Below are 115,343 nucleotides of genomic sequence, written 5' to 3' on the forward strand. Positions count from 1 at the left end.
AATATAGCTTCGATATGGAATTTACCAGTACTGTTTTGTATAGAAAATAATGGATATGGTCTATCTACACCAACAAGTGAGCAGTATAATTGTAAAAACCTAGCTGATAGAGGGGCTGGTTATGGAATGGAGTCTTATGTTATTGATGGAAACAATGTGTTGGAAGTGTATCACAAGGTTAATGAATTGGCAAAAAGTATGAAACAAAATCCTCGTCCGGTTTTACTTGAATTTAAAACCTTTAGAATGCGAGGCCATGAAGAAGCAAGTGGAACTAAATATGTACCTCAAGAATTGATGGAATATTGGTCAGCAAAAGACCCGATAGAAAATTATAAAGAATACTTAGTTAACCAAGGGATTATTTCTCTGGAAGAAGAGCTTGAAAAACGATCAGAAATAAAAAAAGAAATAGAAACTCATTGGGATCTGGCCAATAATGAAGAAAAAGTTAATATAGATTTAGATAAAGAATTGAATGCTGTTTATGCTGAATTTGATTATATAGAAAAAAGACCAAACACAAAAACTACAGAACTAAGGTTGGTTGATGCAATTTCTGATGGTTTGAAAGTATCAATGCAACAATATAATGATCTTGTAATTATGGGGCAAGATATAGCAGAATATGGAGGTGTTTTTAAAATCACCGAAGGTTTTGTTGAGATGTTTGGCAAAGATCGTATTCGAAATACCCCTATTTGTGAATCAGCAATTGTTTCTGCAGCGTATGGTTTGTCAGTAAATCAGCATAAGGCGGTCGTTGAGATGCAGTTTGCAGATTTTGTGTCTTCAGGATTTAACCCTATTGTAAATTTGTTAGCAAAGTCAAATTATAGATGGAATCAATCGTCTGATGTTGTAATAAGAATGCCTTGTGGAGCGGGTGTTGGTGCAGGGCCATTCCATAGTCAAACAAATGAAGCATGGTTTACTAAAACTCCTGGGCTTAAGGTTGTATATCCAGCATTTCCTGTAGACGCAAAAGGGTTGTTAGTAACGGCAATAGAGGACCCTAATCCAGTCTTGTTTTTTGAACATAAAGCTTTATACAGGAGCATTCGTCAAGAAGTTCCTGAAGGATATTATAATCTACCTTTGGGGAAAGCATCCTTACTAAAAACTGGAGAAGATGTTACTATTATTAGTTATGGAGCTGCTGTGCATTGGGCATTAGAGATACTAGAAAAACACTTGAGTATTAAAGCAGATCTTATTGATTTAAGAACGCTACAGCCTTTGGATATAGAAACAATTTATAAATCAGTTAAAAAGACTGGTAAGGCTATTATTTTGCAAGAAGATACTTTATTTGGTGGTATAGCTTCAGATATTTCTGCCTTGCTTATGGAAAACTGTTTTCAATTTTTAGATGCACCGGTTAAGCGAGTGGCCAGTATACAAACACCAATACCATTTGATACTAATTTAGAAAATCAATATCTATCAAAAAATAGATTTGAAGAAGAATTATTAGCATTGTTAGCATATTAGTTTTATATAGTTTATTAGAATATTTTAGATCAAAGTTGTAGTAATTTTTTTGTTTCTTCTCCGGCATATTGAAAAGGAATGTATCCAAAACTGTCTTTAGCATTTTTGTTGGCTCCATACTTAAGTAATAACCGTACCCGTTTAGGATTATCTTCGAATGCGGCTCGATGAAGTAAGGTTCTATTGTATTGTGACTTTAGGGGGATATCGACTTTAGCACCATATTGTAATAAAATCTCTAATTTTTCAAAACTAACTATATGTACTATCGGTCTACCATAATCATCTTCTGCTCCATTAGTATTAAGACCTATAGATAAGGCATATTTTAATAGACTAATATCTCCTTGTATGATATGAAATAATGAATAAATGGGGCATTTATGTATATTCGCTCCTTTTGACACTAAGTGTTTAAAAACTTGTAAATCTTTTGTTGCAGAAAGTAATGGATGATGACTATCTTTTTTAGGGTTAATCTCTGATCCATTTTCTAGTAAAAAATCAATAAGGGGGATTTTTCCTAGTTGTACAGCTTTATGTAGAGCTTTGTTGTTTATATCGGTGCCTCCATTTTTTAAAATGAAATCTATATTAGGAAGCGCTTCGTCAATAGGTTTTTTTACTAATAAACTTAATGCAGTTTCGCGATTTCTATCTGGAATATTTGGATTAGCTCCTTGTTTGATGAGTTTTTTAACTTCTAAATATTCACTTTTTGATATTGCTTCATATAATTGTTTTTGGAGTTTACTGTTTTGTGCAGTAAGTAAAACGGGGACTAAAAATATAACAATAATAAAATGATACTTAATTTGTCTGGATATTAGATTTGTGATGCTCATGAAATATTAAAATTGTAATATTTTTTTCGTTTTTGGCCCTGCATATTCATGAGGCATTTTTCCAAAATAATCAATAGATTTTCTACTTGCTCCATAAGACAATAATAAGTTAACTAGTTTAAGGTTGTCTTGTTTTGCGGCAATATGTAAAAGCATTTTATCAGGTACAGTGGTGTAATTATGAAATGGTTGAGTAGTGTTTCGTGCATCGACTTTGGCACCATATTGTAATAAAAGAGCTATTTGTTCATAGTTTCTAGTTGTAAATAAAATAGGGGTTCCAAATTCACCTTTTACATTTGGATCAGCACCAACAGATAATGTATATTTTAATAAATCAAGGTTTTGTGATTCTATGATGTTTTCTAAAATAGAATACTGATCATACGATTTGTACCTAGTAATATCTGCTCCTTTAGAAATCAAATGTTTAAATACTTTTAGATTCGTTGTTTCATATAAAGGAGAAGCTCCGATCTTAGGATTAATTTCATAACCGTTTTCTAGTAACAAATCAATAAGTTGTATGTTTCCCTTTTGTGTAGCATTCAAAAGAGCCTTGTTGTTAGGGTCTTTTCCGCCTTTATTGATGATGTATTTTACATTTCTTAGAGTGTTGCTGTTTTTTCCTGATGACAATAAACTCAAGACAGTTTCCCCTCGTTTGTTTATTTTATTGAGGTCCGCACCATATTTAATAAGAAGTTTAATCATTTCAAAATCATTAAATTGAGCAGCAATATGTAGGCTTGTTTGCTTATTGTTATCAACAGCATTTGGATTTGCTCCATATGATAATAAAATCTTGATATTATCATTTTTTCTATATCTCATTGCAGTATGCAAAACTATGGAGCTCTCTTTTTTTAAATGATCAGATTCATTACCGTCGAGCATTAGTTTAACAAGTGTAATGTCTTTCATTTTAATAGCTTCAAGTAGGAGTTTTTCTGAAAAAATATAACCTTTAGAATTGAGTAAGTGTATAAATTGTATATCATCCAAATTCTGTTTTACAAATGAAAAACTAAGCGTTTTAATGTCAAAAGAAATACCTTGTTTGATTAACAGTTTGCGTGTGTTACTGTTGTTTTTTGAATAATAATATGCATTATTTCCTTTGTTATCTGTTTGATTGATATCTGCTCCTAGAGCAATTAATTGTTTAATTGCTATTGTATCATTATATTTTGTCTGAGTGCATAACAAACAAACCAGGTTTGGATTAGCACCATGATCAACCAAATATTTCCAGATAGTATTTGTCGAATTATCATTTATATTTTTACTTTGATGATTACCAAATTCTAAAGCATATCTGCCATCGTATCCTGGTGCGTTAAAATCGACAGAAACATCGGCTAAAGTTTGTAATGCCTCGATTCCTATGTGATCCACAGTATATTCCCAAGGAATAAGAGATCCTGCATCGTATAATATTTTCACAGCTTCAGAATGTTTGTTTTTTAATGCATAAGTAATGGCTTTATTATTATATGCGATAAGATTATTTTTACTTAATTTTTTATTTACATCTGCGCCATATTCTAATAAAAATTTAAGTTGTTCTATGTTTCCTTTTGCTGCTGCGCGAATTAGAAGTGTTTCTCTTTTTCCATTATCATTAAATATCGCATTTACATCAGCACCTTGTTTGATCAGTTTTTTAGCTTTTCTATACTTGTTTTTAGATAATACATCGTATAGTTGATCGTTTAGTTCAGAACCCTGAGCAGAGACTGTAGTAAGCGAAGATAGGCACAGGCTCATAAAAAGATGTATTACAATTTTTATTGGATTCAATTTCATATTCTCTCTTTATCGTCTTGTGTAAGAAACTTAGTAGCATCGGTGATGAGTAATACGTTTCAGATTATTAAACTAAATGTAAATATTTTGCTTTTATCATTTTTTATAAATGCCAAGTTTTAGATTTGGTTACTTTGCAAATAAGCATAAACCTTTCTATTAAGCTTAAAAGTGTTATGTTTTCTTACACCTTATAATGATTACTTTTCAAAAATAGTTAGTAAATTAGATTCACCCCCATCATGTTCTTGTATGTAGCTGTAAAAGGGAGATGTAATCTGTATATCAGAAAGTATATTTTTTAAGTCTAGTTTGAGGAATATTTCTTCGAAAATAGCATAAGCTTTTAATATGATTAATTCATTAATGTAATCATTTTCATACTCCAGATCGCAGTCATCAATTTCATCATAATACAAAGCATCTTCTTTTATCTCGTTATAATTAAATATTTTAATAGGCCCTATTTCACCTACTACTTCATTATCTAATCGATTTGAAAGTGATAGCTCTTTATCTATAAAAGAATCTGGTTTTAAGGTGCCGTATGCGCTTAAAAATAATTCACCGCCGTCTCTATTAAAGTAGAATACAAGTGCTTGAATAGGTTTTTTGCCAATTAATAGCTCCTTTAGTTGGGTGAAAAAAGCGCTTAGTGTATCAGTCGCACCCGAATCCACTTTCATAGCGTCAATCAAATTTAATGTTTGATATAAATGTTTTTTAATTTTGTCATTAACCGCCATTAGTTCTGAATCATCAAATCCTTCAATTTTGGAAAAATAGTCAGCTTTTTTATTTGTATATTTTTCAAGACAACTTTTCTGTTTTCTGTTTTTCATATTTTGATTACTTTATGTTGAAAAATTAACCATAACAAAAATATATAATACACTATGTGGATGCTACCCGGTTTACAGTGAATAAATAAGATTCGCTAATTCACACAAATTCTAGTTGTAAATTAAGAAAACGTTATAGTTAATAAAAAACATGGTTATTGGTAAAATATTGATTTTTAGTTGTTTGCATTTTGTTTTTTAGCATAGCTTATCTTTTTTTAATCAATTATGGGTAACGAATTCTAAATAGGGGTAAAATCCCCTTTAACATATGTTGTTTGTTGTGTAAGTAAATGTTAATTTCGCGCTGGCTATATTAATGTATAGTCTTTGGGACTTAAAAACAGGGAATTAAAACAGAATAAATGAACACTAAACAGCTGGAACACCTTCGTTCCTCAAAAATACTTGTGACTGGTGCAGCCGGTTTTATCGGGTCTAATCTTTGCGAAGCACTTTTGGATATTGGGAGCACTGTAATAGGGCTGGATAATTTTGCTACAGGACATAAAAAAAACCTTTCAGCGTTTATAGAAAATTCTAATTTTACTTTTATTGAAGGAGATATTAGAAACCTAGAAGATTGTAATAAAGCATGTGATGGTGTGGATTTTGTATTACATCAGGCAGCATTAGGTTCTGTTCCACGATCAATTAATGATCCTATTACAACTAATGATGTAAATGTTGGTGGATTTCTTAATATGTTAGTTGCTTCTCGTGATGCGGGTGTAAAACGTTTTGTTTATGCGGCAAGTTCTTCTACTTATGGAGATTCTAAAGCATTGCCCAAAATAGAAGAAAAAATCGGGAAACCTTTATCTCCGTACGCTATTACAAAATATGTTAATGAATTATATGCGGATAATTTTAAAAGAACGTATGATTTAGATACAATAGGTTTGCGCTATTTTAATGTTTTTGGACGTAAACAGGATCCTAATGGAGCTTACGCTGCTGTAATTCCAAAATTTGTAATGCAGTTCATGAAATATGAATCTCCGGTAATTAACGGAGACGGCGAGTTTTCAAGAGATTTTACCTATATAGATAATGTAATTCAGATGAATTTGTTATCCATAGTATCTGAAAATACTGAAGCTTTAAATAATGTGTATAATACAGCTTTTGGGGAAAGAACGACATTAAATGAGTTAACGACGCTTTTAAAAGAATATTTGTCAGCATATGATAAAGCTATAGCAAATGTAGATGTACAGTACGGACCAGAACGAAAAGGAGATATACCACATTCTTTGGCATCGGTTGATAAAGCAAAGAAATTTCTAGAATATAACCCTAATTTTGATATAAAAACAGGATTAAAAGAAGCAGTAAAATGGTATTGGGAAAATTTAAAATAATTCCAAATTTTCAGTAAATAAAGAATCAATATGCAGGATATTAAGATTGCCGTCATTGGATTAGGATATGTAGGATTACCTTTAGCAAGGTTATTTGCTACTAAATACCCAGTAATAGGTTTTGATATTAATCAAAAAAGAATCGAAGAGCTGTCTTCTGGAACAGATTCTACTTTAGAAGTAGAAGATGATTTGTTACAATCGGTATTGAAAAGTAATGCTGATTTAAAAGAGAATGGACTTTATTGTTCATCTAATCTAGAAGATATTAAGGAGTGTAATTATTATATAATTACAGTTCCAACTCCGGTAGATAAAAATAATAGACCCGATCTTACTCCCTTATATAAATCAAGTGAAACTGTAGCAAATGTGCTTAAAAAAGGAGATGTTGTGGTGTATGAGTCTACAGTGTATCCCGGGGTTACAGAGGAAGAATGCGTTCCCGTATTAGAAAAAATAAGCGGATTAAAATTTAATGAAGATTTTTTTGCAGGATATTCTCCAGAGCGAATCAATCCAGGGGATAAAAAACATACCGTAGAGAAAATCCTTAAGGTGACAGCGGGATCTACTCCAGAAATCGGCAAAAAAGTAGATGCTTTATATGGTTCTATAATTGCCGCAGGAACTCACCTTGCTCCAACGATTAAGGTTGCAGAAGCAGCTAAAGTTATTGAGAATTCGCAAAGAGATATCAATATTGCTTTTGTTAATGAGTTAGCTAAGATTTTTAATCTAATGGATATTGATACTAATGATGTATTGGAAGCTGCTGGGACAAAATGGAATTTCCTGCCTTTTAAACCAGGTTTGGTTGGCGGACATTGTATAGGTGTGGATCCATACTATTTGGCACAACGAGCTCAGGAATTTGGATATCATCCAGAAATTATTCTTGCCGGACGTAGATTAAATGATAGCATGGGACAGTATGTAGCATCAGAAGTTATTAAGCTTATGGTAAAACATGATATCCATATCAAGGGAGCTAATGTATTAGTATTAGGGGTGACGTTTAAAGAAAATTGCCCTGATGTTCGTAATACAAGGGCTGTAGATGTTATTCAACAATTAAGTGATTTTGGTACAAATATCACAGTGTATGATCCTTGGGCAAATCCCGATGAAGTAATGCATGAATATAATCTAAAAACAACGACTGATTTACCTAATAATACTTATGATGCTGTTGTATTAACCGTAGCACATAAAGAATTTTTGGATATTAATTTGAAATCTTTACTTGCACCGAATGGAATTCTTTATGATGTAAAAGGAATTCTAAAAGAAGAGGTACACGGGAGATTATAATTAAGATATTTTTAGTTACAGTATTTAAACAACTAATAAACCAACTAGTTTGAGCCAACTAAAAAAAGGTGCGTTACTTACGTATTTAAAAATTATACTTACCAATATTATTGGAATAATGATGACTCCATTTATCGTTAGCAATATAGGGAAGGATGAATACGGTATATTTAATGCCATTGGTGCATTAATAGGGACAATAGCACTCCTGGATTTTGGTCTTACAAATACTGTAGTTCGTTTTGTAGCAAAATATAGAGCAGAAAAAGATAGAGAAGGAGAAGAAAATTTTTTAGCTACGATTAGATTATTATATCTGGTTATTTCTGTACTTGTAGTATTGTTAGGGGTTATTTTTTATTTTTTTATAGACTCTTATTTTACCAAATTTAGTGCAGAAGAACTTGAGATCGCAAAAATCATGTTTGCCATTTTGATCTTTAATTTAGCGATTCAATTACCAGGTATGATTTTTACAGGAATCTGTAAAGGTTATGAAGCATTTGTGTTTCCAGAATCTGTTGGTATTATTAGGTATTTATTAAGGTCGGCGACAATTGTAGCTGTACTTTTATTAGGAGGTAGAGCAATATCTCTTGTTATTGTCGATACTATATTTAATATTTTTACTATTTCGGTATCAGCATATTATGTTCTTGTAAAGCTTAAGGTCAGATTTAAACTTCATAAGTTATCTAAAAAATACATTATTCAGATTTTTAAGTATTCTACTTGGATCTTTGTATTCTCTCTTGTTGGAATGTTACAATGGAAATCGGGAAGTTGGATATTGGGCTCTATGAGCGTACCAAAAGTTCTAGGGATTTACGGAATAGGAATCGCATTGGGGACATATTATGGTACTTTCTCGACTGCAATATCAAGTGTTTTTTTACCCAGAGCAACACAAATGTCAGTGAATAATGCAAGTGGCGAAGAATTGACTAATATGATGATTAAACTGGGGAGATTATCGTTCATTATTTTAATGTATGTATTGGGGGCATTTACGTTGTATGGAGAACAATTTGTGAACCTATGGGTTGGAGGAGGAGTTTCAGAAGACGATGTTAGGTATACAATTCAGGAGTGTAGGGAGATTTATATTATTGCATTAATGATTATGGTGGCATACACGATTCCTTTGCTACAAGCCTTTGGGAATTCTATTTTAGAAGCAAAAAATAAATTGTCATTCAAAGCGATCTTGTATTTGGTATTTATGGTACTGGGAGCAATTGTAGGAGGTGTTTTAGCAATCCAATATGGAGCAGTTGGAATGATCTCGGGATTGATTATAGGATGGTTGATCGTTCAAAATACTATGAATTTTTACTATCATAAAAAGATAGGACTTAATATCATTCGATTTTTTAAAGAATTACTTTATAAATCTTTCCCTGTTGTAATTAGTGTTGTGGTTATTGGCTATTTCATTAATTATATACCAGGTGACGGATGGTTGAATTTTATTTTTAAAGGAAGTGCATACACAACTGTTTTTGTTTTACTTATGTATTTTCTGGGGATGCTTGACTATGAGAAAGAATTGTTTTCAAAACCAATTGCTTCAATATTGAGGCGAAAATAGATTGTAATGGAAAAACTAATACTTCATACAATATCATATATAGAGGAAGGCAAGAAAATTGTTTATGATTATTCTGCCAATACTCAGATTCAGAAATACTTCAATAAGGATAAACCTTTCTATTCTAAATATGGGATTGATGTGAGTAGTACTCCTAATAGTATTGCTGTGATACCATTTTTATCTAACATGATGCCTATTGCATGGTATGCTGGATTTATAGTTGAAGTTGAAGAAGTAGATGAAGATTTTTTTAATGCTCTTAAACTTGTGGAAAAGGAATTTCAAAAACGAGATTCTTTGCAAAATACAGAAGGTGGATTAGTTGCAAAAAAACTAGTTAAAAATCAAATTAAAGGAGATAGATCTTCAATGCTATTTAGTGGAGGTGTAGATGCCTATGCAACTTATATAAGAGTTTTTGAGAAAACACCGGATTTGGTTACAATTCTTGGAGCAGATATAGAGATAGATGACCATTCTCAATGGGAAGATTTTACCGATTTTATAGAAACAGAGAAACTTCTAGAAAAAAATAATCAGGAATATATAGAAACGAATCTAAGAGAGTTTTATACGTATCAAGTAGAATTACTTCTTAAAGATATTGGATGGTGGGGTAAGGTTCAACATGGATTAGCTTTAATCGGAGCATTAGCACCTTTGTCTTTTATATATAATTATACCTCGATTTATATTGCATCATCGTATACTGATCATATTGATATTGATTGGGGATCTACTCCAGAATTAGATGAAAAAATTACATGGGCTGATGGAGTACAGGTTTTTCATGATGGATATGAATTAAAAAGGCAAGATAAAGTAGATTTGATAGCACAATTTGCTACATATACTGATAATAAATTTAAACTTAGAGTTTGTTATTCTGAATTAAGAACAGAGTTTAATTGTAGTAATTGTGAGAAATGTTTTAGAACAATTTTAGGGTTAATTCTAAATGGAAAAAACCCTAATGATTATGGGTTTAATGTTGATGGAAATGTATATGATCAATTTTATGAAGTATTAAATATTGGAGCAGCAAGTAAAGGGGTGCAATACTTTTGGTGGGAACTCATGGAAAAAGCCAAAACTGTTGATGACTTTTTCGTTTTTGGTAATAAAGAAGCAGAAGTAAAACAAATAAATAGAATTAGAGAAGGAGAAATTCATCAACTTTTAGAAGACAAGATGAATACCAAACAACATACAAAACAAAGGATGAGATTTATTATCAGAAATAAATTTCCCTGGTTACAAAAGTTATATAGAAAAATAAGATACTAATAGAATCAAAGAAAATATATTGAGATGAAATACGGATTACTTACATATGTTGAGAATAAGCGATTTTTCAATGTTGGTGACAATATTCAGAGTTTAGCTGCAAAACAGTTTTTGCCAAAGGTCGATACGTTTTTAAATCGAGAAAAATTAGGAGAGTATCATGGAGATCCGGTAAAACTTATAATGAATGGTTGGTTTACCCATAATACTCATAATTGGGTGCCATCTGATGATATAGATCCTGTATTTGTTTCTTTCCACATGAATAATACAGCAGCACCAGCAATGCTTAGCGAAAAAGGTATTGCTTACTTAAAAAAACACGAACCTATAGGATGTAGAGACCAATTTACAGCAGATACATTAAAAGCTAAAGGGATAGATGCTTATTTTACAGGTTGTCTTACATTGACTTTAGACTCTTATAAAGTTGATGATGCTGAAAGAGGAGAGGACATCTATATTGTAGATCCTTTATACAGTTACCCAAGACCAGAAAAAGTGTTTTATAACACAAAGTTGACAATCAAAAATATTCTTAATGGTACAGCTTTTAAACTAGGTAAAAAGAATAAACATCTTAAAAACTTCATTAGTGAAGAGGTATTAAAAACAGCAGAATTCATTAATCAGGAACCGCCATCAAATGAATACACAGATGAAGAAAAGTTCGAAATGGCAGAAAAGCTTTTGCATAAATATGCAAAAGCTAAATTAGTGATTACTTCAAGAATTCATTGTGCTCTCCCTTGTTTGGCTATGGGAACTCCAGTGATTTTCATCAATGGTTTTGATAGTTTTGTAGATTCTTGTCGATTCGATGGTATTTTAGAATTATTCAATCGTATAGATATCGATAGTAAAACAGGTAAGTTTACTGCTAATTTTCCGCTAGAAGGAAAAATAGATAAAAACACCATGGTCAAAAACTTAGAAAAACATCATGATTTGGCCAATGCTTTAAAAGAAAAAGTGAAAAGTAAATTAAACTAAACTAATTAATTTTCCGGGGGGATTATGGACAAAAGTGTTAGTAATAAGATACGTATTCTTTCATTCTACTCTATTTTTATGGTAGTAGTTTGTCATGCGTATAATTTGACAAATCTGGATATTGAAACCAATAGGGATGTAGTGTACTATATTGAGTATATATTTGCATTGGAGTTATCCAATATCTTCATACCCATGTTCTTTTTTATCTCTGGTTTTCTATTTTTTAAAAATCACGACTTATCAGTGTTTACTTTTAAAAGAAAGATCAAGAATAGGTTTAAAACACTGGTAATCCCTTATTTTCTTTGGTGTGGATTATGGTTTTTAATTGTATATGGTGTTCAGTTTATTCCTATGCTATCTCATTTTTTTGAAGAGCCATTGCATGAAATGCCATTATGGAAACAAGCATGGTTAGCATTTGTAGACCCCATAAATTATACATTTTGGTTTATTAGAGAACTCATATTTTATGTATGGTTAACACCTCTTATTTACCTTGCTATTAAATACCTAAAATTTTATTTTTTAATATTTCTATGTGCTTTACTCTTTTTGCAACAACCCAGTTTGTTTTATGTAAATAACGTGTATCTATTGCAGTTTCTAGGATTATTTTCATTTACATGTGGAGCCTACACTTCGATTAAAAAACTTAACATTATATCTAATTTTAAACCTCCTGTATATTTAGCATCAATTGTGATTTGGGGAATAGGTATCTTTTTAAATTTTTATGTTCGTGATGCATATGAAGAAACTCATATTATCTCTATACTCTGTAAAAGAATAACGATGTTTATTGGGTTTTTTACAGTTTGGACAATGTATGACTTTATCAATAGAAAATATGAATTTACCAATAAGCCACTTTATGGGTATCGTTTTTTTATATATGCAGCCCATGGTGTAGCATTAACATATTTTACCAAAATATATGTAAAATATATTGGAGAGAACGATATTGTGTTGTTACTATTATTTTTTGTAAGCTCTATATTAGCAACACTAGCCTGTGTAGCATGCGCTAAATTGCTTCAAAAGACAACCCCAAAAGTGTATTCACTTTTAACCGGAAGTAGATAAATGATTAAACTACTCTACATAACTAATAAAACATTTGGCCCAGGAGGTTTAGAACGGGTATTGTCTATTAAAGCGAGTTATCTGGCTGATCATTTAGATTATGAAGTTCATATAGTAACATTGGATCAGGAAAATGAAGAAATGTTTTATGACTTTAGTTCTAACATTATTCATCATGATATTGTCACAAGTAGTAATCCAATTCGATTTTTACAAAGCTATATTAAGGGGCTTAGAAAAATTGTAAAAGAGATTAATCCTGATGTAATCTCTGTATGTGATGATGGGTTGAAAGGATTTGTAGTACCTATATTAATAGGTAAGCCTTGTCCAATGATTTATGAAAGACATGTGTCTAAGAACATCGAAATAAAAAGTGTAAAACCATCTTTTAAAAGTAGAGTATTTACAAACCTAAAATTCAGACTTATGAATTTTGGAGGGAAAAGATATGATCATTTTGTAGTATTAACCAATGGGAATTTGAAAGAATGGAATTTTAAAAATCTTAAAGTAATTCCTAATCCATTATCGTTCTATCCAGAAGGGCAAAGTACATTGAATAATAAAAGAGTACTAGCTGTAGGTAAACAGAGTTACCAAAAAGGATATGATAGATTATTACAAAGTTGGAAATTAGTGACACAGAAATACCCTGATTGGACATTAGATATTTATGGAACCATCAATGCAAAAGAGGGATTAGACAAAATGGCTGGTGATTTAAAAATAACAGAACAAGTAAATTTTCATGAACCAGTAAGAAATATAGCAGATAAGTATCAAGAAGCTTCAGTATATGTGATGTCTTCTAGATATGAAGGTTTTGGGATGGTTTTGACCGAAGCAATGGCCTACGGTGTTCCATGTGTTTCATTTGATTGTCCTCATGGTCCATCAGATATTATTTCTGATAAAACAGATGGTATTTTGGTAGAAAATAATGATATCACTGCTTTTGCAGAAGGGATTATGTTTTTGATAGAAGATGATGAAACTAGAAAAATAATGGGAAACAAGGCAAGAAAAGCTGTCAAACGATACCTGCCAGAAGAGATCATAAAAGAATGGAATCAATTATTTGTTAATTTAACACATAGCAATTAATGAAAAATATTTTACTAATTATACCGTACGGGGGTGTCGGTGGAATGGAAAGATTAGCCTTTTCTTTTTATAATTTTTATAAAAAAGAAGGGCACTTCATTAAAGCTGTGAAGTTTATAAAAATGAAGAATGATATCATTAATTTCGGAGAAGATGAGTTGTTTTTTTCTGATCGGGATTTTAGTGAAATGTCAAAAACTGAACGATTAAAATTTTATGTTTCTATTCCATTTCAACTAAGAAAAGTAATTAAAAAACATAAAATCACACATTCTATTTCATTTGGAGCAATGCCAAATGTATATAGTTCTTTGACGTATACAAAAGATTATAAAATAGCAAGTATACATGCGCTAAAAAGTGTTGAGCTTAGTAACAATTCTTTACTAAGTAAAATGACAAGATTTGGATATAAGTATACGTACAAAAATCTGGACAAAGTAGTTTGCATTAGCAATGCTATCAAAGAGGATTTGATAGAGAGATGTAACTTTAAATTTGCTAATAAACTAAAGGTGATTTATAACCCTCATGATGTTGATGAAATACAAAAACGATCATTAGAAGAGATTACCGAAAAAGAAGAAGTAGCCTTATTAGCATCTAATTCTGTACTTTTTGTAGGAAGGCTATCCACGCAAAAATCTCCATGGCACTTAATCAAGGCATTTTCTTTGGTATTAAAAAATATACCTGATGCAAAACTTATTTTTATAGGTGATGGTGATGCAGGAGTATTGAAACATCTCGAAGATCTAATAGAAGATTTGGGGGTTAATGAGCAAATACACTTTTTGGGAAGAAAAAAGAATCCGTATAAGTATCTGGTGAATACCAAAATGTTGGCTCTAGCTTCTCATTATGAAGGTACACCAAACGTAATTGTCGAAGCAATGTGCCTGGCAACTCCTGTTGTATCATCATGTTGTACTTATGGTATTGTTGAGCTGATGAGTCTAAAAGCACAAACAGTAGAAGACAAAATGATAGAGGTAGAAGCAGGAATAATTACTCCTAATCTGTATAAAGATAGATTAGGTATTCCTGATACAAGTGATTTTATCGATGAAGAATATGTGTTGGCAGAGGCTATTGAAAAAGTTTTAAAATCTTCAGTTTACAAAGAAAATTTAGAAGAAAAAAGAGAAGAATTATTAACAAAATTTAACCTGGAAAAAGTGGCTAGTGAGTATTTGAAATAGAAAAATTTCAGAATAATCATAAATTGTTATTAACCAAAATAATCAATCAAATGAACTTAATTTCAGACATACAAAGATCTATTGAGAAGAATTATAATAACAATGCTTTTTGTTTTAGTAATACTTATTATACGTATAAAGATTTTGCAGAGGTCATATCAGCAATACGAATAGAGATCCAAACTCATGTAAAAAGGGATGAGATTAATATAGGTTTAATTACTAATGACGACATTTATACCTATGCTTCGATAATTGCATTGTGGATGGAAGGTAAGGCATATGTTCCTCTACATCCTGATTTTCCTCTTGATAGAAATACCACAGTAATAAAACAAGCAGATATTATTACGATTTTAGATTCTTCTGATGATAAAGTGTTTTCTGAATATCATACCATCTTAACAAAAAACAGTAATACTACACAAATTGATTTATTACCAGCGCGAGTAACCAAAGATGATTTAGGGTATATATTTTTCACTTCGGGAACTACAGGTACGCCAAAAGGAGTTCCCATTAATTTTGGTAATCTATCTGGTTTTATGGATGCGTTTTGGGAACTAGAGTATACTATTACTGATACCGATAGGTGTTTGCAAATGTTTGAGTTGACATTTGATCTATCTGTAGTATCATATTTGGCTCCTTTACTTAAGGGAGCTTGTATTTATACAATACCAAAAGATGAGATTAAGTATAGTTATATATTTGAGTTAATGGAAGATCATGAATTAACTTTTGCGTTAATGGTTCCTTCTATACTTCATTATTTACGCCCTTATTTTGAGGAAATTGATTGTCCGGCAATGAAATATAGCCTTTTTTGTGGAGAAGCTTTGCCTTTAGATGTTACCGAAGAATGGAGTAAATGTATTCCAAATGCTACCATCGCTAATGTATACGGCCCTACAGAATGTACTATATTTTGTACCGATTATACCTATAAAAGAAATGGGGATAACAAAACACATAATGGAGTTTTGACTATTGGTAAGGATATGAAGAATACCAAAACTATTATTGTGGACGATGATAATAACGAAGTACAAGAGGGAGAAAATGGAGAGTTATGTTTAAGTGGTATACAACTTACTCCAGGGTATTGGAAAAATGAAGAAAAGAATAAAGAAGTTTTTTTTACTAAAGAATATCATGGAAAAGAGACAAGGTTTTATAGAACAGGAGATTTGTGTACTGTAGACAATGAAGGAGATATACTATATTTGGGAAGAGTTGATTTTCAGGCTAAAATTCAGGGATTTAGAGTAGAATTATCAGAAATTGAATTTCATGCTAAAGCAGCTTTAGATAAATTAAATGTTGTAGCCATTGCTTTTACAAATACTATTCAAAATACAGAAATAGGATTGGTATTAGAATCCGCAGAATTTGAAACAAAACAATTATTGGAAGATTTAAAAAAAATACTTCCGCAGTATATGATACCGACTCAAATCAAATTTGTAGATAATTTTCCTTTAAATACAAATGGAAAGACAGATAGAAAAAAATTAAATAAACTATTCAGCTAACATATTAGAGAGCTAATTATATTATTATGGAAGTAGATGTTATAAAGAGTAAAATAAGTGATGCATTAGTATCTATACTAGAGCATGATAACTTTGAGATGCATGATGAATTAACCGCAAAAGATGTAGATGGTTGGGATTCTCTATCGCATATGATGATTATAACCAAAATCGAAGAAGAATTTAGTATTCGTTTTAAGTTAAGAGATCTTAATAAACTAAAAAATATGGGGTCACTGGTTTCGGTAATTCAAACTAAAATTTAATTTGTAAGTAGTGGTTTTTAATTCATTAGATTTTGTTGTTTTTATTATTCCAGTGTTTTTATTGTATTGGCTGGTTTTTAGTAAATCTAACATATATCAAAACCTTTTTTTATTAGCAGTCAGTATATTCTTTTATGCTTGGGCAGATTGGAGATTTTTGATTTTGCTGTTAGGTAGCACCCTTATTAATTATTATCTGGGGTTAAAAATCTATCGAACTCCAGAAGATCATAAAAAAAGCATTTTCTTATATATTGGTTTGGTATTTAACGTTGGCCTTTTGCTATATTTTAAATATTTCAATTTTTTCTATGAAGGTTTTTATGAGATTCTAAATGTTTTAGGGAGTACATCAACGTATAATTCATTAGTGATATTGCTGCCTTTAGGAATAAGCTTCTTTACATTTCAGACTCTGGGATATTTAATAGATGTTTATAATGAAGAAATAGAGCCAAGTGAAAATCTCTTGGATTTTTCTTTGTTTGTAACATTTTTCCCTAAAATTCTTTCAGGTCCTATAGAAAGAGCATCAAGCTTACTACCTCAGATTAAAGAAAAAAGAGTTATATCGTATGAAGTTTCAGTAGATGGATTACGTCAAATATTATGGGGATTATTTGCTAAAATTGTTGTTGCAGAAAATTGTGCATTAATAGCCAATCCGATTTTTAATAATTATGAGAATGAATCAGGTAGTACATTACTTTTAGGAACTTTTTTCTATGCGATACAATTGTATGCAGATTTTTCTGGATACTCTAATATGGCTATTGGGGTTTCTAAACTATTTGGAATACAGTTGATGCGTAATTTTTCTACTCCATTTTTTTCAACAAACATTAGTGATTTTTGGAGAAAATGGCATATGTCGTTAACAACATGGATGATGGATTATGTATTTACTCCATTGTCATTTACATTGAGAAGACATCAAAAAAAAGGATTAATTATCTCCATTATTACCACTTTTGTTTTAGTTGGGTTTTGGCACGGAGCTAATTGGACATTCGTAGTTTATGGACTGCTTCATGGTATTTATTTTATACCATTAGTATTTTCTGGAAAAATGAATACATCAGAAATTGTGGCAAAAGGAAAATTGCTTCCTTCTCTAAAAGAAGTTTTTAAGATGATTCTTTTGTTTGTCTTAATTATGCTTACTGATGTTTTTTTTAGAGTAGAAAGCGTTTCTGTTGGGTTTGAATACCTTAAAAGAATTTTTTCGTTAAGTATTATTGATTTGCCTTCTGTATTGTTTTCTTCTACTACATTAATTACTAGTGCATTAATAGGCTTTTTTATTTTAGTAGAATGGGTGAACAGAGAAAAGAAACATGATTTTGAAATAGGAAATTATAATATTTATCTTAGATGGATTTCTTATATATTCATTTTTGTTTTGATATTAATTTTTGGAAAAAGTGCTGAAACATTTATATACTTTCAATTTTAAAGAATTATGAAACAATTACTTTTAAAGTTGTGTCTTTTTTTTATTTGCTGTTTGGCAATAACCACTTTTGTGTTAGTGCAATATGGAGGGAATGTTGATTATTTTTATCAAAAATTCACGACACCTAAAGCTGTATCAATGGTGATAGGAGATTCTAGAAGTATGCAAGGTATACAACCCAGAGTAATAAATGAACGGCTAAAAGAATTAGAATATGAGTTACCAATTTTTAATTATAGCTTAACTATTGCAGAAACTCCTATTGGCCCTTTATATAATAAAAGCATTGAGAAGAAATTAGATGAAACTTCGAAGAATGGAGTTTTTATAATTTCTGTTACCCCGTGGATGTTTGGATCTGATAAGAATAATGATCATAGTAAAGGTGAATTTAGAGAAGCTGGTAGGCCTCCTCATAATATGAGCTTTGTCAATGTAAACCCTAATTATGAATACCTTTTTAAAAACTTAACTTATTTTCATTTTAAAGCACTTTTTAGAAAGACATCGACCATGCATAAAGATGGATGGCTTGAAGAAAATAATTTACCAACAAATCCAAAAGTTTTTGATGAATGGAAAAAGAGACAAGGTAGATTGTTTGATAAAATGATAAGGAATTATAAGGTATCTTCATTGAGGTTAAATAGCCTTGACGATTTAATTAAAAAGCTGAAGAATCATGGAAGTGTTTACATGGTGAGAATGCCCATTGACCTTGATTTTGTTGCTGTCGAGAATTCATTCTATCAAAATTTTGATAAGGATATGAATACTGTAGCAACATCTAATCAAATCGATTATTTTAACTTTAATGTATCAAGTACACATACAAATTTTAAAACATATGACGGTCATCATCTGGATAAGCATGGTGGGTTAGAGTTTACTGGTATACTTTGCGATTCGATAATAAGAAGTGTAAGTAAATTGAAATGAGAATTGTAACAAACAGAGAAACACATAAAAATAAGATAAATAGTATATGAAATCAATACTTGTAGCCATTTACAAAATATTTCTTATTCCACACATATTTGTATACAAATTGAGTAAGAATAGAAATAAAATTGATATGGATATAGAACGATGGGCATCTGTAAAAGGGATGAATATGGGTAAAAATGCGCTACTTCTTGATTTTTTGGCAAATTCACCAGATTTTAGAACTATATTTTATTTTAGAACAAGAAGCCTGGTATCCCATATTCTTAATCTATATTGTAGAAAACAGAAAAATTTTATTATTGATATTACTACCAAACTGGGTGGAGGAGTTATAACCGGGCATCCGTATTGTACAATCTTAAACGCTGATGCTATAGGGGACAACTTCTATGTAAATCATTTGGTAACCATTGGAGAAGAAAAAGGAAAAAGACCTACGATAGGTAATAATGTATCTATTTATACTGGAGCTATTGTAATAGGAGATATTACTATTGGGGATAATTGTATTATCGGAGCAGGTAGTGTGGTTACCAAGAGTATTCCAGATAATTGTACGGCGGTTGGTAATCCCGCTAGAATACTTAATAAAAAGTAAGCGTTATGAAACAAACGATTAAATAGGAGAGTATGTTTGATTTTATTCCCGTAGAGCAATATTTTCCGGTATATATAAATTTATTCCTGTTTCTGGTTTTGTTTACCCTTTTGCATACTCGCGTATTAAAAATAGATGATCATAAAAATATTGCGTTCACTAATATAGCTGGTTTTATATTAATGACATACATCATATTATATATGGGACAGAGACCATTAAGTGGTAAGTTTTTTGGAGATATGAGAACGTATACCAGGTATTTTAATTACTATAGGTTAGGAGGAGAAGTAACATCAGATACCGATGTACTTTTTCATTTATATATGAAAAGTTTATCCTATGTAGCTTCTTCTCGAACGTTTTTTACTGTTACAGCGGCAATATATGTACTACCCTTATATAGAATCTCTAAGGAACTTTTTAAAGAGTATTGGTATTATGCTTTTTTAATGTTTGCGGTGTCTTTCTCTTTTTATACGTATGGAGTGAATGGTATTAGAAATGGCGCTGCTACATCTTTGTTTTTATTAGGGGTAAGTTTTAGAAAAAACACAATAGCTATGATATTGTGCTTTTTGTTATCGGTTTCTTTTCATAAAACCATGTCACTACCCATAATGGCTTTTACCATAACGAGGTTTTATAATGATCCTAAAGTATTTTTAAAGGGATGGTTAGCTTGCATTCCTCTTTCATTAGCTATGGGTGGTTTTTGGGTATCCATTTTTAGTAGCCTGGGATTTGACGATAGACTTTCTGATTATTTAACTGCGCAAGCAGAAGAAGGTACTTTTGCAAGTACTGGTTTTCGTTGGGATTTCTTGTTTCATAGTTCGTTTGCAGTTTTTGCAGGATGGTATGCTATTTATAAAAAAGATTTTAAAGACCCTTTTTATTTTAGACTTTTAAATACGTATTTGATTTGTAATGGGTTTTGGATTTTAGTGATAAAAGCAAACTACTCTAATAGATTTGCTTACTTATCATGGTTTATGATGGGATTAGTAACCATTTATCCATTTCTTAAACAACGATTTTTTAAGGATCACCATTTTATGATAGGTAAAATAACACTTGTTTATTTTATGTTCACCTACGCTATGTATTATGTATATTCTGGATAACAAACTAACCAACAGAAATAATATGAAAACAATTACAGTATTTACTCCGACATATAACCGTGCTTATTGCTTGCATAAGTGTTATGAGAGTTTGGTGAAACAGTCAAACCAGGATTTTAAGTGGCTTATCATCGATGATGGTTCTTCAGATAATACAAAAGAATTAGTAGCATCCTGGATTAAGGAAGACAAGATAGATATACAATATCATTATCAGAAAAATTTGGGAATGCATGGAGGACATAATGCGGCCTATCGACTTATCGAGACAACACTTAATGTGTGTATTGATAGTGATGATTTTATGGGAGAAGAGGCAATTCAAAAAATACTAGATGCTTGGGAATCCATTAAGGATAAATCAGAATACGCAGGGTTAGTAGGATTGGATGCAGATGAAAGCGGAGCTATTATTGGAACTAAAATTCCAGAGGAGATTAAGGAAACTACAATGTACGAGTTATATAATACTCATAAAGTATTAGGAGATAAAAAATTAGTGTATCGCACCGAAGTAGTTAAGAAATATCCTCCATACCCAATTTTTGAAGGAGAACGTTTTGTACCACTGGGCTATTTATATCAATTGATCGACCAAGATTATAAGCTTTTACCAATTAATGAAGTTTTTTGTGTAGTAGAATATATGGAAGATGGCTCTAGTATGAATATGTTAAAACAATATAGGAGACATCCCAGAGGCTTTGCATTTTCAAGGAAAAGCAGGATGCAATTGGCAACAGGTTTTAAAGATAAATTTAAAAATGCAATTCATTATGTATCAAGTTCATTGTTTATTAAGAATGGTGCATTTTTAAAAGAATCGCCAAAAAAACTAATCACCTTCTTCGCAATTCCGCTAGGAGTATTGCTACACTTATATATTAGATTCAAAACTAAAAATGATTTTTAATGGCTATTACCAAGGTTTTACAAGTTTTTACCATTATGAATCGTGGAGGAGCAGAATCTATGATCATGAATTATTATCGTAATATTGATAGAGATAAAATTCAGTTTGATTTTTTAGTACATAGAAAAGAGAAAGCAGCTTTTGATGATGAAATAGAAAGTTTAGGAGGTAAGATTTATAGAATGGATCCTATTAACCCTTTTTTTCCTGGAGAGTATTATAATAGGTTAAGGACCTTTTTTAAAGAACATACAGAATATGCCATAGTACATTCTCATCTTAATACATTCAGCTCTTTTCCTTTAAAAATAGCGAGAGAGTTTAAAATCCCTTGTAGAATTGCACATGCGCATACAGCATTTGAGAATATAAAACTTAGAAATTTTATTCCAAATAAAGAAAACCTAACAGAGACGGTAAAAAAACTTATAAAATTTAGATTAAAGAAAAAGGTAAGCACCTATGCTACACATCGTTTTTCGTGTGGAGATAAAGCTGGGCAATGGCTTTTTGGTGAAAACAATGATTTTTACACCATGAATAATGCTATTGATACCAAAAAGTTCATCCATAATCCCGAAACAGATAAAAAGTATAGAAAGGAGTTAAATCTAGAAGATAAAGTAATAATCGGACATGTAGGACGTCTTAATAACGCAAAAAATCATTCGTATCTACTTAGAATATTTGCGAACATTATAGAAGAAAGGCCAGATTGTGTTTTAGTACTTGTGGGTAATGGAGAGTTACAACAAGCGATAGAGCAAGAAATTGATGATTTAGGAATTCAGGATCGAGTTAAGATGTTAGGGGTTAGATCAGATATACCAGAATTACTTCAGATGATGGATGTTTTTGTTTTTCCATCATTTTATGAAGGGCTTCCCGTTACTTTAATAGAAGCACAGGCTGCAGGACTTAAAATTCTTGCATCAGATACAATTACTCAAGAAGTAAAACTAACCGATGATATTGAGTTTGTTTCAATTCAAAAACCAACTAGTTTTTGGGTAAACAAGATATTTAATGCTTTATCATACGAAAAACAGGATAACAGTGATAAAATTTCAGAAGCAGGTTATGATATTGTATCTAATACAGAAAAAATACAAAGCTTTTATCTAAATAATAAATAGTTATGGGAAATATGCAGGACAAGATTTATGAAAAATCTCCGCATTTTGTACAAAATTGGATTGTTTCTATTTATAATCTTTTGGCATATAAAAAAAGATATTCAGGAAAATATAAATATTTTCTAGAAGATTATTTACAAAAAAGAAACTTGTCATTAGATGAACTGAAAGAACTTCAAATACAGAAGTATAAAGAACTTATTAATCATGCAAAAAATCATTCTGAGTATTATAGAAATATTTTCTCTAAAATAGAATCTCCAGAAGATCTGGCTAATATAAAACAACTGCCAATCATTGATAAGGAGACGTTGAGAAATAACCTCTCAGATATTTATACCATTGAAAAGAGTAAAGGGATAATTTCTAAAACGGGAGGTACAACTGGGAAATCTCTAGAAGTATTGTATAGCCCTGATGATGTACAGGAACGATTTGCATTACTTGATAATTTTAGAAATGAATTTGGATATAAGTTAGGGAAGAAAACCGCATGGTTTAGTGGTAAAAATCTTTTAGGTAAGACGGATCTGAAAAAAAATAGATTTTGGAAAACAGATCATATTCATAAAGTAAGGTATTATTCTACTTTTCATATTCACGGAAAATACTTAAAATATTATATTGAAAATTTGATCACATATCAACCAGAATATATGGTTGGTTTTCCTTCTACGATGTATGAGATCGCAAAATATGGAATGGCTCATGATATAGATTTTCCTGCAAATATTATAAAAGCAATATTCCCAACAGCAGAAACTATCACAGATGATATTAGAGATGTTCTTGAAGGATATTTTAAGACAAATCTATACAATCAATATGCATCTTCTGAAGGAGCACCATTTATCTTTGAATGCAAGAATAAAAAGCTACACATGGATTTAAAAAGTGGAGTTTTTGAAGTTTTGAATGAAAATAATGAACCCAGTAAAAAAGGAAGACTTGTAGTCACTTCTTTTACTACGCATGGTACTCCGTTAATACGATATGATATAGGAGATCAAATTGAATTAGCAGATGATAATGATACTTGTGACTGTGGAAATAATAATCCATTGGTTAAAGAAGTTTTGGGACGTATCTCAGATTATATTTATTCTGAAGAAATTGGTAAAATAAACCTTGGGAATATATCTAACTGTTTAAAAGGAGTTAAGGGGATTGTTAAATTTCAAATTCAGCAGGATGTAATTTATAGTCTTTTGGTTTTAATAGAAAAAGATGATCAAATATACTCACCCGAGTATGAAAAGGTATTTTTAAAAAACTTACGAGATCGTGTTGGATCTAATATTACAATTGAAGTAAAACATGTTGCAGAAATACCGGTAGAAAAAAGTGGAAAGTATAGATTAATAAAAAATAATATCAAAGAAGAAATTAATGTCTGATTTGAGAGTATTAAGAATTAGGGGTGTTGTATAACAAATAATTATTTTATAAAATGATCAAAGTTTTACAGGTTTTTACGATGATGGATAGGGGAGGTTCAGAATCTATGATTATGAACTATTATAGGAAGATAGATAGAGAAAAAATTCAGTTTGATTTTCTGGTACATAGAAAAGAGAAGTGTGATTTTGATGATGAAATTGAAAGCCTTGGAGGAAGAATTTATAGGCTATCATCAATAAATCCAATATTTCCTGGTAAATACTATGAAGAATTACGAGCATTTTTTGAAACCCATACAGAATACACTATTATTCATTCACATTTAAATACATTTAGTTGTTTTCCTATAAAAATTGCCAAAGAATTTAATATTCCTATTAGGATTGTTCATGCGCATATAGCAATTGAAAAAATTAAATTTTCTGACCTGATTCCTAGTAAAGAAAATATTATAGATACGGTTAAAAAGCTTATAAAATTCCGATTGAAGAATAAAAATCGTAAGGATGCTACTCATTATTTTTCGTGTGGAGATAAAGCAGGTCAATGGCTTTTTGGTAAAAACACTGAATTTTTGACGATGAATAATGCTATCGATACCGAGAAATTTGTTTTTGATCCAATAATAAGAAAAGAATACAGAAAAAAAATGGAAGTTGAAAATCAATTTGTTATTGGTCATGTTGGAAGATTGGACACTCAAAAAAATCATGTATTCTTAATACAGATCTTTGCCAGTATTATAGAAAAACACCCTAATGCAAAGTTGATGCTTGTGGGAGAAGGCCCCTTGAGAGATAAAATTACAGATGAAGCAAAACGTCTAGGAGTAGAGGATAATGTTATGGTTTTAGGCGTACGATCAGATATTCCAGAACTATTGCAAGCGTTTGATTCTTTTGTGTTTCCTTCGTTTTATGAAGGGTTACCAGTAACTCTTATAGAAGCGCAAGCCGCGGGACTTAAAATTTTTGCTTCTGATACGATTACAAATGAAGTGAGTTTGACCAATGATATAGAATTTTTGTCGATTACAGAAACTCCTGATTTTTGGGCAAATAAAATTGTCAAAATGATATCCTATGACAGGATAGATAATACATCTCAAATCGTTAATGGAGGTTATGATATCATATCTAACACAAAACGAATTGAAGAGTTTTATCTTCAACAAATAAACAGTTAATTCTTATACTAAAACCAAGAACAAGTATATGCTTTTTAATTCTATAGATTTTTTCATATTCCTTTCTTTAGTTTTTATTGGCTATTGGTTTGTTGTATATAAAAATCTAAGATTACAAAATATTCTATTACTTGTAGCCAGTTATGTATTTTATGGTTGGTGGGACTGGCGTTTTTTGTCTTTGATAGCATTAAGTACAATTATCGATTATACAGCAGGATTTAGAATATACGAATCCAAGGAAAAATCGATAAAAAGAAGATGGCTCTGGGTAAGTATTATCTTTAATTTGGGAATGTTAGGTTTTTTTAAATACTATAACTTTTTTATAGATTCCTGGATTGATCTTTTTGCTGCTGTGGGGTATGAACTTCAGAGTACATGGACTTTACAAATTATTCTACCTGTTGGTATTTCGTTTTATACCTTTCAGACGTTATCGTATTCTATAGATATTTATAAAGAAAAGTTACAACCCACTAAAGATTTTATTGCTTTCGCAGCATTTGTATCTTTTTTTCCACAGTTAGTGGCCGGACCTATAGAAAGAGCCACCAATCTGGTGCCACAGTTTTTAAAGAAGAGAACATTTACATATAAAACTTTTTCTTATGGAATAAAGTTAATGATTTGGGGGTTCTTCCTAAAGTTAGTAGTTGCAGACAGGGCAGCCATTTATGTAAATGCGGTGTATAATAATACAGAAAATCATGATGGTTTAAGTTTTATAGCCGCAACAGTACTGTTTGCTTTTCAGATTTATGGAGATTTTGCTGGATATTCGTTAATTGCTATTGGTACTTCTAAGCTTTTTGGTTTTGATTTGATGACCAACTTTAGGAGACCGTATTTTTCGGCTTCGGTAAGCGAATTTTGGACCAGATGGCATATTTCATTATCCACATGGTTTAGAGATTATTTATACATACCGTTAGGAGGAAATCGAGTTGCAAAACCTAGGTGGTTGTTTAATCTTTTTATTACGTTCTTAATTAGCGGACTGTGGCATGGTGCAAATTGGACTTTTGTGGTTTGGGGAGCTTTAAACGGACTGTATTTAATTGTAGAGGTTCTTCTATTCAAAAAAAGAAGAAAAGGAGTGTTTAATGTAGTATTGACGTTTGCTTTAATCAATTTTGCATGGGTATTCTTTAGAGCAAATAGTATTGAAGATGCTTTTTATATTATAAAGAGAATCTGCACTGTGCCGGGTAGATTGTATATTGGTAGTGGAGATGATATAACGGCTTCATTATATGCAACATTGGCAATTGCTATTTTGGTCTTGGTAGAATTGAAAAAAGAATATTTCAATACCCTGTTTTCGATTTCTAATCATAAGTATGAATTTGTAAGATTAACAGGGTATGCGGTTTTGATTTATATGATTATGTATTTTGGAGTTTTTGGTAAAAGTCAATTTATTTATTTTCAATTTTAAAAGATGATTAAAAAAGAATATAAGACATCATTAATCAAACTTGGAAAATTTCTTGTGATTTTTCTTATCGCAGATTTTGCTTTGGGAATGATTTCTAAGCAACTGTTTTTTAGTCAGGAAACGGGAAAATATGCCAGATCTACATATGCCATACAAGAAACAGATGCAAAAGTATTGATATTCGGGAGTTCTCATGCGCATCGACATTATGTTCCTGAAGTTATAGAAAAAGAATTGCAAACATCTTGTTATAATGCCGGAGCAGAAGGGCAGCAATTACTATATCATGTGGCGCTTCAAAAAATGATTGTTAAGCGAATCAAACCAGAACTGATCATCTTGAATATTGATGAAGACTTTTTATATCATTCAAAAGAAGCATATGATAGACTTAGTGATTTACATCCATATTATTCAGAGTATAGAGATGATTTAGAACCTATATTAGGATTGCAGTCTAAGTTAGTGGATTTTAAATTGTTTTTTAATGGATATCAGGCTAACTCTACAATTATGCATGTTATTCGTTATTACGCATCTCCTCAGTTAGATTATAAAGGATATCGACCTTTATTTGGAAAAGTTAAGCCTTCTAAAAGTATAAAAGAAGAAACTCAATCCAAAATAGAAAAAGGAGTAGAGGATATAGATCAAAATTTTGTTACTGCCCTTCATACCTTTATTGCAACAGCTAAGGATAATAATATAGACTTAGTTTTTGCGACTTCTCCAACTTATCTTACCGTAGATCATACAACGAATGCATCTTTTATTAGAATTAAAGCTATAGCAGAAAAAGAAAATATTCCTTTTGTAGATTTTTTCAATGATCAACAATTTACTGGTAAATCGATGTTATTTCATGATTCATCACATTTAAATGATGATGGAGCGAAGCTATTCACCAAAAACTTAGCAGATCAAATTAAAGCGCTTAAATAACTAAAATTGATATTGGAAATTTATGTTAATCAGAATGAAAAATCACTCAATTTGATGCCTTTTTAAAATTAAACCTCCATATCGAATTCACGTTAAATAATACATATTAATATATAAACTATAAAATAAAAACCCCAGAGTCAAACTACTCTGGGGTTTTATATCATATTGTATAACTAATTAGTTACATGTGTTACCCGTATCGGTTACTGCACCAGGATTAGTAGAATTATTATTAATACAAACAAATCTAGCAGCACCAGTGGGCTCAAAGATGGTATTGTTAGCTAGAGTTACTGCTGAATTATCTCCAAATAATCGAATTCCATCACTTTCGGTAGGACTAATTTTAGTATTTCTAGAAACCTCTATGTTAGAGGCATCACCAATTTGCAAACCACCATCAACAGTATTGTTTCTAAAGATAACACCATTTGTGTTAGTAAAGTTTACAGCTTTAGATGTAGTAAAGGTATTGTCTTCTAAAGTTACACGAAAAGCGCTATACTCTGGTTTATCATTAAGCTGAGCAAAATATACATGAAAACGACCTCCGTTAACGGTATTACGTTTTAGAGAAATATTTTCTGCAAAAGAATTCGTAGCACTTATAGCATTACCTGATGTAGTAATGGTATTGTCATTAAATTCAGAATTTTTAGACTTTCCAAATTGTAATCCTATAGCACAATCTGTTATTGTATTATTAAGGATATCAGTGTCATCAGCGTTGGTAGCAATAGCCAGATCATATCCAGATATAGTGTTCCCAGAAATTATATTGTTGAAAGCAGTTTCGCCACCGTCTGCTGCAAATATGGCAAAACGATCTTTAGCCTTTTCAGATAAAGCTTTAAACGTATTATTAATGATTCTGGTTCCATTGGTATGTGTAAATACCAACTGTGTTTCAAAATTATTTTCTTCAACAGTAACAGTCTGACCAATGGTAATAGATACACATCCACCTCTACTACCAGTTTCTGTATTTCCTTTGATAAGGACATCAAAAACCCTTTCGAATTCTCTAAGCTCTCCTGTATCAGGATCTCTTCTTCTTGTGGCTTCTATATTAATAGCGTATCCAACTTCGCCACCATCAGAATTTGTAGATGGATTACCGGTATTGGTAAACGTATTGTTCAATATTTTGATATCTCTACCTTCGGTCAATGCGATACTCATTCTTCTACTATTTTCGAAGATACAGTTTTGTACGGTTACATTAGTTGTAGGGTTATAGGTGTCTGGATTAAAAGAAAAACCAATAGAGTTAATATTAAGAGAACCACTGGATCCATCAACAAATCGAACACCATCTACAGTAACATTTCTTCCAGCATTGATTAACAACGTGTGTGAACCAAACTGTCCTGCTAATTCACCAGGAGGGTAGGCTCGTTGATCTCTGTCTCCATGTAAAATTCCTCCTTTTATAGTAATGTTTTCTGCATCACGTACGGCTAGTAGTGCTCCTCTTTCATTTTCTGCAACACCAGGGAAAACACGTAAATGTGTGTCATCAGACATGACAAGGTTAAAATCAGAAGGGATATTTACCGCTTCAATAGCCTTATGGTGAACTATACTAAAAGGAGGTGTTGGATAGTGTATCTGGAAAAAAGCATCAAATTTACCAATTTGAAAGGTCTTAGCTCCATAGCTTTTTGTGTACTCAAATAATCGTTCTAGCTCAAAAGTATTTTCCTGAGCAATATCAGAAGTAGTCGTTCCTTCTACAAGACCTTCCCATCTGGAAGCAAAAAATTGGAATGTAGGGGCTTTTAATTGTACATCTCCTTCTAATGCTAATTTAGAACTCAATAATCTTCCATCGATAGTACCTCCTTTAAAAACTAATTTACCTTTTCCGATAATGTCTCCTCCTTCAAATTCGAAGTTTACATTTTCTGGTAAATTAATAGTTTCTCCTTTAAGGTCTAAAACACAATTTAGAACAATAGTAGAATTTGCTGCTACACTGGATAAATCAAAATCACAAGGAGTTGTGATTACATTAGGAGCTACATCTGGTACGGGTACAATAGGTTCTTCTCCAGTAGTATCTGGGGGAGTAAGTTCATCAACACTTTCTTTGCTACAGGACGTAACAATAGTGATCGTCAAAATCAGTAGGTAATAAATTAAATTTTTCATTCGGGGGGAATTAATTTTTTTGGTTTAATTATTTCTCTATGAACGGGGTAACGCCCAATTAATTGTACATATTTTATTTAAAAATGTTAAAGTTTGTGTAAAAATAACAAATATGTCGATTTTGTCATAGAACCCTTACAAAGATTGATGAAATGCCGTACAAGGGTAATGATTTTTACTTGTTTTTTTGAGTAATTTATGAAAAATAAAAGAAAACCGAGGATTAAGTTTTCAAACAAGGGCATATACTTATATTTGCCTCTGAAAATATTTGATAATTATATTGTTGAGTTTTGGGGGACATACAAAAAATAATTAGGGTTACTACAGTACCGATATCACTGGGGAAATTATTACAGGGACAATTACAATTTATGTCTCAACATTATGATGTTATAGGAGTGTCGGGTAAAGGAGGTGATACATTAGAAAAGGTGTCAAAACAAGAAGGAGTTCGGGTTATTCCGATTGAAATGACTCGCAAGATTACTCCGGTTCAGGATTTAAAGGCGGTTTTTGCCTTGTATAGATTGTTTAAAAAAGAAAAACCAGATATTGTTCATAGCCATACCCCAAAAGCAGGAACATTATCAATGTTGGCTGCAAAATTGGCTGGCGTACCTCATCGCTTACATACGATAGCAGGATTACCACTGTTAGAAGCTACCGGTGCTAAAAGAACGCTCTTAAATACAGTAGAAAAACTAACCTATGCTTGCGCTACCAAAATTTATCCTAATTCTACTGGGCTTAATGATATTATCATCAAACATAAATTTACTTCACCAAAAAAGCTAAAAGTAATAGCTAACGGAAGTTCTAATGGGATTGATACTTCTTTTTTTGATCCGGGTTTATATTCTGATGAAGATAATTTAAAACTATCAAAAAGTTTAGGGATTAGTTCATCAGATACTGTGATTGTATATGTAGGTAGATTAGTAAGAGATAAAGGAATACATGAACTTATAGATGCTTTTAAGAAACTGAATACAGAATCTGCTAATGCCAAATTACTATTGGTAGGTGCCTATGAAAAAGATCTGGATCCATTATCTCCAGAAACTGAAGAAGAAATCAATACCAATCCTAATATTATTATGGTGGGTTGGCAGGATGATGTGCGACCTTATTTTGCCATGTCTGATATATTGGCTTTTCCTAGTTATCGAGAAGGGTTTCCTAATGTGGTGATGCAAGCTGCTTCTATGGGATTGGCAAGTATTGTAACCGATATTAATGGATGTAATGAAATTATTACCGATAGTAACAATAATGGTAAAATAATTCCTGTAAAAAATGCAGAACAATTGTTTGAGAATATAAAACTGTTGGTAAATGATGACACCTTAAGAACTACTTTGGCGGCTAATGCGAGAACATCCATTACCAGTCGCTATGAGCGCAAAGTAGTATGGAATGCCATTTTGGAAGAGTATCGTCAGTTGTAGGAATATAAAATATTATGGTAACATTTTTGCTTTCTTAGGTATTAACTATAAAGCAATAATTTATCCTTTATGAAGAAAAAACAATTAGTTTTCCTAAGATATCTTATATGGGCATTTTTTTTCATAATTACATTTTGTGTAAATGCTCAAACCCCAAAAGATCTATTAATTGCTCATCAATACTTTAAAAAAGCAGATTCATTATTAGTAAAAAGAAAAACAGATAGCTCTATTGTATATTTCAAAAGATCACTTGTAATTTATAAAAAAAATAGAGTATGGGAGAAAGTTGCAGGTTGCTATAATAGAATCTCAGAGAATCAATGGAGGTCTAAAAAAAATCAAAAATCGATTAAAAATTCAAAGAAAGCATTAGAAATCTGTTCTAATTATCTTTCAGAAGATCATGAAGAAGAAGCTAATTCTTTAGATAACATAGCTGTTTACTACGAAAATATTAATGAATATGATAAGGCATTGGCATACTATGAAAAAGCTTTATCGATTAGACAAAAAATATTTAAAAAAGATAATTTAAATATTGCTAGGTCATTTATTAATCTAGGTTTTTTTTACAAGAAAGTCTCAGATTATAAAAAAGCATTGTTATACTATAAAAAAGCATTATCTATTCAACAGAAAATATATCCAGAAAATGACCATACAGTGATGGCTTCATATGATAATATTGGTACCATTTATAGAAAAATTTCAGATTATGATAAAGCATTAATATACCATAAAAAAGCTTTAGTTATCAGATTAAAGCATCTTGAATCTGATCATGTTGATATTGGTCTGATTTATAATCAAATAGGGAATGTTTATCTAAGTATAGGGAAATACGAAGAAGCTCTTTTGAATTATAAAAAAGACTTAGAAATAACAATTAAGAACCTAGGGAAAGAACATTACTATGCAGGACTAAGCTATATGAATATTGGATTAATTCATAATAAACTAATGAAATATAATATAGCACATGATTATTTTGAAAAAGCCTTACTGATATTTAAAAGAGAAGAAGATTTACAGAGTATTTTATCAGTTTATAATAACATAGGAACTCTTTTGGTTGAAAAAGGGGAATATGATAATGCAATAAAGTATTATAGTAAAAGTTTAGACATTGCTTTTAAAATATATAATGAAAATAATCCCAACATTGCAGCTGTTTATTTGAATATCGGGAATACTTTTCATAGTAAAAATAATTATTTACAGGCACTTTATTATTATAAAAATGCTCTATGGATTTTTAAAAAAGTATTTGGAGAAAAACATTATAGAATTGCTGACGTATATGATAATATAGCAAGTATACTTGCGTATCAAAAAAAGTATGATGTCGCATTAGAATATCGTAAAAAAGCATTGTTTATACGTAATAATGTTTTTGGAGAGAATAGCCCTGTAGTTGCAGATTCTTATGGGAAAATGACAGATCTATATATTGATATGGGAAAGTATGATGAATCATTTTTATATGCGAAGAAAGGATTGAATATTCTACAAAATACTTATGGAAAGAAACATCTTCTTACTTTGGTTTTTTATCAAAAGATCGCAGCTATTAATTATGCGAAACATGAATATGATAAAGCTATTTTTAATTATGACAAAGCATTAATAGTAAATTCTAAAAATAAAAAAATAAATAAAATAGAAAAAGCTCTAAGTGCTAACGAATATTATGATTTGTTAAAATTATTACAAATTTTGCATGGAAAAGCAAAAACATTATTATCCCAATATTTAGAGAGTAAAGAGTATAAATATCTTAAAGAGAGTGTAGTGCTTTACGAAAATGCCGATATCGTTATTAACCAAATTAGGCAATCATACCAAAACTATAATGATAAGATAACTTTTGCAAGAAGAGTAAAAAGCATTTATGCAGATGCAATTAAAGTACAATTGTTAGCATACAGAAAAAAAAGAAATTTAGAAGCTTTAAATCAAGCTTTTTTTTATGCCGAGAAAAGCAAAGCTAATGTGTTAAAAGCTTTGTTAAACGATTCATATGCTAAAAAAATTGCTGATTTACCATCTGAAATAATGAAAAAAATGAGGACTCTTAAAACAAGTCAAGTGTTTTTTCAAGGACAAATCATTACTGAGTTATACAACATAGATACTGATACTACAAAAATTAAGGAATATGAGAGTAATTTGTTTAATATTAACAGAACACAAGATTCATTAACCAAAATAATAGAAAAAAAGTATTCTAAATATTACCAACTTAAATATCAGAATAATGTTATTGATGTAAAAGAAATTCAGAAACAATTAGATAAAAAAACTACATTAATAGAGTTTTTTACATCTGATAGTATTACTTATGTATTTACAATATCAAAGAATGAAATTTCGGTTAAAGAATTAAATAATTCTGAATTTAAACAATCCGTTGAAAAATTTCGAGAAAGTATTATTTCTAAAGATTTACCAAAGTATAAAATACAAGCTCAATATTTGTATAATATATTCTTAGCTCCTATATCCAATAAGCTATTGGGAAACGAACTTATCATTGTTCCAGATGGAGTATTGAGATATCTTAATTTTGAGTTGTTGTTAACTCAAAACGATGATTCTAATAACCCCGCTTTACTATCTTATTTATTGAAGAATTATGCCGTTACTTATGCTAATTCTGCAAATTTATTATTTACACCTTTTAAACCTAATCCAAAAGATGAGATACTCCAAGAATGCCTTGCTTTTTCTTTTTCTGATAGTACAAGGTCTACAAATACAGGAGCTATACGTTTAGAAGAGTTACGAAGTGTAAGAGATGATTTGCCGGGAACGCGAAGAGAAATTAAAGAAATATCAGATATCATAGATGGCGAATATTATTATGGGTTCGAGGCTATAGAATCTAATTTTAAGCAAAAAGTAAGTAGATATAACATTGTACACCTAGCATTACATGGAGAGGTAGATAATGAACATCCAGAAAATTCTAAACTTTATTTTACTAAAGGTAGGGATACTTTGGAAGATAATCGACTTTATAGTCATGAATTATTTGCTTTAGATATTCCAGCAGAATTAACTGTACTTAGTGCTTGTAATACTGGCGTTGGTAAAATGGCCCATGGAGAAGGTATTATGAGTTTAGGTAATGCATTTCAATATGCGGGTACTAAGAGTTTACTGTTAACAAGTTGGAGTGTTTCTGATCAAACCACTCCAGAGTTAATGAAGTTTTTTTATACGAACCTTAAGGAAGGAATGAACAAGGCTAAAGCTTTGCAACAAGCAAAGTTACAATATCTGGGTTCTGCAAATATTAATCGTTTAGATCCTTTTTATTGGGGAGGGTTCTATCTTGTTGGAGATTCTTCTCCAATTCCTTTCAAGAATAACACAACCTTGTATTGGGTTTTAGGAGGAATCATGTTCGTTATTTTACTATTTTCATTTTTCTGGTATAGAAGAAAAATAAAGAATTAGATCATGTTTTTCTCACTAATAACTTCAATTAGTTATAATACCAAAAAAGTTAATTTAAGAGTTTAAAAACCAAAATATTGATTGTATATTCGCAATCGGTTTTAAGGATAAAACCATAAACGAAATATGAGCTAAATTCCCCAATAGCAAATAGTACATATTTCTTTATTTCCCCCAGTTTTTTAGATGCAAACTGTATTCCAGAATTGTTTTTGGAATCTTTTTTTGTGATTAATAATAGCAATAGGATATATAAGAGATTGTAATTCTTTTATTTCACTTTTTAACAAATGCTTTATACATTTGTTTGGTTTAATAATCGAGCCCTCTATATAACTGACTAAACTTTATAAAGGTGTATAAATTTTTTATTAAAAGAATTCTTGATTTTAGTATTGCACTGGTATCGCTACTTCTTCTTTCACCTGTTTTATTACTATTGATCTTTTTCCTGGCGATTGCAAATGGAGGTAAACCTTTTTTTATTCAGAGAAGACCTGGTAAGAAAGAAAAGATTTTTAGTATCGTGAAGTTTAAAACGATGAACGATAAAAAAGATGCCGACGGGAATTTATTACCAGATAAAGATAGAATTACGAAGATAGGAGCATTTGTTAGGAAAACATCTTTGGATGAAATTCCTCAATTGTTCAATGTAGTATTAGGACAAATGTCGTTAATAGGGCCTCGCCCTTTGATTATAGCCTATCTCCCGGTATATAATGAAGTTCAAAAAAAACGACATAATGTAAGACCTGGAATTACAGGATGGGCCCAGGTAAATGGAAGAAATTCTATAACATGGAAAAAGAAATTTGAATATGATGTGTGGTATGTAGAAAACTATAATTTCTTGTTAGATCTAAAAATAATAGGGTTAACACTAAAAAAAGTAATACAAAAAGAAGATGTAAATCTATCAAATGATTTGACATCAGAATATTTTGACGGTACAAACTAGTTATATTTCTTAGAAATAATAGATGAGTAAAAATTTAGAGATAGTTGCAATAACCAAGAAAATGCTAAGAGAAGGTATTGATCAAAATACCTATTGGAAAGGAGATCTTACTCCTTTGCCAAAAAGTAAAGCATTATGGTTGGTTTCAAATACACGGATAGAAGAAGATGAGTATTGTGGTGTTATCGGGTATGAGGATAATAAAATGATCTCTTTTGTTTTTATGTTTCCCGATTTATTGAATAATGGGAGCAATGAACCATCAAAAGTATATTGGATGATATCCTGGTGGGTACACAAAGAATATAAGGATACGGTTCTGGGAACTTATATTTATAATGAAGCTGTTAACTTAACGGGGAAACAAATACTTATAAAATCTTATGCAGAGAATGTAACTACATTTTATGAGAAACAACCTTTTACTATAATCTCATCAAGATTAAGACATACGATCTTTTTTAGTTTAGATGCATCAATGCTCATTGGACGATTTAGGTTCTTAAAATCATTTAAGTTTATTTTGGATAGAGTTGATAATACTGTAGCATCATGTATTAGACTATTAAATGGACCTAAGGCTAGAAAAAGAACTAAAATGCTTTCTTATGATTATATGAATCAGTTAGATGATGCTACCTGGGAGTTTATAGCTCCACTTTGCAAAGATGATTTGATCTATAAAACAAAGGAGTATGTGAATTGGCAGATTAATGCTATGCAGTATATGCAAACTCCTATTGCAACTAAACATCCTTATACATCGTTACAAACAGGAACCAGTAATAATATCTATATTCATAATCTTAAGATTATGAAAGGAGATCAAATCATTGGTTTTTTATCCTATATCATAAATTATAATGAATTTAATGTCAAATATTTCCTGGTAAAAGAAGAGGAGTATTATGATATTTGTATTGATGCATTGATGGATAATTTTATTAAAAAGAAAAGAAAGTTCATTTTTACAGATGATACCAAGCTATCAGATTGTATAACAAAAAGATATAGTACTATTTTTACGCATCGAGTGACAAAAAAAGGATTAGCTCATGATGACACCAAACTGGATTTTGAAAATTCGGATATATTAAACAGAGATGGTCATTTTTATTAATGAAATTGTGTTTTGATAATATATTTATAAGTAAACAAATTATAATTTAAAATAATCATATAAAAATATAGGGGTGAATACCCCAAAAAAAGTCTTAAAAAAGTATATATTTTTGTCAATACAATTAAATGTATAGCGCAGAATAAATTGTTTAATATATAAGATGAAATTTGTAAAAAAACTACAAGAATCAATAGAGAATCACTCAACAGGTAATGTGTTATGTATTAACAATACGTTCTATACATATAAGGATTTTGCTGTAGAGATATCCAAGATTAGATCTGCAATAGCAAATACAGTGGCAGAATCTGAAAAACTTATTGGATTAGTTACCAATGATGACTTGCAAACATATGCAAGTATTATTGCTCTTTGGTTTGAAGGAAAAGCATATGTTCCTGTAAACCCCTCTACTCCTATAGAAAGAAATACAAAGGTTTTTGAATTAACAGAAACAAAATACGTTATTGATTCTTCAAAAACCTCGATATATAAGAATCAAACCGTTATACCTTCATCTACATTAGAGAATGCAGAAATTAATTTGGAACCAAAGGAGGTTTCTGGGGATGACTTAGCATATATTTTATTTACATCGGGCACTACGGGGCTTCCAAAAGGAGTGCCTATTACTTTTGATAATGTACAGGGATTAGTGAACGCTATTGATACTGAACCAGAGTTTAATTTGGTTTCGTCGGATAGATGCTTACAAATGTTTGAACTTACTTTTGACTTCTCAGTGGTTACCTACTTGTTTCCAATATTGGGAGGCGCATGTATGTATACCATACCCAAAAGCGCAATAAAGTATTTCTATATTTTTAAATTGATTAAAGAGCAGAAACTTACTGTACTTACTATGGTTCCTTCGATTATCAATTATTTACGCCCTTATTTCCCAGAGATTAATGCTCCCGATGTTAGGTATTGTAGTTTTGGAGGAGGAGCTTTACATAGCGACATTGCAAGAGAGTGGAGTGATTGTCTGCCCAATTGTAAAATATTTAATTACTATGGACCAACAGAATTTACAGTATACAGTGGTTTTTATCCATACCATAAAGAAACGGATCAGAAAGCGCATAATGGTATTATCGCAATCGGAACTCCACAAAAAGATACATTATACCTTGTTGTAAACGAAAATAATGAGGAAGTGCCCACAGGAATCACAGGAGAATTATGTTTGGGTGGTCCTCAAATAACACCTGGATATTGGAAAAATAAAGAACGAAATGCAATTAGTTTTTTTACAAGAGAAGAGAAAGGAAAGCAACAACGTTATTATAAAACAGGTGACCTTTGTTTCAAGGATGAAGAAGGAGATTTTTTGTATGTAGGAAGAGCAGATTTTCAGGTAAAAATAAGAGGATATAGAGTAGAACTGGCAGAAATTGAATTTCATGCTAAATCAAAATCTCCCAAGAAGGTAAATATGGTAGCATTAGATATTACCAATAATTTGGGTAATGCCGAGCTAGGTTTGGCTATTGAATCTGATGAATTTGATACCGCTGATATATTTGAATATATGAAAACAAAAATGCCGGATTATATGGTTCCCGGACATGTGAGATTTGTTAAAGAATTTCCGCATAGTATTAATGGAAAGATTAACAGGAAAGAATTAAGAACGTATTTTGACATAAATTAAATAGTCTATAAATGAATAAAGAAGAAATTTTCTCTAAAGTAAAAGAAGCTTTTGTAAAAGTATTAGAACACGATAATTTTCAACTTACAGATACAACTACAGCTGATGATGTTGATGGTTGGGAATCAATTACACATATGATGATCATATCAGAGGTAGAGAAATCTTTTGGTGTTAAGTTTAAATTAATGGACTTAATGAATATGAATAATGTTGGAGATTTGATCAGAACAATTGAATCTGAACTATAATTTTTTTGAAAGAACGATTATGTATAATCCGTATATTAAAAGAGTATTCGATTTTTTTCTTTCTCTTTCTGGTGTTCTCTTATTGTCACCATTTATAATCATACTCGTTTTAATATTATTTGTGGTTAATAAAGGAAAACCATTTTTTTTGCAACAAAGACCAGGAAAAAATGGAAAGCTTTTTAAAATTATTAAGTTTAAAACCATGTCTGATCTCAAGTCAGATGAGAAAGATGTTCATAATGTGTCTCGAATAACGAAGGTGGGAGCTTTTATAAGAAAATATTCATTAGATGAGATTTTACAGCTTATCAATGTATTAAAAGGAGATATGAGTTTAATAGGTCCAAGACCACTTTTGGTGGAATACTTACCTTTGTATAACGATATACAGAAAAAAAGACATAATGTAAGACCCGGAATAACAGGATGGGCTCAGGTAAAAGGAAGGAATACAATATCATGGATTCAAAAATTTGAATACGATGTATGGTATGTAGAAAACATAAGTTTTATGCTAGATGTTAAAATTTTGTTTTTGACCTTGCAAAAAGTAGTAAAGAAAGAGGGGGTAAATGTTGATCAGAATACTATTATGCCTGCTTGGAAAGGAAATAACCAATGAAAATAATAAATATTTTATATCGTTTTTATTAACAAACTAGAATTCACAAAACCAACAAATCAACTTAACTATAGTAATGAGGAAAATGGAAATAGCTGGAAAATCTAATAAAATAAGGATTTATGGAGCTGGCGGTCATTCTCAGGTAATACGAGAGGTATTAGAAGAGAATGGTTATGAAGTAACCGAAACTTTTGATGATAAGCCTTCTGGTCGACATAATGCATCAAAAAATGTAACTTCTGGAGCTAGAGGAAATCTAAAAGAATTTCCGCATGAAGGACATCCTGTAATTGTTGCAGTAGGTATTAATGCCGAAAGAGCAGAGATCGCGGGATTTCTTAAAAGTGATTTTGAAAAAGCGATACATCAATCCGCAATTATAGCGCCCACTGCAAAAATAGGAGAAGGTACTGTAGTCTTTGCAGGAGCAATCATTCAGCCAAATACTGTGATCGGAAGACATGTAATCATTAACACCGCAGCAAGTATCGATCATGATAATGTTATAGGAGATTATGCCCATATTTCACCTAAAGCTGCATTATGCGGTCATGTAGAAGTGGGAGAAGGTTCTCATGTTGGTGTTGGAGCCGTAGTAATACCAAAAGTAAAGATTGGGAAATGGTGTACTATAGGAGCCGGAACAGTAGTGTTAAAAGATGTGCCGGATTATTCTACTGTAGTAGGCAATCCAGGTAAAATAATTAAAACAAAACAACCAGAAATGTCGCTTAATAATACGCCCAAATCATCTGATGTTACATTCATTGGTTCTGGTATTTCGTCATCTTTTACTATTCTACACTTTTTGGATTTGATAGAAGGTAGTAAAGACCAAAGAAAAATAAATATTAATATTATTGATAAATATGAAGAATTTCATACTGGTATCCCGTACGGCGGGCGATCAGGGTTTTCTGTACATTTAATAACCTCTCTAAAAAACTTTCTTCCAGAACCAGAACTAGGAAAGTTTATTAAATGGCTTAATAATAATAAGAATTGGTTAATAGATGAGTTGAAAAAAGATGGAGGGCAATTGTCCCTGGAGTGGATATCTACACATGCTGCGAAAATAGAAAATAACGAATGGGAAGATTTATTTATTCCTCGTCGTTTTTTTGGATGGTATATAAATGAAAAAGTAAAAACGAGATTAGAAGACTTTAAAATACAAGGGTTAATTAATGTTAATTATATTAACCAAGAAGTGGTAGATCTAGAAAAGACAGAGCATAGTTATATCGTATCCTTAAAGGACAAAAAAACGATAATATCAGAGAAAGTAATTCTTTCTGTTGGATCTCTTCCTGTAAATCATCTTTGGAAGAATGAAGATTTGATAGAAAAAGATAATATGCTCTTTATTAATGATCCTTACAAGCCCGAGCTAAAAAAGACGCTAAATAAAATAGGAAGTTTTCTTGAGAAAAAACCAAGTCAAAAAGTAAATGTTCTCATTGTAGGAGCAAATGCAAGTGGTCTGGAGATGCTTTATAAATTAAATGATATTGAGAGTATAACATCTCACATCAATAAGTTTATGTTTCTTTCTACCCAAGGACTGTTGCCTGATTCTGTAATTGATGAAGAGCAAAGAAAAGAGTATACACCGTTTAATTTACAGGCACTAGCCAAAGAAAATAATGTAACTGCAAAAGGAATTGCAGAAGCTACATTTAAAGATCTTGATTATGCAGATGAGATGCATTTGGGAGCTGCGTCAACAGTTGATATCATATCAAAAGCATTTGGTTCTTTGTTAGGAAAACTTAGTCCTCAGGAATTAAAGAAGTTTGCATGTCATTATGGTAATGAAATTGGTAGAAGACAAAGATGTGCCGGTTATCATTATTCTAAAGTAATCGATGGGTTAAAAGAAGAAGGACGTTTTCATCATATTGCGGGAAGATTTACCAATATTATTAAAACCGAAAATGATGAGTATTCTTTAGAGTATTTGGACACGCAATCAGGACAAAATAAAATATCTGAAGAATCAGTGCATCTAGTTATTAATTGTGTAGGAAGTACTAATCTAACAAAAAATAATATTCCTGAATTATTAAAAAATTTAATAGATAAAGGATATTGCAAGCCAAACGATTCTAAAATTGGGTTTGATGTGAATGAAGCTTTAGAATCAAAAGAAAACTTACATATTGTAGGACCATTACTTGCTGGAAATACTTTTGAAGGAAAAGCAGTTTGGCATGTGGAGCATTGTGGAAGAATCATATGGCTATCCCATGTGTTATCACAAAAAATCAATGATTATTTTTTTGAGAATACCGAGTTAAAAGAAGATTGCTAAATGAGCTAATAAACAACCATACCTAACTAATACCTGTACAATTGAAACAAAACTACAAACTAGTAATAAAAAACCTTGATGATAGCTCAGAGATCTTGGCATATAAGTCTCTGCTTCAGAATAGATGGAATAATAATGTATATTATTCTATTGAGCATTTACAATATTTTGAGAAAGATTCTGATGCATTAAAGTGTTTTTTGTTCGAGAAAGAAGATGCTCCAATCATTCTTATGCCTTTTGTTTTTAGAAAAATAACAATAAAAGAAAAAGAACTTCCTTATTTCGATGTGATTAGTCCATATGGTTATAATGGACCTTTATTTGATGATGCTGTTTCTGAAGAAGATGTTATCGAATTTTGGAGACATGTAGATCAATGGTATGTCGATAATAATGTTATTGCAGAGTTTGTTCGTTTTAGTTTAAATGGAAATTCTAATGGATATTCTGGTGCACTAATAGAATCTCTTTTCAATGTTAGAGGTAATCTTTTAGATAATTTTGAAGATCAATGGACCGCATTCTTACCAAAAGTGAGAAATAACTATAGAAAAGCAGTAAATTATAATTTAGAGTTTAAAGTATTTCATAAAGAACAAATTACCAAAGACATCATTAAAATTTTTAATGATATCTATGTTAGTACCATGAATAGAAATAATGCAGATAGTATTTATTTTTTTTCAAATTCATATTTTGAAAATTTGATATTATCTAATTTGGGTAATTTTTCTATAGCAATTGCATATTTTGAAAACATTCCTATTTCTATAGAGCTTATTATTAATTATAAAGACACATTTTTTGCCTTTCTTGGAGGAACCGATGCAGAGTATTTTAGTTATAGACCAAACGATTTCTTAAGAGTAAAAATCATTGAATGGGCTATTCAAAACAAAATAAAACATTATGTTTTAGGTGGTGGTATGAGAGATGGTGATGGGTTGTATAAAAGTAAAAAAGCCTTATTTCCTAAAGATGAAGATGTCATGTTCTATACGGGTAGAAAAATTGTTAATAGGGAAATTTATAATGAGTTGTGCTCCTCTGCTAATGCAGATTTTATTAAGATTGAAGAAGAGGATTTGAAGAATCACTTTTTCCCATTTTATAGATCTTGTGTATGAAAAAAGAGCATATTGATTATTTTTTTGAGCTATTTGAAAAAAATTCAATTCCCAAAATATTTTCAAAAATAGAAAGTTTCGGGAGTGATGAATCATTAGTGAATTCTAATTATGATAAAAATATAGTTGAGAATTCTGATAGAATCTATTCTGTTTTTTTTATTCCTGATTACTTAAAACCAGTATTTAATCATCAGGTGTTTAATGCCAAAAAGATTAATCAATTTTTTAAAGGGTATGCTATTTTTCTTGATGGTTTTATCAGTGCTGATGCATATATAAAACATCGCTTTAGAAGTAATGCAAAAGGAATAAGGAGGAGAATCAAAAGGCTAGAGTCTTGTTTTCAAATTTCTTATAAGATATATTTTGGATCTATTGAAAAGGAAGAATATGACGTTTTGATGGATTGTTTACATGAAATGTTAGTTAAAAGATTCGAGCAACGAAATGATGTAAGTCAGAGTTTATTAAGATGGGATCATTATGTAAAAATGTACTATTCTTTGATCAATGAAAAGAAGGCATCTCTATTTGTAGTTATGAATGGTGATACTCCTATCGTAGTGTCCTTAAATCACCATTTTAATGAACGATTATTTAGTTCTATATCGTCATATGATATTGATTACGGAAAATTTAGCTTGGGAAGTGTAGAGATTTATAAAAAATTAGATTGGTGTATTGCTAATAATCATAAATCTTACGAAATGGGAATGGGAGATTTGAGCTATAAGCGAGAATGGTGCAATCATATATATAATTTTGAACACCAAATTATTTACCCAAAAAAATCGATTTCGGCCTATCTGGGAGCAATGATTGAATATACAAAAGCTAGTTTTAAAGAATTTGTATTTAAAGTAGCTTATGTAAGGTATAAAAAGTTTAAAGCAAAACGTAAAAAAGGCGCCTCTCATGAGCTATCATATACAGCCTCTGCTATAGAAGAGATTCAGAATGACTTACCATATAATACCGTGATTGATTATAATGCTCAGGAATTTTTGTTCTTAAGAAAATTGGTGTTTGATTTCTTGTATACAAGTATAGAAAATGTTTCTAACGTAAAAGTTTTAGAGATTTCAAAAGAACAGAAAACATTCCTGATCATTGGAAATAAAAAAATGCAACGGATTACATTTAATGATTAATATTTAAAATGAAATAAACGTCTAGGTGATTTAAGAAACTATTGCCCAGATTTCAGTTGTTTTTTGTTTATATACTTTGAAATAAGCTGAGCAATAAGTTCTCTTCCATGATTATTCCAGTGTCTATCATAGATTAATGTTGTTGGGCGATCAGAGGCTTCAAAAGAGGATGCGAAATCAATGTAATTAAAGTCGTTTTTCTCTAAGTAAGATAAGAAGAATGTACTTGTTATTCTAGAATCTAAGAGAAGAGTATAACGCTGTTTATCGTATCCATATTTGGAGATTAAATTTTCAAAATTAGCTAAATATTTTTTTTCATTTGCCTCTTTGATGCGTGAAGCTTCAAGCTCATCGATAGGTTTTTTCTTTGGTTTGGATTTAATAATACTAATAATTCGATATACTAATTCTTGTGGGGGATCTAAGATTCCAATACTTTTTGCATAGACCAGTAACTTACTTTTCTTTAAAAGTTTATTCATAGGAGATTCTAGCGCGAGTCGACTATTAACTACGTCGTATTCACCGCGATTGAGATCGTTAGAGAATTTTATACCTAAAATGATATGATCAATTAATAAAAACTGTTCTTTATATGCGTGGGTCAGATGTAACTGATCGGCAAAATCATATCCTGCATATCCATACTCGTATACTTCAATTTCTGGAATTGATTTTTCGATTTTTTTACCAATAGAATTGTAATAATTTTGATGAAATCCTTCTATAAAAGAATCTCCAACGAGTGCAATTTCAGTTTTCTCTTTTGTAGGGTTGAACTCTCTATAAGAATTGAATCCTGAGGTATTGATATGATATTCAGAGAAATTTTGTCGTCTGTTACCAGTAACAGAAAATCCATTTTGGTTGGGCTTCCATTTTTCAACTTTATGCTCATCAAGAAATCGGGTAGGAGTGTCTTTTCCTAAATGAAAAACACGAACTAATCCTTCTAATGTAATAAGTATTAGAAAAGCATAAAGAACACTTTTTAAAATTAATTTTTTCATCCTATTTATTTTACCTCTATTTTTTTACATCATTATTAGATTAGAATTGGAAATAAATAAAAGACCTGTCAATATTGTCATCAAAGAATAATAACATTCCTAAAATTACCAAAGTATATGCTAAAAAACGTGTAATTCGGGATTTAAATTTAAAAGGAGAACGTTCATCTCTTCGTATTCTAAATTCATATAAAATAAAAATTCCAAGTAGAATAAAATAATCGATCATTCTATATCCTAAAGGGTGTTGGTAGTTCTTGTAGGTAAAGTCAGAGCATATTTGTTGAAGAAAACCAAAAGCATCAGAGATCGATTCTGACCTGAAAAATACACGTGAAAATGTAACTAATGAAAAAGTAAGTAAAATTTGAGCTATTTCCTTAATACTGGGAAACCATTTGTTTTCTGCTACAACAGTATTCATATATATTCGATTTCTTCCCATTAGAAATACCGGGATATATAATAAAGCATGGATAGCTCCCCAAATAATAAAAGTCCAGTTAGCACCATGCCAAAACCCACTAACTAAAAATATAATAATAATATTTCTTATGGATTTTAATTTACCAACTCTATTTCCTCCTAGAGGGATGTATACATAATGTCGAAACCATGTGGATAAAGAAACATGCCATCGTTGCCAATATTCGGCAACATTTCTGGAGAAAGTTGGAAATTTAAAATTTGACATTAACTCTATCCCAAATAATTTGGCAGTTCCTATAGCAATATCAGAATATCCGCTAAAGTCACCATATACCTGGAAACTAAATAAGGAAACACCCAGAATTAGAGTAGAGGCAGGGTAGTCACTATAGTTAGCAAAAATGTCATCGACTATAGGTGCAATAGAGTCAGCGATTACTACTTTTTTAAATAATCCCCAAAGTATAAGCTTTAACCCTTCTGTACATTGAATGTAGTTAAAAAGTCTTTTTGTTGTGATTTGTGATAATAAATTAGAAGCCCTTTCTATGGGGCCGGCTACTAGCTGGGGGAAAAAACTTACAAATGTAGCAAATGCAATAAAATTTTTGGTAGGAGTCAATCTCTTATAATATATATCAAGAGAATATGACATGGTTTGAAATGTATAAAAAGAGATTCCAACAGGTAGAATAATTTGTAATGTCCAGGTACTTTTTAATTCATATCCAAAAAATGAAAGGAAATCAACCCATGAACCTATAAAGAAATTGTAGTATTTGAAAAACCCTAGTAATCCAATATTAAAGACGATGCTTACCCAGAGCCAAGACTTTCTCTTTCTATTGGTATCACTACTATGGATAGCCTTACCAACAAAAAAATCAACCAAAGTACTTGCCAAAATGAGAAATAAAAACCTCCAATCCCATAAACCATAAAAGATATAGCTAGCAGTAAGAATAAAAAAATTCTGGATTTGAAGTTTTTTATAAAAAATAAACCAATAGAGTACAAAAACAATTGGTAGAAAAATGAAAAAATCTAATGAATTAAATAACATTTATTTTAATATAATTATAAAATTCGGGGAAGGTTATACAAAAGGATTAATATATGATAAAAATCCCTCTAGATTTGAAGGATGTAAATTTTATGTATTTAATTATATAAATCAAATATTTACTTAACTATTTTTAATTTTATCCTGTATTCTAGAGTGATATATAAGTATCTTGATTTTATAAAGGGGGAAATCCCCCTTTTATAAACAGGTTTAACCCTTGGTGGTTTAAGTGATTATTAAACTATACTTGTGGTACCCAAAATAAAAGGCTGACAATGATCAATTGTAAGATTTACGGTATGAATTTTGATTGATGAATAACCGCGATAAAATTAGTTTTATCTGCGTTTAAAAATAAATAGAAAAGTATTATTACAAGTAATTTAGCACAAAGGATATAATACTTTTCTTACGGGATTACCGTAAAGTAAGACAAAATCAATATAGAGATGAGTCATTGAACGAATTTTTTAAGTATTCTGTCTAAAAAATCAAATTTTAAGTTGATAATTGATTTAACTAAACTATTTTAGCCATGGAAAATAAATTAAGAATAAATTCGAAAAAAGGAAGTTCTACCCCCCTTCTTCCAGCGTTTTTTAGATTGTCATGAAAAGAAGTTTGATTAATGATTATACTGTTGTGTAGTCTGTAGTCAACAGTAGATTATTGTTCATTATTAATGGGAAAATTATGAATATAATTGATTCTAAAAGAATATGGCTTTCTTCACCGCATATGGGTGGAACAGAGCAAAAATTCGTTAAAGAAGCATTTGATGCAAATTGGGTAGCTCCACTTGGTCCAAACGTAAATGGATTTGAAAGTGATCTTGAGACTTATCTTGGAGAAAGTGTTCATGCGGCAGCATTAAGTTCTGGTACGGCTTCATTACATCTGGGTTTAAAATTACTTGATGTAGGTGTTGATGACGAAGTTCTATGTCAGAGTTTTACTTTTGCTGCTTCGGCTAATCCAATAGTTTATCTTGGAGCAAAACCTGTTTTTATAGATAGTGAAAGAGATACTTGGAATATTTGCCCTCAACAACTTGAAATTGCAATAAAGGATAGAATTGCTAAAGGTAAAAAGCCAAAGGCAATTATTGCCGTGCACTTGTACGGTATGCCTTATAATATTGAAGCAGTTCACAACATTGCTTCAGAATATAGAATCCCAATATTAGAAGATAGTGCAGAAGCCCTAGGAAGTTCTTATCAAGGAATTAAGTGTGGCACTTTTGGTGATATATCAATCCTTTCCTTTAATGGTAACAAAATAATTACTACATCGGGAGGAGGCTCATTAATTTCTAAAAACAAAGAGCATAGGGATAAAGCAATTTTTTGGGCAACACAGTCCAGAGATAATGCACCTCATTATGAGCACTCAGAGATAGGATATAACTATCGAATGAGTAACATTACTGCAGGTATTGGAAGAGGACAAATGGAAGTTTTGGAACCTCATGTAAATAACAGACGCAGTAATTTTGAATTTTACAAAAAGAATCTTGAAGATTCCTCTGAAATTAAGTTTTTAGAAGAGCCTTCAGGATATTATTCTAATAGATGGCTTACATGTATTGAGACTAGCTCTTATCAACTAAGAGAGGCAATACGTTTGTCATTAGCAGAAGAAAATATAGAGTCAAGACCGTTATGGAAACCCATGCACCTACAAGCTGTATTTGCAGATTGTGATGCTTACCTCAATGGAATTTCTGATGACCTATTTGATCGAGGACTTTGCTTACCTAGCGGGTCTAATCTTGAAGAAGATGATTTATATAGAATTGTATCAGTAATTAAAAATGTTTTGAGATGATTAAGAATTACCTAATAAATAATTCCCATAAACACGCGTCTAAATGGCTTGTGTTATCAATTGACGTGTCCATAACGATTTTTAATTTCTTTTTGGCTTACGTGGTTCGGTTCGGGATTACACTAAATTTTGATACTACAAATCTATTGTATCAATTACCAATAGTTGCAGGTTTGTCAGCATTAAGTTTCTTGTTAATAGGCTCCTATAAAGGTGTCGTGAGACATACGGGAATGCGAGATGCATACAATTTGTTTTTGGCAGTCACTATTCTAATTACGCTTACCGGATTTTTAATGGCTTTTAGTAGAATGTCTCTAATGCCAGAATTGTTAAATATTCCGGTATCAATAATATGTATTCATTATTTATTAAATATTATAACACTTACAACAAGTCGTTTGGTATTCAAGTATTGCTACTATTATGTCAAATCAAAAATTGGTGAAACTTCAAGAATTTTGATTTATGGTGCTGGGGATTCTGGTTTAATTACCCAAGCAGCAATAACTAATGATTCTAATCGATCACTATCAGTAATTGGATTTGTTGATGATAACCCTCAAAAAATTGGGAAAACCATAAACGGAATTAAGGTATATTCGTCAGGTTCTGTCAATCAAAATTTTGTTACAAAGAACAATATCAAAGAGATTGTAGTATCTATTCCTCATATCAATAAGAAGAGATTGTCTGAGATTTCAGATAACTTACTAAAACTTCCGGTTACTGTAAAAATTATACCTGCTGTTAATGATTGGATTGATGGAAAACTAAAAGTCTCTCAGATCAAAGAAATTCAAATCGAAGATCTTTTAGAGAGGGCTCCTATTAATATGGATAATCAGAATATTAAGGAGGAACTTGATGATAAAGTTATCTTGATCACTGGAGCAGCCGGATCAATTGGTAGTGAGATTGTAAGACAGGCGTCATATTATAGCTATAAGCATCTCGTATTGGTGGATCAAGCAGAATCTCCTTTATATGATTTACAACAAGAACTTCTTAGTAAGGGAGTTACTAATTTCACTCCAATCGTTGCAGATATTAGAGATCATCAAAGGATAGAAACTATTTTTGAAAAGTATAGACCTAATATGGTCTTTCATGCAGCGGCTTATAAGCATGTACCTCTTATGGAAAATAATCCTTGTGAGGCTATAAAGATTAATGTTTTAGGAACCAGAAAACTTGCTGATTTATCATCTGAGTTTGGAGTCGATAAATTTGTTTTTGTTTCTACCGATAAAGCGGTTAATCCTACTAATGTAATGGGAGCGACTAAGAGAGTTGCCGAAATGTATATTAAATGTTTACATAAAAGTAGTAAAACTAAATTCATAACAACCAGGTTTGGAAATGTATTAGGTTCTAATGGTTCTGTAATACCATTGTTTAAAAAACAAATTCAAAAAGGAGGTCCATTAACCGTAACTCATAAAGACGTAACTCGTTTCTTTATGACAATTCCAGAGGCATCACAATTAGTAATTGAAGCAGGAACAATGGGTAATGGTGGTGAAATATTCATTTTTGATATGGGTGAATCGGTTAAGATATTTGATCTTGCTAAAAAAATGATAAGGCTATCCGGGCTTAATTATCCTGATGACATTGATATAAAAATCACAGGCCTTAGACCGGGAGAAAAATTATATGAAGAGCTTTTAGCAGATACTGAAAATACTTTACCAACATATCATAAGAAAATAATGATAAGTAGATTTGATGATAACGATTGCTTAATGATTAAAGATAAGATAGATGATCTTTGTATCATGAATTTACTCAATCAGGATCATCAAATTGTTGGAAAACTAAAAGAAATTGTACCTGAATTTATTTCTAACAATTCTACTTTTGAAAGTATTGATAAAATAAACAAAGAAAGTGTTCAAAATAAGTCTGGAGTACTTGTATAATATTCCTTAAAAAAAGATTGCAATAGTTTATTTCAAATCTAATGAAATAAACTATTGCAATTTTATCTGACCATTAAAAGCCAATATATAACAGATAAGGCAAAATTTCATTGCTAAACTAAATAAAGTTATATTTTTGTGATTCATTATAAACACTTACTTATAAAGTTTTAAAAGTATGAGATTTAGATTTTTGTTTTTAGTTCTGGTTGTAATTTTGGTATTTTCATGTAAAGTTCCAACAGATGTGGTTTATTTTCAGGACTCTGCAAATAAGGAAGAAATTTCCTCAACTAACTCATTTACACCGGTTTTTAAGGTTGATGATATCGTAAGTATATTAATATCTGCAGCAGATATGGATGCTGCAAGGCCATTTAATTTAATGCAGGGGTCTTCTATAAGTTCTTCTTCATTGGGAGAAAATGGCGGTGCGGGTGCTGCCGGGAACGGTGCTCCAGAACCAACATATCTAATAGACGAAGAAGGAAATATTGATTTTCCAGTTTTAGGAAGATTAAAAATAGCTGGACTTACACGTATTGAGGTAAAAGAAATGATCAAAGAAAAATTAAAAATTTATATTAATGACCCTATTGTAAGTGTAAGACTCAAAAATTTTAAAATAACAGTAATGGGGGAGGTTGCAAGACCTGGATCATATACAATACCTAATGAACGAGTAACAATAATAGAAGCTCTTGGTTTGGCTGGGGATATGACGATCAAAGGGAAAAGAGAAAATGTTATGGTGATTAGAGAAAATAAAGGCGTAAATACATATCATCGTGTTGACCTTACTTCTAAATCAATTTTTGAATCTCCTGTATACTATTTGGCTCAAAATGACGTACTTTACATAGAACCTAATCAGTCTAGAGTAAGAGAATCCAAAACCCGTAATAATACTGTAGGTATTATTATTAGTATAGTTGGAGTTATTATATCTACTGTTGGTTTAATCATAAGATAATATAATACATGATCTCCAATACGAATAATACACCTACTACCGATACAAATTTTGATTCATCTTCTAGTTTTAGTTTTAATCTTAGAGATCAGATTATAAAGTACCTTAAGAAATGGTATTGGTTTGTATTGAGTGTTGTTATTTTTGTCTCCCTGGCATATGTAAAGGTAAGGTATACCATTCCTCAGTATAATGTCTCATCTATGATAATGATATCTCAAGATGAAAGTATTAGTGAGTCAGAACTGTCGGCCTTTAAAGATTTAGGGTTATTAGATGATACTCAGAATAAGATTGAGAACGAAATTCAGATTATCAAGTCTAGAACATTGTTGACAAATGTAGTTAATAATCTAAATTTAAATGTACGCTACTTTAGCGAAGGAAGAATCTTAGAGGTTGAGAATTATCCAAAATCTTTAATTGAGATCAACTTTTTGTCAGATGATACTATTGTACATACAAAATCTCAGGTTTTTCATGTAAAAATCAATTCAGGAACATCTTTTTCTTTTCTGGATAAAAAAGGTAAAAAACTAAGTGATCATTCTTTTGGAAAAACAATAAGTAGTGGTGTAGGGGATATCGTTATTACTCCAAGTGTTGAAGATATCGAACCTCACCTTAACAAAACCATAAAGATTCAAATTGCCCCTGTAAAGTCTGTAGCAGAAGGATATAGAGGTAGATTATCAATTTCTCCGCTAAAGAATTCTTCTATAGTTAGAATTTCATTAAATGATCCGGTAAAAGAAAAAGCAAAAGATATTATCAATAATCTTGTTGAAGAATATAATAAAGCTACAATACAGAATAAAAAACAAGCCTCTGCAAGAACAGCAGATTTTATAAACGAACGTTTAGATCTTATTTCTGGTGATTTAACAGAGGTTGATGATGAAGCTGCTGGATATTTATCCAAATATGGACTTACAAATGATATAGGAGCACAAACACAACGGGTTGCTGATATAGATTCTAGGAATGTACAAGAAATAGCTCAGCTAAATACACAACTTAGTCTTATAGAATCGATGAGACGATTTGTGTTAAGTCAAGAAGGTAGGTATGATTTAGTTCCTGCAAACCTTGGTTTTGATGACCCTACGATTACTACTACAGTATCTAGATATAATGGATTAATCCTTCAACGACAACGATTATTGAAAACATCGAGTGTACAGAATCCTGTTGTAGTAAACATAGACCAACAAATAGATGGATTAAGACAAGTACTTATTGGTAGTTTGAATAGTTTAAGAAGTTCAATTAATATACGATTAAAAAGTCTTAGAACACAGGACCAGTATTTTAGTGGTAAATTATATAACGCTCCAATACGGCAAAAAGATCTACGAGTAATTGAAAGAGAACAAACAATTAAAGAACAGTTATACCTCTATCTTTTACAAAAAAGAGAAGAGGCAGAGATTACAAGCCATATAACATTATCTAATGCCAGAGTAATAGATAAAGCCTCAACTTTGAGCTCATATCCTGTGTCTCCTAACAAAAAAACAATATTTGCAGGAGCTTTTTTCTTAGGATTTGTGCTACCATTTTTGATTATTTATACCTCTGACTTATTAAATGTAAAAATACGTTCTAGAGAAGATCTGGAAAAAGTACTTTCAATGCCAATTATTGGATCTATTCCAAAGGTGAAATCAAAAAAACAAATTGTTATTTCTCAAAATGATAGATCTGGTATTGCTGAGGCATTTAGGATTTTGAGAACTAATCTTGATTTCCTTTTAGCGGGTATTAATAAGGATAAAGGAAAAGTTATTTTTGTCACTTCCACAATCTCAGGAGAAGGAAAAACATTAATTTCATCAAATTTGGCTAAGACCTTATCCATTTCTGGTAAAAAAGTAGCGTATTTGGGGACAGATTTGAGAGATCCAAAGTTTCATAAGTTCTTCGATTTACCTAATGGAAGAGATACAAAAGGACTTACTAACTATATAATGAATGCTGAATTAAATCCAGAAGATATTATATACAACGACAAAGAAGAAAATTCTTTTGATATTATACCATCGGGAGCTATTCCTCCAAATCCTGCAGAACTTCTTATGCAAGAACGAGTTAATTCTATGTTTGAGTATTTGCAAAGTGAATATGATTATGTTGTTGTTGATACTGCTCCGGTTAGTCTAGTAACAGATACGCTGTTAATAGCAAAATTTGCAGATCTTAGTATTTATATAGTAAGAGAAAATTATTCTGACAAAAGAGTTTTACAAGTTCCAGAAAACTTCTATAGAGAGAAACGTTTGCCTAATATTGCCGTATTACTTAACGCAGCAGCTACCAAAACTGGTTATAATTATGGGTATGGATATGGTAAAAAGAAATAGATACGTTATATTAAGAAAAAATAGAATTTTTTTTCATTAACCTAGTTATTTTTTCAGCTACCTTTTTAGGGAATCCTTGTTGTAGTATTCCGAGTTGATGATAATTATGTATGTCTGATCCGGTAAAATCTATATAGTCAAGATCGATTAATTTCTTTGCAAAAGACTTAATGTTTTCCCCGTAATATCCAGATACGGATAACAAATTAAGCTGAAATAAAAACCCAGATTTTTTAAGTTCGTCATATTTTTTAAGATCATCTTCATAGAAAGAATATCGTTCTGGATGTGCAAGAATAGGGATATATCCAGCTAATTTAATTTCAAATAATATTTCATTAAGATTTATAGGAGGACCAAATGTCGACATCTCTACAAGGATATAATTCTCATGAAGAGGTAGAATGTCATTTTGTTTTAAACGATCATAAAACAAATCATCCATCATGTATTCTGCACTAGATAATAATTCAACACCTGTTATTCCAAGAGGGGTAAGAATCTCTTGCATTTCTTCTAGTTTGGTGCATATGGTTTGTGATGAATTTGGCCAAACGTCCTGAATAACATGGGGAGTTGTGATTACTTTTTTGATGCCAATTTTTTCTAATTGCTCTAGGATGTAAGCAGATTGATATACAGTCTTCACTCCATCATCAATACCAGGAAGAAGATGAGAATGAATATCTACATAGCCGTTAGGAACAACTTCATAAAAAGGGGTTTCTTTTTTTGATAAAAACGACAATATTGTTTTATTTGGGGTGAATTTAAACTAAAAAATACTTATTATATTGATATTTAACAATAACTGCAAGTATTTTTCAAAAATAGAGATTATTGAGCATAAAAAAAACTGTTTAAGAATGAACTCCATAAACAGTTTTTTTAATTGTTTTTAAATTGTGATATTAACGTTTTGTAATATCTCCGGATCCAGATACTTTTTTGTCTTCTTTTTCTGGATTTCCTTTATATGCAATATCTCCAGATCCTGATACTCGTGCTTTTAAAAATGAAGTCGCGGTGAGTTGGATATCTCCAGATCCTGATACAGCAGCATTGGCATTTTTTGCATTTAATTCATAAGCTTCAAGATCTCCAGACCCTGCAACACTACAGTTAAAACTATCTGTTTTTCCTTTTAAAACTAAATCTCCGGATCCAGATACTTGAGCATAGGTCTTATCTGTGTCTACTATAAGTTTGATATCACCAGAACCCGATACTGCTGTTTTAAATTCTGCAGCTTTAATAGTATCAGAGCTATAGACATCTCCCGATCCAGATAGGGTCACTTGAGTTAAATCTTTAAAAGGAACTGTAATTAATAGCTTTTTTCCAATAGATGGTTTTAAATAATATCCTTTTTGAACATATATTCTTAGTGCATCACCTTCAACTTTAGTTTCGATATAATCAATAAGGTTACTTTCTCCTTCAATAGAAATTTTTCCTTCAGTTCCAGAAACTAAAGAGACGTCAAGGCTTCCTTTTACTTTAATCTGATCATAATCAGATGTAGTTCTTTCTTTAGTGGTCATATTACCATCACCTTTAATTTTTTTTCCATTTCCCCACCATTGAGCCTGTACTGTAGTTATACTACATAGTGCTATACCTAATATAATTGTTGTTACTTTCATTTTGCTGATGTATTATAATTTGTGTATTAGTTTTTTCTTAGTTTAATTCCTCCATAGCTAGACGTAATATTAATTGTATTTCCGCTATTTGCCTCACCTTGATATCCTTGATACTCTTTTTTAGAACTTTTCACATATTTTTTCTGAACGGTGATGCTTTCATCAACCTTTACACCTCCATACGAAGTTTTGATTGAGAAATCAAAAGTACAACCGTTTTCATATCCGATATCTGCAGAAGTATAATCTGTTTTGATAGTTACATTTCTAAAAGAAGGTTGTAAAGACTGAATGGTAATGGATCCATAGTCAGAATCTATATTTAGTGCCTCAGAAATACTCCCAATTTTAGTACTTACATAATCAGATTGTCCAGTTACATCGCCTCCATTTTCTATTTTGATTGAACCATAATCACAGTTATAATTTAGGTTTTTTATCGATTTAAACTTTGATTTGGTATAATCGGCATTAAGATCAATTCTATCAGATTTACCTATTTCAAAATCAGAATAGTCAGCATTAATCTTTCCATTTTTCATATATTCTATGGTGCTATTATTTGTGTAATCTATATTGATGTAGTTGTCATTTCCTAACAATTCACCAAGGATAATTTGTCCATAATCACAATTGATTTTTGCAGTACCCTGTATTTTATCAAGATTAATATTTCCATAATCATTATTAAGGTCTACACTATTGGTTACAGGAACTTTTACAGTGTAGTTGATCTTCATGTTTAGATTGTTATTCCAACCGCTGGTCCATTTATCCCACCATGAGCTATCACTCTTATTAAAAGTAGTTCTGGCACTAACCATTTGAGATGAAGCATCAAATTCTACACCTATTGATTCTAATTTTTTTATAACTTTTTCTTCATCATTACCGCTTACTTTAATATTAATTTCCATGACGATCCGGTTTTCATTCCATGAAGTGATATCCAGATTACCATAATCATTACTAATTTTTAGTAAAGCATTTGCGTTCACCGAGAATTCTTTTTTCAATTTTTTTTCCTTGGTGTATTTCCCTTTTAAATCTCCATTATTGGCTAACGCTAAAGCTGGAATGAGTAATAATAAGATTATATTATAGTATAGAGTTTTCATTTTCTGATAATTTAAATTCTTTAATGTCATTAATTTTTTGAAGTACATCTTCTAACAAATTTGCTCGCTGCTGAAAGTTTTGAATCATTGCACTAATTACCCTTTTATCATTTCCACTATGAAAAAGATCTTTTTTTAGGGTTTCATAATCCGATTCCAATTTTTCTAATTGCAACATTGCATCGGTAACCAGTTTTTTCGTTTCTGGAGAAGAAATCTTATTGATTTCCTCTAGTTGCACTTGAATCGCAGAAGTGAAAAAACTTTGAGTTTCTTCCATTTGAGGTGAAACACTAGCTAAATCTACTTCTTCTTTGGTATCAATTTTAGAGGTCATAGTCACAATTCCAAATAGAATGGCAACAGAAGCTGCGATTGCAATTGGTGTATACCAATTCCTCTTTTTAGGCTTTAACGGAACGACTTTACCTTGACCTTGCAGTTTTTCTAAAAACCGCGCCTTGTGGTTAGCCGAAGGTTCGTATATGTCTAATTGATCCTCCATTCGTTCAAATAACTTTTCTATATTGTCATTGTTCATACAAATTGTATTTTTTTTCGTAAGCTTTCTTTTGCGCGCGAAACAAGCGTACGACAATTAGAATATGATATATTCATAATTTGACAGATCTCTTCATAATCATACCCCTCAATTAGATGTAATGATAATGCAGTGCTATAGCTGTCTTTTAGTTCAGTTAGCGTATTTAATACAGCATTCACCTTTACAGAAGCTAAATCTTCTTCTGCTATTCCTGTACTATCAGAAAGAGCATATTCTACAGTTTCTAAAGCTACTTCGCGATGAAGACTATTTTTACGTGACACAGTTAAACTAGCATTAATAACTATTCTTTTTAACCATGCGCCAAACATATTATTGTCTTCTAGCATAGAGAGCTTGGTAAAAGCTGTCAAAAAAGCTTCTTGCATGACGTCTTCAGCTTCTGCGCTATCTTTTATGATTCTCAATGCCGTATTGTACATTGCTTTATAATAACGGTTATACGTTTCGAGCTGCGCATTTTGATCATGCTCTCGACATTTGGCTATTAGTTGCTCTGTATTTAGTTGGGTTAGTGACAAAAAAATTAATTTACTTTTAAATAAAGATATATATTGATTTGATTTGTTACAGTTTTAAAATATTTTTTTTAAAAACTTATGGCATAACAATTGAAATATAAATAATGAACGTATATTAAAACCCTAGTTTTATTAGGTTTAATGAAGTTTTAGTTGATTTAAATAAATTTTAAAAAGAAATGTTGTTTTGTAGTAATGACAAAATGACTTTGATATATACTTATGGCGAAAACCAAATTTACAACACTTGACAGTTTGTCATTTCAAGGAATAGAAGAAGATGCAGAGTTAATACCTTTGATGACTCCTGAAGATGAAGAAGAAATAGACAAAGAAGATCTACCAGAGATATTATCTATTTTGCCTTTAAGAAATACGGTTTTGTTTCCTGGAGTTGTTATTCCTATTACAGCCGGGAGAGATAAATCTATTAAACTTCTTAACGAAGCTAATAATGGAAATAAAACAATTGGCGTAGTTTCTCAGAAAGAAGAAGGAATAGAGAATCCATCTTTAAAAGATATTAATAGAGTAGGAGTTGTAGCTCGTATTCTAAGAGTCTTAAAAATGCCAGATGGCAATACTACTGTTATTTTACAGGGTAAGAAACGATTTCATATCGATGAAGTAGTAGAGGAAGTTCCTTATATAAAAGCCAAAGTAAAAGAAGTTCCCGAAGCGAGACCAGCTAAGGAAAATAAAGAATTTAGTGCGATAATAGACTCGATTAAAGATTTGGCTCTAGAGATTATAAAAGAAAGTCCAAACATTCCATCAGAGGCTTCTTTTGCCATTAAGAATATAGAAAGTAATTCCTTTTTGATCAATTTTGTGTCTTCTAATCTTAACCTTCCTGTAGAGGAAAAACAAAAACTATTAGAGGTTAATGATCTAAAAGAAAGAGCATTAGCTACTTTGAAATACATGAATGTAGAGTTTCAGAAATTGGAACTTAAAAATGATATACAGAATAAGGTTCAGCATGATATGAGCCAGCAACAACGCGAATATTTCTTACATCAACAGATGAAAACTATCCAGGAAGAACTTGGAGGAGTTTCGCATGAAGATGAGATTGAAGAAATGCGTATGCGAGGTAGAGATAAAAAATGGGATGAGGATGTAAAAAAGCATTTTGATAAAGAACTAGCCAAAATGCAGCGTATGAATCCGCAGGTAGCAGAATATTCTATACAACGTAATTATTTGGACCTATTTCTTGATTTACCATGGAATACGTTTAGTACTGATAAATTTGATTTAAAGTTTGCCAAAAAAGTTTTAGACAGAGATCATTATGGTCTTGATGAAGTAAAACGCCGTATTATAGAATATTTGGCGGTGTTAAAACTTCGTAATGATATGAAATCCCCAATATTGTGTTTATATGGGCCTCCTGGAGTTGGTAAAACTTCTTTAGGAAAATCTGTGGCAGAGGCATTAGGAAGAGAATATGTAAGAATCTCTTTGGGAGGATTGCGTGATGAAGCAGAGATTAGAGGGCATAGGAAGACTTATATTGGAGCGATGCCAGGTAGAATTATCCAAAGCCTTAAAAAAGCGGGAACTAGTAATCCAGTATTTGTTTTGGATGAAATTGATAAACTTTCTGTTGGTAATCAAGGAGATCCTTCTTCTGCGTTATTAGAGGTTTTAGATCCAGAACAAAACTCAGAATTTCATGATAATTTTCTTGAAATGGGATTTGATCTTTCTAAAGTAATGTTCATTGCTACTTCGAATAGTTTGAGTACAATTCAACCAGCGCTTCGGGATAGAATGGAAATTATTAATGTTACAGGATATACGATTGAAGAAAAGGTAGAGATTGCTAAACAACATTTATTACCTAAACAATTAGAAGAGCATGGACTGGATAAATCTCATATCAAACTAGGAAAAGCACAATTAGAAAAAATAATAGAAGGCTACACCAGAGAATCAGGTGTTAGAGGATTAGAAAAACAAATCGCTAAAATGGTACGATATGCTGCAAAGAATATAGCGATGGAAGAGGAGTATAATGTTAAGATTAGTAATGAAGATGTTATAGAAGTTCTTGGAGCGCCACGACTAGAACGCGATAAATATGAAAATAATGATGTTGCAGGAGTTGTAACCGGTTTGGCCTGGACGAGAGTTGGAGGAGATATATTATTTATAGAATCTATTCTTTCTAAAGGAAAAGGAACCTTAAGTATAACAGGGAATCTAGGTAAAGTAATGAAGGAATCTGCAACTATTGCGATGGAATTTATTAAAGCAAATGCAGCCGAATTAGGTATTAAACCTGAAATTTTTGATACTTATAATGTACATATTCATGTTCCGGAAGGAGCTACCCCAAAAGATGGTCCAAGTGCAGGGGTAACTATGCTTACTTCTCTGGTATCTTTATTTACGCAACGTAAAGTCAAGAAAAGTCTGGCAATGACTGGTGAAATCACATTGCGAGGAAAAGTACTTCCGGTTGGCGGAATAAAAGAAAAGATTCTTGCAGCAAAAAGAGCACACATAAAAGAAATATTACTTTGTGAAGATAATAAGCGAGATATTGATGAGATTAAATCAGAATATCTAAAAGGTTTAACTTTTCACTATGTGAAAAATATGGAAGATGTTCTAAAAATAGCCATAACGAATACTAAGGTTAAGAATGCTAAAAAACTTTAAGAAGTAATTATTAATAAAAAAAGACCCAATATGAATATATTCATATTGGGTCTTTTTTTATATATCCTTACCTTAAAATTACTTCAACATTAGGAAAAAAGAAATTTACATTTTGATAATAATAAATTCTGATCTTCTGTTAAGTTGATGCCTGGCTTCTGAACAAGGGGTATCATCAGCGCATTCATTTATGAGTTGAGACTCTCCATAGCCGATAGCACTTTCAATTCTATTGGCTTCAATTTCTTGTGAAATGATATATTTACGAGTAGATTTTGCTCTTCTATCCGATAATTGTGCATTGTAATCATTATTACCTCTAGAATCTGTATGAGACTCTACTTTTATAACCATATCTGGATATTCTTTCATCAAAAGAACTACTTTATTTAGCTCTGAAGCAGCGTCATTCCGTATAAAAGATTTATCTAGATCAAAATAAATGATACCGATTTTTATTTTTAGAACACCATCTTCTTCTACAATAAGCTTATTTACTGTAGATAAAGTAACAAGTACGTTAGTTTCTCCAGATTTTTTATTTGTTATTGCAGGCGTAGTGCTTGGTTTATATCCTGTTTTTTCGGTCTTTATTTCATATGGAGTATTACAATCGACTTCATAATTAAATGAAAATTTACCTCCAGACTGACTTTGAGTCTCTTCAAGTATTTCTCCATTCTCAGAAAGTAAAGTCAATTTAGCACCACTAATAAAACCTTTTGTAGTAGCATTAGATACTACACCAGTCATAGTTTGATCGCATACTTCTATAGGAGTTCTCTCAAATGAATAAATATCATCATCTCCTTTTCCTGATTTTCTATTAGAGCAAACATAACCTTTATTAGTGTTTTCATCAACTATATACCCAAAATCATCAAGATTACTGTTTAAAGGCGCACCCAAATTAACAGGAGTATCAAATGAATATTCATATTTACTCTCAAAAACATCTAAACCACCTAACCCTAAATGTCCATCAGAAGCAAAATAAAGAGCATTGTCGGTAATATAAGGAAACATTTCTCTCCCATAGGTGTTAATATTAGGTCCCAGGTTTTTGGGTTGAGAATAATTGTTATCACCGAGAATATCTACTACAAATATATCTGTTCCTCCTATAGATCCAGGCATATCTGATACAAAGTATAATTTTTTACCATTTTTGCTCACTGTTGGGTGCCCTACAGAATACTCATCACTATTAAAAGGTAATTCTTGAACATCTGTCCATTCAATTTTTTCACCTCCTTCAACAATTTTTGCACTATATAATTTTAAATGATTAATGCCTTCATCATCTCTACCCAAATCACCATTAAAATTATTCCTGGTAAAATAGATTGTTTTTTCATCTGGAGAGAATGCTAATGTTGCTTCGTGATATCGGGTATTTAATTCTCTCGAAAACTCCTCAAGAAATTTAACATCGGTTTGAGCGGGGTTAATTTCTCCTAAAAGCATATTTAGAAAAGGTTGCTCGTTCCAATGATAATTTCTGGTGTGATAATTTGAAGTATCGACTGCTGATGAATACACAAGTTGATCTTTAAAATACATGGGTCCAAAATCAGAAAATTCGGAATTAATTTCCAGGTTTTTTAATGTAAATTGTGGTTCAAGGTCCAGTACATCTTCAATGCTTATTTTTTCTTGAGAGTATTTCTGAGCTCTTGGATCTTGATTATTAGCTTTTTGAGAGAACTTTTTCATCCATTTTTTGGCAGAACGATTATCATCAATTCCCTGAAATGTATGTGCATATCTAAATAAATATTCTGCTTCAACATTATCTGGATACTCAGATAGTAGTACGTCATACCATTTATGGGCCTCTTCCATATTGGTATTAAAATAATATGCGTCTCCAGCTTTTTGAAGTACTTCTTTAGACTTATCTCCTTTTTCTATCGCTGCTTCATATTCTTTTGCAGCTTCGATATACCACATTTTGTCAAAGAATTCATCCGCTCTTTTGTGTTTTTTTTGAGAATAACCAAAAAGAGAGAGTAAGATTAGACTTAGGGTAATTATATTTTTCATACACTATACTTTTTAAAAGAATCTTGGTGATTTTAATCGTTTTTCCTGTGATTTAAGCTCGAATCTTACCATGATTTCATGACTTCCTGTTGTAAATTGTTGCAATTCTGTCGTGGTATAATCAAAAGCATAACCTATAAGTAATCCTGGAGTAACTTGAAAACCTGCGAGAGCACTTACAGAATCATCCCATCTATAGGAAGCACCAAGCCGTAAACGATCATAAAACATAAAATTAGCAGATAGATCAACAATAAGAGGAGCTCCCACTACATGCTTTACTAAAAAAGCGGGTTTAAATTTTGTTTTTTGACTAAGATCAAAAACTAAACCTCCTATAAAGAAGAAGTGTAATCTTTCTGATGCTACAGATTGTTGAATATCATCATAATGGTCGTCTGTAAAAAAGTTAGGTATAGAAACTCCTAAGTAGCTTTTTTCACTATGTAAATATAACCCGGCACCAACTGTTGGGAAAAACTGATTATTAATATTTTGTTGAAATAGAATATCCGGGTTCTGTGATTGGCCTTTTGTCCAATCAATGTTGAATAATCTTCCTCCTCCTTTAACTCCAAAAGAAAGTCTATGAGTTTCTGAAGCTTTTATAGTATATGAGAAATTTAGATCAAAATAGAATTCATCAGATGGACCAATTTCGTCATTTACTATGGACAAACCCAATCCAATTTTTTTACCTATAGGACTGTCAACGGTTAAGGTTTGCGTTCTTGGTGCTCCATCAATTCCTACCCACTGTGATCTGTGAATTCCTGTTACAGTCATATGACCTCTGGAACCGGCATATGCAGAATTAACACTTAACGTATTATACATATACTGGGTAAATTGAGGATCTTGTTGTCCAAAAGCGCAGTATGTGGACGCGATCATTAAAATCCCTAATATTTTTTTAGTAATTATATTCATGTTCTGATTTGATTTGGTTTGGAGGTACATCAAAATGGATATACCTCCTTATAACTTTATTCTAAAAATTTATCTGTTTAAATAAACCCAACCGGCTTTTGGTTTGGTACCATCTCCAAGATCCAAAATATAGTAATATGTACCTACGGGTAACTTGTCTTCGACATAGATTACAGCTCTTCCGTTTGAGGTACCATCCCAAGAGTTATCATAACCGTCTTTTTCAAAAACAATATTTCCCCATCGGTTATAAATTTCAAGTCTATTATCTGGATATTGCGAAATACAGTCAATACTAAAAGTATCGTTTACTCCATCATTATTAGGTGAAAACTCATTGAAAACAGTTAAACACTGTGTTACAACAAATGCTTCTCCAGAGTCATTATCTGTATTAATATCAAATTGATCTAGATCAAACAAAGAAGCTACATTGATATAATCATCTATATCTAATACTTCTGCAGTTATAGTTAATGTTTCGGTTTCATTAGTATTCACTGTTGGAACAATCCATAGACCTGAGACCTGGTTATAATCACCAGATGAAGCAGAGGAAGACACATAACGATATCCTGTTGGTAGTACATCTTGTATTTGAACATTAGTTGCAACGTTAGTATTACTATTATTGGTTGCTGTAATGGTAAACATCACTTCTTCACCTATAGTAACATTTACTGGGCTTACTATTTTGTCAACCCCTATATCAACAAATTGTGGAGTAACAACCACAGTGGATTCATCATCATCTGGTATACCATCAGCAAAATCATCGTTATCAACTCCAGAGGTAGTATCACTATCAGGATCTGCTTGATCAGATCTGGTGATTTCTGCGATATTAATATACTCGTCAGTTGTATTTGTAGGTTCATTTACAGTTGCCAGAATAATTAAAGACTCAGTTGTACCATTTAATATTGTACCATTAATAGACCAAATTCCGGTAGTACTATTATACAACCCAGCGGTCGCTACAAAAGAAACAAAAGTATATCCGATCGGTAATTGATCGGTAATTTCTACACCTGTGGCATTACTATCTCCGCTATTAGTCACATTAATGACAAATTCTACAGTATCTCCAACCAAAGGAGTAGCATTATTTACTACTTTTTCAATTGATAAATCAGCAAGACCAGAAGGCATTGGATTTACAGTATCCTGATCATCTTCAGAATCTACATTATTATCTGGGTTAGAATCTGGATCAAAAGTGTCTAGCGCAATTAATTCTGCAGTATTAGAATAACTACCAGTAGGTAATACAGTTACTGTAATCGTAAGAGTTTCTGTAATACCATTAGCGAGGTTTCCTATATCCCAAGAACCTATGGTTTCATCATAAATACCAACCGAAGGGTTTGCACTATCAAACATATAACCAGAGGCTAGTACATCTTCGACAACAATTCCTGTTGCATTACTAGGTCCATCATTAGTTATTGTTATTGTAAATGTAATTTGATCACCAACAGCAGGGCTCATCACATCTACTGCTTTTGTAACAGATATATCAGTGATTACTCTTGGGAATACTTGAACTTCTTCTTGATCATCTTCAGCTAAGATGTCATTATTTGGTGTTGAATCCGGGTCTAATTCATTAACAGCAGTTACTTCTGCTACATTGGTATAATTTCCTAGTGTATTAATAGAGACAGTTATGTCAATACTTGTTGTTGCTCCAATTCCTAAATTTCCGATAGTCCATAAACCAGTGCCAGAATTATAATCACCTCCACTAGTATCTGAAATCCAATTAAACCCAGAAGGAATAGGGTCAGTTACAACAACCCCGGTTGCTTCACTCGGTCCATCGTTAGTTAGTGTAAGAGTAAATGTGATATTATCAGTAACATCTGGGGTGGTATTATTAACTGTTTTTGTTAGAGATAAATCAGCAACAGGAATAGGAGTAGTACCAATAGTACTTGTATTATTAGGAATATTTGGATCAGTAGCCAAATTATCTGAAGCTGTAATTTCTGCTATATTGGTATATACACCTGTTGGGTTAACGGTTGCAGTAATCGTTAGTCTTTCGATATCTCCTTGAATAAGCGTTCTATTCACTGTCCATAATCCAGAAACATCATCATACACTCCAGCTGTTGCTTCATAAGAAACAAAGGTATATCCTGTGGGTAACAAATCAGTAACTACAATATTTCTATCACTGCTTAATCCTAAATTCTCTAATAGAATGGTAAACTGAATATCACTACCTACTTGTGGAGTTGCGTTATTTACAGATTTAGTTACTCTTAAGTCAGATACTGAAATAGGAATAGGTTCTATAGTGACTTGATCATCTTCTGTATCATCATTATTTGCAGGGGTAGAATCAATATCGTTTTCTGTTGCATCAGTAACTTCAACAACATTGGTATAATCCCCCATTGCCAATACATTAGCGGTTATTGTAAGTGTTTGAGTAACACTGTTAGCAAGATTACCTATTGTCCAGGAACCATTTAATGGTTCATATGTTCCAACGGTGACGGTAGAACTTACGTACTGATATCCAGAAGCCAATAAATCGGTAACAACAACATTTGTAGCATTACTAGGACCATCATTGGTTACTGTCATGGTAAAGGTAATAGTTCCACCAACATTTGGAGTTAAATCATCTGCGACTTTGGTTACAGAAAGATCAATACGAGGAGTTAGAACCGGAGTTACCACCACTTCATCTTGGTCATCTTCTGCAAGAATATTATTATTAGGTGTAGAATCTAAATCCAATACACTAGATGCGGTAACTTGTGCAACATTTGTATAATTACCGGTTTCATTTACCAAAACATCTATCAATAACGTTTCTGTATCTCCACTAGGTATTGTACCTATATTCCATATTCCTGTAGTTTCATCATAAACACCTGCAGTAGAACTATAGAGTACAAAGTCATATCCATTTGGTAAAAGATCGGTTACAGATACTCCTGTTGCAAGAGCAGGTCCATCGTTGGTTACTCTGACCTCAAATGTAATTTCAGTACCTGTAAATGGCGTAATATCATTATCAACAACTCTTTTAATTAAAGATAAATCTGCGACATCTAAATAATCAATTCTCACTTCTGCTTGATTAGAAGGGTTTCCATCATTATCATCTACGGTATAAAAAATTGGTGTAGGATCAGTTATAAATCCTGGATCAGGATCAAAAGATAATGTTTGTGTTGCAGGATTGTATGTCCAGGTTCCTTCTCCTGTAACAGTAAACTCTGTTACATCACCATCACCATCTGTGATAATACCAGTTGCACCTGCGGGTAGAATTAAATTTACTCCATTTGGATCTAAGATACCATCCGGATCACTATCATTAGTAAGTATTGTAATATCTACTGTATTACCAGGAGTATTATTTAAATTCTCATTATCAACTGCAACCGGCGGTTGGATTGCATAGTCAATAGTTATAGTAGCCGGAGCAACACTTATTTCTAGATTGTCTGAATCTATAATATTATAATCAATAGGTGTTGGGTCTCCTGTAAATCCTGCTTCAGGTGTAAATGTCATTTGTCCTGTTGCTTCGTTGTATAGCCAGTCACCTTCATTAGGAACAGTAAAACCGATAGTTGTAAAATTGGCACCGATTACAGGACTGGTTGCTGTGATAGGAATAACTAAATCCACAAAAACATCAGTGGGTAAAGGAGTGCTTCCATCTGCTAATACATCATTATTAATGATATTGAGTGTTACCGAATTGTTAGTTACATTATTAGAACTATTATCATCATTGGGCACTGGAGGTGTAGGAGTATATTCTATATTAACTGTAGCAAGATTTGATGTGTTTCCATCATTATCATCTACCGTATAGGTAATATCAGTCGGGTTACCAGTAAAACCATCTTGCGGATCAAAACTAAGTTCTCCGGTAATCTCGTTATAGGACCAAATTCCTTCTCCTGGAACTGTAAATCCAATAACATCTCCATTCAAGTCTGTAATTACATTAGTTGCTCCAACCGGAGTAGTAAGATTTACAGACATAGGATCAATAGTTCCATCGGCATCAGTATCTCCAGTAAGAATTGGTACATTAACTGTATCTCCAGCCGTATTAGCCAAGCTATCATCATCATCTGCTACTGGAGGTATTTGATAGATCACAGTAATTAAAGCTGTATCTGTTTGATTGTTATCCAGATCGGTTAATTCATAAGTAATTGGTGTTGGATTTCCTGTAAAGGCAGGAATGGGGTCAAAAGTTACAATTCCAGTTACGGGACTGTAGGTCCAATCTCCTTGCCCAGGAACATTCAATGTCGTTTGTATTCCAGGAGTTCCTGGATCTAAGTCGATAGAAACATCTGTAACATCTGGAGTAGTTCCATCAGCCAGCGTATCATTATCTAATATAGATACATCTGTATTATTTCCTATCACAGTTGCAACCGCATTCGTATCATCATTGGCTACAGGAGGAGTAGGCGTATATTCTATATTTACAGTAGCAAGATTTGATGTGTTTCCATCATTATCATCTACAGTATAGGTAATATCAGTTGGATTACCCGTAAATCCATCTTGCGGATCAAAGCTAAGTTGTCCTGTAGTTTCATCATATGACCAAACACCTTCTCCAGGAACAGTAAATCCAATCACATCACCGTCAAGACTCGTGATTATATTTGTTGCTCCACCTGGTGTAGTAAGATCGACTGTTGTCGGGTCAATAGTTCCATCGGCATCAGTGTCTCCTGTAAGAATTGGTACATTGACTGTATCTCCAACAGTATTCGCCAAGCTATCATCATCATCTGCTACTGGAGGCTGTTGATAGATCACAGTAATTAGTGCTGTATCTGTTTGATTGTTATCCAGATCGGTTAATTCATAAGTAATTGGTGTTGGATTTCCTGTAAAGGCAGGAATGGGGTCAAAGGTTACAATTCCAGTTACGGGACTGTAGGTCCAATCTCCTTGCCCAGGAACATTCAATGTCGTTTGTATTCCAGGAGTTCCTGGATCTAAGTCGATAGAAACATCTGTAACATCTGGAGTAGTTCCATCAGCCAGCGTATCATTATCTAATATAGATACATCTGTATTATTTCCTATAACAGTTGCAACCGCATTCGTATCATCATTGGCTACAGGAGGAGTAGGCGTATATTCTATATTTACAGTAGCAAGATTTGATGTGTTTCCATCATTATCATCTACAGTATAGGTAATATCAGTTGGGTTACCCGTAAATCCATCTTGCGGATCAAAGCTAAGTTGTCCTGTAGTTTCATCATATGACCAAACACCTTCTCCAGGAACAGTAAATCCAATCACGTCACCGTCAAGACTTGTAATTACATTTGTTGCTCCACCTGGTGTAGTAAGATCGACTGTTGTCGGGTCAATAGTTCCATCGGCATCAGTATCTCCTGTAAGAATTGGTACATTGACTGTATCTCCAACAGTATTCGCCAAGCTATCGTCATCATCTGCTACTGGAGGCTGTTGATAGATTACAGTAATTAGTGCTGTATCTGTTTGATTGTTATCCAGATCGGTTAATTCATAAGTAATTGGTGTTGGATTTCCTGTAAAGGCAGGAATGGGGTCAAAGGTTACAATTCCAGTTACGGGACTGTAGGTCCAATCTCCTTGCCCAGGAACATTCAATGTCGTTTGTATTCCAGGAGTTCCTGGATCTAAGTCGATAGAAACATCTGTAACATCTGGAGTACTTCCATCACCAAGGGTATCATTATCTAATACAGATACATCTGTGTTATTTCCGATTGGAGTTGCAACAGTATTGGTATCATCATTTGCTATAGGAGGAGTTGGAGTAAATTCTATATTTATGGATGCCACATTGGATAAATTACCGTCATCATCTCTAACTGTGTAGGTAATATCTGTTGGATTACCGGTATACCCTGTTTCTGGAGAAAAGCTTAATAATCCAGTGATACCATTATAACTCCATGTCCCTTCACCCGGAACTATAAATTCTATTACATTTCCATTAAGGTCAGTAACGATTCCTATCGCTCCGCCTGGGGGGATAAGATTTACCGTAGCTGGGTCAATAAGCCCATCAGGATCATTATCATTAGTTGTAATAGGTAAATTAACTGTTGTTCCGACAGCATTAGCTAAGCTTTGATCATCATTAGCAACCGGAGGTTGTTGATAGACAATAGTGATAAGTGCTGTATCGGTCTGATTATTATCCAAATCGGTAAGTTCATAAGTAATCGGCGTTGGACTGTTTGTGAATCCACCTACCGGAGTAAATGTAACTTGTCCGGTTCCTGGGGTATACACCCAGTCTCCTTGAGTAGGAACATTAAGTGTGTTCTGTATTCCAGGAGTAGTAAGGTCTAAATCCACATCTACATCTGAAGGGTTTGGTGTACTTCCATCTGCTAATAAGTCATTATTGATAATGTTAAGTATTGTAGGATCATTAATAGGAGTAGGAGTCAAATTAGTATCATCATTGGCTACTGGAGGAGTGAACGTGTATTCAATATTAACTGTCGCAACATTTGAAGTATTACCACTATCGTCTCTTACGGTATATGTAATATCAGTTGGGTTGCCTGTAAAACCAGGTTCTGGCGAAAATGTAAGTTCACCTGTATCATCATCATACGCCCATGATCCTTCTCCTGGGACTGTAAATCCAATCACATCACCATCAAGATCTGTAATGATACTTGTTGCTCCAACCGGAGTATCCAGATCAACACTTTCTGGGTCTAAAGTTCCGTCACTATCAGAATCATTATTAAGAATGATAACAGGTACAGGGTCTCCTAGAGTATTATTTAAACTTTGATCATTAACTGCAACAGGAGGATCATTTGGTGTAATCGTTACAGTAGCTTCATCTTGATCATCTTCTCCAGGAACATCATTATTTGGTGTTGAATCCGGGTCAAACTCATTGCTTGCCGTAATTTGAGCGGAGTTATTATAAGGCCCTGTAGCATTCACAGTTGCATCAAATGTAAGATTTATAGTGGTTCCGTTAGGGACATTTACACCGCTCCATGTTATGGATAAATTACCAGCATTATAAAGTCCGGAGTTGCTTACTGTACCTGGAACTAAACTATACCCTGCAGGTATAATATCAACCACTTCAACTCCTGTGGCATCAGAACTTCCACTCGCATTATTATTAGTGATCGCAACAGTAAATGTTACGGTTTCACCAATTTTTGCGGCAGCTGGTAAGACTGATTTGGATAATTCTAAATCTACTATAGGAATAATTACAATAGTTACTTGATCAGATCTGGGATCACAACTCCCATTGGTAACAGTCCATTCGAATATATAGGTTCCTGCAATGGTACTTGTTACATTGCTATTTGGATTTGTATTATCATCGATATTAGCTACATTTGGACCTGAGACTTGAGTCCATCTTCCTACTGAAGGTGGGGAGGCAGCTGTAGCACCTAAGGTCACAATTGAGAATTCAGGTAAATTTTGATCTGGTCCAGCTTCCGCTATGATGGGATCAGAAACGACGGTAACTTCCATTATATCGGTTGATGTACATCCTCCACCAACTGTGGTCCAGGTAAATTCATATGTTTCTGGTGCAAGATCGATAACCAGACTATTAGGGTTATTGGGAGCTGTAATAATAGGCCCCGCTGGTCCGCCGGTTTGAGTCCAGGTACCTGTGCCACTTGCAAGGGGGACAGCATTTAAGAACGTTTGTGTTTCATCACAAAGATTTTGATCAGGTCCTGCATCTGCAGGAGTAGGAGGAACTCCAGTAAATGTTAATGTTACAGTATCGGATTGAGGATCACACAGATTTGGTGATACGGGATCTGTAAAAGGACTGGTGTTAGAGTAAGAAACTGTCCATGTTAGTACATAAATATCATCGATACCATCATTACCAACATCACCAGGAACATTAGATAAAATAGTTTGTGGATTATTAATATCGTTTATTACTACAACTCCACCTGAAGGATCGTCTCCAGGATTTGCAAAAGACCATGTTCCTTCAGCAAATTCTGGTAATGTAGCATTCAGTTGAGTATCTTCTTGACATGCATTAGTTTGATCAGAACCAGCGCTGATTGGTCCTCCAAAGACCTCTATTCTTACTATACTAGCTTTATCGGTACAATTATCAATAGAGTAATTCCATTGTAGAATATATACACCTGCTTCACTCAAACCATTTAATGTTGCATTGGGATTATTTATATCCCCTATTGGAATAGAAGCTGTACCAGATGGTTGTTCTAAGATGCTCCAAGTAGCTGTAAGCCCAGGATCTGCAGGCGGTGTACTCCCTGCTAATGTGATTGAAGTAGTATCATCACTACAAATAAAACGACTCGTACCCGCTATAGGATCTACCGAAGGTCCATCACTTATCGTAATAATAACCGTATCTGTATTGTTACAAACATCTCCTGGAGCAGTATAATTAGTTTCGAATTGAAATTCGTAAGTATTACCAGGAATAACTGAAGCATTTGCAGTATTACTACCCGGTGAAGATTGATTAATGGTTGATACGGGGGCACCATTAGCAACTTGTGTCCAGGTTCCTGTAGTTCCTGGAGTAGCTTCTAGAAATACACTGGTTACTTCACATAAATCTTGATCAGGTCCTGCACTAGACGGAGCATATACATCTATCATGACATTTTGTGATGAGGTAGGGCATAACGGATCACCGGTTACTGAGGATATTGGAGAACTTGAAGTAACAGTCCAATTAAAAACGTATGATCCTGTCGTTAAACCAGAAACATTAATATTATTATTGCTAGGATTATCTATGCTAGGCGTATTTGGACCCGATACCAATGACCATACTCCCGACTCTGTGATAGGGTTCAATAAGGGATCTGCTGTAATAACTGCATTAGTAGTCGCGCAAATCACTTGATCTCCAGCTGGAATGTTTGCCACTGTTGGAGGAATTCCTACTACAATAGTAACTTGATCTGCCGGGCTCGTCACCGGACAATCTTCGAAAGAGATAACCCATTCAAAAACATAAGTTCCATCTAAAAGATTAGAGAATGTAGCGGTTGGACTATTTTCATCATCTACAGAGAATTGCCCACCAGAAACTAAATTCCATGTTCCTGTACCTCCAGCCGGTGCTGGAGTAGCATTCATATCAAAAGATAATAATAATGGATCTAAGCATAATTCTTGATCTGGTCCTGCACTTACGCTTAGATTGGTGTCGGCTATTACTACCTGAACATCATCAGAAGTACTAGCACATCCATTAGGAGTAGGAGCAGTATATTGTATCGTCCATGTAAATATATAGACACCATCCGAAGGGACCGTGGCAACAGCATTAGGTTGTGTTGCATCCGGAGCAAAAGTAACTCCAGCAGCAGGTGAAACGGTCCATAGCCCTTCTTCGGGATTAGGTGTGGTAGCAGGAGCATTTCCTGATAATGAAACATTTGTAGTTCCTCCAGCCAAACATTGATCAACTCCGGCAGCGGCAGCTGTAGGCGATATATCTGCAGAAGTGGTTATATCTACTGTGTCAGTAGCAGGAGCTAGTGTACAAGCGGTATTATCTACAATATCTAAAGACCAGGTAAGTGTATAGGTCGTAGAAGGTGAAGAAAACCCAGAAGCTACTGCATTTGGATCATTTATATCAGAAAATGTTATCCCGGGAGGACCAGTCCAGGTTCCAGTCTGAGCGGCGGAGCCTGCATTTGCAGCTAGCTCTACATTAGCTCCAACACAAATATCAATTTGATCAGGACCTGCGTCTACAGGATTATTACTTATTGGTGAAACTTCAATTATTACTTCATCTGTTATAGGAGGTACACAATTAGGTCCTGCGGTTACAGTATATCTAAATTCATAAGTACCAGGAATCATACCTGATAAAAGAGGATTTTGTGCATAAATATCAGAAATAGTAGCAGTATTTGGACCAGATACTTGTGACCAAACTGATAGTTCTTGTGGAAGAATAGGACTTCCAGCAAGGGTTCCGCCTACCTGACCACATGCAAAATCTTGATTCACACCAGCATTAGCTCCACTAGGAGGGGCAGATATGATTATATTAATGGCATCATTAGCTTCATCACATCCTGTTAGCTGATTTCCGGTTCTTCTTCTTCTGAAATTAACGGTGTATGTACCAGGAACGTCAAATATATTAATTGTCGTTGGACTACTTACCGCATTTTGGTATGAAGTAGGAAATGAAATAGCAGAAGCGCTTGGCCCACCAATGATGCTATATTGAGTGTTATTACCATTAGTAAATGTAAAAGGAACATTTACAGTAGTGTCTCCACATGGAGCAACAATATCATTTCCAGAATTTACAACAATATCTATTACACCTACATTATAACGTACTCTAGCGGTTGCTACTTCTGTACAAAGTGTTACATTATTAGTTATGGTATAGGTAAATGTATAATCTCCTGGTGATGCAAGACCTGTTATTTGAGTAGTGCTATTCATTGGACTTACAATGGTAGCAGGAGGACCTCCAGTTTGATTCCATTCTACAGTTTCATTAGTAAAATCTGGAGTAGAACCTACTAATGTGGTTTCTGTAATCGAAGCATCACAAAACCGTTGATTATTATCTTGTATTGTCGCAGGTGTAATATCCTGCGTTGCAGGATCAATAACAATATTAACCGTATCACTACCCGTTGCACAAGGTCCGACAACATTCCATCGAAACGTATACGTTCCTTCTATAAGATCAGAGACATTGGTATTAGCACTATTAGGATTTGTTATGGATGGAAACGAAGGTCCGCTAACGAACGTCCAGGTTCCTTGTTGCCCATTAAGATTATTACCTCCAAAAGAACCATTTAAATTTGTGGATCGACTTACTGTATAACATTGATCTAAACTTTGGTTAGGCCCTGCATTTACAGGAATTTCACCACCATAATTGGTAACTGTAATATCTGAGGAAGAACTACACGAAGAAACAGAATTTGTAATCGTCCATCGTAATGTTGTACTACCCGCATTAGTTTCTGATAGGGTTATAGGAGTACTAGCTGAATTTGGTAAACTAATAGATACACCAGCGCCATTTCCTCCCACTATTGACCATTGTCCTGTTTCATTAATATTCCCAGGACTATTTCCATTAACAACTATAGAGCCTGTATTATCAGGACATGAAGCTACATCTGTACCAGCATCTGCAATGGTTATTGGGTTTACCACAATAGAAACAGTTTGGGAAGGGGTGTCGCCATTAAAACATTCCGCAGTATACTCAAATTCATAAGTATTACCAGCAATAAAACCTGTTATTATAGGGTTGTCTATTGTAGGATCGCTAATGATAACTGTTGGCCCAGCAGTTTGACTCCATGTTGGACCACTGGCATAAGTGTCAGGACTACTACCTTGTAATTGCATTATATCATTGATACATATCGTTTGGTTTAATCCAGCATTGATGGTACAACTTTGGGATTTGACGGTAGTAACCCCTGCAAAAAAGACTACTAAGAGTACACAAAATTGTAAAAACAACTTATTTGTTCTAGTTAGCAATCGACTGGGGATTTTCTTTTTTTCGGTTAAGTAAAATTGTTTCATAAAATGTAATTAGAAAACTGATGGTAAAAAATCTTATTTATGTTTCGTCAAAGGGCGTATTTATTACTTGAGAGTTTTGGGTATAAACAAAACTCTTTAAAATACAGGGGGTATGTTTTTTGACAATGTTTGGGGTTTATTGTAGTACCGTATAAAAATAACATAATTTTAACACTCTTGGATACGGCTAAAACGTAATATTTTTATGGTTTTTCCTAAGTTCTTGTTTTTTAGATTACTATCTGGTTTTTAGATGTGTGGGACATCAAAATATTAAAGAATTATTTTAAAAAATGATGCTGTACTAAATATGAAAAAAGGAGATTTCTTTTTTAGAGAAATGATTAGAGATAAACTATGAACTCTTAACACTATATATAATGATTGAAGAAAAAATGAAAATTAAATTTTATAGAACGATGTCTTGTATTACCTCCTCTTTTGTACAAGTACATCAGTATATCTATCGAGATTTTTAAGCACAATATCGCTTCCTTTTACTACAGTTTTAAGAGGTTGTTCCCCGAGATGTACAGGAAGTTCTGTAGTTCTTGATAATCGCTCATCAAGTCCTCTAAGCATGGATCCGCCTCCAGTTAGATAGATACCTGTATTATAAATATCGGCAGATATTTCTGGAGGAATTTCAGAAAGCGTCTCCATGATGGCATTTTCTATTTGTGTGATAGATTTATCTAGACTTTTTTCTATCTCTTTATATGATAATTGTATTTGTTGAGGCTTTCCGGTAAGTAAATCTCTTCCTTCTATTTGGATGTTATCTGGAGGAGAAGTTAAATTATGTATTGCAGAACCAATTTTTATTTTTATTTTTTCTGCCATAGATTCTCCAATGTGTAGGTTACGAAACTCACGTATATATTGAGTGATGTCCTCATTAAAAGTGTTTCCGGCGATTTTTACCGATTGACCGCTAATTATTCTTCCCAAAGAGATTACAGCAATTTCTGTAGTTCCTCCTCCGATATCAACAATCATGTTACCTTTAGGTTCCAAAACGTTTATACCTCCTCCAATAGCTGCAGCGATAGGTTCATGTATAAGGAATATATTTTTTGCATTTAATCGTTTTGCAGATTCTTGTACTGCTCGCATTTCTACTTCTGTACTTCCGCAAGGAATAGCAATAATCATATTATATGAAGAAAAAAATAACGAAGAATTAAGAGACGATAATCGTTTTATAAATGTCTTCAACATTTTTTCTGTTGCATCAAAATTAGAAATGACACCATTACTAAAAGGATAAATTGTTTTTATATTTTTATTGATCTTACCTCTCATCATACCAGCCTCTTTACCGACGGCAATAATTTTTCCTGAAATTTGATTTATAGTAATGATAGAAGGATTGTCGACCGCTATTTTTCCTTTGTATGTAATAAGCGTATTAGAAGTGCCTAGATCTATTGCAATTTTTTCGTTTAAAAAGTCAAAAAAGCCCATGATTTGTGTTACTTAGGTTAAGTATGTTGATTTTAAGGTAAACTAAAGTAACTTTATATCATACAAAGGGGGTTCAAAGGTAAATAACTTGGATAAAATGTAATTATTGTGTTGGCATCTTATTTTAACAAGGTTTCTGACCTATGATTTAATATACAAGCTGTTAGTATTTTGTAAAGACTATGTAATCATAACTTTTTTTCTTTAGCTTGTATTTTCAGGATAGTTTCGTGTATTTTTGGAACTCATAATGATTTCATTCATATAAATTCTAGATATAGTTGGAAGCAAAAAAGATTATTATAGCTATTGATGGCCATTCGTCTACAGGAAAAAGCACGGTTGCTAAACAACTGGCTAAGGCACTAGAATATATTTATGTGGATACGGGAGCGATGTATCGCGCAGTTTCTTTATATGCTATGAGAGCTGGTTTTATTGATGAATCTCATTTTGATATAGAAGCTTTAGAAAATGATCTTTCTAAAATCAATCTTAAGTTTGAAATTAGTCCAAAAACTGGCCTGGCCGAAGTATTACTTAATGGAGAGAATATAGAGCAAGAAATTAGAACCCTTGCAGTTTCTCGACATGTGAGTAAAATCGCTGCGGTATCCAGTGTACGTAGAAAATTAGTTGAACAACAACAAAAAATGGGTGTGGATAAAGGGATAGTAATGGATGGAAGAGATATAGGTACTGTTGTATTCCCTAAAGCAGAGCTTAAGTTATTCATGACGGCAACTGCCAAAGATCGGGCAGAACGAAGGTTTATTGAACTTTCTGATCGGGGAGAGGATGTAACCTATGAAGATGTTTTAAAAAATGTAGTAAATCGAGACCACATTGATAGCACAAGAAAAGATTCACCGTTACGAAAAGCTGGAGATGCTATCAAGATTGATAATTCTAACCTTACATTAGAAGAGCAATTTGATCAAATTTTACAATTAGCAAAAATTACAATAAAAAAATCTTAGTCTTCTGGAGAGGCAAGAGAATCAGATATTATATTCTCTTTTAAGTTAGCATCCACAAGTTCTTTGGATTGATACAATTTTATATCTTCTTTAACCCATTCTACAAGTTCAACGTATTCATCATTATTACGAAGAATTAATACACGATTTAATCGTAATAGATCATTTACAACTTGTTTATATTTTTGGATATTAGTATCGGTAACTTGATAAAAAGGTTTGTCTACCAGAATTTGATATTGTTTCCCATTGTTCAACACAATCTGATCTTTACGTTCATATATGATATTAGTCTTTGATATCGATTGAGCGTAATTGTTAATTGTAATGCATAAAAAGACTATAAATAATATTCTTTTCATAATGATTTATTTTGGGTCTATTACAAAATTACGGTAAAACCGTAAAAAGAAAATATTTTTTACCGGTTTTCTAATATATTTTCGATAAAATACAAGATTTAAGGTTGTATAATCAGGTAAGAGATCAAAAAAAGCCACTAAATTCGAATTTAGTGGCTTTTTTTATTGTGTAAAGTATTGAATACTAGATTTTAATACTAAGGTTGTGTATGTATTATATAGTATATACTTCTATTTTTTTGTTTATAAAACTTATAGATTAGGGATAACTAATTCTTGATCAGGATGAATAACATCAGGGTTCTTCAGAATACCGGTATTTGCCTCAAAAATAGCTTTATATTTCATTGGATCTCCATAATAATGTTTAGCAATTTTGCTTAATGATTCTCCACTTTTTACAGTATGTCTATGATATACAGAAGTATCTGCTACATTGATATCAGCTACAATATCAGAAGGAGATTCGCCTCCAATTTCTTTTATTTTATCCCAAAGCTGGTTTTTTTCATATTGAGTATTTGCCGTACCTTTTATTTTAAGAGTTCCGTTTTCTTCAGATACATCACCGTCCTGGATATTTAACTTTTGCCCTAAATCCAGAACATCTTGATACTTTGCTTTTACCATAACTAAGTTGATTTTAAATTATTAATTAGCTTTACTCAAATATAGGAAATTATAAAGTTGTGTTCACATAATTTTAGGATTAAAAAATGAATAAATATCGTTGAAATACATAATTTATCTATATTCGGACAGATTTTAAAAGATATTTGATGTTTCGTAAACGTTTCTATTATATAATTGAGCTACAATATCTTGGTTTTAGATATCATGGGTGGCAAAAACAACCTACAGTAAACACCTTACAACGTATGGTAGAACGAACTGTCGCTTATGTGTTGGATCATAAGGATTTTAAAGTTTTGGCTGCGGGAAGGACAGATGCAAAGGTGTCTGCAAACCAAGCTTATGTAGAATTGTTTGTTGATAAAGAACCTTTAGATTTGGAGATTTTTTATCCGGTATTTAACCAAAATTTACCACAAGATATAAGAGCTTTAAGTATTGAAGAAACTGATGAAAATTTTAATATCATTCAATCTCCTAAAATTAAAGAATATCTATATTTATTTTCTTATGGAGAGAAATTTCATCCTTTCTGTGCACCGTTTATGTATAATGTATTAGAAGACCTTAATATTGATTTAATGCAAAAGGCAGCTGTATTATTTGAAGGGAAACATAATTTTAGATCTTATTGTCATCGTCCTACCGAAAAAACAATTTTAGAAGGAGAAATAACACATTGCGAAATAAAAAAAAATGATGTCTATGTTGCTAATTTTTTTCCAAAAGAGAGTTATCTTTTACAAGTGAAAGGAGAAGGGTTTAAGAGAAACCAAATTCGATTAATGATGGGAGCTTTACTAGATTTAGGAAAGGGGAAAATTGATTTAGATTTTTTTAAAAAAACGTTAGATCCAAATGAAGAAGAAATTGTCTTAGAGCATATTGTTCCTGGTTCAGGTTTAATACTAAACTCAGTAGAGTTTAAATAAGCATACTGTACACTATGTTGGATAATTGAGGTAATAGTAGTTTTATAATCTTTTTAAAATAATATATAAGCATGAAGGTAATATCTACAAATATTGGTGAACCACAAATAGTGTCTTGGAGAGGGAAAGAAGTTAAAACAGGAATCTATAAACATCCTGTTAACCTACCAATATATCTGGATAAAGAAGATGTGAAAAATGATCATGTGATCGATCGAAGATATCACGGAGGTGTAGATAAAGCATGTTATATATATGCTACAGACAACTATTCATATTGGAAAGAAAAATATCCCGATTTGGATTGGAATTATGGGATGTTTGGAGAGAATCTAACAGTTTCAGGTTTTGATGAAAAAAAGATCAAGATAGGTTCTATTTATACCTTGGGAGAGACCACTGTACAAATATCAAGACCGAGACAACCTTGTTACAAATTAGGAATTAGGTTTGGGAATCAAGCAATTATTAAACAGTTTGTTGATTCTTTACTTTCTGGAGTATATGTAAGAGTGTTAGTCCCTGGAGAAGTTAAGGTGAATGATGAATTTGTATTGGATACAGAAAATAGTGAAGGGATTTCAATTTCAGAATTAAATACCTTGCTATTTCATTATGATGATACATTACACAAAAACCTATTACAAAAGGCACTTGATGATCCTTTAATTTCTGAAAGTGATAAGAAGTATTTTAAAAAGCATGCATCATAATATTCAAAATTATCTAATCAACTTTTTATGGCTGATACTATAAAATTACGTAGCGATGACAACCATTCTGTTGTTACCATTTATAAAGGTGAATTGATAAGTTATCAACTAATGGGTGTAGAGGTAATGCATCAGAAAGGAGATCCTGGATGGGGAAGTACAGAAATTGAAATGTTTCCTATTATTGGAGCAACTGCAGCAAATGATTTTTCTGTTCAAACAGCAAAAGGAGAAGCAAAGCTAGATCAACATGGGATTTTGAGAGGAATGGAATATCTTCCAATGCAAGAAGAAAGGAGTAAAGCTTCTTTTTATAAAACATACAAGGCAAATACAGAAGTTAAGAATCCTAAATTTCCTGAAAAATCAACACAGCAATATATGCATTGGCCATATGATTTTCAGTTTACAAAAATCTTTGATTTAACAAATGGAAGTCTAACCATTTATTTCGAAATACAATCAGAAGATGGGATGCCATTTATGTTAGGTTTTCATCCTGCATTTAAAATTTATAGCAAAAATCCGATTTTAAGAACTGGAAATACACTTGTTTCTTTGGACGAGGTTCTTGAGGTCGGCTCATCTGCTTTCCTTCTCGAAGAATGTAAAGAGTTAGTACTGGAAAATAATGATAGCCTTATAGTTAATCTTAAAACAAAGGGTTTTCGGCATATGATGCTTTGGAGTGAAGTTAGCAATATGGTATGCATAGAACCTATTACCTTTTATCCATCAAGTGTATCCATACCACAACTGCATAAAGGATTTGACTATAGTTCTGAATATGAGAAATATCAAGTTACTATTTCACCTTTATTATTATGAAAATTCAAGAACTTGAAAATTTAGTTATAGGTGCAGGACCAGCTGGGTTAGCAGTAGCAGGGAGACTACGAAAAAATAATATTCCGTTTGAAATTATAGAACAATCCAATAAAATAGCATGGAGTTGGCATAATCATTATGATCGATTACTGCTACATACAGTAAAAGAATTATCTCATTTACCGTATCTAAAATTTCCTGAAGAATATCCAAGATATATCCCCAAATCCTTGTTAGCAGAATATTATGAGAAGTATGCAGAGCATTTTAAAATAGAACCTCAGTATAATACCAAAGTAGAAACAATACAAAAAAAAGGAGATCATTGGATAGTTGACACCAATACTGATATATCGTTTATGGCTAAAAATGTAATTGTTGCTACTGGAGTAAATCGAGTTCCTTATGCTCCAAAATGGAAAGGTCAGGATGATTTTAAAGGAAAAATAATTCATAGCAGAGTATATAAAAATGGTAAACCATTTTTGGGCCAGAAAGTAATCATTGTCGGGATGGGAAATACTGGTGCAGAATTGGCATTAGATCTTAGTGAAGCTCATATAGATGTAACACTATCGGTGAGAAGTCCATTACTTATTGTTCCAAGAGATATTAATGGTCGCCCCGTACAGACCACAGCAAAGAAACTAGAAAAGTTACCTTTTGGATTAGGCAGATGGATTGGTAAGCAGGTTCGGAATATTGTTATTGGAGATTTATCAAAATATGGAATTTCTATTTCTAAAAAAGATCCGATAGATCATTTAAAAAAGACAGGAAAAACTCCAGTGATTGATTTGGGAACGGTTAAAAGAATTAAAGAAGGTAAAATTAAAGTAGTAGGAGATATAGATCATTTTAATAAAAATGGAGTTCAACTAAAGAATGGAATTGATATTGAGGCTGATGTTGTACTTCTAGCTACTGGGTATAGAGCAAAAATAGAAGATTTTATAGAAGATACAGATGAGCTTTTGGATGTTGAAGGTGTGCCAAAAAGTCCTATTGCAGTTGGGGCTCATCAAGGGTTGTTTTTTGTAGGTTTTGATAATTATAAGCTTGGCGGAATTTTAGGTACGATTTTTAATGATTCTAAAACGATAGTAGATGAAATTTTGAAACAATAGAAGTGATTTCACTGTTTACCGTGTTCTGTACCAGTTGTTATTGAATGATATTTGTGATAGTTTTTAATAGTATGAAAAATAAATTTTTGATTGTTGCTTTACTTTTGATTAGTTATCGATTATTAGCTCAGGAGTTAGATACTCCTTCTATTGTATATAACGATACCGATTTGTCATGGCAGAATTTTCCTGCGATCTCAGAAGATGGATCATATTATCTAATTATTTACAACGAGTATTCTTGTTGTGTGGATACCGGAAGTATTTTACAACAACGTAGTGTTACTACTGGAGAAATTAATAAAGAAATTATTTTATATCCCAATGAAACTGATCAAATAGAGTTTTCTTCAGAGAAAAAAGCTACTATCATTAAAGCGGTACAAGATTTATTAAAAGAAACGAGCTATTTTAAGTTATTTGAAGTGAAAAAACATGAACAAATTCAACAAAAGGATAATAATGAATTATTTGTAAAAGCCAAATTACTAACTCAATCTTTCACAAGTAAAAGTGTGAATTTACCTTTGTCAAAACTTCATGGATTTTGCTGTACGGGAGATTATGATAGTAAAGAAAGCTGTGATGTAAGTCAAAGTATAGAAAATGTTTGGTTAAGTAAAAAGCATCAATTATTACTTATAGAGTCAGGTGTAACACATCCAGCCGATGGTTGTGATGACGGCCCATACTATACTGTAACACCTCTTTTAAAAGAATAACTTTTAATTCTTTACATCTATACTCTCATCTTTTAAAACAGTTAAGGCTATCTTGATTGTATTATAATCAAGAGCTTGTTCAAAATGTTCAAAATATGGTTTTAATGTATCAGGTTGGTCGAGTTCTTCTTTTGCTTTTTTAACTGCTGATAGATCCGCAGCACTTACGAATTGTTTTAGATCGATATCCTCACCATCTTCATGTAATTTCATAATATGAGAAAATACTGTAGAAGCGGCTAGTTGTCTTTTTATGGCTATTTCTTCTATTGATAACCCTTCTTTATAAAGCGTTAATGTTTCCTTATGTGTATTTCCTTTTTTTGAACTTTTCTTTTTCTTTTTTGTCGTTTTTTCTTGAGAAAAATCAATAATCGCTTTTATAAATTGATACCCGTAATTTTGCATTTTTTGTCTTCCAACACCATTAATTTGCATGAATTCATCATCACTCATCGGACGGGATTTCTCCATTTCTTTTAATGTGGCATCACTAAAAATTTGATAGGCAGGAATACCGGCTTCTTTTGCTAGCTCTAATCGCAGTAATCTTAGTTTTTCAAATAGATCAGGAGTTGATGATTTAGCAATTTGTTCTATAGCAACTTCTTTTATTTTTTCAAACTCTTGTAAATGGGCTATACTTACTTTTTTGCCTTCAAATAATACCTTCTTAGAACGTGAAGTAAGTTTTAGTTTATTGTTTTGATGAAAAGCAATTTCTAAATACCCTTGATTAATTAATTGTATAATATATTGTTGCCAATCTCTCCATGATATTTCATTACCAATACCATACGATTTAAGGTTTTGATATCCTTTATCATATACTGCTGCATTCTGTGCACCTCTTAAAATATCAATCACAGTTCCAATAGGTTCTTGTTCTTTGATTCGGGTAACCGTTGATAATGCTTTTTGAGCAATGATTGTTCCATCAATAAAAGTTGGTGGATTTTTACAAACATCACAATTACCACAATCTTCTTCGATCAGTTCTCCAAAATAACTCAGTAGAATTTTACGTCTGCAACTCAGTGAATCAGCATACTGCTTCATACGATCAAGTTTTGCTAGCTGTACCTCTTGATTACCAGACATATTGGCAAACTTTTGCAATTGTACAACATCAGCATAACTATGAAACAGTAGTGTAGAAGAGGGGAGTCCATCTCGTCCCGCACGGCCGATTTCTTGATAATACCCTTCAATGTTTTTTGGCAAGTTATAATGAATAACCCAACGAACATTTGATTTATCGATACCCATCCCAAATGCAATAGTTGCACATACAATTTGTACTGTATCATTAATAAAACCCTCTTGTACTTTAGATCGCTTATGATGATCAATACCTGCATGATATGCTTCTGCAGTATACCCTTGTTGCTGTAATTTTTCTGCAATAGCTTCTGTAGTTTTTCTACTTAAGCAATAAATAATTCCACAATCATTAGGCTTGTCTTTAAGAAAATTAATGATCTGTTCTATTCGTTTGTTCCCCGGTCGTACCTCAAGGCTTAAATTTTTTCGATCAAAAGAAGCTAAATGCTGTATGGCATTAGGGATGTTAAGTTGATCACAAATATCCTGGCGTGTTGCTTTATCAGCGGTTGCCGTTAATGCAATCACAGGGGTTTTGGGAAATTTGGTTTTGAGATACCCAAGTTGAGTATAAGCAGGTCTAAAATCATGTCCCCAAGCCGAAATACAATGTGCTTCGTCTATTGCAATTAAACTTAGTTCTATTTGAGAAAATATAGTATCCAAAAAACTTAAACTTTCTGGAGCGACATAGAGTAACTTTATTTCTTTATCCAGGAGTTTCTGGTATATGTCTTGCTGCTCACTTTCTGTTTGACTACTATTAATAAAGGCAGCATGTATACCGTTGGCCAATAAACCATCTACCTGATCTTTCATTAATGCGATTAAAGGTGAAATGACCAGAGTTACACCAGGTAGCAATAATGCAGGAAGTTGATAACAAATTGATTTTCCGCCACCAGTAGGCATAATAACAAGATTATCCAGATGATTAAATACAGCATCTATAATCTCTTGTTGTAATGGCCTGAAAGTGTCATAACCAAAATATTCTTTTAATGTACTTTTAATTTGTTGTAGGTCTGGCATAAATGCAAAGGAACAAAATTAGCATGGGAAAATAAAAGTGTTTTGTACAATGATAACACATTAGGAAAATCTAGTAACAAAATTGGGTTTGATCCGTCTTCAAATAAAACAGCGATTTTATGGCAGCACTAAAAAACGTACAAAAATTAGGTGGAATTTCAGCAATACTTGAAGCTATTATTTATGGTATTGCCTTTATCATTTATGGAGCAGTATTAGTATATCCTCCAAGCGATGCGAATACGATACAAGAACTTAAGTTTCTATCTGATAACCAAACTATCTTAATGATTTTGAATTTAATAGTTTATGTGTTATTTGGGGTTTTACTATCCGTATTGGTTCTTGCTATTCATGAACGTTTAAAAAATACTTCTCATGTTCTTTCAAAAATAGCTTCTGTATTTGGTTTAATTTGGGTTGGATTAGTAATAGCAAGCGGAATGATAGCTAATATTGGCTTAGACTCTGTAATTCGAATTGGTGCCAAAGAACCAGAACAGGCGATGTTGATTTGGAAAAGTGTTGAAATAGTTACTGAAGGCTTGGGAGGAGGAAACGAAATAGTTGGCGGAGTTTGGGTATTGCTTCTTAGTATTGCAGCTTTAAAAGGGAAAAGTTTCTCAAAACCTTTAGTTTTTTTAGGATGTATAGTTGGTTCAGCTGGTATTCTAACTATATATCCAGCAGATATATTTACTGAAATTTTTGGCTTAAGTCAGATCATATGGTTTATTTGGTTAGGAATATTCATGCTTCGTAACAGTCAAAAATCAGTACATTAGAAATCGTTAACGATCAAAAGTTCTTATAAAAAATAAGGGTAACTACTTTGCTTATTTTGGAAGTCCTAAAATATAGTATCCTAATTTTTTTCCATTATCTTTTTTTGCTTTTTTAATTTCCCATAGGTATGTGTCATTTTTTATGTCTTTTAATAGATGTTCTACATCACTAAAGGTATAAGTTCTCATTGTTGATGCCTGACCATCCCATGCATAAAAAAGAGGAATGATGGGTATGATATAAGTGAATACAATTTGTTGCCATGTTAATGGTTTTACAAATGGTGTCATAAAAAGTGACATTATAAAAAGTATAGCTAACGAGAGGGGTAAAAATAACCACCATAAAAGGGTAGGAACAAAATTTTCTCCCATTTCATATATAAGAATAGGTTCGTTATTATCTTGAGCAGATTTTAGTATGCTTTTTGCTTGATTGGGTGGCATATGATGAAAACTATTCATCATGGTCTTTAATCCAGGTGGTGTTTCGGTTAAATTAGTAGCATCAATAGATGTCTGTTCATAAATAATGTTGGCTAATTGGCTATTGTTAATTCGATTTACAAAATCAGGATTGGGGTGTAAGTCAGTTAAAATTAGTTGAACCAACTCTGATGTATTAATGTCATTTATTTTTTTTATTACTTCCAACATGGCACCACCTGATCCAGAGCCTAAATCAACAATTTGTGAAAAATCGTGTCTGTTCTTTATATTTATAATTAGATTGGTAATAACCTCGCTAGTTCCTAGTATTTTGTGTAAAACTACTATAAGATTAGTCATACTGGTTCTTATTGTATTCGGGAACCAATCAAAATCTTCAAATTCAAAAAGTTGTATTCTTTTCATTAGTTTGATTGTTGTCGTAAGAACAAGTTTAACCTTGTACTTAACTAGTCATATTTTTTCATCCGTTTTCTAAAGAAATCTAATTCTTCTACTGTCAATTTCTTTTTATTAAAGTTGATATAGCGCAGTCTTGTTTCATTTGTTTTTAACCAAATTTCATTATTTTTCTCGGTAATACTAGTTATCCAATCCCAGTTCTTGTATTCAGGTTTTTGTTTACTACCAACATGATGTATTGCTATAGATTCATTGTTAAATTCGATAACAGCATTGAATATTAAACGATTTGATTGAATTTTTGCACTTAATACTATGATTATTAGTGAGATAAATATAATGATTAACGTGATTCCTATTGCCGTTTTAAGCATTGATCCAAAAAGGTTTGGATTTACAATCGCAATTAAAATAGATGCTATTATATATTTAATAATACTTCGATTAATAAAATTATATACTTTGGCTTTTAGGATCGTATAGAAATTAATAGTTACGGTCTTTGTTACACTCATGGTTAAATTTTAATTGTAAATCTAATGTATTGGTTAATTCAGAGTTTTGTCAAATTGTTTTGTTAAAAATCAATCTATATTTTGACTATTTTTGTTTTTAGTTATGAAAGTATGTATTGCCGAAAAACCAAGTGTTGCCCGTGAAATTGCTTCTGTACTAGGAGCAAATGTAAAATGCGATGGATATTATGAAGGTAATGGATATGCTGTAACCTATACTTTTGGTCATCTCTGTACATTATTTGAACCTAATGATTATAAACCTTATTGGAAAAGTTGGGATCTTAATAATCTTCCTATGTTGCCCGATAAATTCAGAACCAAAGTGGTTGACAATTCTGGAATCAAAAAACAATTTGGTATTGTAAAAAAATTGTTTGATAAAGCTACAGTAGTGATTAATTGTGGTGATGCCGGTCAGGAAGGAGAGCTAATACAACGATGGGTTATAGACCAGGCAAATTATAAAGGAGAAGTGCAACGTTTGTGGATTTCATCATTAACCACAGAAGCGATTAAAGAAGGTTTTGAAAACCTACAACCCTCTACGCAGTACGATAATCTGTATTATGCAGGGTTTTCGAGAGCAATTGGAGATTGGTTATTAGGTATGAATGCCACAAGATTATATACCGTTAAGCATGGTGGATATAAACAAGTATTATCTATTGGTAGAGTACAAACGCCTACACTTGCGATGCTGGTAAATCGATTTAAAGAGATTCAGAGTTTTAAACCCAAACCTTATTGGGAGTTACAAACGGTTTATAGAGATACTTTGTTTAATTGTGAGGAAGGAAGGTTTTTAAAAAAAGAAGAAGGAGAGACCTTTGCTAAAGTCGTTAAAGAAAGTGATTTTGAGATTGTATCTATCACTAAGAAAAAAGGCAAAGAATATGCTCCCAAACTTTTTGATCTTACTGGACTGCAAGTTTATTGTAATACTAAGTTTGGTTTTTCTGCGGATGAAACATTAAAAATTGCACAAAAGTTATATGAGCAAAAGGTAATTACCTATCCTAGAGTGGATACCACTTTTTTACCTAATGATATTTACCCTAAAGTACCTGGCATATTAGGAAAATTAACAAATTATCAAAAGTTGATCGAACCAATCCTTAATGAAAAGATTAAAAAGTCAACTAAAGTTTTTAATGATAAGAAGGTTACAGATCACCATGCTATTATTCCTACCGGAGTTCAGATCAATTTACAATATAACCAACAACAGGTGTATGATATTATTACCAAACGATTTATAGCTGTGTTTTATGATGATTGTTCTGTAGCCAATACAACTGTGATTGGTAAAGCAGATACCGTAACTTTTAAAACTACGGGAAAAGAGATTTTGGAAAAAGGTTGGAGGTTGGTTTTTGAAACCCCAAATGCTAAAGAAAAAAAAGAAAAGGGGATACTTCCTTCTTTTGTAAAAGGAGAAAAAGGTCCACATGAACCTTCTTTTTTAGAAAAAGAAACCAAACCTCCTAATCAATATACTGAAGCTACTTTATTAAGAGCTATGGAGACTGCCGGAAAACAAGTAGATGATGATGAAATGCGTGAACTAATGAAGGAAAATGGTATTGGAAGACCATCTACAAGAGCAAACATTATCGAAACTCTATTTAAGCGCAAATATATTGAGCGAAATAAAAAACAAATTCTTCCTACAGTAACAGGAATACAACTTATTGATACCATACAGAATAAACTCCTCACTTCTGCAGAGCTTACAGGACAATGGGAAAAACAACTAAAAGAGATTGAAAAAGGGAACTTTCATGCTGGTAACTTTATTAAAAACATGAAACAAATGGTGGATCATTTGGTATATGAAGTTCGTACAGAAAAAGTACGAGCTAATATCTCCCATACAACATCGGCTAAGAAACCCATCTCAGGAAACAAAAAACAACAAGTAAAACTTAATGAACAAGTATGTCCAAAATGTAAGCATGGGAAACTTCTGAAAGGGAAAACTGCTTTTGGATGTAGTGACTATAAAAATGGATGTGATTTTGTACTTCCGTTTTCTTTTGAGGGAAAAAAGATATCAGAAAAACAGTATTTACGATTACTCCAAAAAGGATGTACAGTTAACCTTAAAGGTTTTAAAACTTCTGAAGGGAATAAAGAAGGACTTATTCGTTTCGATGATCAATTTCAATTACTTTTAGAAGAGAAGAAGGTTGCTAAGACCACTCATCAAGAACAAAATCCTAATACCATGTCTTGTCCCATTTGTCAAGAGGGAACTGTTGTAAAAGGTAAAACAGCGTACGGATGTAGCGCGTATAAAAATGGATGTGATTTTAGATATACTTTCGATACTATACGAGAAAAGGCTAATGGAAAACCATTGACAACTTCATTAGTTTTTTCTTTGCTAAATGAAAGTGTAAAAGCAGAATGATTAATATCTAATATCTATTTTTTATTAATAATCATTTCTAGTAAGCAAGAGGTGTGTGTATATCGATCAGAAAGAATATCAATAGTATAATTTTCTAAAGCAATAGTATATTTATTTTTGATTATACTATCATAAAAGTTAAAGCTTTTTATGGTATCTTTTGTTATCACTTTTAGCGTGTAATTTGCAGTGTCAAAGTACTTACGGTCTTTATCTTCGGGAGGTCCATCATATCCCCATTCATGATAGCAATCGATTAGTTCTATTTCTAAGTCACTTTTATCACCCACCATTATACTTCCTGTATTTAATAATGCAAACATTTTTCCTAATCGTATTGGCTCAATACTTAAATAATAATTGCTGTTTTCAATCAAAAATGTTAAGAAGTATTTTTTATATGCTTTAGCATAATAAGAGCTTTCTGATGGATCATTATTAATATAAAAAGAGGCAATGGATTCGCCATTGTTTTGGACTTCTAAAGATATATCTCCAATTAAGTGAGCCGCAGAACTTTTATCATATATATTTAAGTTGGTGGTTATCTTTAGGTCATTATATTCAATAATACCACTTTGCCCATGTTTTAATGATATCTTTTTCATACTCTTTTGTGCGCTAATGTTATATAATATAAAGAATACAAATATGGATACTATAATTTTTTTCACGTTTTTATTTAATGTATTGTAATTAATCTTTGATGTGTAAAATTTAATCTTTAATTCTTGTTTTTAATAATAGGCGTAGGAGGATGAGCAACAGGAGTAGGGAAAAAAGTGGGATCAAATCTATCTAATATTTCGATCCTTGATGTATTTAAATTTATTTTTAAACGATACTGTTCAAAAAATGTATTAAAATGTTTAATATCAATAAATTCATTGTCCATTCTTCTTATTGTCATTTCATATATATATTCTTGCTCCTGGGTCAATACAATAAGATAATTTTTAATTAATTCTGCTACCCCGTTTGCAGTGAAATATTTGATTTCTTCTAGTGTGCTGCTTACGATGGTTTTATTTATTTTTTTCAGGATAACATTATGATCTTTTAATAGAGTGCCATAATCATAAGAATCTTGTAAGCGATAAAGGTTCATGATAAGGTCTTCGGGGTTTATTTTGCGACCAACTTCAAATTCAATACCTCCGTCTGGTGTTCTTATCACAGAAGGATCCTCCCAATCGATACCGATGTTCTCAATTCCCCAATTAAATTTATCTTTTTTGTAAATTCCTGGATTAACAAAAAAAGTAATTTCATTATCAGAATAATAATCTGTAGTATTATCAATTCTTTTTTTGAGATGAATTCTCGTCAATTGATTTATGGGAAACCCATTGCTTTCTAGTTTTTTAGCAACTTTCAAAATAAGTTTTTGTTCTAGACTTGTAAATTCTGAAATAGAAGATTGCAGGCCTCTGGGGATATCCATAGCTGAATTTTTTTGATGTTTTTTTCCACTAAAGAAAAGTGTGAAAACGGACAATACAATTATTGATATATATCTATATTTCATGAAGCTTCTTAGGTATTTGTCCAGACTATATTTATTTTAAACCTTGTATGTTTTGGTTTTTTCTTAAACTTATAAAAATTTAAGGCTTTTACAAAAAAGTAAAGACCTTTTGTTTTTTGACTAAACCTTCTATGATATTATATGGATGTTAATTTCTTTCTTTTTTTGACAGTTGATGATATGAAAACTATTTAAATTATTTTTTACTTTAAAATACTGTAACATGGGCTCTGAATTTTTATCTATATAAAAGATGATTTAATTATAGCAATTATGAAATTAAAGCAAAAATTTATAATCTCTCTATTTTTTGCACTTCCCATGGTACTTTGTGCACAGGCAGAAATGATATTCAATGATACTCAATTGAATGAATCGTTGGCGACCGTAACTCAAAAATTAAAAGATATCTCTGAAACTACGAATGTAATTTTGATTGATAATCCAAGTTTTCCTTTAGCCAAAACCAAAGAAGAACATTTGGTTTGTTCAAAAATAAAAACAAAGCATGGGATAATTGAAAAAGCGGTATTTACTTTTGCCGATAACAAACTTAGCTATATTGAAGCCAAAGGAAATGTTTTTAATACATTTACAGAGACACGTAATGACACTGCCAGAACGTATATGGATTATGATGTTTATGTTAAGGATAAACTATTCTTAAACAAGAAAAAAGATATAGCTTGGATAATTACCAAAGAAGCTATGCATACTAATTTATTTACTTGGGAAAATCCATATCTCAATTTTCCATCGACAACTAAAATTGAATCCAATGATTCAAGTAAAATACCACCATTTCTTAAGACAGGAAAGACTTTGAATGAATTAAAACCAGTATTAGAAGCCAATAGTAAATTTATAAATATAGAAGAATTAGATGGCTCTGACCCTAATGCACAACTGCAAATAAACTGTTTTGGAGTTGATTATTTAGGGTTTCCAAGAAAAGTAGAAGCGCGTTTTGGAGATAATAAGCTTAATGTGGTATGGATTTTAACAGGAAAAGGGGAGGAAGATAGAATTCGCAAGGCTTTAACTAATCAATATGGTGATCCAATTTTTGTAAATGATGCTTGGGAGATTTTCAATAACTGGCAAGTTGGTTTAAGAAAAGATAAACCAGAGGTCTTGCTTATAAAAAAAGAATTAGGACTAGAATACAAAACAACCTATTTTAAGCAGTAGTAATTCTGGTTTAATGATTAGGAGTAAATATACTTTTCTAGTATTATGATAAGTTAGGCTAGATTGTTAAGCCTTCTTAAATAATTGAATTGTATGATCCAAAAGTTCTGTTCCTCCCGGTTTACCATGCCCAGGAATTATAATTTTTAAATCAGGGATTTGCTTTTTTATCTTTTCAACAGTTTTAGACCATTCATTAGTATTAGCATCTTCAAGATTACCTTTGCCTGCTTTGGCTGATTTAACTAAACATCCTCCAAACAATACTTTTTCATTGGGGAGATATCCGACAATGTTATCTATGGTATGTCCCTCACCAAAGAACTTAACATGAACGTTTTGAGCACCTATTTTAATTTTCATTTTATTTTTAAAACCATATTCTGGTACTACTTTTAGATTATTTTGTTTTACCAATTTAATCGTGGTATTATTAGCGTATGATTTTGCTCCGTTATCATGGAATTGCTGTAATCCTCCCAAACAGTCTGTGTGAAAATGAGTAACTACAACAGCTTTAACTTTCTTTTTTCGTTCTTTTTCAATCCAATGTATAAGCTCTTTTGAGGTTTGATCATTTGTGGGAGTATCAAAAACAATAGCTTCATCTTCATTAAAATATACCATTCCGTTACACGCAACTTTTCCAAAATCATTTGTCTCTAGATAAGAAATATGCATAAAAACATTATTACCAACTTGTTTGATTTTTAGTATTTCAGATTCAAAAATATTTGTTGTTTGTCCACTAGACCTACAACAGCAAAAAACAATAGAAATTGCTAATAAAATAAATGTTTTGTTCATAAAAACTATTCTGTTTTTTAATTGGATCTCACATTGGGTATAAAACACCTGACGCGGTAAATTAGCGAATATTCAAATATAATCATTGCTTTTGTTTGCTGTTCATGTAAAATTTATATTTTTTTTAATAAAAAGCTTTTATATATGGTATGCTATAACTACTATTTTGCAGGTAAACTCATGACATAATCATAGCTTTCATTTAAATATTCTGATAATTTGTCTAAATCATTTAGCATATTCTCTGGGATGAGTACATAACCTCGCATAACTGCATTGTAAGATTTATAAATAGTAGTATCAAATTCCTTGATATATTTTTCCTGAACTTCTTTTGAAAACCTAAACCCTATTTCTCAAGCCTTATTAAAAAGCGAAAACATATGTCCATTTGCAGAAGTGTATGGCATTGTTTTTCCTTTTCTTTCAAATCGGTTACATTTTGCAACAAGTTGATCGTATGTTTTTAACTTTTTTTCCCACATAGTTTATTGTTTTTCAGCAAATTCTTTAAATTGACTCATCCATTTTTCTACTTGTTTTCTGTATATACCCGGAAAAAAGAGGGCTATTATTTTTGGTAAAAACCAATTAATCCTGATATATTCACATTCATAATCGTATTGTGTTGTTTTAGAATTAACTTCTGTAAAGGTATATTTCATGGTATTGTCCATATGTTTGTGATGATAAAAAGCTTCTAAAGATTGAGGTAAATCATTTTTAGTGATCGTTTCAGTGATTACCATATCTTGTTTACCATATTTATAATACATTTTTGATTTTGCTCCTTTTTGACCAGAAACACCATTAATTAACTCTTTTTTTATAAACCCATCTTGGTATTCTTTGTTGTACTCTTCATTCATAAAAAGAGCGACAACCACCTCTCTTTCTTGATGTATTGTTACTGAACCTTTATATTTCATAATTATAGTCGTTTAATCTCTTGAGGCATAGTTAAAGAGATAAAATTACATTTTGGTTACAGAATCGTTTTGTAACCTTATTTTTTTACAGTTTTAGTTACGTTTTATCTTTTCAAGATATTCTGAAGGAGAGATGCCTTCAAATTCTTTAAATGTTCTATAAAATGAAACCTTGTTATTAAAACCACATTCAAAGGCAATTTCGATTAGTTTTATTTTTTCTCCATTAGCATTTTGAATAATTTTTTTGGCTTCATTTAATCTATATTGATTAAGCAATTTTTTAAACGAATAGTTGAATTTTTGATTAATAATTTCTGAAACATAAGCAGAAGGAAGTGCAACTGATTCAGAAAAACGTTGAAGATTTAGAGTGTCATCCAAATAAATTTTGTCGATTTCAAATTTATTAGCGATTAGGATTTCATCTTTTTTTCTTTTTTGTAAATCACTTAAATCAGGGGTTTTACTACTAAATATAGTCGATTTGTCAATTAGTTTGTAAGCTACGGCCTGAATAATAAAAGTCATTACAAGCATACTCATTTGATTTACCAAAGCAAAGTTGTATTTAGCTATGGGTTGAATTATAAAATACATAAGATGTAATACTAAAAACACTGAATAAATGGATAAAACAATATGATACCAGTTTACCAAAACATTATTGGTGACCTGTAGTTTAAAGTGAGTTAATTTTTTGATACTTGAATATATGTATACACCTATATATACGAAGAAACTTAAGCTAAAGTAAAAATCAAAACTTTGAAATGAGGGGACTTTTTCCATGAAGACTTTTATGGTTTCTAATTTTTCAATTCCGTTTAAAAAATAGAAAGGAAGATTAGAAAGTAATATTAAACCAAAAGGAATAAAATGCAGATACATTTTTTTTGATAGCTTAAAACCTTTAATTGTTATTGCAAGTGTCATAAATAACATCAAAGGAGGTTTTAAAAAACTAATAGGATAACTTATACCCAATAGATGGGGAATAGAAAGAATTAATTGAGTTTCTACTAAAAGTCTTTCAAAAAGCGTAATGCCTTCAATTATTAAAAGGGATGCAAATAAATTTTTAAACAGAGTTTTATTGTCTGACTTTAATAGAATAAATGCAATGAAAAAAGCCTGGCAGGTGCCATAAGTAATTATAACGTTAAGTATCAGTGAAGTCAACCCCATTATTTATACTTGCTAAGTATTCTTTCAAAGATAACTAGTTTGATTTGAAGAAGAAATCTAGAGAAGCTTAATTATATCTTTTATTATGAATGTTATTTTTTTGTTTTAATCAAATGGAAGTAAGTCAGGGGTTAAAAACTCTTTCTTCGCATACTTTGAATTAAAAATATCAAAACTATAATGACTTTCAATAAGTTGTTTAAAGCGCGTTTTTAATTGTGGAAACTCAAGTATGAAATCTTTAAAATTATTAGAATTTGATTGTCGTATGAAATGATTTACAACTTTGGTTGCTGCAATAGTTAAGGTTTTGTTGTATTTATCTTTTGCGTCAACAAAAGTTATAAAATTTTGTAATTGTTTTTGAATATTTTCTTCTGCTTGTTCAATTCCATAGTTTTTAATATGTATCCATGCTAGTCTTAGATGAGCTTCGTGACTGAAGATTTCTGGATCAAGAGTACAGTCAGTAAATGAGTTTTCAAATGCTTTGTCTGTGAGTTCAAAATGTTTTTCCATAGTATATTACATTATATATTTTAATGTAAAGAAATGGATTTCTTATTTTTTTCTCATTTACATTTGTTGATAAATTGTTTTCGTGCTCTACTTAATTGTGTTGGTGTAATACCCAGATAATTTGCAATATAATAATGAGGTATTCGATTAATTAAACTTGGATATTCTTTTAAGAATAACTCATATTTCTCAACAGAATTCAGATTTAATAATGATACCAATCTTGACTGTAATTGTTTATTGAGTTTTTGGAATTCGTTGGTTACTATTTTCGTGATTTCTTTGTCTTTATTAACCCATGACATAACTTCAGAATAATCGGCTATAGAAATCTTACATTCTTCTAATGCTTCTATGGACATTACGACATTTGTTTTTGGGATATAACTACCAATAATCATATCATTCTCCTGGTAAAAGTGAGTCGTAATTTCATTACCGTCATTATCATATACAATCCCTCTCATAATTCCTTTGATGAGCATTCCTATTTCTATGCAAGGTTTACCATACTGAAGAAAAAAATCCCCGCGATTGAATAACTCAGTTCGATGTAGAGATTCGCTAATTGTGGTTTTTTTAGACATTTTAATTATGATTATTTCTTAGTTGAAATATAAACTCGGTATATTATTAACTATAGAATGGAGAACTATTATCGAACTCATTATAAACTTTGTTATATATAATTTTTTCGTTTCTTTTCTCGAAGTATTCCTAATATTAAACCAAGTATAGCGATTAAAAAGCATGCTATAATCCAAAAACCAAAGTTATGCTCATGAAAGAATAATCCAAAAGCAAATATAAAAGAGAATAGTATCAGTCCAATAACTTGCCAAATGTAATCTTTTTCCAGTCGCATTCTTTTGTCTAAGACCGGAGTTAAATTAAATAAAATTTTGATTTCGTCCCATTCCCAAATAATAAGTAATAGATTGGCTAATAACATTAATCCAGTTATTACCGGGGTATACGCAAAATAATATGATAGGGTTATAATGAATATATTCAAAATAATAGGGAAATTAAATAAGGCTCCAAGTTTAGAGTATTTTTGAGTCATTAGTAAAAAACCAGCTATTAATTGAGCAATTCCGATGAACTTCCAATATAAACCTGATTGATACATAGTTTCAAAGAAATGCCAAGCGCTATTAATGGGGTTCAATTCTCCACTTTCAGCAGTGAAACGATTTCCTTTAATCTTTACGATGCTTGCAAAGACAAATGCTCCACCAATTAATAACCTCGTGTAAATTATAAAAATTTGACTCCAGACCTTTTCTTTAATATCTCCCATGATAATGTTCGTTTTTATTACGACGCATAAGCAAAGAGTTTGTTACTTTATAACATTTTGAACAAAAGATTGAAACATCTAAAAGAAACCCGCTTAGATCTTAAAACTAAGCGGGTTGATTATATACATTTTATTCTATAGATAGCTATAGATCAAATCGATCAAGTTTCATTACTTTACTCCATGCATTAACGAAGTCTTTTACAAATTTCTCTTTTGCATCGTTACTAGCATAGACTTCGGCCAATGCTCTTAATTCAGAATTAGAACCAAAAATAAGATCTGCTCGTGTAGCTGTCCATTTTAGTTCATTAGTTGCTCTATCTCTTCCTTCATATTTTTCTTTTGCTTCAGAAACGGCTTTCCATTCTGTACTCATGTCCAAAAGATTAACAAAGAAATCATTGGTTAATGTTCCTGGGCTTTTAGTAAAAACACCATGTCTGGAGTTATCATGATTGGTATTTAAAACACGCATACCTCCAACGAGAACTGTCATTTCTGGAACAGTTAATGTTAATAATTGCGCTTTGTCAACAAGCAATTCTTCTGTAGTCAAAGTGTATTTTGTTTTTAAATAGTTTCTAAATCCATCTGCCATCGGTTCGAGTAATGCAATTGAATTTATATCAGTTTTCTCTTGTAAGGCATCCATTCTTCCTGGAGTAAAAGGAACCTCAATAGAATAACCCGCTTTTTTTGCTGCTTCTTCTATGGCTGCAGAACCTCCTAAAACAATCAGGTCAGCGATAGATACTTTTTTTCCTGTTGTATTAAAATCACTTTGGATTTTTTCTAAAGTTGCTAAAACCTTATTCAATTGTTTTGGATTATTAACCTCCCAGGTTCTTTGAGGTTCTAGTCGGATACGAGAACCATTGGCACCACCTCTTCGATCAGAATTACGATAAGTAGAGGCAGAGGCCCATGCTGTTGATACTAGTTCACTAATTGTAACATCTGCATTAAGAATACTCGATTTTAATGCGGCAATATCTTTTGCATTTATTAATTCGTGGTCAACTGATGGAATTGGATCTTGCCAGATAAATTCTTCTTTAGGAGTTTCAGGGCCAAGGTATGTAGTTCGAGGTCCCATATCTCTATGGGTTAATTTAAACCATGCCCGAGCAAATGCAGCATTAAATTCTTCAGGGTTTTCAAGAAATTTTCTTGAAATTTTTTCATATGCAGGATCAAATCGTAACGAAAGATCTGTTGTTAGCATCGTTGGTTTATGTTTCTTTTTGTCATCAAAAGCGTCTGGGAATATTTCGTCAGCATCTTTTGCTTGCCATTGATGAGCTCCACCCGGACTTTTAGTTAGTTCCCATTCAAAATTAAATAAATTGGCAAAGAAAGTATTATTCCATCTGGTAGGTGTAGCGGTCCAAATAACTTCTAAACCAGAAGTAATAGCATCTTTACCTTTTCCGGTTCCATGATCACTTTTCCAACCTAGCCCTTGTTCTTCAATAGTGGCATCTTCTGGTGAAGCCCCCAAGTGTGAACCACTTGCAGCGCCATGTGTTTTACCTAATGTATGTCCTCCGGCTATAAGGGCTACTGTTTCTTCATCGTTCATTCCCATTCGTCCGAATGTTTCTCTTATATCTATTGCTGCGGCAACAGGATCTGGATTACCATTAGGCCCTTCTGGATTAACATATATAAGTCCCATTTGTACCGCTGCTAAAGGTTTTTCTAGTTCTCGATCACCAGTATAACGTTCATCATCCAACATTTTACCTTCGGGTCCCCAATACACATTACTTGCAGGTTCCCATACATCTTCTCGGCCTCCGGCAAAACCAATGGTCTTAAAACCCATAGATTCAAAAGCAACATTACCAGTGAGTATCATTAAATCTGCCCAAGAGATTTTACTTCCATATTTTTGTTTAATAGGCCAAAGAAGCCTTCTTGCCTTATCCAGATTGCCATTATCAGGCCAACTATTTAAAGGAGCAAAGCGTTGTTGCCCTTCTCGTGAACCACCACGGCCATCACCAGTTCTATATGTACCAGCACTATGCCATGCCATACGAATAAATAAGCCCCCATAATGTCCATAATCTGCTGGCCACCAATCCTGAGAATCTGTCATTAATTCGGTTAAATCTTTTTTTAGTGCATCATAATCCAAGCTATTAAATTGTTCTGAATAATTAAAACCCTGCCCCATAGGATCTGATTGCGATGAATGTTGTCGAAGTACACTTAGATCAAGTTGGTTTGGCCACCAATCTCTATTGGTTTTGCCATCGTTGCTTACGTTAAGCCCTCCAGATGGTCCTTCAGAAGTGAAACCAAAAGGACATTTTCCTTTTTTTTCTCCATCACCTTTTACTTCACTTTGATGGCAGCCGGTTAAAAGAATCATAGCAAAAGCTAATGTTATTAAGAGTTTGTTTTTCATTTGTGTAATTTTTAGTTAATATGTGGTTTTATTGTCGGTTCATAAAGTTAAATTTATTTTTTTGCAGATAAAAGTTGATATTATTTATAAAATTATAGTTAGATAGATAATATCTATGATTTAACACATAAAGCATCTAAAAAAATTATATCGTCAAACAGACTTTTATAAAGAATACAAGTTTAAAAACCAATACCAAAATGTAACGCGGCAGTAAATGATATTTCTTGGTCATTACCAACTCTTATGGGCAATACGAGTTCTGCAAATACATTAGTTTTTCCTAAGGAAAACCCTCTGTTTAAAAGTGGTGTAATTCCATATCTTCCACTTTTAGTTTCATAAGCGATCCGATTTCCAAACGTAAGTTTATTACCAATGCCCCATAATAAACCAGGATGTATTAGAAGCTCATTTACAGCACTAGTATTATCTCCATCAGAATCTTCAATAGAACTTATAAAAGGAACGAGTTCTACATCAAAAGCAAATTTTTCACTTTTGCGAATCGTAACACCTATTGGAAATCCAATAGTATACGGATCAAATCCATCAGTGGTATCTCCATCCTGAATGGTTACTATGGGCTGAACAAAACCAAAGTGACCACCGATAGTGTTTTGCCCTCGGACATTGTAAACACTTAAAGATAGAAATAGAATACTAGCAATTAAAAAGGACGGTTTTAGAGTCATGACATTTTATTTTAAAGATTATTAAAAAATTAAAAATGATTTACATACTGTGTGATGTATGGTAATTTGTAGGACGATGCATTAATCTTCCTAATAATTCAAATAGAGTTTGTAGAGACTAGCGCTTTTGATTATCATATTTTGTTTAAAAATATGCTGTAGCAGAAGGTTTCTCTAGATTTAGAAAAGAATCAGAATATAATTAACAATATTCTACCAAGGTATTGATCTGACTTATGGGTATAGGTATACCGGATATAAGTTAAAATAGATACAAATCTATATCACTTTGTGACTAGTCAGATAAAATGGAAAAAATGTAGAATATTAAAATACCTATTTCAATTAAAGTTGAAATAGGCATAAATATCGCTTGTCAAGAAAACGGAAAGTTTAATTAGATTTTTCATGTAATAAGAGGATTTAAGTTGGTATTTCAAATCTAATATTATAAAACTTGAAAGTTTGTTAGCTAGCTAACAAATTATTTACATAATCCTGTTATATCTTTTATTAGTAATTGAAACCAATTTTTGAATCCTAATCATGTATTTACTTCTGATTAAAATATCGCCTAAGAAAATAATTTCTTAGTATGCTTAAAAAGGTTAAGTATATTGTTAAGATTACATTTTTTCCAGAATCATTTTCTATTCCCAGTATTGGAAATATAATATGTAGTGAAATCATAGTGATAAAAAAACCAACAGTAACATTAACTAAGCTTTCTATAAGCGACTGTTTTTTAGTTTGCATCGCTTAAAAGTTTAATTGTTGAAGATTGATGATTTTTTTCCAACTCAATAATTCTGTAACCAAAAATAGAAGTGTTTATTTCTATGGTATTTGGGTTTTTCTCAACTTGAAAGGAAACAGCGGGAGTTATGTTCTGAGTGATGTTTTTGTAGACAACTTTACTTTCCATATGATAGTGGCCACAAAAAATAGTAATCTTATTAGGATAACTTTCTAATATGGACAGTACGGCGTCTCTATTTTTAAGCTTTCCTATATTATCAACTTCTAAATTCAAACCGATTACAGGGTGATGCATGAAAATGATGATGAACTTTAGCGAAACAAGTTCTTTTTCAAGCCAAAATAGTTGTTGGCTATCAATTATACCTTCAGAAGAATCTAAGTATATGAATTTATATTCTTCTTTCTCCACACTACTATACAATTTTAGAGAATCGTAATGCGCTCCTTTACCATAATATTTAGAAATTTCGGTAAATGAATCATGATTGCCAAGAGTAATGGATAAAGAGATCGTTTTAAGTTGTCCGAAGAAATAAGATACTCCTTCATTTTCACCAATATCACCCGTACAAATTACTTCTGTGATTTTTTCATTTTTTATATCCTTTACAATGTCATCGAGTCGTTTTCTTGTTGATATACCATTTTTTGAAGGTAACTCTTCATCCAAATGTAAATCAGTGATATGTGCTAATCTAATAGGCATAAATCTTTATTTTAATTAAGAAAACAAAAGTACCTATGCGGTTGATAATGTATTTATAGAATCTTGCAGATTTCTATACATTATTTCGATACTGAGTTGGAGAAGAACCTATATGCTTTTTAAATGTATTTGAAAAATAGGAAATGTTATCAAAGCCGCACTCAATAGCAATTTCAAAAATAGAACATTTAGAATAACGTAATCTATTCTTTGCTTTTTCTAAACGGATAGAAGTGAGATATTCTAAAGGGGTAATTCCGTTAATTTCTGTAAACAATCGATGTAAATAATATTTACTAATTCCAATATTGCTACTGATTTTTTCTAGTGAAACAGTATTACTTATATTATCATTTAAATATTCCTTAGCCAAAGAGACCCTTTGAAAGAGCTCTTTTTTTGTATTGTGTTTAATTATTTTTAATGCCGAAAATTTATGATCAATATTGATTTGTTCCTGAATAATTGTTTCAGAAAGTCGAATAAACAAATGATCTATTTGATGTTTGAAAGTAATGGAGTCTTTCTCATAAAGATGAGTTATTTTTTCCAATAGCAGACTTACGTTATTATTGGTTTGTTTTTGAATTACTTCTAGAAATTCAGGTTGAGGTTTAGTATTGGTATGATAACTATATACTTCATTGATGAGTTTAGGTGACAAGAAGAATGACAATCCTTTTGTTCCTCTTTTTGCGTTTGTAGTAATTCTACTATTGTTATTTAAAATTAAATATTGATTTTTTGATACCTCAATATTTTGATTATTAAAGCTATAATGTTTTACACCTTCTATGACATATTTTAACGTATATGTAGAATCATAAGATATAGAAATATCATCAGAGTGATTAGAATATAACACCTTATTTTCTAACTGATTTGAAAATTTTGGGATATCTATTACTTCTTCAAGTTTTACCATAAAATTAGAATAATGTAACCTCTATATTCGAAAAGTAATTTACAAAATAAAAATATAGCGACTTGAATTGTAATTCAAACCGCTATTGTCTATATATATTGTGAGTCAATACTAAACAGCTAGTTCTGGTTTATGTAAACTCACAACGCTTAATACAGCAATACCATTAATCCAATAATAGTACGCATCTATTCCTTTAAAAGAAAAAATAAATGGTGCTAGTATAAAAACTATAGCCACCAGGAAATCTACGATTAAATGAGCTTTGTATGAAATAACTCGTACTATTCCTAAATGATGATCCGTTAATATTGTTAAAATTAGTGCTGCTATTCCAGTGGCAATAGAAAGCCAAAATGCAAATGGGTTAGATGCACCTAGACCTAGTAAAAATGGAAGTATAATTAATGCAATTGCTACTGGATAATCTAAAAAAGCATGTATTCTTTTGGTTACAAATTTCATAATTCTAAATTTTAGTGATTAATACACTACAAAGATGAAGTAGAATTAAAGCTTTTTAGGTACAAAAAAAGGACTAAAAATTGCACTTTTTGATTTAAATGGATTAGAAGGAGTGTACTAAAACACTTTATAATAAGAGATTGTTGTAAACCAAAAAGATTTGATGGACTTGATTTAAAACTGTGATAGCAGAAAAGAACTACATTTTAAAATGTAGTTCTTTTCTGCTATTTTTATATGTTGTCTGTGTGTGGTTATTATCCGATATGGGACATTTCATTGAGAATAAATTCTTCGACAGCACCATCAGTTGCTTTTATATACTCAGCCAAATGGGTGTTATTCATATGCGTTTGCCATAGTTCTCTGCTTTCCCAATTTTCATAAAACAGAAATAAGTTTTTATTTTGGTTGTCTTGATGCAGGTCATAATTAATACATCCTTTTTCTTTTCTTGTGATGTCGATAAGCTTTATTAGTTCATTTTTGACTAATTCTCTCTTTTCATCTTTTGCTAAAATTCTGGCTATGATTGTTAACTTTTGATTTTCCATTCTTTCTATTTTATACTGTTGTAATAACTTTGTTGATGTCTCTTCTTGATTTTGGATTTTTGCTTGGTTGATTAAAATCTTCTTTGTCTCTATAGCCAATTGCGACAGCCATAAGGGTGGAGTAGTCTGTCTGATTTAAGATTTTGTCATAGTTTTTTGGTTCAATTCCCTCCATTGGTGTTGCATCAATTCCCATTTCAGCACAAGCGCTCAATAAAACACCCAAAGCTAAATAAACTTGTCGATCAAACCAGGCTTTTATTTGCTCCTTGGATTGGGGCTTTATAAATTCTTTATAATAATCAACTGCACCTTTTGGCAGTTCTTGATCAATTTGTTTTTCGAATACATCTATATTGTTAATACTACTAAATACCACAACAGTATCACTATCAAGAACCTTGTTTGTGTTTAACCACGAAACTTTTGAAAGTTTTTGTTTTTTGTCATTATCTGAAACAAAAGTAAATTTCCAAGGTTGACTGTTTATTGAAGAAGGACTTAAATGTAAAATCTCCTTTAATTCCTGAATTTTTTGACTTTCAATTTTTTTTGTTGCGTTATATTTTTTGGTTGTGTAGCGTTGCTGCATTGATTCTAGAAAGCTCATATTCTATATTTTAATTTAACTATACTAATTATAGTTGCAAAATTAAGTATAGTATTATAGTTTTGCAATAACGGTCAAAAAGGATAGTTTAATTTTATATGAGTTATGCATAAATTTAATGGAAGACAATACCCTTGTTGTGCAAGCCTAACAATGGGAATTATTGGAGGAAAGTGGAAAACAGTAATCTTATTCTACTTAATGGGAAAAACGTTACGTTACAATGAGTTAAGAAAGAAAATGCCAACAGTAACCGAACGAACTTTAAGTTTACAGTTAAAGACTTTGGAAGAAGATGGAATTATTAAAAGAAAGGTTTACACTTCAAAACCTCCTTTAAGAGTAGAATATTCTTTAACAGATTTTGGTAACACTTTAATTCCGTTAATTCAATCTATTGCTGACTGGGGCGACTATGTGGTTGAAAATTATTCGAAATAAGTGTTCCAATTAACTTGCTATTCATATTTTAAAAGGTCATTAAAATTGAAAATTTTATTTGATTTACATTATCTATTGACTTACTATCTAAATTTTTATTTTTTGATTTGATTGTTTTAGTTGGTGAGCTATTTTTATATGTAATTAACTTAACCAGCATATGTTATAATTTACCATAATTAATAAATTATAACATACATCCTTATTAGAAGGATTTATAATTATTTGTAAAAGGTGTGTTACATATTTATTGCTATTGAACTATACTACATTGATTTTGAGAAAACATAAATAGGATGAGAAAAGTCTTTTATTATGACAATATTAATAAAACACTTTATTCATTCTTATAAAACAATAAGAACCCTTAAAGAATAATTACAAACATACTTTAGAACGGTAATTCTTCGTTATTACGAGTAGATAGAACAATGTGCTATGAACAAAAAAGATTAATATTTTTCTTTAAAAACATCATATTTCGTAGTACATTTAATAAGAAAAGAGATTATATTCTCGATAGACATTTGTATAATGAAGACCCTCTTTTATTTACGTATTCTTTACTGTTTTAGTCTTACTATTACCTTTGCCCAAGATAATATTGATTCAATTCCAGCATTACATAATCAAATTGTAGTTTCACCTCAAGATAGTATAAATAAATACAAAAAATTATCAAGAGAAGCATATGGCAGAGGAGATTTAAAAGCTTTTAAAGAATATACAGATACCGTTTTAGAAATTGCTATATCTAATGATCTGGGCGAAATTAGGGTTAGATCCTTATTAAATCTGGCTATATATTATCAGCAAACTGATCAATATGAGCAATCGTTATCCAAATATTTTGAAGCTGAAGAGTTTGTTAAATCATTACCAGAAAAAGATTATTTAACATTATTGATTAAGGTAAATTTAGGGAATTTATACAACGCTATCGGAAATTATGATATGGCATCGAGTACAATGAAAAATGTCATTAACCTTGCTGAAAGTGTTGAAAAATCTGAAGAGTTTGTTTTGGTAGCCAATAATACATTGGGTACAACCGCCTTACATCAGAAAGATTTTTTAGGAGCTCTTGAGTATATGAAAAAAGTAAAAGACTTTGGAGTAAAGAATAATCGTAACGAGGTTATTATTAGAGCAATGATTAATATTTCTGATTGTTATTTAAAATTAGATCGCTATCAGGATGCTATTGATAATAGTACAGAGGCATTAAAACGTTTTACCCCAAAAGAATCTATAGAAAGTAAGGCTTTGGCTCAATTAACTATTGCTGTAGGATGTATTAATTTAAAGAAAGATTCAGAAGCTTTACCATATTTAAAAGAAGCAAAAGAAATAGGCATTTCGGGTAATTTTCTAAAAATAAAGATGGATTCTCATCGATACCTTGCTCAAGCTTATGAATCATTAGATAGCATACAAAAATCATTAGAAGAACAAAAAGCCTTTACAAAAACTAGAGAGCAATATCTTAAGACATTATCTAAGGCAAAACGATTAGAAATAGAAAAAGAATCAAAAACAAAGTCAACTATTATAGACAAACAAAAAGCATCTATTGCATTTTTAAGTAAACAAAAACAATTCTATATTTTCTTAGGGGGTGTATTGGTCATTTTATTAATAGTGTTTGCCATTATGTATTGGAATAAAAGAATGAAATTAACCAGAGAATCCTTGCAATTTCAAGATGATAAAACTCTTTTAGAAAATGAAAATGAAGCATTAAAGGATAAATTGAATGAATTAGCCATAAAAATTCAAGCACAAGAAACAATTGAAGAAAATACTAAATTATCATCACACAAAAAGGCTACGATTACCTTACAGGATCAAGAAAAATACATGAAACGTATTTTAGATTATATGGAGGAAGAAAAACCTTATTTGGATCATGAAATTAAACAATCAGATATTGCAGATAAGTTAGCCATAAGCACACATCTTTTCTCAGAAATATTAAATGTTTGTTTTCATAAAAACTTCAATAATTTTATAAATTTATATAGAGTAGACAGTGCTAAGCAATTGATGAAAAACCCAGACTATAAGCATTATAAAATTCTTGCAATAGGTTACGAAGCCGGTTTTCCTAGTAAAACCTCCTTTAATAGAGTATTTAAAAATTTAGTTGGACTTACTCCTTCAGAGTATCAAAAAAAGAACATACCTTCTATTGATTTAGAAAATGCATAATTTTTATACTCTATTGGTATACATGCTTTTATATCAATATTTCTTTGTGATTGGTAATTTTATATTATAAAAAAAGGAGTTCCATATTATAAATTGGAACTCTTTTTTTATGGTACTCACTTACATTTGAAATCTAATTAATGGACAATAAAATTAAGAAAAGTATCAAGTTAAATATATAAGGTATGTGGATATCGGTTAAGGAAAATCTAATAGAAGAACGTTTTTTTGAACTAAAAACAGGTAATTGTTCATCTGGTAATGTTGTTCTTCAGTTAATAAGACGAGATGCTAGAATTTCCTTTTTTCTTTTTCCAAAAAAGATAACAAATCTCATATGCCAAGATACCGGAAAACGGGTGAAAAAATCCCAATGGAGTACAGAAATAGTGAAGACAGCAGAAGAAATGAAAAGAAATCTAAAAGTTCCTTCATGGGGGTATTGGAGCTTTGGTATTATTGCTTTAACAATTCTTCTTGCTGTTCCTATTGGGTTTTATTTAGAAGTTAAAGATAGTATAGGTGCAACTAGATCTTTTATGACTGAAAATAACCAACAAAAAAAGTTTATTTTACAAACTTTGGATATTGGAGATTTAGTAGCTACTTCAGATAAAGTATATATAATCTCTGAAATGACAGATAAGCATGTGAAATTAATAGAAAGTGAAATTCCGGCAAAACCAGAAAATTATACAGAAGGCCTATCTAATGAAGAATATCCCGCAGCTTCTTTTACAGGAGAAGAAATTCAAGTATTACGAATAATATTTGTTACTGCAAGAGTATCCAATACAGATCAAATTCTTAATATTCTGGATAATTAAGTTGTAAAAAACAAATACCTTTTCTTTAATATATAGAAGAGTATGACTTTTTATTTCATTTTTTGATTAAAGCTGCTTTTGTACTATTGTAAAAAGGAATATTGACTTGATATTGATATTGTTTAGATTTTACTTCAATTTTAATTTGACTATTGTCTTCAGCTATTATTTTTGGTTTTAATAATTGGAGCTTATTTTTTGAAGGCTGAAGTATCCAAACTAATGTTTTGTTGGCTTTAATTGTAGTACTATATGAGGTTGCTGTATTAGGTTCAAACTGGTTATACATTGAGCTATACCATCCTTGGGGGCTAGGTTTTTCTCTTCCTTTAATTTGGGTAATTTTAAAATCCTGATACCCCACCGGAATTATTGCTAAATTTCCTTTTTCATGATTTGTTTTTACGATTTTATTTTCTTGTTCTACAATACATTCTGGATGCCAATGCCATAGGGTTTCGATTTCTCGCGGTCTATCAGTAATAATTTTATCTACTACAATCCAAAAATCACCACGAATATAAAAGATGGATCGATTATGTATTGCTTTGCCTTGGATATCATTAAAAACATTAAAAGACCCTGTAGCGTAATCAAATTCGTCAGTGATTTTATAGGAAGCAGTATCCAATGGCTTTTCTGTAACCGAAGGACCTTCTCCTTGTCCTTTATGATCAATTAAAACGGTATTATGGCCAGCACTGCTTTGTGCGTAGGATCTAAATTTTTTTGCTACTTCTCCTGTATACGCAAATCTACCCGAATCTACAAGCAGATCACGCCCGTATGCAGATACCGAAATATGTAATTTATCATTATGTTGATGTGTAGCTCCCCATGGACCAACATCAAAAAAGGACCAATGTGCATCTTTATCAAATCCATTCCTTGATATCAACTGACCAGCCCACGGGAAAAAATATGATAAGGTAGAGGGAGCTATTCCTGTCTTACCATTAGATGCTATATATTCCCAATCAGGACGGTCAAATTTTTTTGCACCTTTGAGAATATTATCTCTGTTGTACATTAAATCACCATCATTATTTAACCCACCAAAACCACTTGGACGTATAGATTTTGCAGTATAATCATACATTTTTTCTATTGTTCTTATTAGAGATGAAGGAACTTTTTTTCCTGCCAATTCACAAGTGTTTTTAAACTCTTCAAAGTTCATTAGAGCTACATAATGATAATGTGATGTTAATTCATTCTGTACTCCATCATCATAGACTTGATCTGCAATGCTTTGCGTTAATTTTTCTGTAGCATAAGACAACCACTCTTCAGATTTTTTATATTCTGGAAAACAAGTAGCAACTACAGAAAGTCCAGATAGCTCCATAGTCAACCAATTTCCACCTATGTGGTATTTGTGATTATAATCAGCATGATCAGACAAACTGCTTAATATTAGTAATTTTGTGACATCTAATAGATGTTCACTGTCTATTAAACTATAAAATATTCTAGGCCAGGATTTATTTCTAAAAGAAACTTCTAAACCACGCCATATTGCACCCCACGTTTGTTTATTAGGATACGGTTGACTTTTTATAATAAAATCTCTTAAAAAAGAATCGATATAGATGACATATTTGGGATTACCGGTATCAAAATATGCGTTCAATACTTCATCGACTTGATGGTGTCTGTTAGAAAGCCAAGCCCATTCAGCATCTTCATTTGGTCCTTTATAATACCAATCCCTATGACCATCTTTACCGTAGGGTACTTTTCCTTTAACATTCTGAATGGTAAAAACATTCTTTAATATAGTATCTGCCTGGGCTATAGTTTTATGTGTTTGTATAGGGAGTTTTTTTCGTAAATAATTTGAAGTATTTCCATTTTTATAATATAGAAGTAAGTACTCACAAGCCTTTATAACTTCGTTATTATCATATGCGTCCTTTACTTTTTCTAAACCAGGATAATTAAGGTTAATATGATCAAATATATGATGTAATATTTCGGGGTAATTGTCATTCAAATCTTTAATAGATAGAATCTCTTTCCAATTTTTTTGTGCAAGAGTATTGTCTGGAAAGAAAATAAAAACTAAAACGATTAAGATGTTTCTGATGATTATTACCATACTCTTATGTGTTTTAAATTCAGTTAAAAATTAAAAAGATAAGAATACTACTACTATAACTTATAGGTATTTTTCTATACGATATGATATAAAAAATGCTTAATACTGAGAAATATGGTAAAGGTATATTGTATTAAAGAGCCACTAGTAAGATAATAGTGAAAAAACTAGCTAATCAAACAAGTCAGAACTTAGATAACGATCTCCTCGATCACAAATAATAGCCACAATAACTCCGCTTTTTAAAGTTTTAGCAAGTTTAATCGCTGCAGTAACAGAACCACCACTGCTCATACCAGAGAATACACCTTCTTCTTTTGCAAGACGTTTAGCCATTTCTGTAGCTTCTTCCTGACTTACTTCAATTACCTGATCAACCTTATCGGGATTAAAGATTTTAGGAAGGTATTCTTTAGGCCATTTTCGTATTCCCGGAATTTTGGATTCATCTGTAGGTTGAACTCCCACAATTTGTATAGTTGTTGATTGTTCTTTTAAATATGTTGAAGTACCCATAATAGTCCCTGTAGTTCCCATAGAGGATACAAAGTGAGTGATTTTACCTTCGGTATCTTTCCAAATCTCTGGGCCAGTGGTTTTATAATGCGCTTTCCAATTATCGTCATTTGCGAACTGGTTAAGCATGATATATCCATCTTTATTCACTTTTTCTTCAGCATAGTCACGAGCTCCTTCAATGCCTATGTCAGCAGAAGTAAGTGTAACATTAGCACCATAAGCTCTCATTGTTTGTACCCGTTCTTTGGTAGAGTTTTCGGGCATTACCAGTTCAATATCAAGTTTAAAGATTCCTGCAATCATAGCAAGCGCAATGCCTGTATTTCCACTGGTGGCTTCAATTAATTTTGTTTTTTGATCGATATCTCCTCGATCCAATGCTGATTTAATCATGTTATAAGCAGCACGATCTTTAACGCTGCCACCAGGATTGTGACCTTCTAGCTTTAAATATAATTCAACATTAGGATTATCAATTAAGGAAGTGGCCTTTACCAATGGAGTGTTTCCAATAAGGTCTAAAATACGATGTGACATTAAACAACTTTTTTGATCTTGATTTCTGCTGTGTTTGAGATAATTGAATTTTCGGGAACCGAAGATGTAATCCAGGCGTTACCACCAATAGTACTATTAGCTCCAATAATCGTATTACCTCCTAATATGGTTGCGTTTGCATAAATGGTAACATTATTTTCTACAGTTGGGTGCCGTTTTACATTACGAAGTTTTCTATCCACATAAAGTCCACCAAGAGTAACTCCTTGATATATTTTTACATTATCCTTTATAATTACAGTTTCTCCAATAACAATACCTGTAGCGTGATCAATAAAGAACGATTCTCCAATTTCTGCACCAGGATTAATGTCAGTACCGGTTAATCGATGAGAATATTCTGTCATTAATCGAGGGACCAGGGGTAGACCAAATTTTAATAGCTCATGGCTTAATCTATAAATTGCAATAGCATAAAATCCAGGATACGCCATATAAATTTCTTCGATAGAATTAGCAGCTGGATCACTTTTCATAAAAGCTTGAGCATCAAGATTCAATTTTTCTAATATCTTAGGTAATTTTTCTAGATAAGATTGCCACAACTTACTACATGGTCTTTCTGTTTCCCAGCAAGCAAGATCAACGAGTTCTTCAAATGTTTGTTCGAGTAGGTCGATATTTTTAGCAACTTCAGTATCGGTATCAAACAAAGTATAGAAAAGTAAATTTGTAAAATATTCTGTTCTTTCTTTTAGTTTTAGCTTTAAATTTGGGTTCTTTTTTTGTTCTTCGATCTTTGCTATAATCTGATCTCTTTCTTTGGTCATCATAGTTCTTTTAAAAACTCTAGTAAATATATAGAATAAAGAATAACATGAGTCCTTATAAGTTGTAAATCCTTACATTTTTCAGATAATTATAACAATCCGTGGTTTAAATTTGTATTTATCCATAAAAATAGGTTAAAAAACAAGAAGAATCTGTAAAGCAAATACGCTTGTATAAAAACTTAAAAAAGAAATATCTTCAGTTTAAAAATTTTTCTTGACGTGTTCCCTTTCCTTTTATTTCAACTGATATTTATCATAATTTTTTTGAAAACATGATCCTAAATTTGATTGTAAATTTAAACTGATTACAATGAAAAAAAGAACTCCCATTTCCAAAATAATGACTAGTGATGTTATCACATTAAACAGCACTAATGGTTTAGAAACAGCAGAAATGTTGTTTAAGAAAAATAAAATTCGCCATATCCCTGTAGTTAAAGGGGATGCTGTTGTAGGGATATTAAGTTATACAGATTTACTTCGTATAAGTTTTGTAGATACGGTTAATGAATTTGAACATGAAGTAGATACTGTCGTTTATAAAATGTTCACTATTGAACAAGTAATGGCAAAAAATCTTGTAAGTGTAAATTCTGACACGACGATTAAGGAAGTAGCAGAAATATTATCTGAAAGAGAATTTCATGCATTACCAGTTATTGATAATGACAAATTAGTGGGAATTGTGACTACTACCGATTTAATAAACTATTTATTAGATCAATTTTAGATACTTAAAATTTTATGTTTATAATACTGATACTAGTAAGTATGTAGTGTGAACTATACTTTTTCTTTTATTGATGTTTTACTTACGGGTTGTAAAGAAGGGAAATGATGGTACACATTCCATAAATTTTAGTTAAACTTCAATTCAGAAGATAGATTTTAGTAATTTTAAGTTTCAAAATTAGTATATGAGTACCATACCAAAATCGTCATTTGAGTTTTTAAAAAATCTAAAGAAAAACAATCATAAAGATTGGATGACCGAGAACAAGAAAGAATACCAACGTAATGAAAAATTATTAAAAATATTTTATGCCGAGGTTGCGGAGAGATTAAATGAAAAAGATGAAATTGAAAAAACTAAGGTTTTTAGAATCAATCGAGACATTCGTTTTAGTAAAGATAAAACACCATATAACGTACATCGTAGTGTAAGTTTTAGTAGATCGGGAGCACATAGGAGAGGAGGTTATTATCTGCGATTAGAGCCAGGTAATTCTTTGATGGCAGGTGGTTTTTTTGGCCCTCAACCTGCTGATTTATTAAGAATTCGAAAAGAATTTGAAATGGATGATCAGGAAATTAGAGACATATTATCCAAACCAGATTTCAAAAAAGTATTTGGAGGTTTTAATGAGGAATATCAGGTTAAAACTGCTCCCAAAGGATTTAGTAAAGATCATCCTGCTATTGATCTGATTAAGAACAAATCTTTTTTCGTTCAACATAGTTTTACAGATGATGAAGTGTTTGCATCTGATTTTATGGACAAAGTTGTATTTCATTATGAATTATTAAGGCCTTATTTTGATTATATGAGCGATGTGCTTACAACAGACCTTAATGGGGTTTCTTTATTAGATGATTAACAATTATAAATAGATACTCTTAAAACGTAATTTTCGTTCATTTATCGCGACCATTATGTAGTAATTATCACACATTATAAATCAACAAAAAATATGAAGAGAATAGCAATTAATGGATTCGGAAGAATAGGTCGTGCAGCCTTAAAAGTAATTATGGAAGAGCCAAATTTACAGGTTGTAGCTGTAAATGATCTGATGTCTATAGAGAATGCACAATATTTACTAAAATATGATAGTGTTTATGGGATTTATGATAAAGAAGTCAATGTTCATGATAATCATTTAGATGTGGATGGACAAAAAATATTATATTTTAACCAAAGGGATCCAGAGCAATTACCCTGGAAGGAAAATAACATCGATATTGTAATAGAAAGTACAGGGTTCTTTACTAACCGGGAAGATGCTGAGAAACATATTCTTGCTGGAGCTACTAATGTTGTGATATCTGGACCAACAAAGAGTAAAGATACCCCTACTGTAGTTCATGGAGTAAATACCGAAGATGGAAAAACAGCAATATTTTCTTGTGCAAGTTGTACTACTAATAATATAAGTCCGGTTGTAGAGATTTTAGGACGTACCATTGGAGTTAAAAAGGCAATTCTGAATACCATTCATGCATATACAGCTTCTCAAACCTTAGTCGATGCACCCTCAAAAAAGAACCCAAGAATGGGTAGAGCAGGGGCTATTAATCTTACTCCAACATCTACTGGAGCAGCCATAGCAACAACAAAAGCATTGCCACAATATGAAGGGAAATTTGACGGAGTAGCGATAAGAACCCCGGTTCCTGTAGGATCAGTTAGTGATGTTACTTTTGTTGCCGAGAGAAATACCAGTGCAGAAGAGATTAATGAAATCCTTCAAAAAGAAGCAAAAACAGATAGATACCTTAAAGTACTGGACGTTACTTATGAGCCTATCGTTTCTTCTGATATTCAACAAAACCCATATGCAGCTACTGTAGATGCTTCTATGACTAGGGTAGTCGATGGGGATCTTGTGAAAATAATGATATGGTATGATAATGAATGGGGATTTACAAATCAAATGATTCGACAAATATTAGAATTGTAATGTATCAATGATTCCTTATGATTTTATATTAGAAGCTTTATATCCACTTCAATTAAGACATCATAAAATGTTTGGAGTGGATGCTTTTTATTATGGAGAAAAGATTGTTTTTGCTTTATGTGAAAAAGAAGAAAATCGTCATGATAATGGTGTGTGGATCGCTACCAAAATGAAGTATCACGAAGAGTTAAGGAAGCATATAAAAGATGTCAGGATTATAAAAAATTTCGGCCCTAAAACATGGATGCTATTACCCGCGGATTCTGATTATTTTGAAGAAGGATGTAATCTAATAGCAGAACTTATTAAATCAAATAGTTCGCTTATAGGTAATGTTCCAAAACCTAAAAATAAATGAGATACTAAGAAGTTTTGTTTTATACGATTGGAAGCGTTATAATGGTTTCTACACCTTTATTATTAGGAATAGAAGAAAGTATAAAATCAAAATTAGTATCGTATAGTGTCTGCAGGCGATCTTTTATATTTTTTAAACCCATACCATTTGAAGGTTTTTGCGAATCTAAAGCCTTTCCATTATTTATTATATGAAGCCTAAGGGAGTTTTCCCTTTTACTTATGTTTAATTGTACCTTAAGATTTGTTACGTCATATGAGTATCCATGTTTCAATGAATTTTCTATAATAGGTTGAATGATCATTGTTGGAATGAGTACATTTTCAATTTCTTTTTCAATAGAAATATCGATAGATAAATGATCAGAAAATCTAATCTTCATGATATCTAGATATTTATTAAGTATGGTTAGTTCTTTATCAACAGTAATAAGGTTTTCATCTTTTAGAATTAATAGTTCTCGCAATAAGTCTCCTAAGTACATAATCATATCTTGAGCTTTCTTTTGATCTTCTTTTATAAGTGCAGAAATACTATTAAGCGTATTGAATAAAAAATGAGGGTTTAACTGAGATTTTAGAGCTTCCATTTTCATGGTTAGAAGTTGTTGAGATAAGTATGCTTTCTGTAACTCCATTTTTGTACTTCTATTAATGTAGTAATAAGAATAAATAATACTCACAAACCCAACGTAACCTAAGAAATCACGACTTGAAAAATATATTAAGTTATAAATTATTTTATCTCCCGAAAAAGAGGTAATATCTGCTTTGGAAATCGCTATATATATTTCTCCAAACAAAGAGATAAAAAAACCATATATCCAAGACATCATAAAATGTATTATTATGATATATGACCATTTATAGTTGTAGCCTATCATAATTTTGGTTAAAAAAAGAATTAAGCAGACTATAGGGGCAACAATAAAT

General features: G+C 31.7%; 92 protein-coding genes (2 of these 92 running past the window's edge). 52 read left to right on the forward strand and 40 right to left on the reverse strand.

Annotated elements, in window-relative coordinates:
* A protein-coding gene (locus tag PQF96_RS14270; RefSeq protein ID WP_109437713.1) for an alpha-ketoacid dehydrogenase subunit alpha/beta crosses the window boundary here: on the forward strand, positions 1-1,494 show its 3' portion. 513 nt of this gene lie to the left of the window's left edge; the window shows 1,494 of its 2,007 coding nt (coding positions 514-2,007); its start codon lies beyond the left edge, outside the window; the stop codon is at positions 1,492-1,494.
* Positions 1,495-1,523: 29 nt separating this feature from the next.
* Here PQF96_RS14270 and PQF96_RS14275 read toward each other — a convergent pair whose 3' ends face one another.
* The 3 genes from PQF96_RS14275 to PQF96_RS14285 form a co-directional block, all read right to left on the reverse strand.
* A complete protein-coding gene (locus PQF96_RS14275) occupies positions 1,524-2,339 on the reverse strand; it encodes an ankyrin repeat domain-containing protein (RefSeq protein ID WP_109437712.1) in 816 nt (271 codons plus the stop codon).
* A 6-nt stretch (positions 2,340-2,345) separates the two neighbouring features.
* On the reverse strand, positions 2,346-4,109 hold the full coding sequence (locus PQF96_RS14280; RefSeq protein WP_271766952.1) for an ankyrin repeat domain-containing protein: 1,764 nt from the start codon (positions 4,107-4,109) through the stop codon (positions 2,346-2,348).
* Between the two features lie 239 nt (positions 4,110-4,348).
* A complete protein-coding gene (locus tag PQF96_RS14285) occupies positions 4,349-4,990 on the reverse strand; it encodes a hypothetical protein (protein ID WP_271766954.1) in 642 nt (213 codons plus the stop codon).
* A gap of 365 nt (positions 4,991-5,355) precedes the next feature.
* On the opposite strand from PQF96_RS14285, the gene PQF96_RS14290 reads away from it, so the two are divergent.
* Genes PQF96_RS14290 through PQF96_RS14385 form a run of 20 tightly spaced genes read left to right on the forward strand, consistent with a single transcriptional unit; the run spans position 5,356 to position 27,889 of the window.
* Entirely contained in the window at positions 5,356-6,354 is a 999-nt protein-coding gene (locus tag PQF96_RS14290; protein WP_271766956.1) for an SDR family oxidoreductase, read from the forward strand.
* A 30-nt stretch (positions 6,355-6,384) separates the two neighbouring features.
* Positions 6,385-7,668, forward strand: coding sequence for a nucleotide sugar dehydrogenase (locus tag PQF96_RS14295; RefSeq protein ID WP_109437708.1), 1,284 nt, complete (start codon positions 6,385-6,387; stop codon positions 7,666-7,668).
* Positions 7,669-7,717: 49 nt separating this feature from the next.
* Positions 7,718-9,259, forward strand: coding sequence for a lipopolysaccharide biosynthesis protein (locus PQF96_RS14300; protein WP_109437707.1), 1,542 nt, complete (start codon positions 7,718-7,720; stop codon positions 9,257-9,259).
* Positions 9,260-9,265: 6 nt separating this feature from the next.
* Positions 9,266-10,549, forward strand: a complete 1,284-nt coding sequence (locus tag PQF96_RS14305) for a hypothetical protein (RefSeq protein WP_271766958.1) — start codon at positions 9,266-9,268, stop codon at positions 10,547-10,549.
* A 24-nt stretch (positions 10,550-10,573) separates the two neighbouring features.
* Complete coding sequence (locus PQF96_RS14310) at positions 10,574-11,542, forward strand: polysaccharide pyruvyl transferase family protein (RefSeq protein WP_109437705.1); 969 nt, start codon at positions 10,574-10,576, stop codon at positions 11,540-11,542.
* 24 nt (positions 11,543-11,566) lie between these two features.
* Complete coding sequence (locus PQF96_RS14315; RefSeq protein WP_109437704.1) at positions 11,567-12,631, forward strand: acyltransferase family protein; 1,065 nt, start codon at positions 11,567-11,569, stop codon at positions 12,629-12,631.
* Positions 12,632-13,738, forward strand: coding sequence for a glycosyltransferase family 4 protein (locus PQF96_RS14320; RefSeq protein ID WP_271766960.1), 1,107 nt, complete (start codon positions 12,632-12,634; stop codon positions 13,736-13,738). It begins immediately after the preceding gene.
* Positions 13,738-14,940 (forward strand): glycosyltransferase, encoded by a 1,203-nt coding sequence (locus PQF96_RS14325; protein ID WP_271766962.1) that lies wholly within the window; start codon positions 13,738-13,740, stop codon positions 14,938-14,940. The genes PQF96_RS14320 and PQF96_RS14325 overlap by 1 nt, the downstream gene beginning before the upstream one ends.
* A 50-nt stretch (positions 14,941-14,990) precedes the next feature.
* Positions 14,991-16,475: an AMP-binding protein gene (locus tag PQF96_RS14330; protein WP_271766964.1), complete on the forward strand. Its 1,485-nt coding sequence runs from the start codon at positions 14,991-14,993 to the stop codon at positions 16,473-16,475.
* A gap of 26 nt (positions 16,476-16,501) precedes the next feature.
* Positions 16,502-16,741, forward strand: coding sequence for an acyl carrier protein (locus PQF96_RS14335; protein ID WP_109437700.1), 240 nt, complete (start codon positions 16,502-16,504; stop codon positions 16,739-16,741).
* 10 nt (positions 16,742-16,751) lie between these two features.
* Complete coding sequence (locus tag PQF96_RS14340) at positions 16,752-18,197, forward strand: MBOAT family O-acyltransferase (RefSeq protein WP_271766966.1); 1,446 nt, start codon at positions 16,752-16,754, stop codon at positions 18,195-18,197.
* Between the two features lie 6 nt (positions 18,198-18,203).
* Positions 18,204-19,136 (forward strand): hypothetical protein, encoded by a 933-nt coding sequence (locus PQF96_RS14345; RefSeq protein ID WP_271766968.1) that lies wholly within the window; start codon positions 18,204-18,206, stop codon positions 19,134-19,136.
* 46 nt (positions 19,137-19,182) lie between these two features.
* Positions 19,183-19,743, forward strand: coding sequence for a serine O-acetyltransferase (locus PQF96_RS14350; RefSeq protein WP_109437697.1), 561 nt, complete (start codon positions 19,183-19,185; stop codon positions 19,741-19,743).
* A 32-nt stretch (positions 19,744-19,775) separates the two neighbouring features.
* On the forward strand, positions 19,776-20,870 hold the full coding sequence (locus PQF96_RS14355) for an EpsG family protein (RefSeq protein WP_143918319.1): 1,095 nt from the start codon (positions 19,776-19,778) through the stop codon (positions 20,868-20,870).
* Positions 20,871-20,892: 22 nt separating this feature from the next.
* Positions 20,893-21,783, forward strand: a complete 891-nt coding sequence (locus PQF96_RS14360) for a glycosyltransferase family 2 protein (RefSeq protein ID WP_109437873.1) — start codon at positions 20,893-20,895, stop codon at positions 21,781-21,783.
* Positions 21,783-22,919, forward strand: coding sequence for a glycosyltransferase family 1 protein (locus PQF96_RS14365; protein ID WP_271766970.1), 1,137 nt, complete (start codon positions 21,783-21,785; stop codon positions 22,917-22,919). Before PQF96_RS14360 ends, PQF96_RS14365 begins: the two co-directional genes overlap by 1 nt.
* Before the next feature lie 2 nt (positions 22,920-22,921).
* Positions 22,922-24,316 (forward strand): phenylacetate--CoA ligase family protein, encoded by a 1,395-nt coding sequence (locus tag PQF96_RS14370; RefSeq protein WP_271766971.1) that lies wholly within the window; start codon positions 22,922-22,924, stop codon positions 24,314-24,316.
* 53 nt (positions 24,317-24,369) lie between these two features.
* Positions 24,370-25,506, forward strand: a complete 1,137-nt coding sequence (locus PQF96_RS14375) for a glycosyltransferase family 1 protein (protein ID WP_271766972.1) — start codon at positions 24,370-24,372, stop codon at positions 25,504-25,506.
* A 28-nt stretch (positions 25,507-25,534) separates the two neighbouring features.
* Positions 25,535-26,947, forward strand: coding sequence for an MBOAT family O-acyltransferase (locus tag PQF96_RS14380; RefSeq protein WP_271766974.1), 1,413 nt, complete (start codon positions 25,535-25,537; stop codon positions 26,945-26,947).
* A 3-nt stretch (positions 26,948-26,950) separates the two neighbouring features.
* Complete coding sequence (locus PQF96_RS14385) at positions 26,951-27,889, forward strand: DUF1574 family protein (protein ID WP_271766976.1); 939 nt, start codon at positions 26,951-26,953, stop codon at positions 27,887-27,889.
* A gap of 180 nt (positions 27,890-28,069) precedes the next feature.
* Here PQF96_RS14385 and PQF96_RS14390 read toward each other — a convergent pair whose 3' ends face one another.
* A complete protein-coding gene (locus PQF96_RS14390) occupies positions 28,070-30,046 on the reverse strand; it encodes a right-handed parallel beta-helix repeat-containing protein (RefSeq protein ID WP_271766978.1) in 1,977 nt (658 codons plus the stop codon).
* Between the two features lie 302 nt (positions 30,047-30,348).
* Between PQF96_RS14390 and PQF96_RS14395 the strand changes: the two genes are divergently transcribed.
* The 10 genes from PQF96_RS14395 (at position 30,349) to PQF96_RS14440 (ending at position 44,180) form a co-directional block, all read left to right on the forward strand.
* Positions 30,349-31,497: a glycosyltransferase family 4 protein gene (locus tag PQF96_RS14395; protein WP_271767094.1), complete on the forward strand. Its 1,149-nt coding sequence runs from the start codon at positions 30,349-30,351 to the stop codon at positions 31,495-31,497.
* Positions 31,498-31,566: 69 nt separating this feature from the next.
* Complete coding sequence (locus PQF96_RS14400) at positions 31,567-34,962, forward strand: CHAT domain-containing protein (RefSeq protein WP_271766980.1); 3,396 nt, start codon at positions 31,567-31,569, stop codon at positions 34,960-34,962.
* A gap of 355 nt (positions 34,963-35,317) precedes the next feature.
* Complete coding sequence (locus tag PQF96_RS14405; RefSeq protein ID WP_271766982.1) at positions 35,318-35,923, forward strand: sugar transferase; 606 nt, start codon at positions 35,318-35,320, stop codon at positions 35,921-35,923.
* Positions 35,924-35,945: 22 nt separating this feature from the next.
* On the forward strand, positions 35,946-37,043 hold the full coding sequence (locus tag PQF96_RS14410; RefSeq protein WP_109437689.1) for a hypothetical protein: 1,098 nt from the start codon (positions 35,946-35,948) through the stop codon (positions 37,041-37,043).
* A 163-nt stretch (positions 37,044-37,206) separates the two neighbouring features.
* The gene (locus PQF96_RS14415) at positions 37,207-38,703 is read left to right on the forward strand and encodes an AMP-binding protein (protein WP_271766983.1); all 1,497 of its coding nucleotides are present in this window, start codon (positions 37,207-37,209) and stop codon (positions 38,701-38,703) included.
* An 11-nt stretch (positions 38,704-38,714) separates the two neighbouring features.
* A complete protein-coding gene (locus tag PQF96_RS14420; RefSeq protein ID WP_271766985.1) occupies positions 38,715-38,954 on the forward strand; it encodes an acyl carrier protein in 240 nt (79 codons plus the stop codon).
* Between the two features lie 19 nt (positions 38,955-38,973).
* On the forward strand, positions 38,974-39,579 hold the full coding sequence (locus tag PQF96_RS14425; RefSeq protein WP_109437686.1) for a sugar transferase: 606 nt from the start codon (positions 38,974-38,976) through the stop codon (positions 39,577-39,579).
* Positions 39,580-39,655: 76 nt separating this feature from the next.
* On the forward strand, positions 39,656-41,896 hold the full coding sequence (locus tag PQF96_RS14430) for a NeuD/PglB/VioB family sugar acetyltransferase (protein WP_271766986.1): 2,241 nt from the start codon (positions 39,656-39,658) through the stop codon (positions 41,894-41,896).
* 41 nt (positions 41,897-41,937) lie between these two features.
* Positions 41,938-43,026: a GNAT family N-acetyltransferase gene (locus PQF96_RS14435; RefSeq protein ID WP_271766988.1), complete on the forward strand. Its 1,089-nt coding sequence runs from the start codon at positions 41,938-41,940 to the stop codon at positions 43,024-43,026.
* Entirely contained in the window at positions 43,023-44,180 is a 1,158-nt protein-coding gene (locus PQF96_RS14440) for a GNAT family N-acetyltransferase (RefSeq protein WP_271766990.1), read from the forward strand. Before PQF96_RS14435 ends, PQF96_RS14440 begins: the two co-directional genes overlap by 4 nt.
* Before the next feature lie 38 nt (positions 44,181-44,218).
* Here the strand turns inward: PQF96_RS14440 and PQF96_RS14445 are convergent, their stop codons facing one another.
* Complete coding sequence (locus PQF96_RS14445; protein ID WP_143918285.1) at positions 44,219-45,193, reverse strand: hypothetical protein; 975 nt, start codon at positions 45,191-45,193, stop codon at positions 44,219-44,221.
* A gap of 40 nt (positions 45,194-45,233) precedes the next feature.
* Positions 45,234-46,685 carry an MBOAT family O-acyltransferase gene (locus PQF96_RS14450; RefSeq protein WP_271766992.1) on the reverse strand — a complete coding sequence of 484 codons (1,452 nt, stop codon included), beginning with the start codon at positions 46,683-46,685 and terminating at the stop codon, positions 45,234-45,236.
* A gap of 696 nt (positions 46,686-47,381) precedes the next feature.
* Between PQF96_RS14450 and PQF96_RS14455 the strand changes: the two genes are divergently transcribed.
* From PQF96_RS14455 to PQF96_RS14470, 4 genes are all read left to right on the forward strand, one after another.
* Positions 47,382-48,515, forward strand: a complete 1,134-nt coding sequence (locus PQF96_RS14455; RefSeq protein ID WP_271766994.1) for a DegT/DnrJ/EryC1/StrS family aminotransferase — start codon at positions 47,382-47,384, stop codon at positions 48,513-48,515.
* Positions 48,512-50,440 carry a polysaccharide biosynthesis protein gene (locus PQF96_RS14460; protein WP_271766995.1) on the forward strand — a complete coding sequence of 643 codons (1,929 nt, stop codon included), beginning with the start codon at positions 48,512-48,514 and terminating at the stop codon, positions 50,438-50,440. Before PQF96_RS14455 ends, PQF96_RS14460 begins: the two co-directional genes overlap by 4 nt.
* A gap of 178 nt (positions 50,441-50,618) precedes the next feature.
* Complete coding sequence (locus PQF96_RS14465) at positions 50,619-51,413, forward strand: polysaccharide biosynthesis/export family protein (RefSeq protein ID WP_109437678.1); 795 nt, start codon at positions 50,619-50,621, stop codon at positions 51,411-51,413.
* An 8-nt stretch (positions 51,414-51,421) separates the two neighbouring features.
* Positions 51,422-53,776 (forward strand): GumC family protein, encoded by a 2,355-nt coding sequence (locus tag PQF96_RS14470; RefSeq protein WP_271766996.1) that lies wholly within the window; start codon positions 51,422-51,424, stop codon positions 53,774-53,776.
* A gap of 10 nt (positions 53,777-53,786) precedes the next feature.
* Here PQF96_RS14470 and PQF96_RS14475 read toward each other — a convergent pair whose 3' ends face one another.
* The 5 genes from PQF96_RS14475 to PQF96_RS14495 form a co-directional block, all read right to left on the reverse strand.
* The gene (locus tag PQF96_RS14475; RefSeq protein ID WP_109437676.1) at positions 53,787-54,524 is read right to left on the reverse strand and encodes a tyrosine-protein phosphatase; all 738 of its coding nucleotides are present in this window, start codon (positions 54,522-54,524) and stop codon (positions 53,787-53,789) included.
* A gap of 163 nt (positions 54,525-54,687) precedes the next feature.
* Complete coding sequence (locus PQF96_RS14480) at positions 54,688-55,422, reverse strand: head GIN domain-containing protein (RefSeq protein ID WP_109437675.1); 735 nt, start codon at positions 55,420-55,422, stop codon at positions 54,688-54,690.
* 26 nt (positions 55,423-55,448) lie between these two features.
* Complete coding sequence (locus PQF96_RS14485; protein WP_271766997.1) at positions 55,449-56,540, reverse strand: DUF4097 family beta strand repeat-containing protein; 1,092 nt, start codon at positions 56,538-56,540, stop codon at positions 55,449-55,451.
* Entirely contained in the window at positions 56,521-57,081 is a 561-nt protein-coding gene (locus tag PQF96_RS14490) for a hypothetical protein (RefSeq protein WP_143918281.1), read from the reverse strand. The genes PQF96_RS14485 and PQF96_RS14490 overlap by 20 nt, the downstream gene beginning before the upstream one ends.
* Positions 57,078-57,626, reverse strand: coding sequence for an RNA polymerase sigma factor (locus PQF96_RS14495; RefSeq protein ID WP_109437673.1), 549 nt, complete (start codon positions 57,624-57,626; stop codon positions 57,078-57,080). The genes PQF96_RS14490 and PQF96_RS14495 overlap by 4 nt, the downstream gene beginning before the upstream one ends.
* A gap of 222 nt (positions 57,627-57,848) precedes the next feature.
* On the opposite strand from PQF96_RS14495, the gene lon reads away from it, so the two are divergent.
* Positions 57,849-60,299, forward strand: a complete 2,451-nt coding sequence (lon, locus tag PQF96_RS14500; protein WP_271766999.1) for an endopeptidase La — start codon at positions 57,849-57,851, stop codon at positions 60,297-60,299.
* 105 nt (positions 60,300-60,404) lie between these two features.
* Here the strand turns inward: lon and PQF96_RS14505 are convergent, their stop codons facing one another.
* The 4 genes from PQF96_RS14505 to mreB form a co-directional block, all read right to left on the reverse strand.
* Positions 60,405-62,345, reverse strand: a complete 1,941-nt coding sequence (locus PQF96_RS14505; RefSeq protein WP_271767001.1) for an OmpA family protein — start codon at positions 62,343-62,345, stop codon at positions 60,405-60,407.
* Positions 62,346-62,357: 12 nt separating this feature from the next.
* Positions 62,358-63,275 (reverse strand): PorP/SprF family type IX secretion system membrane protein, encoded by a 918-nt coding sequence (locus tag PQF96_RS14510; protein WP_271767003.1) that lies wholly within the window; start codon positions 63,273-63,275, stop codon positions 62,358-62,360.
* 69 nt (positions 63,276-63,344) lie between these two features.
* The gene (locus PQF96_RS14515; RefSeq protein ID WP_271767005.1) at positions 63,345-74,873 is read right to left on the reverse strand and encodes a PKD domain-containing protein; all 11,529 of its coding nucleotides are present in this window, start codon (positions 74,871-74,873) and stop codon (positions 63,345-63,347) included.
* A gap of 429 nt (positions 74,874-75,302) precedes the next feature.
* Complete coding sequence (gene mreB, locus PQF96_RS14520; RefSeq protein WP_109437668.1) at positions 75,303-76,340, reverse strand: rod shape-determining protein; 1,038 nt, start codon at positions 76,338-76,340, stop codon at positions 75,303-75,305.
* Between the two features lie 281 nt (positions 76,341-76,621).
* Here mreB and cmk point away from each other — a divergent pair, with 281 nt between their 5' ends.
* Positions 76,622-77,320 (forward strand): (d)CMP kinase, encoded by a 699-nt coding sequence (cmk, locus tag PQF96_RS14525; protein WP_109437667.1) that lies wholly within the window; start codon positions 76,622-76,624, stop codon positions 77,318-77,320.
* On the opposite strand, the gene PQF96_RS14530 is transcribed toward cmk, so the two are convergent.
* Positions 77,317-77,682, reverse strand: a complete 366-nt coding sequence (locus tag PQF96_RS14530) for a hypothetical protein (RefSeq protein WP_109437666.1) — start codon at positions 77,680-77,682, stop codon at positions 77,317-77,319. The genes cmk and PQF96_RS14530 overlap by 4 nt on opposite strands.
* 252 nt (positions 77,683-77,934) lie before the next feature.
* On the reverse strand, positions 77,935-78,312 hold the full coding sequence (locus PQF96_RS14535) for a LysM peptidoglycan-binding domain-containing protein (protein ID WP_109437665.1): 378 nt from the start codon (positions 78,310-78,312) through the stop codon (positions 77,935-77,937).
* A 149-nt stretch (positions 78,313-78,461) separates the two neighbouring features.
* Here PQF96_RS14535 and PQF96_RS14540 point away from each other — a divergent pair, with 149 nt between their 5' ends.
* From PQF96_RS14540 to PQF96_RS14560, 5 genes are all read left to right on the forward strand, one after another.
* The gene (locus PQF96_RS14540; RefSeq protein ID WP_109437664.1) at positions 78,462-79,247 is read left to right on the forward strand and encodes a tRNA pseudouridine synthase A; all 786 of its coding nucleotides are present in this window, start codon (positions 78,462-78,464) and stop codon (positions 79,245-79,247) included.
* 71 nt (positions 79,248-79,318) lie between these two features.
* Complete coding sequence (locus tag PQF96_RS14545; protein ID WP_271767008.1) at positions 79,319-79,960, forward strand: MOSC domain-containing protein; 642 nt, start codon at positions 79,319-79,321, stop codon at positions 79,958-79,960.
* Between the two features lie 27 nt (positions 79,961-79,987).
* Positions 79,988-80,788: an aldose epimerase family protein gene (locus PQF96_RS14550; protein ID WP_271767010.1), complete on the forward strand. Its 801-nt coding sequence runs from the start codon at positions 79,988-79,990 to the stop codon at positions 80,786-80,788.
* Positions 80,785-81,915 (forward strand): flavin-containing monooxygenase, encoded by a 1,131-nt coding sequence (locus tag PQF96_RS14555; protein WP_271767011.1) that lies wholly within the window; start codon positions 80,785-80,787, stop codon positions 81,913-81,915. The genes PQF96_RS14550 and PQF96_RS14555 overlap by 4 nt, the downstream gene beginning before the upstream one ends.
* A gap of 71 nt (positions 81,916-81,986) precedes the next feature.
* Positions 81,987-82,637, forward strand: a complete 651-nt coding sequence (locus PQF96_RS14560) for a hypothetical protein (RefSeq protein WP_271767012.1) — start codon at positions 81,987-81,989, stop codon at positions 82,635-82,637.
* Positions 82,638-82,640: 3 nt separating this feature from the next.
* On the opposite strand, the gene recQ is transcribed toward PQF96_RS14560, so the two are convergent.
* Complete coding sequence (gene recQ / locus PQF96_RS14565) at positions 82,641-84,773, reverse strand: DNA helicase RecQ (RefSeq protein WP_271767014.1); 2,133 nt, start codon at positions 84,771-84,773, stop codon at positions 82,641-82,643.
* A 119-nt stretch (positions 84,774-84,892) separates the two neighbouring features.
* Between recQ and PQF96_RS14570 the strand changes: the two genes are divergently transcribed.
* A complete protein-coding gene (locus PQF96_RS14570) occupies positions 84,893-85,558 on the forward strand; it encodes a DUF4386 family protein (protein WP_109437658.1) in 666 nt (221 codons plus the stop codon).
* 51 nt (positions 85,559-85,609) lie between these two features.
* Here the strand turns inward: PQF96_RS14570 and PQF96_RS14575 are convergent, their stop codons facing one another.
* Positions 85,610-86,413, reverse strand: coding sequence for a hypothetical protein (locus PQF96_RS14575; RefSeq protein WP_271767016.1), 804 nt, complete (start codon positions 86,411-86,413; stop codon positions 85,610-85,612).
* Positions 86,414-86,457: 44 nt separating this feature from the next.
* Positions 86,458-86,925 carry a hypothetical protein gene (locus tag PQF96_RS14580; RefSeq protein ID WP_271767017.1) on the reverse strand — a complete coding sequence of 156 codons (468 nt, stop codon included), beginning with the start codon at positions 86,923-86,925 and terminating at the stop codon, positions 86,458-86,460.
* Positions 86,926-87,028: 103 nt separating this feature from the next.
* On the opposite strand from PQF96_RS14580, the gene PQF96_RS14585 reads away from it, so the two are divergent.
* On the forward strand, positions 87,029-89,341 hold the full coding sequence (locus tag PQF96_RS14585; protein WP_271767019.1) for a type IA DNA topoisomerase: 2,313 nt from the start codon (positions 87,029-87,031) through the stop codon (positions 89,339-89,341).
* Positions 89,342-89,355: 14 nt separating this feature from the next.
* Here the strand turns inward: PQF96_RS14585 and PQF96_RS14590 are convergent, their stop codons facing one another.
* Together PQF96_RS14590 and PQF96_RS14595 are read right to left on the reverse strand one after the other, a co-directional pair.
* Positions 89,356-89,949: a hypothetical protein gene (locus PQF96_RS14590; protein ID WP_271767020.1), complete on the reverse strand. Its 594-nt coding sequence runs from the start codon at positions 89,947-89,949 to the stop codon at positions 89,356-89,358.
* A 116-nt stretch (positions 89,950-90,065) separates the two neighbouring features.
* Entirely contained in the window at positions 90,066-90,785 is a 720-nt protein-coding gene (locus tag PQF96_RS14595; protein WP_271767022.1) for a hypothetical protein, read from the reverse strand.
* Between the two features lie 357 nt (positions 90,786-91,142).
* Between PQF96_RS14595 and PQF96_RS14600 the strand changes: the two genes are divergently transcribed.
* Positions 91,143-92,060, forward strand: a complete 918-nt coding sequence (locus tag PQF96_RS14600; protein ID WP_271767023.1) for a hypothetical protein — start codon at positions 91,143-91,145, stop codon at positions 92,058-92,060.
* Positions 92,061-92,126: 66 nt separating this feature from the next.
* Here the strand turns inward: PQF96_RS14600 and bla are convergent, their stop codons facing one another.
* The 14 genes from bla to PQF96_RS14665 all read right to left on the reverse strand — a co-directional run bounded on the left by bla (position 92,127) and on the right by PQF96_RS14665 (position 103,942).
* Positions 92,127-92,867: a subclass B1 metallo-beta-lactamase gene (bla, locus tag PQF96_RS14605; RefSeq protein WP_271767024.1), complete on the reverse strand. Its 741-nt coding sequence runs from the start codon at positions 92,865-92,867 to the stop codon at positions 92,127-92,129.
* Between the two features lie 488 nt (positions 92,868-93,355).
* Complete coding sequence (locus PQF96_RS14610) at positions 93,356-93,796, reverse strand: SRPBCC family protein (protein ID WP_271767026.1); 441 nt, start codon at positions 93,794-93,796, stop codon at positions 93,356-93,358.
* 93 nt (positions 93,797-93,889) lie between these two features.
* Positions 93,890-94,741: a helix-turn-helix domain-containing protein gene (locus tag PQF96_RS14615; RefSeq protein WP_271767028.1), complete on the reverse strand. Its 852-nt coding sequence runs from the start codon at positions 94,739-94,741 to the stop codon at positions 93,890-93,892.
* A gap of 348 nt (positions 94,742-95,089) precedes the next feature.
* Positions 95,090-95,503, reverse strand: a complete 414-nt coding sequence (locus tag PQF96_RS14620) for a hypothetical protein (RefSeq protein ID WP_271767030.1) — start codon at positions 95,501-95,503, stop codon at positions 95,090-95,092.
* A 53-nt stretch (positions 95,504-95,556) separates the two neighbouring features.
* A complete protein-coding gene (locus PQF96_RS14625) occupies positions 95,557-96,090 on the reverse strand; it encodes a Crp/Fnr family transcriptional regulator (protein ID WP_271767032.1) in 534 nt (177 codons plus the stop codon).
* A 92-nt stretch (positions 96,091-96,182) separates the two neighbouring features.
* Positions 96,183-96,806, reverse strand: coding sequence for a hypothetical protein (locus PQF96_RS14630; protein WP_271767034.1), 624 nt, complete (start codon positions 96,804-96,806; stop codon positions 96,183-96,185).
* Positions 96,807-96,951: 145 nt separating this feature from the next.
* Positions 96,952-99,225 carry a catalase/peroxidase HPI gene (gene katG / locus PQF96_RS14635; RefSeq protein WP_271767036.1) on the reverse strand — a complete coding sequence of 758 codons (2,274 nt, stop codon included), beginning with the start codon at positions 99,223-99,225 and terminating at the stop codon, positions 96,952-96,954.
* A gap of 182 nt (positions 99,226-99,407) precedes the next feature.
* Positions 99,408-99,920 (reverse strand): hypothetical protein, encoded by a 513-nt coding sequence (locus PQF96_RS14640; protein WP_271767038.1) that lies wholly within the window; start codon positions 99,918-99,920, stop codon positions 99,408-99,410.
* 552 nt (positions 99,921-100,472) lie between these two features.
* Complete coding sequence (locus PQF96_RS28665) at positions 100,473-100,676, reverse strand: DUF7220 family protein (RefSeq protein ID WP_109437642.1); 204 nt, start codon at positions 100,674-100,676, stop codon at positions 100,473-100,475.
* Positions 100,666-101,388 carry a metallophosphoesterase family protein gene (locus PQF96_RS14645; RefSeq protein ID WP_271767040.1) on the reverse strand — a complete coding sequence of 241 codons (723 nt, stop codon included), beginning with the start codon at positions 101,386-101,388 and terminating at the stop codon, positions 100,666-100,668. The genes PQF96_RS28665 and PQF96_RS14645 overlap by 11 nt, the downstream gene beginning before the upstream one ends.
* Positions 101,389-101,461: 73 nt before the next feature.
* A complete protein-coding gene (locus PQF96_RS14650; protein ID WP_109437640.1) occupies positions 101,462-102,313 on the reverse strand; it encodes a helix-turn-helix transcriptional regulator in 852 nt (283 codons plus the stop codon).
* A gap of 111 nt (positions 102,314-102,424) precedes the next feature.
* Entirely contained in the window at positions 102,425-102,778 is a 354-nt protein-coding gene (locus PQF96_RS14655) for an SPW repeat domain-containing protein (RefSeq protein ID WP_109437639.1), read from the reverse strand.
* A gap of 257 nt (positions 102,779-103,035) precedes the next feature.
* The gene (locus PQF96_RS14660; RefSeq protein WP_271767043.1) at positions 103,036-103,332 is read right to left on the reverse strand and encodes a putative quinol monooxygenase; all 297 of its coding nucleotides are present in this window, start codon (positions 103,330-103,332) and stop codon (positions 103,036-103,038) included.
* A gap of 10 nt (positions 103,333-103,342) precedes the next feature.
* Positions 103,343-103,942, reverse strand: a complete 600-nt coding sequence (locus PQF96_RS14665; protein WP_271767045.1) for a nitroreductase family protein — start codon at positions 103,940-103,942, stop codon at positions 103,343-103,345.
* 105 nt (positions 103,943-104,047) lie between these two features.
* Between PQF96_RS14665 and PQF96_RS14670 the strand changes: the two genes are divergently transcribed.
* From PQF96_RS14670 to PQF96_RS14680, 3 genes are all read left to right on the forward strand, one after another.
* Entirely contained in the window at positions 104,048-104,383 is a 336-nt protein-coding gene (locus tag PQF96_RS14670) for a winged helix-turn-helix transcriptional regulator (RefSeq protein WP_143918258.1), read from the forward strand.
* 534 nt (positions 104,384-104,917) lie between these two features.
* Entirely contained in the window at positions 104,918-106,594 is a 1,677-nt protein-coding gene (locus PQF96_RS14675; RefSeq protein WP_271767046.1) for an AraC family transcriptional regulator, read from the forward strand.
* A 185-nt stretch (positions 106,595-106,779) separates the two neighbouring features.
* Positions 106,780-107,421, forward strand: coding sequence for a hypothetical protein (locus PQF96_RS14680; RefSeq protein WP_109437635.1), 642 nt, complete (start codon positions 106,780-106,782; stop codon positions 107,419-107,421).
* Positions 107,422-107,476: 55 nt separating this feature from the next.
* On the opposite strand, the gene PQF96_RS14685 is transcribed toward PQF96_RS14680, so the two are convergent.
* The 3 genes from PQF96_RS14685 to epsC form a co-directional block, all read right to left on the reverse strand.
* Complete coding sequence (locus PQF96_RS14685; RefSeq protein WP_271767049.1) at positions 107,477-109,522, reverse strand: alginate lyase family protein; 2,046 nt, start codon at positions 109,520-109,522, stop codon at positions 107,477-107,479.
* Between the two features lie 171 nt (positions 109,523-109,693).
* Positions 109,694-110,578 (reverse strand): cysteine synthase CysM, encoded by an 885-nt coding sequence (gene cysM, locus PQF96_RS14690; RefSeq protein ID WP_271767050.1) that lies wholly within the window; start codon positions 110,576-110,578, stop codon positions 109,694-109,696.
* On the reverse strand, positions 110,578-111,369 hold the full coding sequence (epsC, locus tag PQF96_RS14695) for a serine O-acetyltransferase EpsC (protein ID WP_109437868.1): 792 nt from the start codon (positions 111,367-111,369) through the stop codon (positions 110,578-110,580). Before epsC ends, cysM begins: the two co-directional genes overlap by 1 nt.
* 313 nt (positions 111,370-111,682) lie before the next feature.
* On the opposite strand from epsC, the gene PQF96_RS14700 reads away from it, so the two are divergent.
* From PQF96_RS14700 to PQF96_RS14715, 4 genes are all read left to right on the forward strand, one after another.
* Positions 111,683-112,102: a CBS domain-containing protein gene (locus PQF96_RS14700; protein ID WP_109437632.1), complete on the forward strand. Its 420-nt coding sequence runs from the start codon at positions 111,683-111,685 to the stop codon at positions 112,100-112,102.
* A 187-nt stretch (positions 112,103-112,289) separates the two neighbouring features.
* Positions 112,290-112,970: a DUF2461 domain-containing protein gene (locus tag PQF96_RS14705; protein ID WP_271767052.1), complete on the forward strand. Its 681-nt coding sequence runs from the start codon at positions 112,290-112,292 to the stop codon at positions 112,968-112,970.
* Positions 112,971-113,063: 93 nt separating this feature from the next.
* Positions 113,064-114,053, forward strand: coding sequence for a type I glyceraldehyde-3-phosphate dehydrogenase (gap, locus tag PQF96_RS14710; RefSeq protein ID WP_271767053.1), 990 nt, complete (start codon positions 113,064-113,066; stop codon positions 114,051-114,053).
* A gap of 7 nt (positions 114,054-114,060) precedes the next feature.
* The gene (locus tag PQF96_RS14715; protein WP_271767054.1) at positions 114,061-114,411 is read left to right on the forward strand and encodes a hypothetical protein; all 351 of its coding nucleotides are present in this window, start codon (positions 114,061-114,063) and stop codon (positions 114,409-114,411) included.
* 19 nt (positions 114,412-114,430) lie between these two features.
* Here PQF96_RS14715 and PQF96_RS14720 read toward each other — a convergent pair whose 3' ends face one another.
* Positions 114,431-115,343 carry the 3' portion of a sensor histidine kinase gene (locus PQF96_RS14720; protein WP_271767055.1) on the reverse strand. It continues 167 nt past the right edge of the window, so only the last 913 of its 1,080 coding nucleotides appear in the window; its start codon lies off the right edge, out of view; its stop codon occupies positions 114,431-114,433.

The sequence above is a fragment of the Aquimarina algiphila genome, from assembly GCF_947494415.1.
Classification (GTDB): domain Bacteria; phylum Bacteroidota; class Bacteroidia; order Flavobacteriales; family Flavobacteriaceae; genus Aquimarina; species Aquimarina algiphila.

Bases quoted from the DNA above. Each gene is read 5' to 3' on its own strand.
- PQF96_RS14590 (WP_271767020.1), bottom strand. From the start codon at position 89,949: ATGAAAAAGATATCATTAAAACATGGGCAAAGTGGTATTATTGAATAT.
- PQF96_RS14285 (WP_271766954.1), bottom strand. From the start codon at position 4,990: ATGAAAAACAGAAAACAGAAAAGTTGTCTTGAAAAATATACAAATAAA.
- PQF96_RS14460 (WP_271766995.1), top strand. From the start codon at position 48,512: ATGATTAAGAATTACCTAATAAATAATTCCCATAAACACGCGTCTAAA.
- PQF96_RS14420 (WP_271766985.1), top strand. From the start codon at position 38,715: ATGAATAAAGAAGAAATTTTCTCTAAAGTAAAAGAAGCTTTTGTAAAA.
- PQF96_RS14580 (WP_271767017.1), bottom strand. From the start codon at position 86,925: ATGAGTGTAACAAAGACCGTAACTATTAATTTCTATACGATCCTAAAA.
- PQF96_RS14280 (WP_271766952.1), bottom strand. From the start codon at position 4,109: ATGAGCCTGTGCCTATCTTCGCTTACTACAGTCTCTGCTCAGGGTTCT.
- PQF96_RS14315 (WP_109437704.1), top strand. From the start codon at position 11,567: ATGGACAAAAGTGTTAGTAATAAGATACGTATTCTTTCATTCTACTCT.
- PQF96_RS14365 (WP_271766970.1), top strand. From the start codon at position 21,783: ATGGCTATTACCAAGGTTTTACAAGTTTTTACCATTATGAATCGTGGA.
- PQF96_RS14600 (WP_271767023.1), top strand. From the start codon at position 91,143: ATGAAATTAAAGCAAAAATTTATAATCTCTCTATTTTTTGCACTTCCC.
- lon (WP_271766999.1), top strand. From the start codon at position 57,849: ATGGCGAAAACCAAATTTACAACACTTGACAGTTTGTCATTTCAAGGA.
- PQF96_RS14295 (WP_109437708.1), top strand. From the start codon at position 6,385: ATGCAGGATATTAAGATTGCCGTCATTGGATTAGGATATGTAGGATTA.
- PQF96_RS14575 (WP_271767016.1), bottom strand. From the start codon at position 86,413: ATGAAAAGAATACAACTTTTTGAATTTGAAGATTTTGATTGGTTCCCG.
- PQF96_RS14290 (WP_271766956.1), top strand. From the start codon at position 5,356: ATGAACACTAAACAGCTGGAACACCTTCGTTCCTCAAAAATACTTGTG.
- PQF96_RS14670 (WP_143918258.1), top strand. From the start codon at position 104,048: ATGCATAAATTTAATGGAAGACAATACCCTTGTTGTGCAAGCCTAACA.
- PQF96_RS14665 (WP_271767045.1), bottom strand. From the start codon at position 103,942: ATGAGCTTTCTAGAATCAATGCAGCAACGCTACACAACCAAAAAATAT.
- PQF96_RS14620 (WP_271767030.1), bottom strand. From the start codon at position 95,503: ATGGAAAAACATTTTGAACTCACAGACAAAGCATTTGAAAACTCATTT.
- PQF96_RS14675 (WP_271767046.1), top strand. From the start codon at position 104,918: ATGAAGACCCTCTTTTATTTACGTATTCTTTACTGTTTTAGTCTTACT.
- PQF96_RS14325 (WP_271766962.1), top strand. From the start codon at position 13,738: ATGAAAAATATTTTACTAATTATACCGTACGGGGGTGTCGGTGGAATG.
- PQF96_RS14615 (WP_271767028.1), bottom strand. From the start codon at position 94,741: ATGTTATTTATGACACTTGCAATAACAATTAAAGGTTTTAAGCTATCA.
- PQF96_RS14450 (WP_271766992.1), bottom strand. From the start codon at position 46,685: ATGTTATTTAATTCATTAGATTTTTTCATTTTTCTACCAATTGTTTTT.
- PQF96_RS14370 (WP_271766971.1), top strand. From the start codon at position 22,922: ATGGGAAATATGCAGGACAAGATTTATGAAAAATCTCCGCATTTTGTA.
- PQF96_RS14455 (WP_271766994.1), top strand. From the start codon at position 47,382: ATGAATATAATTGATTCTAAAAGAATATGGCTTTCTTCACCGCATATG.
- PQF96_RS14485 (WP_271766997.1), bottom strand. From the start codon at position 56,540: ATGAAAACTCTATACTATAATATAATCTTATTATTACTCATTCCAGCT.
- PQF96_RS14570 (WP_109437658.1), top strand. From the start codon at position 84,893: ATGGCAGCACTAAAAAACGTACAAAAATTAGGTGGAATTTCAGCAATA.
- mreB (WP_109437668.1), bottom strand. From the start codon at position 76,340: ATGGGCTTTTTTGACTTTTTAAACGAAAAAATTGCAATAGATCTAGGC.
- recQ (WP_271767014.1), bottom strand. From the start codon at position 84,773: ATGCCAGACCTACAACAAATTAAAAGTACATTAAAAGAATATTTTGGT.
- PQF96_RS14630 (WP_271767034.1), bottom strand. From the start codon at position 96,806: ATGGGAGATATTAAAGAAAAGGTCTGGAGTCAAATTTTTATAATTTAC.
- PQF96_RS14430 (WP_271766986.1), top strand. From the start codon at position 39,656: ATGAGGAAAATGGAAATAGCTGGAAAATCTAATAAAATAAGGATTTAT.
- PQF96_RS14375 (WP_271766972.1), top strand. From the start codon at position 24,370: ATGATCAAAGTTTTACAGGTTTTTACGATGATGGATAGGGGAGGTTCA.
- katG (WP_271767036.1), bottom strand. From the start codon at position 99,225: ATGAAAAACAAACTCTTAATAACATTAGCTTTTGCTATGATTCTTTTA.
- PQF96_RS14480 (WP_109437675.1), bottom strand. From the start codon at position 55,422: ATGAAAGTAACAACAATTATATTAGGTATAGCACTATGTAGTATAACT.
- PQF96_RS28665 (WP_109437642.1), bottom strand. From the start codon at position 100,676: ATGCAAACTAAAAAACAGTCGCTTATAGAAAGCTTAGTTAATGTTACT.
- PQF96_RS14530 (WP_109437666.1), bottom strand. From the start codon at position 77,682: ATGAAAAGAATATTATTTATAGTCTTTTTATGCATTACAATTAACAAT.
- PQF96_RS14445 (WP_143918285.1), bottom strand. From the start codon at position 45,193: ATGAAAAAATTAATTTTAAAAAGTGTTCTTTATGCTTTTCTAATACTT.
- PQF96_RS14515 (WP_271767005.1), bottom strand. From the start codon at position 74,873: ATGAAACAATTTTACTTAACCGAAAAAAAGAAAATCCCCAGTCGATTG.
- PQF96_RS14535 (WP_109437665.1), bottom strand. From the start codon at position 78,312: ATGGTAAAAGCAAAGTATCAAGATGTTCTGGATTTAGGGCAAAAGTTA.
- PQF96_RS14645 (WP_271767040.1), bottom strand. From the start codon at position 101,388: ATGCCTATTAGATTAGCACATATCACTGATTTACATTTGGATGAAGAG.
- epsC (WP_109437868.1), bottom strand. From the start codon at position 111,369: ATGACCAAAGAAAGAGATCAGATTATAGCAAAGATCGAAGAACAAAAA.
- PQF96_RS14385 (WP_271766976.1), top strand. From the start codon at position 26,951: ATGATTAAAAAAGAATATAAGACATCATTAATCAAACTTGGAAAATTT.
- bla (WP_271767024.1), bottom strand. From the start codon at position 92,867: ATGAACAAAACATTTATTTTATTAGCAATTTCTATTGTTTTTTGCTGT.
- PQF96_RS14595 (WP_271767022.1), bottom strand. From the start codon at position 90,785: ATGGATATCCCCAGAGGCCTGCAATCTTCTATTTCAGAATTTACAAGT.
- PQF96_RS14275 (WP_109437712.1), bottom strand. From the start codon at position 2,339: ATGAGCATCACAAATCTAATATCCAGACAAATTAAGTATCATTTTATT.
- PQF96_RS14625 (WP_271767032.1), bottom strand. From the start codon at position 96,090: ATGTCTAAAAAAACCACAATTAGCGAATCTCTACATCGAACTGAGTTA.
- PQF96_RS14390 (WP_271766978.1), bottom strand. From the start codon at position 30,046: ATGAAAAATTTAATTTATTACCTACTGATTTTGACGATCACTATTGTT.
- PQF96_RS14310 (WP_109437705.1), top strand. From the start codon at position 10,574: ATGAAATACGGATTACTTACATATGTTGAGAATAAGCGATTTTTCAAT.
- PQF96_RS14510 (WP_271767003.1), bottom strand. From the start codon at position 63,275: ATGAATATAATTACTAAAAAAATATTAGGGATTTTAATGATCGCGTCC.
- PQF96_RS14685 (WP_271767049.1), bottom strand. From the start codon at position 109,522: ATGGTAATAATCATCAGAAACATCTTAATCGTTTTAGTTTTTATTTTC.
- PQF96_RS14560 (WP_271767012.1), top strand. From the start codon at position 81,987: ATGAAAAATAAATTTTTGATTGTTGCTTTACTTTTGATTAGTTATCGA.
- PQF96_RS14415 (WP_271766983.1), top strand. From the start codon at position 37,207: ATGAAATTTGTAAAAAAACTACAAGAATCAATAGAGAATCACTCAACA.
- PQF96_RS14360 (WP_109437873.1), top strand. From the start codon at position 20,893: ATGAAAACAATTACAGTATTTACTCCGACATATAACCGTGCTTATTGC.
- PQF96_RS14470 (WP_271766996.1), top strand. From the start codon at position 51,422: ATGATCTCCAATACGAATAATACACCTACTACCGATACAAATTTTGAT.
- PQF96_RS14680 (WP_109437635.1), top strand. From the start codon at position 106,780: ATGTGGATATCGGTTAAGGAAAATCTAATAGAAGAACGTTTTTTTGAA.
- PQF96_RS14350 (WP_109437697.1), top strand. From the start codon at position 19,183: ATGAAATCAATACTTGTAGCCATTTACAAAATATTTCTTATTCCACAC.
- gap (WP_271767053.1), top strand. From the start codon at position 113,064: ATGAAGAGAATAGCAATTAATGGATTCGGAAGAATAGGTCGTGCAGCC.
- PQF96_RS14715 (WP_271767054.1), top strand. From the start codon at position 114,061: ATGATTCCTTATGATTTTATATTAGAAGCTTTATATCCACTTCAATTA.
- PQF96_RS14465 (WP_109437678.1), top strand. From the start codon at position 50,619: ATGAGATTTAGATTTTTGTTTTTAGTTCTGGTTGTAATTTTGGTATTT.
- PQF96_RS14410 (WP_109437689.1), top strand. From the start codon at position 35,946: ATGAGTAAAAATTTAGAGATAGTTGCAATAACCAAGAAAATGCTAAGA.
- PQF96_RS14660 (WP_271767043.1), bottom strand. From the start codon at position 103,332: ATGGAAAATCAAAAGTTAACAATCATAGCCAGAATTTTAGCAAAAGAT.
- PQF96_RS14335 (WP_109437700.1), top strand. From the start codon at position 16,502: ATGGAAGTAGATGTTATAAAGAGTAAAATAAGTGATGCATTAGTATCT.
- PQF96_RS14440 (WP_271766990.1), top strand. From the start codon at position 43,023: ATGAAAAAAGAGCATATTGATTATTTTTTTGAGCTATTTGAAAAAAAT.
- PQF96_RS14380 (WP_271766974.1), top strand. From the start codon at position 25,535: ATGCTTTTTAATTCTATAGATTTTTTCATATTCCTTTCTTTAGTTTTT.
- PQF96_RS14550 (WP_271767010.1), top strand. From the start codon at position 79,988: ATGGCTGATACTATAAAATTACGTAGCGATGACAACCATTCTGTTGTT.
- PQF96_RS14700 (WP_109437632.1), top strand. From the start codon at position 111,683: ATGAAAAAAAGAACTCCCATTTCCAAAATAATGACTAGTGATGTTATC.
- PQF96_RS14585 (WP_271767019.1), top strand. From the start codon at position 87,029: ATGAAAGTATGTATTGCCGAAAAACCAAGTGTTGCCCGTGAAATTGCT.
- PQF96_RS14505 (WP_271767001.1), bottom strand. From the start codon at position 62,345: ATGAAAAATATAATTACCCTAAGTCTAATCTTACTCTCTCTTTTTGGT.
- PQF96_RS14425 (WP_109437686.1), top strand. From the start codon at position 38,974: ATGTATAATCCGTATATTAAAAGAGTATTCGATTTTTTTCTTTCTCTT.
- PQF96_RS14610 (WP_271767026.1), bottom strand. From the start codon at position 93,796: ATGAAATATAAAGGTTCAGTAACAATACATCAAGAAAGAGAGGTGGTT.
- PQF96_RS14650 (WP_109437640.1), bottom strand. From the start codon at position 102,313: ATGGTAAAACTTGAAGAAGTAATAGATATCCCAAAATTTTCAAATCAG.
- PQF96_RS14345 (WP_271766968.1), top strand. From the start codon at position 18,204: ATGAAACAATTACTTTTAAAGTTGTGTCTTTTTTTTATTTGCTGTTTG.
- PQF96_RS14305 (WP_271766958.1), top strand. From the start codon at position 9,266: ATGGAAAAACTAATACTTCATACAATATCATATATAGAGGAAGGCAAG.
- PQF96_RS14655 (WP_109437639.1), bottom strand. From the start codon at position 102,778: ATGAAATTTGTAACCAAAAGAATACATGCTTTTTTAGATTATCCAGTA.
- PQF96_RS14490 (WP_143918281.1), bottom strand. From the start codon at position 57,081: ATGAACAATGACAATATAGAAAAGTTATTTGAACGAATGGAGGATCAA.
- PQF96_RS14705 (WP_271767052.1), top strand. From the start codon at position 112,290: ATGAGTACCATACCAAAATCGTCATTTGAGTTTTTAAAAAATCTAAAG.
- PQF96_RS14540 (WP_109437664.1), top strand. From the start codon at position 78,462: ATGTTTCGTAAACGTTTCTATTATATAATTGAGCTACAATATCTTGGT.
- PQF96_RS14400 (WP_271766980.1), top strand. From the start codon at position 31,567: ATGAAGAAAAAACAATTAGTTTTCCTAAGATATCTTATATGGGCATTT.
- PQF96_RS14320 (WP_271766960.1), top strand. From the start codon at position 12,632: ATGATTAAACTACTCTACATAACTAATAAAACATTTGGCCCAGGAGGT.
- PQF96_RS14330 (WP_271766964.1), top strand. From the start codon at position 14,991: ATGAACTTAATTTCAGACATACAAAGATCTATTGAGAAGAATTATAAT.
- PQF96_RS14545 (WP_271767008.1), top strand. From the start codon at position 79,319: ATGAAGGTAATATCTACAAATATTGGTGAACCACAAATAGTGTCTTGG.
- PQF96_RS14555 (WP_271767011.1), top strand. From the start codon at position 80,785: ATGAAAATTCAAGAACTTGAAAATTTAGTTATAGGTGCAGGACCAGCT.
- cysM (WP_271767050.1), bottom strand. From the start codon at position 110,578: ATGTCACATCGTATTTTAGACCTTATTGGAAACACTCCATTGGTAAAG.
- PQF96_RS14355 (WP_143918319.1), top strand. From the start codon at position 19,776: ATGTTTGATTTTATTCCCGTAGAGCAATATTTTCCGGTATATATAAAT.
- PQF96_RS14640 (WP_271767038.1), bottom strand. From the start codon at position 99,920: ATGACTCTAAAACCGTCCTTTTTAATTGCTAGTATTCTATTTCTATCT.